Here is a 115,343-nt window from a genome sequence, read left to right as displayed (position 1 = left end):
CAGCGCCGACAGCGGATTGTTCGCCGCCTGCAGCGACGACACCAGCGGCTGATGGTCTGGAATCAACCGCACGACCTTGTTCGCGCTGAGCATCCACAGCTCATCGCCCTGCGGCAGATAGAACTGCCCCTCGCCCAGTCCCCCGGTGATCCGCATGCGCCGGCCCGGCGTCACGTTCCCCGCCGCGTCCATGCTCTCCAGGTCATAGATCCCCTGAATGATCTTCATGGGGTCGACCGTCGGATACCACACGTCTCCCTTCCAGACGAACGCCTTCTCGTACCGAGGAATCCGCATCTGTCCGCTGAAGGCGAACATTTCCGGCATCCACGTGTACTGCACAACCTGCGGCACGACGAGCTGCAGAATGACGTACGTCACCACCAGCAGACCGAACCACGTCTGGAACTTCGATTTCGCATCCCGGCTGCGATAGCCTGCCGGGGCGTCGGCCTCGTCGAACGCAGCGTCACCCAGCGATTCCGGTGCAGACCCCGACATGACGACCCCCGATTCAGCCCAGCGCGGCAGAGTTCACCTGCAGAACGCAGGCCGCCCGCCGTCGGATCACGGCAGCGTATCGCGGCGCACGATGGGCGCGTAGGGCAGGCTCCCGCCTGCCGAATGGGGGCATCGCATGCGCAATACGGCACGCGTAAGCGCACCCTACGTCAGAATGTCGGTCAGCACCCGTCCGTGCACGTCGGTCAGACGGAAATCCCGCCCCGCATACCGATACGTCAGCTTCTCGTGGTCGAACCCCAGGCAGTGCAGCATCGTCGCGTGCAGATCGTGCGCGCTTACCGGGTTGACCTCGGCCTTGAAGCCGAACTCGTCCGTCGCCCCGTAGACGGTTCCTCCCTTGATCCCGCCCCCCGCCAGCCAGACCGAGAACCCGTAGTGATTGTGATCCCGCCCGGCCTTCGCCGCGCCGTCGCCACCCAGCTCCACCGAAGGAGTCCGTCCGAACTCGCCCCCCCACAGGATCAGCGTGTCCTCGAACATCCCCCGCTGCTTGAGATCTGTCAGCAGCGCGCCGATCGCCGGGTCGAGCTCCCCTGCCAGCCGGCGATGATTCGCCTCGATCTGATCGTGGTTGTCCCACGGCTGCCCCGCACCGTGCCAGAGCTGCACGTAGCGGACGCCCCGCTCCAGCAGCCGTCGGGCGATCAGCGTCTGACGCCCGTGGACTCCGGCGCCATACAAGTCCTGGATGTGCTTCGGCTCCTGCGACAGGTCGAACGCTTCCTCGGCGTCGCGCTGCATGCGGAACGCCAGTTCGAACGACTGAATCCGCGCCTCGAGCCGCGGGTCGATCCGCGGCGCCTGATGCTCCCGGTTGAGCTGCGCCAGCAGATCGAGCTGCCGCCGCTGAGCCGCTGACGACGAATGCGTCCGCCGGATGTTCTCGATCAGCTTGTCGAGCGTCCGCTGCTGCGGATCGATGAACGTTCCCTGGTAGGCCCCCGGCAGGAACCCCGACTGCCAGTTCTCCGCATCCTTGATCGGGTAGCCGCCGGGACACATCGCGATGAATCCCGGCAGGTTCTGATTCTCCGAACCCAGCCCATACAGCACCCACGCCCCCGTGCTCGGCCGCGGCTGCACCGAGTCGCCGCAGTTCATCAGCATCAGCGACGGCTCGTGGTTCGGCACCTGCGCGTACATCGAATTGATGACCGCAATGTCATCGATATGCTCGGCGGTCCTGGCGAAAATCTCGCTGACCGGCGTCCCGCATTCCCCCCGCTTCTCGAACTTGAAAGGAGACGGCAGCGACGCTCCCGTCTTTCTTTCGGTCAGCAGATTCGTCGGCAGCGGCTTCCCCGCATACTTCTCCAGCGACGGTTTGTAGTCGAACGTGTCGACGTGCGACGGGCCGCCGTTCAGGAAGAAGTGAATCACCCGCTTCGCCTTGCCCGGAAAGTGCGGCTGCCGCGGCGTCAGCGGATTGGTCGCGGCCTCGCCATCGGCGGCCTGCAGCACGCCGGCCAGGCCGAGCATGCCCAGGCCCATGCCGGAGCGGGTGAGCAGATCGCGGCGATTCATGTTCGGCAACTGAAATTCCATGATCACATCCTCGTTTCAAGGCGATCTGTCGCCCCTCCGGGGCTCGTTCAGACTGCCATTGCAATCAACCCCGCCCTCACGGACGGGGCTATGACTCTTCCGCCCCTGACGGGGCTGAGACGAGCGGCCGCAGTGATTCACTGGTTCTCGTCTCGAGGCCTCTCTACTTTCGACATTCCGCCTTCGTCATTCGACATTTCTTCGTCGCGTCTTCTCCGCGTCTCTGCGAGAGATCTTCCTCTTCGCCTTTCAATCCACAAACGCGAAATCATTGCTGATCAGCAGCACCAGCGCCAGTTGCTCCCAGGCCGAAAGCTGCTTCGCCGGCGCCGTGATCGAAAAGTCCTCCTGAGCCGGCCAGCGTTCCGCCGGCCCGGTCGCCGTCGGCGTCAGTTCCTCAATCACCGGCGCCCACAGGAACTCGTCGTGATTGAGCGTCCCACGGATATCCACCACGAAGTCGACCGCCTCCCCCGCCGCGACGTCGACCCGCTCCACTTCGAACGGTTCCGTCCGGTTGTGGACCTCCGCGGTTTTCACCTGTCCCTGTTTCCCGACGATGAGCGTCGCCCGCACGCCGTCCCCCGCTCCCGAGGGATGTTCCAGCGACCCGTGAATCGCGATCGTCATGTTCCGGGGTGCGATCCACCGGCGGACCACCGCATGTTCCAGGTCGTTCCCGGCATGGCCCCCGCTCGCGGTGAGCTGCGCCCAGCCCAGCGTCGCATCGGGCCAGGCCGGCCCGCCCTGCCACGCAGCCCCGTCAAAGTGTGGCAATTTCTGAAACCCCTTCAGCAATCCCGCCTGCGGATCGTACGGACCATAACCGTACTCCCACGCATTCGGCTTCGTCGGTTTCGTCTGCTGCGTCTCGGCTTCGATCGCCGCGACAAATCCCGTCGCCGCCGCCCGCTGGGACGAATTCGCCGGTCGCTGATAGAGCCGTTGATAAAGCACGTCGACCTTGTCTTCGGGCGTCTGAGCCGCGGCGAACTCCGCCGATTCCGTCAGTCCCTTCGCCTGCTGCGCCAGGAACGGATGATTCAGCAGAAACAACGCCTGCTGAGGCACTGTCGTTTCGCTCCGCTGCGGAATGTGCAGATCGGGATTCGCAAAGTCGAAGGCCCGCAACACCCCCGCCAGAAACTGCCGGTCGATCAATCCGTAGACCGTCCGCCGTGCAGGATACGGAGCCGCAAATAGATCCGCCGGTTTGCCGCCGACCCGATCGTCCAGCAGCCCCGAAGCCGCCAGCATCCCGTCCCGCAGTTCTTCGAACGTCAGCCGGTGCGGCGTCACCCGCCACAACAGCCGGTTCTCCGGATCGAGCTGCCGCGCTCGCGCCAGCAGGTCCGCATCGGCCGGCCCCGTCGATCCCTGCTGATACGCCGCCGAAAGGATAATCTCCCGGTGCAGCCACTTCAGACTCCAGCCCTCCGCCACCAGCCGGGCCGCCAGCCAGTCGAGCAGTTCCGGATGGCTCGGCGGCTCCGCCCGCAGACCGAAGTCGCTCGGCGTCTTCACCAGCCCTGCTCCGAAATGATGCATCCAGACCCGATTGACGATCACCCGCGCCGTCAGCGGGTTGTCCCCCCGCACAATCGCCTCCGCCAGTTCCCTTCGGCCGGCTCCATGCGCAAATGGCGCGCGGTCCGGCCCCGACAGAATCTCCAGGAACCGCCGGGGAATCTCCTCGCCCGGCGTCGCCGGGTTCCCCCGCTTGAACACCCGCGGATTTCCCCGCGGCGTCCGATCTTCCAGCACCACCGCCACGGGGGGCGCCTGCGGCGACTGAATCAGCCAGCGCTCGACCTCCGCCTGCAGCTTCCACAACTCATTCAGCGTGCCGCTGTCGAAGAACAGCTCGATGTTCAGAATCGCGTCATCCGGCACCACGCTCGGCGACAACGGTCCATAGAGCACCTGCCGCAGTTCTTCCGCCGCTGGATCCGGCAGTCGTTCTGGAACTGGCTGGCCCCCCTCCTTCGCGGCTTTCACCAGCGTCTGCCATTCTGCTTCCACCTGCTCGAACAGCGTCCCGTAGCGCTCGATCAGCTCTCGCAGCGTCGCGGGAGCCGGATCAAGCAGCGCCAGCACGCGCGGATTGACCGCACCCAGCGAGCCGCTCTTCAGTTGCGCGGCCAGCTCGGCGGACTTCTGTGAGAATTCTTCCGCCGGAAGTTGTGCGAACGCCGTCCACGCCCGGAACACCGGCTCGGGCTGCTGAGCCGCCACCACCAGATGCTGCGTCCATTGTCGGACGAAGGCGGGGATCAAATCCGTCTTCGCCAGGATCACGTCGAAACCTTCCGCCGGGTACTTGCTCAGTTCGAGCTGCGCCAGCAGATATTCCTTCACGCGCGACCGGGCCAGGGCCGAGGCCTCGTCCCGTTTCTCCGCCAGCACCGTCCGCCGCTTCTCTTCCCGCTGCTGCAGTTCCTTCTGAAACGCCTCGTCGGGCGTCACGCCGTTCTGCACCGGCAGCACGACCTGCTTCTCGGCGCTCGACCGGAAGACGCCATACAGCGAGTAATAGTCCTTCGTGGGGACCGGATCGTACTTGTGATCGTGACACCGCGCGCACGCCACCGTCAGCCCCAGCATCCCCCGCGATACCGCATCGATCCGGTCGTCGACGATGTCGTGGGTCACCCCCAGAAACCGCCGGCCCAGCGTCAGGAAGCCCATCGCCGCCAAGTCATCCGGCGACGTCGCCACCTGATCCCCCGCCAGTTGCAGCCGCAGGAACTGGTCGTAAGGCATGTCCGTATTCAGCGCCCGCACTACCCAGTCCCGATACGCCCACGCCTGCGTCCAGAACCGCTCTTCGCGGGCGTAAACGTAACCCTTCGTATCCGCGTACCGGGCCACATCCAGCCAGTGCCGGCCCCACTGCTCCCCGTAGTGCGGCGAAGCCAGCAGCCGGTCGACCAGTTGCTCGACCGCATCGGGCCGGTCGTCCCGTTCGAACGCGGCGACTTCCTCGGCCGTCGGCGGCAGCCCGGTCAGATCCCACGTCACCCGCCGGATCAGCGTCCGCCGGTCGGCCGGCGGAGATGCGGAGAGCCCACGGGCTTCGAGTCCGCTCAGCACGAACGCATCGACCGGGGTCTGCACCCAGTCCGGCTGTCCCGGCACGGGCACCACCGGTTCTCGCACCGGCTGAAACGCCCAGTGCGCCCGCTGCCGCTCCCCCAGATCCCCCTGGCCAGAGAGGGTGACCGCCTTCGGCCACGGCGCTCCGAGTTTGACCCACTCCGTGAGACTGGCGATCTGCCGGTCGGAGAGTTTCTTCTCGGGGGGCATCTGCACATCCCCCTCGTGGCGGATCGCCCGGATCAGCAGGCTCGCCGCCGGATCGCCGGGGACAATCGCCTTCCCGGAGTCCCCTCCCTTCGCCAGCAGCGCCGCCGATTCGAGCGACAGCCCCCCCTCGCTCTTCACGCCGGAGTGACACTTCCCGCACTGATCGATCAGCACAGGTCGGACTTCCTTCTCGAAGAAGGCTTCGGCCTCGGCATCATCGGCCAGCGCGGGGTTGGGGCCGAACGCCAGCAGAGCGGGCAGCAGCCAACGGAGCACGTCGGGCATCGGAACAGATCCTCGGGAGTATCCGGCCAGCAGTCGTCGTCCCTGAGTATAAACGATTCTGGATGGGTTGTTGAGGGGGGAATGGGAATCCGGGCATGACTCGACTCAAGTTGCATCGGGAAACGGGGGTAGGGTGAGTCGAGTCTTCGAGGCTCACCGAGGTTTTTGATCGAAGAGGTGAGCCTCGCGGACTCGACTCACCCTACTTGGAAACTTGGATTTGCCGCGGGGAATCCGACGGCCCTCCTCCCCCAAGAAATTCGAATCCCTGCCGACGAAACCTGTTGACGAGCGCGACTCCCGCCGATACAGTTTCCTAGGAAACTATTGGAGCGGGACATGACCTCTTCGGAATCCGCCAGTCGCCTGGAAGATCACGCCGGCTACTGGCTCCGCTTTGTCTCGAACCACGTCTCGCAGGCCTTCGCCCGCAAGGTCGAAGCCCGCGGCGTCACGGTCGCCGAGTGGGTGCTGCTCCGCGAAATGCTGGACGCGGGGGCCACGAATCCGAGTCGCCTGGCCGAAGCGCTCGGCATGACGCGGGGGACGGTCTCCAAGCTGATCGAGCGGCTGATGCACAAGGAGCTCGTCGCGCGCACCGTGTCGGACCAGGACCGACGCTTTCAATCGGTCGCCCTGACCCCGGCGGGGACGGAGCTCGTCCCGGTATTGGCCAGGCTCGCCGACGAAAACGACCGCGAATTCTTCGGCCATCTCAACGGCGACGAAGCCGCCCGGCTCGTCGGCCTGCTCAAAGAGATTGTCCGCCGGCAGGGGTGGAAAGACATCCCCGTCACCTGACCGAAACCTCAATACCACAGGGGTCAGAAACGATGGACGCAGCCGTAACCAGCACGATTCAGGAATGCGCGCGGGGATCGTTGTCGGGAGACCTGGCGTTTCCGGACATTGTCGGCCGCCTGATGGCCGCCGGCGTGGAGCGCTATCACACGGATTACAGCCGGCAGGAGACGACCTATTATCTGCCGGACGGCGCATCGCTGGTCGTCGCCACTCCCCACCCGCCGGACGCGACGGGCGCAGAATTCTGCGCGGCGACCGTCGCAGGGGCGGTCCGGCAGAGCCAGCGGGGCGAGCACACCTATCTCGACTTCATCCGCAAGACGATGGCCGCCGGCTGCGTCGGCTACTTCGCACAGATCACCGGCCGCCGAGTGATCTACTTCGGCCGGAACGGGGAGAGCCACGTGGAGGAGTTTCCGTCGCGACCGGCCGGGGAGTGAATTGCCGGCAATGCATGAGAGTCGTCGAATTTCCTCTCGTGGAAATTGAAGCGAAACGAATTGTCTTTGCTCGACGCTGCTGGCCGGTGCATACTGCTGGACGGCGGCTCATTTCACCGAGTTCAACGGCGTTGCGAGACACTCTCGATGGAACACAACTTCTTTCGCGGCTCGGCGGCGGTGCTTGTCCCGGCGATGTCGGTCTGGTTCTGGTCGGCCCTGGCGAGCGGCCAGGACAGCCCGGCCGCGACCAGACCGCCGGAAGTTTCGGCGGGAAAAGTCGACGAGTTGGCCGTCGAAGAAGAGTTTCAATTGCTGCTCCGCCAGGACGTTTTGTCGGCCGACGAGCTTGCGCTGAAGTCCCGCGCGGAGCTCGAAGCGCATTTGAAGCTGGCTCGTCGGCAGAAAGTCCTGGCGCTTCGCAAACTGGTCCAGTCCCTCGACAAGGCGTGGCGCGCGGGGGCTCGAATCAATCAGTACGCCGACGATCAGGGCGTCATGTCGCGAGCGCTCTCCGACCTTGCCAGAGCCGAGTTCGACGTGGCGGAATCGCGGGAGGACCGACTGGCCGCGCTGAAGGACTGGCATCGAATGGTCTGCGACGTCGAAGAAATCGTCCGAGCAAAGCGAGAAGCCTTTGCTCTGGGGGGCGACGACATCTCCGCAAGTCGCGCGATCGCGAATCGCCTGGATGTCGAAACCGCGTTGACTCGCGAACTTCTCGCCGGCGGTCAGTCGGCTCCACAGTCCAAATGAGGTGACAGGTGCGTCGGAACCGCCGGGAGCTGCGCCGAAGCACACTCGGGCCTTCCGCCAGACGTCGATGATCCTGCGCCGGATCGACCAGGTGGCGGCACAGGCGTTGGCTTCGAGGCCTCGTTCGGCGTAATCATGTCTCAATGGAGACTGACTTGCCTGAGTCCGGGGCGACAAGCGCCGACCTCCGGCGGCATTACGAGTCAAAACAGGCGAAGACGCCGAACCTCTGTTCCGCACAGGATCGGCTCCGGCCGTGGATGGCTCATCGCGAGGGAGAAGTGACATGGTGCAGGCTGCCAAGAACACGATTTGCCTCTGGTACGACGGCGACGCCGAAGAGGCGGCGCAGTTTTACGCCAGGACCTTTCCCGATTCGTCCGTCGGCGCGGTGCATCGCGCGCCGGGCGACTTTCCGTCGGGGAAGCAGGGGGACGTGCTGACCGTCGAGTTCAGCGTGATGGGCATTCCCTGCCTCGGGCTCAACGGCGGCCCCGCCGTCAAGCACAACTGGGCCTTCTCGTTCCAGGTGGCGACCGCGGACCAGGCGGAAACGGATCGTTACTGGAATGCGATCATCGACAACGGCGGCCAGGCGAGCGCGTGCGGCTGGTGCACCGACAAATGGGGCCTGTCCTGGCAGATCACTCCGGTCGCACTGACGGAAGCGATCACCAACCCCGACCCGGCCGCCGCCCAGCGCGCCTTCGCAGCGATGATGGAGATGGGCAAGATCGACATCGCAGCCATCGAAGCGGCCGTCCGCGGCTGAGCGTTCTGGAGAACGAAACGCCGAAGCCCGGATTCGGGCAAGGATGTCTGGCACGGTGTGATCCGGGGCGTGCCCGCTGACATTGAAGCCGACCCGGCCGAAATCGCAGTGTCAGTCGGCCGCCTCGTTCGATGGCTAACCGCGAATCCCCTTCGCATAATCATACAACTCGAGGCTGCCGCGCTCGTGGCGGATGCCGTACCAGCGGACGGATTCCTGGTCGGGGCGGAGCATGGGTTTTGAGCGAACGCCGAAGAGCAGTCCGTCGATGGCGGTCTGGAAGTCGTCGGCCTGGTACGCGAAGGCGTCGTGCATGTAGCTCTGGCAGAAGACGCGGCCGTCGGCGCTGACGAACAGCGCTCCGTGCCGGTGATGGCATTCGGCGAAGCCGACGAGCGCGGAATCGAGCAGCTCGGACCACCGCAGCACGACAGGGTCGTCGTTCCGTGCGGGCTCGAAGCAAATGTCGTTGAAGATCTCTTCGAGCATCTCGCCATCCGGGCCTGCTCCGACATGCAGCCCGGAAAACTGCTCGAGGATGTCGAACGCAGGGTGGTCAGACGAAATGTCTTCGACTGCGACCCGGCGACCAGCCAGCATTAAGGAAGTAAGGGCGGGCGGCTGTGGAGAGCGTGATATTCATTACGTAGCCTGCCTGTGATCGAGAGCACTGCCACCCCGACCTCGGATTGGCAACCATACCATCTGCACAGACGCCGGACATTCCCGTTGGCCCGCGCCGCGCGAAGGATCACGCCGGCCCAATCCGATCCCGCATGTCCCGTTCAACATGGATCGTCAGCCGCGGGCACTCGCGTCGCAGTCGCTCGATCGTCGCCCGGCTCACGCCGGGCACGTCCATCGCCAGATACCGCAGGGCCGGCATCTCGGGGATCCGTTCCAGCGCCCGATCATTCAAGTGCTTGCCGAACAGCCCGAGAAACTCGACTCGCTGCGTCGCTGTGACGAATTTCATCGAATCGTCGTCGGGGTGCGACGTACCGATCAGCAGGCTCCGAAGATGGGTCAGGTGCGGCAACTGTTCCAGCGCCCGGAGCGACGGCTCCTGCTTGTGCAGGCCCAGCAGCTCCAGGTAGCGCAGGTTCGGCGCGGTTTCCGCAAAGTCCCGCAGCGCGGTCATCGACAGTTCGCTCGGGCTCAGGATCAGCCCCTGCAAACCGGCCAACGGCAGGATGCGGCGGTAGGGTTCCTCCGGCGCGCTGTCGCACCACGTCCGCGTCGTATCGAGCTGGAACGGCGCGCCGGGGCACGCTTCGCAAACATCGGCCATCCGGCGGAACTGTTCTTCGTCCCGGGGGGACAGCCTCAGCAGTTCGAGCCAGCCGTCCCGCCACGCACGCTCCAGCCAGTTCCCCTCGGCGAGCCAGCGCGGGTCTCCCAATTCGCCGATCACGATCCGGCCGAAGTGTAAGTGCTGATGCCCCGAGGGATCGGGCGCGGTCCGCCACCAGTCCGGCAGAATCGCGGCGAGCTTCTGCTGCGGACGCCAGAGCGGATCGGCGCAGGTGCAGGCCACCATGGACCGCTCGATATTCGCGAAGCCGACCCGAAGATCGCGCACGTACTGACAGTCGCCGCAGCAGCGACGAAACCACGCCGCCCGCTCCCGGTGGCCGTTCGCCGCCAGCCAGTCCGCAAAGTCCAGCCGGCGGCTTATGTCCAGCGGATTGTCGCCGATCGGCCGGACCACTTCCTCAAACGGAATTGGCTTCGGTTTCCGCACTCCCACTGGTGTTCCTCCGCGGTGAAAAGACCGGTCACGTCGCCTTCGCATTCAGTCGCAAATCGGCGTTTTATCCCCGTCAACCACCCGCGCTCCCAGGCCTCACCGGCTGATGCGACAGCCCGGGTGCTGTTCCATGAACTCCCGGGCGGCCTCTGCAGTCACGGCGGTATTGGACAGCGAGACGTATTTGAGTCTCGGCAGGCATCCAAGGAATTCGAGGCAGGTGTCGGTGACTCCAGTTCCCGGGAGATAGATCTCTTCCAGCTTCGACAAGGCCGCGAGCTGCTTGATGCCTGCGTCTGTGATGAACGTGTTATTCAATCGCAAGTACTGGAGCTTTTCAAATTCAGCAAATTGCTCCAGGTCGCTGTCAACGAGGGACGTGTCAGCGAAATCAAGCGTTTTCAGATTCGCACAGGCTCGCAGATGAGGCAGGAACTGAGCCGAACCGATACGGCAAAGGCGGATCTCCTGGACGTCGCCCAGTCCGGAGGCTCGTTGCTCCTGCACCTTCTGACGAAGAATCTCCCGGATCCGCACATCGGAGAATCCGGCATCAATTCCTAGAATTCGTGCCCAATCTGCTCGGCGGTTCCCCAGTCCCGTGACCTCGAACATGTGCTGATGCATGTTTGTGGCCCACAGCTGCAAATTGTTGAACACGTGCAGCAACACGATCCTTTCCGCCGCTGAAAGTTCTTCAATTCTTGTCGTCGGCGAGAGCTTTCTGTCGCCAAGAACAAGCTTCAAGATCGGCAGAACCAGATCATCACCGGTGTATTCGTTGGCCCGATCGAGATACGGCACAAGAAGCGGCACAAGGCGGTCGACATTCTCAAGCTTCAGCCTGCACAGGACATCCACAATGCGGAATGTGACCCAGCCGCTTTGCCATCGCCCGCTCCAGGGAAACTTCATGTCTTCGTCGCGACCGTCGTCGTCTGCCTCCTCCAGTCGACCTTCGTACTGCAGCATCGCCCGGCCAATCGGATGGTGCCGACTTTCCATCTCGGGCTGATCGGATTTGAAGACCCGATTGGTTGCATCGGGGGCCTGGAGTCCATTCACGAGCACTTCCAGGACAGGAGCGGAGACGGAGGACTCTGCGTCAGCCAGACTCAGAGCGGCGGCCATCCGGACGGAGGCGCTGGAACGCGGGTCGGAAACCTGCTGCTCCAGCCATTGCCCGATTCCGCAGTCATGCCCGGTCAGGCAGGCCAGGCCGAACACCAGACTGGCGCAGACCAGTTCATTGGGCTCTTCCACGAACTGTCTTTGCATTCGAGAAGCAATTGTCGCGATCGACATACCCGCTGGAACGTCACCACCTGCGAGTGTTCCCAGCAAGTACGGTACAACGACACGGATGCGTTCATCGAGATCAGACAGCAGGATCAGATACGTGCCGAATCCTTCCCAGATCGCCTGTCGTGCGCGACTGTGCAGATCGTCGAGGGAGCCTTCGCCATCAAACCCCTCGTTGCCATCGCCGGAGTCCGTGTCCTCCCCATCCTCGTCAGCCCTGCAATTTGCGACGAATGTGACATCGGCCAGGAATTCGAGAATCCGTCCACGGCAGCGAAGGGTTCGATCTCCCAGCAGTTCGATCAGAAACGGAATCGCCGGAAGAGTGGCCGGATAGATCGAGCACATCTGATGACACAACGTATCGTACAGATCGCCGATCGCCCGGACCCAGTCGGCGGGATCGGATGATCGCAGAGCCCGAATCCTGTCCGGGATTCCGTCTGCCTGGCCGTAGGCATGAGTCAGTTGATCCCACTCAATGCCGTCGAGACCTTCCAGCATCGATTGCTCCATAGACGCAGGTTGATCATCAAAGTCTCTCAATGAGGCTCGATTCAATCGCCGTCTGAGTGTACCTGCAGAGCAACGTACCGAATTGACTGCGTCGATGCCATAAGTCACGAGGCGACGGGGTGTCGACGGGAAGCGACGAAATTGATCGCGCATTCCGGCCCTTCCACCAATCCTCACAAAACCCGCTGCTTCTCCCGTTCCTGCCGGAACCAGAGCTCCACCGCCTCCACCGCATACGGGTCCTGCTCCACCGGAGCCGGGTGCAGTTGCGCCCCTTCCGCCAGGAAATGCTCGATCCCCCGTCCCCGCCGCCGGCCTTCCTGGCTGTGGCGGTCGTAGGCGAAATCGGGGATCTCGGGGACGAAGGCGTCGAGCTCCGCTCTCAGCATGCAGACCGCCGTGTAGTGGTCCCCTTCCCGGGATTTCTGCGCCCGGCACAGGACCCGGATGGCGTTTCCCACCATCATCATCGACTCCCCCATCCGCTCCGGCTTGTATAACCGCCGGGCCTGCTCGATCGCCTGGGCCGCGAACAGCACGGCCTGCGGATCGGCGAGCCCGATGTCCTCGTGCGAGCAGACTTCGATCCGGTTGCAGATCCAGGAGAAGTAGGCTTTGCACGTCCGCGCCATCTCGACGGCGAACTGCATCGCCTCCCGTTCGAGCCCCCGCCGGATGCACTTCTGCGTCGCCGAAACGCACACAAACGGGTCCAGATCATTCAGCGTCCGCTGGAGCTGAGACATCGCAATCTCCCTGGAATGTGACCCGATCCCCGCACGGGACCGCAGCATCTGTCAGCAATAGACACTCGACTGCCGGCGTTCGACCCGCAGCACCATGCCCGTTTTCGAGTTGGCCGAGACATTCTTCTTCGCCGCGAAACGGACCGCCGAGAACTCGATCGCGGAGCCGTAGAGCTGCTTGAGCAGTCGCGAGGCGTTGTCGAATCCGCGCTGGTCGACGATCCCGACATTGCCCCCGCGCCCTGCGAACGTGGGCCCGTGGTCGAAGTAGACGCGGTTGTCGACAAAGACGATCCGATCCTCGATCAGCGTCCGCATGGTCCAGTCGAAGTCGTCCCGGCCGAGGAACCGTTCGTCAAACAGCCGGTCGCGGGCCGGGCCGAGAATGCCGAAGGTGGCCGAGATCGCCGAGACCAGGCGGAAGGGAACTTCATCCGGTCGCGCGAGCGCAGGATTCGCCTGCCGGGTGAACGCGAAGGCGCCGATCCCGACGTCGGCGCAGATATTGGCTGCATTGACGAGGATCTGCTGGATCTCGTCGGGATCCTTCGTGGCCCGTTGCGAGAAGCCGTCCGAGATCAACACCCGCTTCAGGTCGTCGTCGACCTGCACCTGGCACCGGCAGTCAATGTTTTTGATGATCCAGTTGCGGACCTGGGGGAGGTTCTCCGTCGGCGGATGCGGAATCAACTGCCGCTCGGGCACCAGCGGCCGATAGTCGGCGACTTCCCGTTCGTCGACGCAGATCAGCGCCTCGGGCAGGAGGGCGAGGATCCGCCGCATGTTGCCCGTCCGCCTCCGGCTGGGAACGATCACTTTCAGCGAATCACTCACGGTGCAACCTTTCGATCACCTTGTCCGCGGAAATCGCCCGCCCGAAGCCGATCTTCGTCCGGCCGCGCCCCTTGTCGAAAACGCTGCTGCCGATCTGCAGCAGATCGCAGAGAATGTTCCACTCGCGCGTGGTCCGCGCCAGCACGACCAGGTAGTCGTAGTGTTCATGCGGCCGGAGTGCCAGCTCGCACTCCAGCTCCCCCTCGACGGGAGCTTCCAGTTCCCCGGCGTGCAGTGCATCCAGGTCGGCGACCATCCGGCGGAGATTCGCGTCTTCAAACGTCACGGATTCGAGCAGTTCCGCGAGGGCGACATCGTCCCGCTCGGCCATTTTCGCGATCGCATCCATCGCCGCGAGCAGCTTGTCGGCATCGGCCGCATCGACATCGAGCACCAGCGTCGGCAGCAGATCGTCGGGCTGGGCGCCTTCGACTCGGGCATGCCCGTCGATCAGCACCAGGCCGCTGGGGGTCTCGCAGGCGACCACGGCCGACGCAAACCCGACTTCCGCCACAATCGCCTGCAAGGCGGCCCGCTGGCGCTCGGGGTGCCGCTGCCAGTTCTTTTTGTTCGCCAGCAGCTCCCGGGCGGGGACTCGCCGGAATTCCTTGATTCGATCTCTCATGGAAATCTCCGCACCGTTCCGCCGGCAGATCCACCAGCGAACCGCCCACTGGTCCGTCCGGCGGATCGGCTCAATGCACTGTCGCCGACGCCAGGAGTACACTGGCGAACAGACTATACGTGATGTCATTCACAAGTCAACGGCCATTTTTCGAAAAATGGCGTTCCGCTTGAGGAACGGGCGCAGACGACTCGCAGCCTGGCCGGCGGAGTCGGTTTGCTGAGAACGCATCGCGGGGGCAGCGGCCAACGAGCCTCGTGGGGCCACCTGAATCACCAGCCAAGGATGAGGCGCGCGCCTCCGGTCCCCTCTCCGGACGTCTTCGTTGGGAGAGGGATCGGGTGAGGGTGTTTTGGATCTCTCACTGGAGGAGGAAGGCACCTTCACCCTGGCCCTCTCCCACATCAGAATGCGGGCGAGGGGACAAGACCGAGACTCAACGTCTCAGAATCGATGCCGGCGATTGATTCCGGCTCGTTCCCTTCATCGCGAAGAGCCCCGCCGGCCTGTGAACAGTCCAGCCGAGGCGCTCAATTGCGGAGAGACGTCACTCATCCTCCTCCATCTCCTCCAGATCATTTTCGTCAATCTCGTCACCCGACTCTTCCGACTCGCTCTCCGACTCCGGATCCCATTCTCCGATCAGCTCGTGCAGGCCCTCCAGCCGGGCGATCGGTTTGTCCGTCGTCGGCGAGTTTCCCCCTCCCACGTGGTAGACGGCGAAGTCCTGGATCGGGACTTCGCCGGGCATCGCCACCTGGTCGAGCATGTAGCAGACGTGGTCGCAGATGCGGAACTGCATCACGCGGACCAGCGTCGTCAGCGCGTCCCGGTCCACCCCTGCGCCGAGAAGTTTTTCCAGGGCCGGGGCCAGCCCCGGGTTGTGCTCGGGATGCTTCAGGGCCCAGTCGATCCAGCGCTGATCCCCCGCCGGCACAATTTCGTCGGTCAGCCACTTGAGGAACGAGTGGGTCGCCAGGATTGGTTCGCCCGATTCCAGTTCTTCCCGGGCCGCTGCCTCCGGATCGGGCAGGCCGACTTCGTCCATTTTCAGAGTCAGGTCGGCGAGGGCTTGGGGGTCGATGGACATGGGGATTTCTTCCGGAGGGGACAGGACCTCAGACCCGCCGGTCGAGACGGCCGGCCGCGGCGAATCCGACACGACGCCCCCGCATCGTTGCGCGGTCGCGCAGGGGAGTCAATCTCGGCGAGCGAGGGGGAGTGCGAGCATCATCGTTTCGGTTGAGCCTGCTTGTGCTTTTCGAGGCGCTCCCGGCGCTGGGAGTTCGTGCCGAAAATGAACACGCCAACCAGGCTGACCAGCGAACCGCCAGCGAGAAGCGAACCGGCAGTGTCGTGATTCAGGGCGACAAGGATGCCGCCGGACAGCAGACCGATGACTCCGAGCGAGAAACCGGACCAGGCCCGCTTCGTCGCTCCTTCGGTCACGCCGGCTTCCATTCGCATGCGATGGCGTGCCTGCTCGACGAAGATCTCGATGATTTGCTTGGCTGATCCGGGAACGACCGCCTCGTATTCCTCCAGCATGTGGGCCGGAGGAATCGGTCCCTGATAGGACATCTGCGAGACGTGTGAAACGGAAATGTTCGCGGGAACCTCGGAGCGAGCGGGTTCCGATGCGTGAATGGACGGTTCCCGTCGAGCCGGAGCGATTTCAGCGCGGCGTCGGGAGCTGCTGCCTCGCCCCACAACCGGTTCCTTCAATCGCAAGACGGAGGTCGGCGCCCACAGCCTCGAAATCCATGCGAAGCGCCATCGCGTCGGCTTCGTCAGGAGAGGCTGACGTATTGTAAACCGTCAGCGTGTCTCCAAAGTCCAACACGCGTCCCACCCCTTCGGAAAAGGAAGGCTGCGCGAACAGGTATGTCGAAAAATCGCCCATGATTTTTCAGGATTTCGTGAGAAGCCGCTCTTGAAAGACTCGACGCCTGGCGAATCCTTCGATCGGGTCAGACATTCAGCGACCTGTCTGGTTCGCTCCGAGGAGCGGACTGTAGTCGACGCATCTCAATCAGTCTATGACAATTGCGACCGCTTTCAACCACCATCGGCCGAGATCGCCCCTGAACTTGACGTTGAACGACGTAAGCTGCCAGCCGGTCGGCTGATGCGGCGACCTTCGGATTGTCTCTCAGCACGGTCGCCAGCGACCCGACGGCAGCAACACTCGGCCACACGCTCGCCATTGGCCTCCCCGTGCGGTTCGCCGCACCGGATAGACTCCTCCGTCGGCTGCTGGTTGCGGGAGGTCCTCGGACGCCGTAATCTGTTAGGGCTGATAGATCTACGGATCTTGATCGGTCGCCGCAGGTGTGTGAGGCAGGTGCGACCCCGCCGGTGGGCGGCTGCGAAATCATTTCTCTGGAGGATATGCGGATGTCGACGGCGACTCAGAAGAAGCTCCCGTACAAAGTCAAGGACATGTCTCTGGCCGAGTGGGGTCGCAAAGAGATCCAGCTCGCCGAGAATGAAATGCCTGGCCTGATGGCGCTCCGCGCCAAGTACGGCGCTTCAAAGCCGTTGAAGGGCGCCCGGATCGCCGGCTGCCTGCACATGACGATTCAGACGGCGGTGCTGATCGAGACGCTGACGGCGCTCGGGGCCGAAGTCCAGTGGTCGAGCTGCAATATCTTCTCGACGCAGGACCATGCGGCCGCCGCCATCGCCGCCACGGGCGTGCCGGTCTACGCCTGGAAGGGGATGAACAACGAAGAGTTCGACTGGTGCATCGAGCAGACTCTCTACTTCCCGGACGGTCAGCCGTTGAACCTGATTCTCGACGACGGCGGCGATTTGACCGTCATGGTGCACGACAAGTTCCCCGAGCTGCTCGGCGGCATCAAGGGGCTGTCGGAAGAAACCACGACCGGCGTGCATCGCCTGTATCACATGCACAAGGAAGGCCGTCTGGCTGTTCCCGCCATCAACGTCAACGATAGCTGCACCAAGAGCAAGTTCGACAACCTCTACGGTTGCCGCGAGTCGCTCGCCGACGGCATCAAGCGCGCGACCGACATCATGATCGCCGGCAAGGTGGTCGTGATCTGCGGCTACGGCGACGTAGGCAAGGGGAGCGCCGACGCGATGAAGGGCCTGGGGGCCCGCGTGGTCGTGACCGAGATCGACCCGATCTGCGCGCTGCAGGCCTCAATGGAAGGCTTCCAGGTGACGACGCTGGAAGAAGTCGCTCCATTCGCCGACATCTTCGTCACCGCCACCGGCTGCGAAGGGGTCATCCGTCGCGAGCACCTCGACGCGATGAAGAACGATGCCATCGTCTGCAACATCGGCCACTTCGACTCGGAAATCGAAGTCGCTTATCTGACCGGCCGGAAGGATATCCAGAAGATCGAGATCAAGCCGCAGGTCGACCGGTTCGTCTTCCCGGACGGCAAGGGGATCATCATTCTTGCCGAAGGCCGGCTGGTGAATCTGGGCTGTGCGACGGGGCACCCGTCGTTCGTGATGTCGAACAGCTTCACGAACCAGACGCTGGCCCAGCTCGCCCTCTGGACGGAGCCGGACAAGTACGAAGTCGGCGTGCACCGGCTGCCGAAGGAGCTGGACGAAGAAGTCGCCCGGCTGCACCTCGACAAGCTGGGAGTCAAGCTGACGAAGCTGACGCCGAAGCAGGCCGAGTACCTGGGCGTGCCGGTCAACGGCCCGTTCAAGCCGGACCACTACCGGTACTAAGCCGGCGAAGGGCATGTGTGAAACTGAAGAGCCCCGCGGGTGCAATCCTGCGGGGCTCTTTTCTGTACGCCTGGCGGGTTATGTTTCAGGGGAGGTCTGCGCCTTTGGATGTCCCAGGGCGAACCAGGCGGAGCTTGGAATCGTAAACCGGGAAATTACTTCGGTTCCAGCTCTGCGAGCTGTCGCTTCAGTTCCTCGTCGCCCGGCGTCTTGCCTTCCGCCTGGAGTTTGCGGAAGCGGGATTCGAAGTCTGCGATCATCGGATCGGCGCTGCGGCGGGCGGAGTCGATCATGCGGTCGATGAACAGGACGCCGTCGAGGTGATCGGCCTCATGCTGGACGGCGCGGGCGCCGAGGTCGTCGAGCGTGAACTCGAACGCCTCGCCGCTCAGATCGAAGGCTTCGACGACGATGTCGGATGCGCGACGGACGGGGCCGTAGAGCCCTGGAAAGCTCAGGCAACCTTCTTCGCCTTCCACCGTCCCCTTGCGTCGGAGGATTTCGGGGTTGAGAAAGACGAATTCCTCGTCCTTCTCGGCGGGGTCGCCCGTGAGGTTGATGAGAAACAGCCGCCAGGGAAGCGCCACCTGATTGGCGGCGAGGCCGATCCCCTTGGAGGCGTACATCAGCTCGAACATCTCCGCCACGACCTTGCGCAGATCGGCGTTGATCTCCTGAACTGGCTTCGACTTCCAGCGCAGGGCCGGATGCGGATACTGAACGATTTCCATGACGACCAGAATTCTCCGGGAGTCGCCAGCAACCGCTGGCGAAACCGGAATTCTATGTCATCACGTTCCATTCTGCGAGCGTGGACAGTGGTGGCGGGCCAGGCGCCCGCGTGGCTGTCGCTGCGGCGGCCGATCGTGCCGCAGGGCCCCGACATGATCTTCGTATTAGTCGTGCGGCCGGTTCGCTTAGTAGTGAGTCGGCAGCGACTGCAGCGGAACCGAGGCGGTGGTCGGATAGGCCATGCCGGGCGATGCGTAACCTGAGGTCACGGTCGGTCCGGCATACGTCGGCGCCGCGGCCGATGCGTAGATCGGAGTCGGGCTGGCGGCGATGGTCGGCGCGCTCATCGACTCGACCGCGGCCATGCCGCTGTAGTCAGCGCCAAAGCTGGCCCCGATCGGTTGCCCGCCGTAGTTGGGCTGGCAGGGGGAGCAGCCTCCCGTGCTGGGGGCGTAGTAAGCGCCGCCACAGGGATTGCAGCGGTTCTGACCGAGTCCGCAGCAGCAGCCCGCGAGCGAGCTGACGAGAGACAGTCCGGCGAACAGGACAGCGGAACGCTTCAACATGATCGACCCTTCATTGACCGAACAGTGACGGGAGTAATTCGAGGGGATGTGGAGCTTGCGTCTGGCCTGGCACCGGGGGAGAGACCGGTTTGATCGCCGCTGAATTCCCGCTCAACGCGGCGGGAGGTATAGCGAACGCGAGAGTCGGTCGAGAAGATCAAACCCGCAAAAAATCGCCGTGAAACCGCTTTTTCCTCAAGTTCCCCAGTCGCCGGGTCGGGGCGGTCCGTTCCACGCGGAGTTCCACGCCGGAGCCGCGAACGAAGCATCGTGAAACGGGTTCGGGAAACGGTCGATGGGCGCCGCGGATCGTGAATCAGGTGCCGCGGCTGGGCCGAACAGAAGGCCCGGTCTTCGAGTGCTCCGAGGCATTGCGAAGACGCTCCTGCCCCGGCCACCCACGTCTTACGGACCTTCGAAAAGTTTTTCGACGCCGTGCGACCGCCGAAGAATCGGAGCGACATGCTCGGCGACAAAGACCCGGTTTGCACAGCCGAAGTGGCCGCCGGCGTTGAACGCCAGGAGCATTCTTAGGTCGTAGGGAATCTGGACGAGCGAGGGGTGATCGGCCGGCGTTTCAGGGGGCGATCGAAACCCTACGAATCCTGCAGCCGGCGTGTGGCGTCCGTCGAGCGTTCCACAGACGAGCGTGCCCAACCCCAGGAACAGCCAGTCGCCGCGTGAATAGAAGTTCCAGATGCCGTGTTGTGTTCGCTGCAGGGCCAGGTTCAATGGGTAGCTTGGAGACAGCGCGGGGCCGAGCAGAATCAAGCCGGAAATGGCCGCGATCTCCGGCAGCGACTCTGCCGCCAGGACGCTGATCGCCCCGCCCCCCGAGTGTCCGATGAGCCAGACCGGTCGGCCGGGGTAATCGCGCTGGTAGTCCTGGATGCGACGGGCGAGTTGCTCCACCATGCGGCGATTCCGCCGCCAGCCGCGCAGGTGATAGAGGAACAGCGGGTTCCAGCCGGTGGTCCAGTCGAAGATTTCGATGGCGTGCGGGATTCCGGAATCAAGCAGGCCGTTAAAGATCGAGATATTGAGAAAGCTTTGAGACTCAATGCCGGGCAGGACGAGGAGGAGCCCATGCTCCAGCCGCTCCGGTTCGACTCGGCGAATCCAGCGTCCGCCGAGCAGTCGACCGAGCGGGGCGACGAGGAATGTCAGGCAGGTGGTGAGGCCGCGCCACCACCGCTGAAGAAGGGAAGCTCGTTGAGTCGCGGTGACGGACATTTCGCATTTTGCAGCAGGGGGGGGTACTCTGGCAGGACCGGTCAATCGTAGGCAGCGGGCGCTGCGGCGACCATCCCACGTCAGAAGTCGGCGACGGAGTTCCTCCATTAAGGTCCAATTCGGTCCCGGAACGCTGGAACTGGCTCAGGGGAATCTGGTGACGCAGAATGTTGACGCCATCGTCAACGCGGCGAACTCCCATCTGGCGGTTGGAGGCGGCGTCTGCGGGGCCATTCATCGCGCCGCGGGTCCGGCGGTCGAGGAGGAGATTGAGCAGAAGTATCCCGACGGTTGTCCGACCGGGAACGCCGTGGCGACGGGAGGCGGCGAACTTGCGGCGCGCTGGATCTTTCACGCCGTCGGCCCCGTCTGGCAGGGGGGGCATGCCGGCGAGGGAACGCTGCTGCGGTCGGCGCATCGGCGGTGCCTGGAGCTGGCCGTCGAGCATCAGTGCCAGTCGATTGCATTTCCGGCCATTAGCACCGGGATCTACGGCTTCCCCATCGATCTGGCCGCGGAGCACTCGCTGGACGAAGTCAGGAAGTTCCTTGTCGAAACGAAGGCCGCGCTCCGAGTCCGGTTCGTGCTGTTCGATGCCGGCAGTTATGCGGCGTTTGCGCGGGTGCTGGAATCGATGGTGGAATAGTTTCCTCCGACACAAAAGCGAGGCCTTGGGCATGATCGAGTGGCATCGCATCCATGGGACACTGGTGCAGCTGATGTGGCGCATCATCGCGCCGCGGCATCCTCGTGGCTGGCTCGATTGCCATGCCGTTCTCAACGACACTGGAGACCGACTGTGGGTCCACTGTCACGGGATGGAACGCTGGAATCTTCCCAATATCGAATTCGTCGACGTTCCCGTCGATCTGGGAGGGCCATGCCATGGTCTGCTGATGGCAATCACCGGCTATATGAAGTTCGAGAAATCGATCCGGGTCGATGAAAACGTCGGTGGCTGCATGGAATCCGCGGACCAGATTGTTCTTCATCTGGCGACGCTCCGCCGTTCGCCATGTACCGAATCTGGACACGACAACCTGTTGCGGGTTGTCGATCTTGGCGAACCTGTCGAAAGTGGTTTTCCGCGTCGTCTGCTTGCCGCCCATCTGATCGCAATGGCAGATAATACGAGGTCGTGCCCGGAGCAGATTCGGCTTCTGCGACGAGCGACGGAGATATTTCCTGGAGAGCCTCTCAGCGGCCCGGACAGTCTGTCGGCGCGAGGTAGCAACCCTGGCAACTATTTCGCCTGGGACGGGCTTGGAACGGTATACGGCACTGCTGGTCGCACGGAGGAAGCCGTTGAGACACTCAAGACTGCCGTGCTGCGGTGGCCCTTTGGTGCTCGACATTTCGCGATGAACATTCAGCAAGACGTGGCGACGGGTAAGCTTTCGGGTAGCGATCCCGATCCTGTGCTGAACTTCTGGCGCAACGTCGATGTGGATGAACTGGTCGATCAATATCGCGAGTCCGCGAAGGAGCCGACCGAGTGAACCGTCGCCATCACTTCGCCCGCAGCATCCTCCGCAGCTCCAGCGGATAGTCCGTCAGGATCGCATCGACGCCTGCGCGGGTGACCGCAGCCCAGTGGGCCTCTTCGTGCCCCGCATAGTTCGCACCCGCCACGAAGACTCGCTTGCCCCGGGCGTGAATTTTCTCGACATCGGCTGCCGACGGGATCACGCGCAAATACATCCAGTCGGCTGTGGCGTCGTCGAGATCCGTCGGCAGATCCTCGATCTTCTCCACCAGGCGGGCCGTGTGAGTGTTTCGGGAAGCTGCTCGCAGACTTTCCCGCAGTTCGCGGGACTGAATCGTCGCGCCGATAAACAGAAGTCGGTCGAGAACCTTGCGTTCCGCCGCCATGCGGACGACTTCCGCGCCGACCTCGTGGGCCGCGTCCTTCAGATCGACCGCCATCAGGGCCGTGGGGGAGGAACTCGCCTGGACGAGATCGAGCACTTTGGCAATTGTCGGAATCTTCTCGCCGGCAAAAGAGGGGTCAAACCATCGGCCGGCGTCGAGCTGCTGCAGGTCGGCGAGCGTCTGCGCCGCCGCCGGTCCGCGGCCATTCGTCGTGCGGTCGAGGGTCTTGTCGTGCAGGCAGATCAGTTGCCCGTCCTTCGAACGCTGGACGTCGAACTCGAAGCCGAACTGCAGCGTCAGGCAACTTTGGAAGGCGGCCCGGGTGTTCTCCGGGGCGTGCCGCCGCAGTCCGCGATGGGCGACGACATGCGGCGGCTCCGCGGCGGCAACCGGGCCGATCAGCAACAGGATGAAAGCGGCCCGGAGGAAAGTCCATCGATGCATCGCGGTTCGATCCCGAAACAGCGGCACTTCGTACCATCGGACAGGAAGCGGCTCCGCCTCCCACTCGAATCTTGCCTGATGAGAACCGTCTTTTTGCTGCGAAGCGACGACATTCGCCGACGATACCTTATTTCTTTGCCCAGTAGTCAAACACCAGCACCTTGTCGATGCGGGGGCCTACGAGCTTGACGAATTCCTGATGCGCCGGATGCGGAAGGTAAATCTCCCGGCCCTTCTCGTCCTTGAACGTAACCAGGAACCCGTGGGTGAAGCCGTCGGCCTTGTTCTCGACGCTTACGTCGGTGCCGGATTCGAAGTCGGTAATCACGTCGATCTTCTTCGGCAGTGCCGCGAACGCGTCGACCACTTCCTGCACTTGAGCGGGGGTGACTTCCGCCTTGAACTTGAACAGCACCATGTGCCGGAGCTGTTTGCCGGCGGCATCCGCTGCAATCGTCGAAGTCGAGTCGGCCATTCGCATTGCTCCCAGGGCTGCCACGCCGAGCACCGTGCACCAGATCCAGCGCTGCATGATTCGAAGTCTCGCATCAGAGGTTGATTGAGAGGACCCACGGGGACAGGGTAACGCGGGGATAGTCCGTTGTCAGTGGTCCGTAGTCAGTGGCGGGAGCGAAGAGCGAGTCGCCAGAGGCAGAATCGCGGATCGCTTATCGGCAGATCCGGATTTCCTAATTCTGGCTCTCGACTCTGGACTCTCGTCTCTCGACTTCTTCCATTCGCCATTTTTCTTCCCGGCGTCTTTGCGTTCCGTTCTTACGCCTTTGCGTGAAATCTTCCATCTTGCTCCGCGAGCCTCTCTTCCCGTTCGGCGTTCGACCTGACCAAATCCTCAGGTTCGGCGGGAGAAAACTCCGTCGCGAAGGTGGGCGGGAATGGCGTAGAATTCCGGATCTGAACTGTTGAGCCCGCGAATTGGGGACCGGCTGCAATGAGCATGGTGGTGATTATTCTGGCGTCGGCAGCCATCCTGTCGGTGGCGTACTGGACCTACGGGCCGTTGCTCGTCCGCCTGCTCCGACTTGACCCGCAGGCCACGACCCCCGCCGTGGAATTGCGGGACGACGTCGACTATCAGCCGCTGGAACCGAACGCGCTGCTCAGCCAGCACTTCTCGGCGATTGCCGCGGCGGGGCCGATCGTCGGGCCGATTCTGGCCGGTGTGATGTTCGGCTGGCTGCCGGCGCTGATCTGGATCCTGGTCGGGTCGATCCTGATCGGCGGCGTCCACGACTTTACGGCCCTGGTGTCGTCGATCCGGCACAAGGCGAACTCGATTGCCGATGTCGTGCGGGAGCACATGAGTCAGCGCGCCTTCGTGCTGTTTCTGACGTTCGTCTGGCTGGCGCTGGTCTATATCATCATCGCGTTCACGGACATCACCGCGGCGGCGTTCGTCGGGCAGCAGAACCTGGAAAATGGAGACTCGGTGACCGGGGCGGGGATTGCGTCGTCGTCGCTGATGTACCTCGCGCTGCCCATCATCATGGGCCTGCTGCTGCGGTATACGAAGCTGTCGATCGGCATGGCGACATTGATTTTTTTACCGCTGGTAGGGGTGTCGATCTGGGCTGGGCAGCATGTGCCGGTGGACGTCGCCGCGGCGTTGCGATCGTTCATGCCTGCGCTGGACGTTCCGGCCTCGGAGAAGATGGCCCACAAGGTGTGGGACGTGCTGCTGCTGGCGTACTGCTGCGTGGCGTCAGTCGTACCGATGTGGCTGCTGCTGCAACCCCGCGGGCACCTGGGCGGATACTTTCTGTACGTTGCGCTGCTGGGGGGAATGCTCGGATTGCTGTTCAGCAACGGATCGGTCCAGTATCCGCATTTCACGGCCTGGGAGACCCCGAAGGGCGAGACGCTGTTCCCGTTCCTGTTCATCACGATCGCCTGCGGCGCGTGCTCCGGGTTTCACTCGCTGATTGCCTCGGGGACGACGTCGAAGCAGCTCCGGGTAGAGACGGACGCGAAGCTCATCGGCTATGGCGCGATGCTGCTGGAAGCGATGGTGGCCATCGTTTCGCTGTGCTGCGTGATGAAGCTCGCGGTCGGCGATGAACTGCTGAAGAATCCCGCACCGAACCGGATCTATGCCGAGGGGATCGGCAGCTTCCTGGCGACGCTGGGACTCGACGCCAAGCTCGGGGTGTCGTTCGCGCTGATGGCGTTTACGACGTTTGTCTACGACACGCTCGATGTCTGCACGCGACTGGGGCGGTATATCATTCAGGAGCTGGTCGGTTCGCGGGCGACCTGGGCCCGCTGGCTGGGAACGCTCGTCACGGCCGGCGTGCCAGTCTTCTTCGTCATGACAGAGATGACCGACGCCAGCGGCAAAGCCGTCCCGCTGTGGCGCGTCTTCTGGGCGCTCTTCGGCGCCAGCAACCAGTTGCTCGCGGCTCTGACGCTGCTCGGCGTGACGGTCTGGCTGTGGCGGACCCGGCGGGCCTGGTGGGTGTGGCCGGTGGTGGGCGTGCCGACGGCGTTCATGTACTGCATGAGCACGTGGGCGCTGGTCAAAATGACGTGGGGCACTCTGCAGCAGATCCAGCAGAATCCGTCGCTGCCGCTCGCGACGTACATGGTGCTGGGAATTTCGACGCTGCTCATCGGGCTGTCGCTGCTGATGCTCGTCGAGGCGTTCCTCGCGCTGACGCGATCGACGCGTCGACCGGACGAAGAAACGCTGCTCGTCAGCCCGGCGACTGCGTAGCGCGGAATCGGAGGAGAACCACGAATTTCACGAATAGGCACGAATGGTTTAAGACATTCGCGGGTGACTGAAGTGAGATCGCCGGAAGTCTGGCAGAGACCGAACTTGACGCGTTTGCCTTCCGGAAATTCGTGCTCATTCGTGTAATTCGTGGTTCCTCTTCCGGGCTCCCGGGGACCTCCCCTGCTCATGGTCGATCAGCCGCCACCATCGCCCGCGGAACCGGAACGCTCGTCGAGCGGGCCGCGGCGGTCGGTGCGTCGGCGGGTCAAACTGCTGGACATTGACCCGGCTTACGAGAAGCTCAAGCCGCGGACGCTGTGGCAACGGGCTCAGGACGACTTCCGGAGTGGCGGAACGGCTCTGTTGATCAGCCTGGTGCTGCACGGCATCGCGCTGGTGATCATGGCGATCATCGTCGTGCAGACTCACTACCCCGAGACTCTGGATCCACTGGTGGCGACGTGGTTCACACCCCCTGCGGCCAAACCGGCTGAAGCCGCGGCGCCGGTCGTGGTCCGGCAGCCGGTCCGGTTGCCGTTGAACTCGACGCTGACGCCGACACCCTCGGAAAAGATCTCTCCAAAGCCGCCCGCGAACCCCTCCGGCGGCGCGCAAAAACTGGGTCTCGTGCCGGTGTTGCCAGTCGATATCAAGCGGTCGCTGGAAAACCGCAGCCTGCGGACGCGGCAGGAGGAGCTGGCAAAACTCGGCGGTTCGGAGGACGTCGAACGGGCAATCAAGGCGGGGCTGCAATGGTTCGTCCGACAACAGCGAAGCGACGGTCGGTGGGAGCTGCACCAGGGGTATCCGGACGCCGCTCCGTCGTACGTCCGGACCGATACTGGCGCCACGGCCCTGGCCCTGTTGCCGTTCCTCGGCGCGGGGCAGACGCACCTGGAAGGGGACTATCAGAAGGTGGTGGCGAGTGGCCTCGCATGGCTGACGAAGAATCAGGACCCGGAAACGGGGGACCTGCACGACCAGCGGCAGGAGGAAGGGCGGCTGCCGGCGTTCTACGCGCATTCGATGGCGACCATTGCCCTGTGCGAGGCGCTGGCGCTGACGGATGACGAGAGCCTGCGGGAGCCCGCGGAAAAGGCGGTGCGTTACCTGCTGTTCGCCCAGCACCCGCAGCATGGCGGCTGGAAGTATCGTCCGATCAGCAAAGACATGGTCGGGGACCTGTCGGTCACGAGCTGGGCGCTGATGGCGCTGCACTCGGCCCGGATGGCGGGCATTGAGATCGACCAGGAAGAGTACGAACGGGCGTCGGGGTTTCTGGATTCGGTCTCGGAGCAGGGGGGCAGTCGCTACAAGTATCAGCCGAACTCGGCGGCCGGGGCCGTAACTCCGGCGCTGACCGCGGAGGGGCTGCTCTGCCGGCAATGGCTGGGCTGGCCCGCGGATGACCCACGGATGAAGCAGGGCGTTCACTTCCTGATGCTGGATCGCAATCGGCCGGAGGCGTCGACCACCGGCCGGGTTTATTCGTGGTACTACACGCTGCAGGTGCTGCACAACCTGGGCGGGGATGACTGGAAGACGTGGAATGCAGCCGCCCGGCAGATGGTACTCAAGGCCCAGGCGACCTCGGGGAGTACCAAGGCGGGGAGCGACATTCGCGGGAGCTGGAAGCCGGAACAGCCGCTGAGCGTCGGCGAAGAGTTCGGGGACAAAGCGGGCCGGCTGTATCTGACGAGCCTGTGCCTGCTGATCCTGGAGACGCCGTTCCGGCATCGTCCGCTGTATGAGCTCGCCGAGCGAGAAAGCACGAAATCCGAAACTCCCTGACTCTACCGGATTGCAGGTATTGAGAAACCGGGAAGCCGGCGGGCGGCATTGTTGTAATTCCCATGTCCCTCGCAGTACGACGATCTCCGGGAGAACGCGGCGGCGTTGCGGGACTTCGTGGATGGCTGGGCCGGGATCGCCCCGGAACGGTTCCCGACGGGCTTCCCACCAGGCTGCGGCCTCTACGGATTTGGACGTGTATCCCGCAAACGTCCCGGCGTGAAGCCCCGTAAACTGGTGCTGGCCGGCGGCGAGGCGTATTGGCTGCGTCCCAGCTTCGCGCCCCCCCCGACATGGCCGGAACGGTGGACGAACTGGCGTATCCGTTGTTGTTGGCCACCCACGGCGTTCCCGTGTGGCTGCTGACGCTCGGCTTTGGCCGCTGCGACTGTATTGGTATCGCCTCATCGAACGGTTGGCAGCAGCAGTCTGGTCGGAACCACCGTGCGGGACGCTGCTCGGTTGCCCGAGCATCTGGCCGCCGGCGAACATCACGTCGACTGAACCGGCGAGAAAGCCCATCCCGAATGATTCACCCCGTTCCAGGACAACGGCGTCCCGCGGCGTAGAAGGTGTTGTCACATCAGCACTTCGACGCCACAAATAGGCCGGGGGTGAGTTGACAGGGTTTGCTGCCGTTGGCCTTCGATTTCCACCCCGGAAAACCGATCGAATCGAGGTCTCCCGGGCGCAGCTCACCGGCGAGGCTGGTTCAATCGTCGTCGTCGCGAGGATCCGCTGGGCGAGGGGTTCGCCACGACGTGGCATCAGCGTCTGATCAAGGCTGCGGCGGAGATCACGGTCAGCGCCCGCCGTGTGGGGGCCGGTTGAGCGCAAGTTGGCCGTCGACAGACGAGTACCGCTGGATCTCGCAGGCGGTGCTGGCCTGGCCGCGCAGCTCCTGACGCCTTCTCCCGTCGCGCGGCCGCGGACCTGACATCAGCTTCGACGTTCCCGGGGAGGGGGGGCTTCTGCGCGCCGCACAGATCGCCGTTCAATGGCCGCTTGCACCAGGGCCGAGCCGACGTCGAAGAACGAAAAACTGGAGAAGGGGGCAACGCAGCGTCACCCTCTCCTCCGGCTATTCCCTGCTCGCTATTCCCTTTTCGCTTCCAGCCACCCGCTACGGCCCGGAAACCGCCAATTCCGGCAGAGCCTTCTTCAGCTCTTCCACCCCGCTGCTCGTGAAGTTGATGCTGTTGCTCAGGTTCAGCTTCTTCAGTTTCTTGAAGCCGGCGACCGTCTTCAGAGCTTCGTTCGTGAGCTGCGTATCGGCCAGGTTGAGATCCTCCAGCTCCGTCAGACCGGACAGCCCCTTCAGCCCCTCGTCCGTGACCTGGGTGTTCTGCAGGCTGAGCGTTCGCAGCTTCTTCAGCCCGACGAGCGACTTGAGCCCTTCGTCCGACACGCCGGTCGACCAGAGCTTCAGAGTCTCCAGGTTGGTCAGCTTCTCCAGGTGCTTCATGCCGGAATCGCCGAAGATCCCTTCGCTGAGGTCCAGTTCCTTCAAACCGGTCAGGTCGGCGATATTCGCCAGGCCGTCGTCGCGGATCAGCGTATCCCGCAGCAGCAGCCGGTTGAGGTCTTTCATCTCCTTGACGATCGCAATCCCCTTGTTGCCGACCTGAGTTCGCACGAGCGAGAGAAACTTCAGCTTCTTGAGCGGGGCGAGGGCTTCCAGGCCGGCGTCTTTCAGACGAGTGTCGTCGAGTTCGAGCGCGGTCAGGTTCGTCAGCGTCTTGAGTTGTGCCAGACTGGCGTCGTCGAAACTGCCCCCCCAGAGATTCAGCTCGGTCAGCTTCGTGCACTGGCTGATCGGCTCGACCCCTTTGCTGGTGACCTTGCTTCCTTCCAGCTTGAGCGACGTCAGATTCGGAAACTTCTTGTTCAGGTCCGCCATCCCTGCATCGGACATGTTCGTGAACCGCAGGTCGAGCTGTCGCAGGTTCTTGAGGGCCGAGAGAGTGTCCAGCGCGGCGCTGGTGAAGTCCGTCCGACGTGCCAGCAGGTTCGTCAAGTTGCTGAAGCCGGCGACGATGGCGGCCCCTTCGTCGTTGACCTTCGTGTTGCGCAGTTCGAGAACGCGGATCTTCTTGAGTCCCGCGACCAGCTTGAAGGTCTCGTTGCTGACCCCCGGACCCGAGATCCGCAGCACCTCCACTTCAGGAAGACGCGCAATCTCCGTCAACAGCTCCGTGGCCTTGGCGGCGTCTTCCATCGAAACGTCGACCAGATCGACGGCCACAACCTGCTGATCTTTGTTGAGCTGGATTTGCGCCCCTGCATCCTTAAGCGTCTGAATGACGGCAGCATCATCCGGAGTTGCCGTCACGGCGGGGGCGACCTCGCCCTCCACCTTCTTCTCCGGAGCCGGCGCGGACGGGCAACCAACGAGACAGGACAGCATCAGCGCCCAGACGGGCAGCAACCGACGAAACATAAGAGTCAACCTTGCAGGCGAGAGTGAAAGCGGGCGATCCCGTCGAATCTATCAAGGTACCGGCGCGCCGGGGCGGACGCAAATCGCCGGCTTGTTCGCGCGAGGCTCAATTCTCCACTCACGGGTGGCCGGGGCTGGAGCGTCGTCGCGAAGCCCCGGGCTGAGATTGCGACCGAAGACCGGGGCTTCCCTTCGGTCCAGCCCCGGCCACCCCAAAAGTCTCTGCCGGCAACGCCGGTAGGCAACGGGACGCCTGCCGCGTAAACTGTTGGTCGGTCAGGAATGACGAATGGTCGCAAGGGAGTGAATCGCGTGTCCGCTGCGGATGATCTGACGCCGAGTCAGCGGGAAGCCGTCGAGCACTTCGAGGGACCGCTCCTGGTTCTGGCCGGCCCCGGATCGGGAAAGACTCGCGTCATCACCCGGCGGATCGCGCGGCTGATCGAGCGCGGCGTCGATCCGCGCGCCATCCTGGCCATCACGTTCACCAACAAAGCCTCCCGCGAGATGGCCGAACGGGTGCAGAAACTGCTCCCCGGTTCGCGCGTCTGGGTCAGCACCTTCCACAGGTTCTGCGCGCGGATGCTCCGCGAGCAGGGCCGGGCCGTCGGGCTGGAAGCCAATTTCTCGATCTTCGACACGTCCGAACAACACCAGCTCCTGAAGCAGGTGCTGCACGACCAGGACATCGACGCGACACACTTCCCGCCCGCCAAAGTGGGGCAGCGGATCAGTCAGGCCAAGAACGAACTGATCACTCCCGAACGCTATCGCGAGATGTATCAGGAACGGGTCGGCGACCACTTTCAATCGGTCGTCTCGCGCGTCTATCCCGAATATCAGAAGCGTTTGCTGGCCGCGAACGCCGTCGACTTCGACGACCTGCTGGTCCACATGGCGATTCTGCTGCAGCAGCACGAGGAACTGCGGCGGATGTGGGATCGGCGGTTCCGGTTCGTCCTCGTCGACGAGTACCAGGACACCAACCGGGCGCAGTATCAGATCGTCGCCCAGCTTTCGCAGGAGCTGCCGAATCTGTGCGCCACCGGCGATCCGGACCAGTCGATCTACGGCTGGCGCGGCGCCCAGATCGAAAACATCCTCCGCTTCGAACGGGACTTTCCGCAGGTCCGCGTCGTCCGACTGGAGGACAACTTCCGCAGTACGCCGGAGATCCTGCGGGCCGCCGACACGCTGATCGCCCACAACCGCCAGCGAAAGCACAAGACGCTGAAGTCGAACCGCCCGGCTGGCGCCCCGGTCGAGTTTCGCCGGTACGACGACGGCCGGCAGGAAGCGGATTCGATCGCCGCCGAGATCCACGACCTGGTCAAGTCCGGCCAGCGTCGCTGGTCGGACTTCGCAATCTTCTACCGGGTCAACGCGCTGTCCCGCTCGCTCGAAACGTCGCTGGCCCGGCGGAAGATTCCCTTCCAGCTCGCCGGCGGGGTGGCGTTCTACGAGCGTTCGGAAGTCAAGGACCTGCTGGCCTATCTGCGGCTGATCGAAAACCCGCAGGACCGGGCCGCGTTTCAGCGCGTGGTCAACGTCCCCACGCGTGGCATCGGCAAAACGTCGCTCGACCGGATGCTCCGCTGGTCCGATGAAGTGCAGATTCCCATGCTGGAAGTCGCCCGGAGCGCTGGCCGGATTCCCAAGCTCCCCAAGCGGGCCGCGGCAGCGCTGCGGCAGTTTGCCGACCTCATCGACGAACTGGCCCACGTCGCGCGAACGGGGCTGGTGGTCGATCTGCTGCAAGCCGTTCTGGCGCGGACCGGCTACGGGCATCACTGGACGGTGGATGCCTCCGAAGAGGACATGCAGCGGAAGTCGAACGTCGACGAACTGATCTCCGCCGCCCGGCAGTACGACGAACAGACCACCCGCGAGCCGGCGAATGACATTCCGGCGCTGACGGGTTTTCTCGAATCGGCGAGCCTGGCGCAGGATCTCGACAGCCTGGACGCGGAATCCGGAGCGGTGACCCTGATGACGCTGCACGCGGCGAAGGGACTGGAGTTTCCCTGCGTGTACCTCGTCGCCGTCGAGCAAAACCTCATCCCGCACGAGCGCTCGCTGCGGAATAACGATCCCTCGCAGCTCGAAGAAGAACGCCGGCTGCTGTTCGTCGGGATCACGCGGGCCGAGGAGAGTCTCGTCCTGACGCACACGCTCCGGCGGGAACTGCACGGCCGCAGCCTCAGCACGATTCCCAGCGACTTCTTCAACGAAGTCGATGCGATCCATCGCGACTGCGGCGGGACGGACTTTCCGCTGGACGACGTCGAAGAAGAACCGGCGCGGCCGCTGCGAGCCCGGGAGAAACTCCCGCCGGCGACAACCGTTGCTGACAAGGCCGACCGCCTCTCGGCCCTGCGGGCGGCGATGGGCGACGGCCGCCCTCTGTTGACCACGGGAGCAGCGCTGCAGAGCGGAGTGCTGCAGGCCGCGGAACTGCCGCAAGGCTTCGCTCTGGGGATGCAGGTCAGGCATCCGCGGTACGGCCTGGGAACGGTCGTCGAAGTCTCCGGGATGTCCCGGCACCGGACAGTAACGGTGGAGTTTGCCGCGGATGAGCGCCGGGAATCCTTCATCGCCGCCAAGTGCCCATTGCAGCCGGTGGGGCTGAGGTGAGGCAGGAGCGAATAGCGAGCAGGGAATAGCGAATAGCCGGAAGAAGAAGGCCGATCGCTTATCGCTGATCGCCAGAGAAGAAGCTCATGTTCCATGCCTCCTGCGCCCCGGAGGGGCGATAGATCCCTCCGGAACTGGACATCCCTCACTTCCTTCCCGCTGGTTCTGGCCGCACGCTACAGCAGCCTCACTCCTCCCCGAGCCGGCGTTTGAGACGGGCGATCTCCTGACGCAGCCGACGGTTCTCCTCGACGAGCGATTCCCGCTCCGGGGGAGCGGTGGCGGACTGGCGGACGATCCGGTCTTCGGTGAAGTAGACGCTCGCCAGCAGGCTGGTTTTGCAGTAGGCACTGTGCTCGTGACCTTCACGGTCGAGATACCGGATGGCATAAATCCGCTCCCGTTTCTCGCCATACCAGCCGGGTCCGAACGGCGACCAGCGCGCGGAAAGGAGTTCGCCGCCAAGCGACGCCACGTAGGCATTGATCCGGCTGTGGTCGAATACGCCGGCGCCGATCCGGATCGCCACCATGAGCGCGATCAGGACCGGCACGATCAGGAATGCGGTTTCCATAGCCCGAATGATTCACCCCGTTCCAGGACAACGGCGTCCCGCGGCGTAGAAGGTGTTGTCACATCAGCACTTCGACGCCACAAATAGGCCGGGGGTGAGTTGACAGGGTTTGCTGCCGTTGGCCTTCGATTTCCACCCCGGAAAACCGATCGAATCGAGGTCTCCCGGGCGCAGCTCACCGGCGAGGCTGGTTCAATCGTCGTCGTCGCGAGGATCCGCTGGGCGAGGGGTTCGCCACGACGTGGCATCAGCGTCTGATCAAGGCTGCGGCGGAGATCACGGTCAGCGCCCGCCGTGTGGGGGCCGGTTGAGCGCAAGTTGGCCGTCGACAGACGAGTACCGCTGGATCTCGCAGGCGGTGCTCGCCTGGCCGCGCAGCCCCTGACGCCTTCTCCAGTCGCGCTGCCATGGACCCGACATCAGCATTCGACGTTCCCGGGGAGGGGGGCGTTCTGCGCGCCGCCCGGCGCAGATCACCGTTCGATGGCCGCTTGCTCTCGGACCGAGCCGACGTCGAAATGATGAACTGCTTGATGAATCATGCGGGCTAAATCACCGACCGCGACTATGGCGCACTTTTGCAAGTGCCTGGGCAACAAGACGTTATAGCGAACAGACAGTTTCTGCTGCGAAAGCGTGAAAAAGCGAGCGGCATTCCAAATCCAGACACTGTCCGGCGTGCCTCACGATCGTAGCCGGCGATTTCGTCGAAGCCGTCCCTCGGTAGTCCGCGGTCCAGACGGCCGCTACCATACCCATCAATCTCTGGCGATCTTTCCAGGCGTCTCCAACCGCCGCCATTCCTCGGAGTCTGCAGCATGAAGTGTCGTTCGTGGGCTGTCTGGTCCCTCCTCGCCGGTAGCCTCGCCACGGGGCCGCTGACTGCCGCCGATACCGTCGACGGCAAGGTCTATACTCAGGTCCCGGAAGTTGTCGACGGTAAGTCGCCGGCGCGAAGCACGGCCCCGGATTTCAGCGCCGGGCCGGTCCCCGCCTGGATCTGGGGGCCGAATCGGGACACCCGCTACTTCCTTAAGCAAACCCTTCCCGCCGCCGTCAAATCCGCCTGGATCAAGGTCTCGGCCGACAATCACGTCGCCGTCTGGCTCAACGGCCAGAAAGTCGGCGGCAGTGACGAGTGGCAGGCGCCCGCCACGCTCGACCTGACGAAGTCGCTCAAATCGGGCGAAAATACCCTGATCCTCGAAGTCTGGAATGATGGCGGAATCAGCGCTGCGCTGGCGAAGGTCGTCCTGTCCGACGCGGCCGGGAAGGCCTCCTACCTGGTCACCGATGAGAGCTGGGCCGTCCTTGCCTCGAAGGACTCGACCGAAAAACTGGCCGTCGAGACGCATGGTGAGCTTGGTGTCCAGCCCTGGGGCGACGTCTTCTCCCTCGCGTCGAACGGCGACAGTAAATTCAACCTGCTCCCCGGCTTCCAGGCCGAACGCCTCTTCACGGTCCCCAAAGACGAGCTCGGCTCCTGGGTCTGCCTCGTTTCCGACGGCAAAGGCCGGTTTATCGCCAGCGACCAGGGAGACAAGGGGCTCTACCGCATTACGCCGCCCGCTCCCGGCAGCAGTGAGCCGACGAAAGTCGAAAAACTCGACGTCAAGCTCAGCGGCGCACAGGGGATGCTCTTCGCGTTCAACAGCCTCTACGTGACTGTGAATGGCGGACCGGGGAGCGGCCTGTACCGACTCCGCGACACCAACGACGACGATCAGTTCGACGAACTGCTCAAGCTGAAGGAAATCCGCGGCGGGGGCGAACATGGCCCGCACGCGCTGCGACTCTCGCCGGACGGAAAATCGATCTACCTCATCTCCGGCAATCACACCTTGCCGCCGTTCGATGTGATCCGTAACGCCGATCCGCAGACGATGGGGGGGATGCGCGCGGAGCCGCTGCACGCAAAACTCCCCGAACACGCCTCCAGCCGGCTCTCTCCCAACTGGGATGAGGACCTGCTGCTGCCTCGGCAGTGGGATGCCAACGGGCACGCCCGCGGCGTCCTGGCCCCCGGCGGCTGGATCGCCTCGACCGACCCCGACGGCAAGAACTGGGAGTTTTTCAGCAGCGGCTATCGCAATCCGTACGACATGGCGTTCAACGCCGACGGCGAGCTGTTCGCCTACGATGCCGACATGGAATGGGACATGGGCATGCCGTGGTACCGGCCCACTCGCGTCGTCCACGCCACCAGCGGCAGCGAGTTCGGCTGGCGCAGCGGCACCGGCAAATGGCCGACGTACTACGTCGACAGCCTGCCGCAGATGATTGATATCGGCCCCGGCTCACCGGTGGGGGTCGAGTTCGGCCACGGGACGAAGTTCCCCGCGAAGTACCAGCGGGCGCTGTATATCCTCGACTGGACCTTCGGGACGATGTACGCCATCCACATGGAACCGGAGGGCGCCAGCTATCGCGCGACCAAGGAAGAATTCGTCTCCCGCACGCCGCTGCCCCTCACGGACGCTGCCGTTGGCGTCGACGGCGCGCTCTACTTCACCGTCGGCGGACGCGGGACGCAATCGGAACTCTTCCGCGTGACTTATGTCGGCAACGAATCGACCGCCCCGGCAACGCTGACCGATGCCGCCGGCGCGGACCTGCGGGCTCTCCGCCGGAAGATTGAAACGTATCAGTCCCGCCAGGCCGATGCGAAGGCCGCCGTGAGCTTCATCTATCCGCACCTCAGCCATGCTGACCGCCACATCCGCTACGCGGCCCGCGTGGCTCTCGAATGGCAGGATCCGGCGGCCTGGCGGAGCCGCGTCCTCGCGGAAGAGAACCCGGACGCACTGATCCAGGGAATCGTCGCTCTGGCCCGAGTCGCCGACAAGCCGGCCCAGATCGACCTGCTCAATGCGCTCGGCCGGCTGGAGTTCGCGAAACTATCCGAACGCCAGCAGCTCGACGGGCTGCGGGCGCTGTCGCTGGTGCTGATCCGGCTCGGCGAACCGACCGATCCCGTCGTGCTGGCCGACATCGCCAAGCCGCTCATCCCCTTCTACCCGGCCAAGTCCGACGCGCTCAATCGCGAGCTGTGCATGATCCTGACGGCGGTGCAATCCCCCGAGGTCGCCGCCAGGTCGATGCCGCTGCTGACCCGTCCGTCGCCGGCCCCGTCCGCCGGCGAAATTGCCGCGCTTCTGGCCCGCAATCCAGGGTACGGCGGCTCAATCGCCAAAATGATCGAGAATCAGCCCGATCTGCAGAAGCTGGAGCTGCTCTTTACGCTGCGAAATCTCAAAACCGGCTGGACGATCGCCGATCGTAAGATCTACTTCGACGCTCTCAAGGAGGCTCGCTCCAAGGCGGGCGGCGCCAGTTATCAGGGTTTCCTCAAGAACATCGACCGCGATGCCTTTGAAAATGCGACCGAGAAGGAGCGACTTGCCATCGAAGCGGGCGGCGCCCGCGAACCCTTCCGACGACCCGAACTCCCGAAACCGGCCGGCCCGGGGCATGACTGGACGAGCGAAGAAGTCGTCGCACTTGGCGACAAGCTCAAGGGGCGGGACTTCAAGAACGGCGAAAAGATGTTCGCCGCCACCCGCTGCGTGATCTGCCATCGATTCGCCGGCGACGGCGGGGCGACCGGCCCCGACCTGACTCAACTGGCAGGCCGTTTCAATCTGAAAGACCTCACGGAGTCGATCATTGATCCCAACAAAGTCGTCTCGGACCAGTACCGGGCGTCGCTCCTCGTCACCGATGCCGGCAAGTCCTACACGGGCCGGCTGGTGAGCGAAACGAAGAACAGCGTCACGATCCTGACCGATCCGGAAGACTCGACCAAGGTCGTCGAGGTTCCCCGCAGCGAGATCGAAGAGCTCCGGCCCGCCCCGACGTCGCTCATGCCCAAGGATCTGCTGAAACCCCTCAACGAAACCGAAGTCCTGGATCTTCTGGCGTATCTCCTCTCCCGCGGCGATCCGGGGAGCCCGATGTTCCGGAAGTAGGATTGTCCCCCTCAGACATCAACACCCATCGCCCCGGTCAGTCCCTCTGGCCGGGGTGATTCCTTTTGTTCTCCGCGGTCGACGCCAAAGAAGAACCGGCCGACGATTCCGCGCCGAACCTGCGCCGAATCCGCTGAGCCTCGTCAGCCCGGCATATGTCGCCTCATCCGGGACATGCCGAAAACTCCTCTTGCCTTTCCCGCGGCATCGCCTACCCTTTTCGATCGGCCACGGGTCAGAAAAGGAATTCGCCATGCGCGTCGCAGCCTTCGTCGTCCTGCTTGTTCTGTTCGCGGGAGCGTCCTCCGCGGCGTTTGCCCAGCCGCATCGCCACAATCACTGGCATGGTCGTCCGCCGGTGAGCGTCTATCTGGGGGGCTACTACGGTCCGCCGCCCCCCGTGGCCTACTACGCACCGTATCCCTGGTACGGCGGCTATTATTCCAGCCCTTCGCTGTCCGTGCAGATCACCCGGCCGGCGCCGGCGGTCCGGATCGTCTCCGCCCAGCCGCCGTTCCCGGCGCCTCCTCCCGCGGCGCCGCCGCGACCGATCATGAGCGTGCTGCCACTCAATCCGGAACCGCAATCGTCGACCGCCATCCGCCTGATCAATCCGCCGGAGAATGGCGTCACAGTGACCTACAGCATCGGCGATCGCATCAAATCGCTGGTGAGCGGACAGGACAAGGTTACCTATGTCACCGGTCCCACCGACGTCGTCTTCAGTCGCGGACGAGATCTCGGCCAGCGCCGCTACACCCTTGTCGGCGGCGCCTATGAATTCCGACACCTCGGGGAAGAGGGCTGGGATCTGGTGCCGCAATCGTCCCGCACGGTCAGCCCGCGCGACCTGTCCGCGACACCCACACCGTTGCCGGGACTCTCGGCGCCAGCTCCGGCCCCTCTGCCAACAGAAGCGGTCATCCCCGCTCTGCCCCCCCTTCCGGCTCCATGAGCCGGACACGGCGAACGCGGAGAGACTCCCCTACTTGGGCACTGGCGACACCGGAATCTTTCCGACTCCGGCCTTCTCCGCGTTCCAGTACAGCCGCCAGGTCCGACGGTCGAAGCCGAAGTTCGTCCCGGTCAGCTTCTGCAGCGCAGACAGCACTTCCGCGTTCTGATGCGTGTAATTGACCGTCACGACGCGCGTCGCAGCCTCCGGCGGCGGCCCCGGCCCATTCAGGACAATCACCCCATTGGGATACTGCCCCGTCCGCAGGCCCGCCTCAATGTCCGGAGGGAGCGAACTCCCTGACGATCCGCCGATCGCGCCGTTCGATCCCAGCGCGACGCTCATCTGGGCCACGGGCACTCGAACCGTATATTGATGCGTGGTCATCAGCGCCTGAATCAGCGGGACCACGGCCTCGTCGTCGCCGACTTGCTCCAGAGCCGCGGCCGCCCGGCAGACGACGACATTCTGCTTGTGCCGCAGATCCCGCAACAGATACGGCTGAGCCGTCGCGTATTGATCGGGTTTCAAGGCGTCCAGCGCGGACCTGCGCAACTCCGGCAGCGGGTCCAGCACGGCCAGCCTGGTCAGCCCCACGACCGGCTTGGGGCCGCCCGGCTGTGACAGTACCTGCACCGCAAGCTGACGCAGCATTACATTTGCATCGTCATTCACCAGGAACTTGACGACGGCCGGGCAGGCGTTGGGATCGGTCACGCCCTGCAGGTTCACCAGGGCCTCCGCCTGTCGCCCCTGGTGCGAACCTTTCAGCCAGGTCACCCAGAGCCGGATCCGCGGGTACCAGGCCTTCTCCGCTTCGACTTCTTCTTCCGTCTTCTCGATGAGCTCCATTTCGAGCGTCGTGATGTACTTCCCCTTGTACTTCACATACCCCTTGCCGGCCATCATCTCATCCTGGTCGACCCACTGCCCCTCCTGCCAGATGTGGCCCAAGGCCGCACGCGCCTTTTCGTGGTCCGGTTCCAGTTCGATCACCCGTTGCAGGTGCTGCATGCGCTGCGAAGTCAGTCCTTTCAGACGGCACCACTCCGCAAGCTCCAGTTGATCGGGCACGGCGTCAGGCGTCCGTCGCGCCCGGCTTTCATGCTCCTCGATGGTCGCCGACCGCGGCGTCACAAACTCGACCGCGGCCGACGCGACCGTCACCCGCGCCCCGGAATCGGTCGCTACCGTGACCGATTCCCCGTCCGCTGTCTTGACGACCTTGCCGCGCAACTCGCCGCCAGATTTCAGCCGCACGAGGTCCGCGGAAGCGGGCAGCGGCGCCAGCCAGCAGGGGACCGCTGCAAGCAACAGCCATGGCTTCCAGCAGATTCGCATTGCAGTTTCCGGGCAGAACTCGTGATTCGGTCGTTCTGATCCATCGACACCTGTGCGGAAAAACCTGACTCCAGACTATCCCTGCGAACGTCACAGACGCAACACCCGGATGATTTTCCCGGCGCCGACCGGATCGATGAGCGAAAGATTGCGGGATACGACAGTCCGGCACCCGAAAAACCTTCGAGACTCCTTCTGGAATTCAGTCATGAGAACTGGGTAAGATGCGGAGACTGTCTGTCCTGTGCCGGGGCAGAGGACGGGGGGCTGACATTTCACGGCGTTCTGCCGCCAGAGTCCCCGAGTCCGCGGCAGACAGGTGGTAGAGTTGAGTCGGACGTCTGGCGTCCGACTCCTGGTGTCCCGCCACGGAGGGTCTTGCCGGTCGGGAAGTTCGCGGAGCACGTCGCTCCGCGGGGGAACTCGAGAATCCGGCTGGTTTTTCGAGGTGCCAAGATGCGCAGCGGTTGGCTCGTGTGTGGATTGCTCGTTCTGGCGTGTTCGCCCGTGCGCATGGCGTCAGCTCAGCGCGTCGGCGAGGACCTGTTGCCCGGGCCGCGGCAGCTCAGCCGGCTCGGCCTCGAACGCGCCTGGAACGGTCAGGCGAAGCTCAATCCGCAGCGCGATAAGGTCACGCAATTCGTCGTCGACGAGGATATGCTCTTCGTTCAGACGACGGCCGGGCTCATCACCGCCTTCGACTCCGAGACCGGTCGGGAGGCCTGGGCGGTCCTGCTCGGTCGTAACGACGACCCGATGTTCCCGGTCGTCTCCAGCGAAACGGAGGCCATGATCGTCGTGGGGCCGACGCTCTATTCGCTCAGCAAGGTCACCGGGCAGATCCGCTGGGAGCTGCGACTGCCGGAAGCTCCTTCCACGTCGATCGCTGTCGACGAGAATCACGTCTATATCGGCACGCTGGGAGGGGCGGTCTACGCCTACAACCTCAAGCGGATTCGCGCCCTGTTTGAGGAATCGCTCCTGCCCGCCTGGTCCAACGACGCCCTCGTCTGGAAGTGCCAGGTCGGTAAAGCCATCTCCTCGCCCCCGATTCCCACCGGTCGAATCGTCAGCTTCGCCAGCCGCGACGGCTCCCTCTACGGCGTCACGGCGACCCGCCGCGAAGTGATCTATCAACTCGAAACCAACAACCCGATCAACACGCCCCTCGGTTTTGCATCGCACAAAAATCTCCTCACGAACGCCGTCACCGAGTGGACGTTCATCGCCGCCCGCGACCAGAGTTTTTACTCCGTCGAGTCGGAGACCGGACGCGTCCGCTGGGAATTCATTACGGGCAAACCGATCAACGTCGGTCCGATGGCCGTGAATTACGACCTGTTTCTGATCCTCGATCACGGCGGCGCCGTCTGCCTCAACCAGCGAGACGGCGAACCCCGCTGGTCGCGTCCGAACCTGACCGGGATCGTCGCCGTTGCGGGAGACACCGTGTACGGGTCGGACGTCGAAGGCAACTTGATCTCGGTCGACCGCGGCGACGGCGCGGTTAACGCCGCGGTCAACCTGCGGAACTACTCGCAGCGGATCGCCAATGAACTGACCGATCGGCTCTACCTGGCGACCGATGCCGGCACCATCGTCTGCCTCCGCCAGACGGGACGCCGGTTCCCGACCTATCATCGACATCCCGAACGGCTGCCGCTGATGCCCGAGTTCGCCTCGGAAGACGGTTCCGAAGAAGTGGTCGAACCGCCCGCAGCCAATCCTCCCTCCGCCGCGGAATAGCCGTTCGCCGATGATCGCTGCATTCGCCCGGAGCCCGGTTTCCCCCCAGGAAGCCGGGCTCTTCGCCTTGCGGCACTGATCCTGGCGCCGATCGCCGGTACGATGGAGCAATCTGTCTCCGCGATGCCGTCTGGAACTCCGACATGACTCGCTGGCAACTGATCGGTCGCAGCCTCCGATTCTATTGGCGCACGAACCTGGCCCTCGTGCTCGGCGTCGTGGTCGGGGCCGCCGTCATCGGAGGCGCCCTCATCGTCGGCGATTCCATGCGCGGCAGCCTCCGGAAAATGACTCTCGACCGGCTCCAGCAGGTCGACCACGTCGTTGCCGGCCATCGCTTTTTCCGCGAACAGCTCGCCGACAAAATTGCCGCCCGGCTCCAGACCGACGGGACTCACGCAACCATTGCCCCCGTGTTGACGATGCCGGGCGGATTGCAGCGAAAAGCCGGGGAGAGCATCCGCCGGGCCGGGAAGGTCTCGATCTATGGCGTCGACGACCGCGCCTGGAAGCTGCTCAACGCCGCCGAGCCGCTGCCGGAGGCGGCCGGCCTGGTCTTGAATCGGGAAGCGGCAGACGCACTGGCGGCGAACGTCGGCGACACCGTCACCCTCTGGATCGAGCTCCCCAGCGCCATTCCGCGCGACTCGCTCCTGGGCAATAAGGACAACGACGCTCAGGAAATCGATCTGAAAATCGCGGCGATCGCCCCCGATGAATCCGGACCGGGACGCTTCGGCCTTCAGCCCAGCCAGCTTCTGCCCCTCAACGCGTTCGTCAACTTGAAGACGTTGCAGGACCGCCTCGATCTTGCTGAAATCCGTCCGACCGGTCGCGATCCCCGCGGCGCTCCAGCGCGAGTCAACACTCTTCTGGCCGCGACATCTTCGTCAGACGCCCAGCTCAACGCCGCCAGACTCTCCGCGACAACACTGAGCCGCACCCTCGACGCCGTCTGGACCCCCACCGACCTCGGACTGCGACTGATCGTCGACGAGACGCTCGGCGTCCTCTCCGTCGAAAGCGAAACGCTCATTCTGGAAGACCGTCTCGCCGAGGCAGCCGAGAAGGCCGCCGCGAAACTCAAGCTCGGCACGTCGCCGGTCATGGTCTACCTCGCCAACTGGTTGCGCAACGCCGACAAGGAACAGGGCGAGAAGCACTTTTCGATGTATTCGACCGTCGCCGGGCTGGATGTCGTGGGACTCGTTCCTCCCTTCGGACCCTTCGAGTTCGTTGGTCCGCGGCCCGAGAAGGTCGTCGAGGGGGAGATCCTGCTCAATGACTATCTCGCCGAAGACCTGCAGGTGAAAGTCGGCGACGAAATCCGCATGGGGTACCACATCGTCGGCTCGCACGGCGAACTGCCCGAGGAAGAAAAGACCGTCCGTGTCGCCGGGATCGTCAAACTCGAAGGCCCCGCGGCCGACCGCAACCTGACTCCCGAAGTGAAAGGGATCACCGACGTCGAATCGCTCGACGACTGGGACCAGCCCTTCCCGATGACTCTCGACAAAGTCACGACGCGCGACGATGAATACTGGGACAGCTACCGCGCCACGCCGAAAGCGTTCGTGCCGCTCGTCGCCGCCCGGGCCTGGTGGCCCAGCCGATATGGAACGCTGACCTCCATCCGCGTCGCCCCCTTGCCGGGCAAATCCGCTGGCGAGAGCATTCCCGAGTTCCGCGCCGCGGTTCTCGCCGAGTTGACGCCCGACGAGCTCGGGCTGGGCTTCGTCCCGATCAAAGCGATCGGCCTGCAGGCGGCGACCGGCTCGAACGATTTCGCGGGGCTGTTCATCGGCTTCAGCCTGTTTCTGATCCTCTCCGCGATCATTCTCGTCGGCCTGCTGTTTCGCCTGGGGCTCGAACAGCGCGTCCGGCAGGTCGGGCTGCTGGCGGCGCTCGGCTACCCGCCGCGTCAGGTCGCCCGATTGCTCCTGATCGAGGGAACGCTCCTCGCGCTGCTCGGCGGAGCCCTGGGCTGCCTGGCCGCCATCGGTTACGCGCATCTGATGGTCTACGGTCTCAAGACCTGGTGGATCGGCGCCGTCGGTACGCGATTTCTGTTCGTCTTCATCCAGCCGACCAGCGTCCTGACCGGTTCGGCGATCGCGGTCATCGCAGCCCTGGGGGCGATGGCGTGGTCGCTGCGCCAACTGCGGGCCGCCAGCGTCCGCGAACAGCTCGTCGGCGTCCTCGATCCCGAAGTCCCGCTTGCCACGCAGATCCGACGGATGCGGGGTTCGCGCCGGCGGGCGCTGATCTCCGGCGGCATGGCGCTGGCCGCCATCCTCGGCATCCTGACCGGTCTGATTCCCTCGGGGGACGCGTTCGCTGGCTTCTCGTGGGCGATGGTCGTCTTCTTCGTGGCGGGGATGCTCCTGCTGACCGCCGGCCTCTCCGGCTTCTCCGCCTGGCTGCAGGGGGCCGGCGGCCCCGCAGTCAAGGGACACGGTCGCGCTGCGTTCACCCGGCTGGGCCTCAAGAACGCCGCCCGGCAGCGTTCTCGCAGCGTGCTGACGACGGGACTCATCGCCGCCGCCACGTTCCTCATCACCGCCGTCGCCGCGGGACAGAGAGATCCTTCGGCGGAACGTCCCGACAAAGCCTCGGGCAACGGCGGCTACACCCTGGTCGCAGAGACCAGCAGTCCGGTCCTTTACGACCTCAATACGGAGGACGGACGGCGCAAACTCGGGCTGCCCGAGCATCCGGACCTGTGGAAGGGCATCCATGTCTCGATGTTCCGCGTCAAACCGGGTCAGGAGGCGAGCTGCCTCAACCTGTTCCAGACGACTCTGCCGACGATTCTCGGAGTCCCCCCCGAACTGATCGAGCGCGGCGGGTTCAAGTTCATGGGTCTGGGGGGCAACCCGTGGAAGCTGCTGCAGACCACGAATCCCGACGGCACGATTCCCGTCTTCGGCGACGCCAATACGCTCGACTACAGCCTGCACAAGTCGCCGGGCCAGGAGATTCCGCTCCCCGCCGGCACTTCGGCCGCGCCCGCCACGCTGAAGATCGCCGGCAAACTCGACAGCAGCATCTTCCAGGGGGTCCTGCTGATGTCCGAAGAGCACTTTCTGCAGCTCTTTCCCGAGCAGAAGGGTTTCCAGTATCTCCTCGTCGAGACCCCGTGGGCCGAGCGCGACAAAGTCGCCGAGCTCCTGGAGACCGAACTCAACGAGTACGGCTGCGACACCGAACCCGTCGCCGAACGCCTGGCGCGGTTCCTCTCCGTCCAGAACACCTACCTCTCGACGTTTCAGTCGCTGGGAGGCCTCGGGCTGCTCCTGGGGACGCTGGGTCTGGCGACGGTGATGCTCCGCAACGTCCTGGAACGCCGGAGCGAACTGGCGCTGCTCCGCGCAGTCGGCTACCGGCCGCCGGCCGTCCGGCTCCTGGTTCTGGCGGAAGCGTCGCTGCTGCTGGTCGGCGGTTTGGCGATCGGGGCCGGTTCCGCGGTGATTGCGATGTCCCCCCACCTGCTCAGCATCGGCGCGACGCCCCCCTGGCTCTCCGGCGCCATGCTGCTGACCGGCGTGCTGATCACCGGCCTGCTGGCCACGACCGCCGCCGTCGTGGCCGCCGTCCGGACGCCGATTCTGGAATCGCTTCGCGGGGAGTAGGGTCTCTGCGCGACGGCTTCATGGCGATCGTGAAGGGGAATGGATTGGACGTAGTCGTTCAGACTGCGGCTTCTTTTCACTGCGCGATCCGGCCCTGCGGGCCGGACCACCCGGTTCCATCCTCAATGTCACTTCACCGGCGGCTTCGCCGCCGGGTGCGCGGCGAGCAGTTTTTGAAGCTCCGCGACCACTTCCGGCCGCTCGGCTGCCAGATTCTTCGTTTCGGACGGGTCGGTCTGGTAGTCGTACAGTTCGAACTCCGCTGGCTCCTTCGCATCACCAAACTTCTTCCACTCGACGAGGCGGTAGCGTGAGGTCCGGATCGCCCGGCCGAGGCGCGGGCCGCGGGGGTAAACGTGGATGATCGAGTCCTTTGTGGCTGCGGAAGGATCGCGGAGCGTGGGGACGAAGCTGCGGCCGTCGAGTCCCTCAGGAGCCGGCAGGCCCGCGAGTTCGCAGACGGTGGGATAGATGTCGACCGTCTCCGCCAGCGAGGACGTACGCGTGCCGGGCCGCGTGACGCCCGGCGCGGTCACCAGGACCGGAATGCGGGTGGCCTGTTCGTAGTTGGTGTGCTTGCACCAGATCCCGTGGTCTCCCAGGTGCCAGCCGTGATCCCCCCACAGGACGATGATCGTGTTCTGCGCCAGGCCCGTCTCGTCGAGTGCGTCGAGCACGCGGCCGAGCTGGGCGTCCATGTAGCTGGTCGCCGCGTGGTAGCCGTGGATCAGGGTCCGCTGCAGCTCGGCGTCGAGGGCGCCCTTGTCCGGGATGCCGGAATACTGGCGCAACTCGCCGCCGAACTGCGGGGCGTAGCTCGGGGCGCCGTCAGGAGGAGTCTGCCGGGCGGCCGGCTCGAACTGAGCGCGGTCGTAGAGATCCCAGTAGCGTTTGGGGGCGCAGAACGGCAGGTGGGGCTTCACGAAACCGACGGCGAGCAGGAACGGCTGGTCAGGTTTCTTGCTGGGTGCCTTTAGCCGGCGGATCGCTTCATCGGCGGTCCGGCCGTCGGGATAGGCATCGTCGGCGACGTTGGCCGATTCGTAGGCGGCGCCGCGGGGGAGCCCCTGCGCCTTCTTATTGGAGAACAGAGCCTCTTCGCGCGTCAGCCCCTGCTTCGCCCGGCTCTCGGGCAGTGCATACGCGATGACCTCCGCCTTCCAGTGGGGCACGCTCCAGGAAGCAGGATCTTCGTGATTGCCGTGACCCACGTGGAAGATCTTGCCGAGCGCCTCGGTCCGGTAGCCGTTGGCTTTGAAGTGCTGCGGAAGCGTGATCGCCTCGGGGCGGGACCGACGGAAGTTGGTGCCGAGGTCGTAGATCCCCAGCGTCTGCGGACGGAGCCCGGTCAGCAGCGAGTTTCGCGAGGGAGCGCAGACGGCCTGGTTGCAGTAAGCGTTTTCGAAGAGCATCCCGCGGGCGGCCAGCCGGTCGATATTGGGCGATTTCACCGTCTTGTCGCCGTAGCAGCCGAGCAGCGGCTTGAGGTCGTCCACGCAGATCAGCAGAACATTCGGGCGGTCGGCCGCCGAAGTCGGCCGGGCGGCGTTGCACAGGATCACGAGCATCAGAAATGCACGAAACATGACGGGACTCCGCGGGGTAGCTCTGGAAGTGAGTCGGGACGATATCGTCGGCGACGCCGCAGCCTCTGGCAACCGGGGATGCAAAAACAGTAGGATTTCGTCCAGTCCGGGACTTGATGGAGGATTGTGGAAAATGGCTCTGCGCTGGTTGCTGCTCCTCGCCGTCGCGCTCGTCTCGGCTTCGCCCCTTTCCGCGGCAGGACCGCGGATCGGAGATCAGATCTCCGACCTGCGATTCAAGGACATTCGCTTTCTGCCACGTTCGCTGCAGGATCTGGGCGAGCACCAGGCGTACGTCTTCGTTTTCACCAATACGACCTGCCCGATCGTCCAGAGATCGTGGCCGAAATTGAAGCGGCTCCACGACGAGTTTCGCGATCGCGGCGTCCAGATCGTGAGCATCAACGTGGGTCCCGAGGACGAGATCCCCGAAATCGCCCAGCAGGGGATCGACTTCGGCCTCGACTTTCCGCTCGCCAAGGACTCCAGCGGCGACTGCGCGACGGCGCTGGGCGTCGAGCGGACCCCCGAGGTCGTCATCCTCGACAAGGAACATCGCCTGCGCTATCGCGGTCGGATCGACGATCAATTGCGGCTGGGGGGCGAACGCCCGGGAGCAACCCGCGAAGACCTGAGGCTCGCTCTGGAAGACCTGCTCGCCGGTCGGACCGTCGCCGTGTCGGAGACCCCCGTGGACGGCTGCCGGATCACCCGCGCACAGCCGGTGGCGTCAGCGGAACCGGTGACCTTCTACGAACACATCGTGCCGTTGCTGCAGCAGCACTGCCAGGAGTGTCATCACCCCGGCGGCGGTTCGCCGTTCTCGCTGATCACGCTGGAGGAGGTCTCCAGCCAGGCCGAAATGATCGCCGAAGTCGTTGGCGACCGGCGGATGCCGCCGTGGTACGCCAGCCGGCAGCATCGCTTCGCCAACGAACGCGGACTCTCCCGCGCCGAGCGCGACCAGTTCGCCGTCTGGGTGCAATCCGGCCGACCGGCAGGCAATCCCGAGCAGGCTCCGCCCCCCCGCGCGTTTCACGACGGCAAGTGGGAGATCGGCGATCCCGATCTGGTCATCAAAGCCCTGGAAACGCACGAACTCCCCGCAGAGGGCTTCGTGGACTACAAATATGTCGTCCTGCCCTATGTGTTTCTCCAGGAGACCTGGATCTCGGCGGCGGAGATTCTGCCGTCGAATCCCGGAACGGTGCACCACTGCAACCTGGGCTATTTCGCCGTGGGGAAACAGTTCGACGACAGCAATTTCATCACGGGACGTGTGCCCGGCGGGACGGCGATGCGGCTCGACGACGGCCTGGCCTTTCGCATTCCGGCAAATTCCGTCATCGGGCTGCAGATTCACTACACGACGACCGGCAAACCGGAGAAGAACCGGATGTCGGTCGGCTTCAACTACCCGCGCAACCCGGTCCGCAAAGAGCTGCATCACGTGCAGGTGACAACCTCAAAGTTCGCCATCCCACCCGGTGCGGGCGCTCATCCAGTCACCGCCAGTCGCACGCTCCCCTGTCACGCCAGCGGAATCGGCATGTTCTCCCACATGCATCTCCGCGGGAAAGACATGACGTTCGTCGCCTACCCTCCCGAAGGGGAGCCCGAGACGCTGCTGTCGATTCCCAACTATCACTACGACTGGCAGCAGAATTACCGATGGGAACCGGGCACGAAAAAGTTCCCGCCGGGAACGCGGATCGAAGTCACCGCCCACTTCGACAATTCGCGGTTCAATCCGTTCAATCCCGACCCGACCGTGACCGTCAAAAATGGTCCTCAGACCGTGCACGAGATGATGTTCGGGTTTTTCTTTTACACGGATGACAGCGAAGCACTGGATCTCAAGATCGATCCGCGGAACGGGCGGGTCATGCAGGCCGCGGCGGAGTGAGCAATCCCGCCTCGATTCCAGAGCGAGGCAGAGCCTCGGAAAACCGGCGTTCCCAAGCGGAGCTTGGGAACCAGATTTGTGCGCCGGCAGCACCTATTTCTTTCCCGACGCCGCCGAATCCGGCATCCACGGCAAACCCATCTCAGAGTCGGCAGTGCCCCGGCCGGCTAGGCCGCTTCGGGGAGTTCGATCGGGTGGGCGAGTGTTTCTTTGTGGAAGCGTTCGCCGCGGGCGTCGTAGTAGAAAACGTGGTTCTGATCGACGGCCCAGACGGCTCCCAGGCGAACCTGGCGGGGACCGTGCAGGACGAACTGCAGACCGCAGGTCTGGCCTTTGCGAAGCAGCGGAACCTCCTGCAGTTGGAACTGATCGGCCACGAGGTTTTCGTGGCGGCACAGCATGTGGTGAACGTAGTCGCGCAACTCTCCCAACGTGCGGACGCTGCCGGTCGACTCGGTCATCAACGGTCTTTCATGCAAGGGGCAATGGGGCTCGACGAGAGTTTCAGATTCGGCAGGCTTGGTTGATCGGCAAACCGCCTCGCGAACCTGCGACGAAAAATCCCGCGCTCCACACCTCCGGCAAGGAGGCTGCGATCCATCGCATCCCGCCAACCATCACAACGCTAACTTGAGTCAAGTTCTGGAATTCCGGGCCGCTCCCCGGGCCTCCCCGGGAACCCGCGAAGTTCGCCGCGACCACGGGAGAATTCTCTGCCGCCGCCTTCAAGTTTCCATCGGCAGGCTTCCGGAGAATTCATCGCGGCAGAGTCTGCCGGCAGTGCCGTCTCTGCGGACTCTGCGGTATGATGCGGCCTCCTGCCGAACCCGTTTCTGCAAAGTTTCCACCCCCCGGAGAATTCCCTGTGCCCGTCCTGAGTGAATCGCGATTGCTGGAGTTCACCGAGGCCCTGTTTCTCGCCGCCGGCCTCCCCCCCGAACACGCTCACATCGTCGCCGACAGCCTCGTCCAGGCGAATCTGCGCGGCCACGATTCTCACGGCGTGATGCGCGTGCCGTTCTACATCGGGCGGGTCAAAGACGGCGCCCTCAACCCGGCGGCGAAACTCAAGATCGAAAAGGAATCCGCCTGTTCGATCGTTGCCGATGGACAATGGGGCATGGGGCAGGTCCTCGCCCAGGATCTGACCCGCCGGCTGATCGAAAAATGCGAGACCGCCGCGATCGCCTGCGGCACGCTCAAGCACTCGTCGCACATCGGCCGGCTGGGCGAATACGCCGAAATGGCCGCCGCTCGCGGATTTGCCGCGATGATCTGCGCCAACACGCACGGAGCCGCCCAGCGCGTGGCGCCGGTCGGCGGCAAACGCCCGCGACTGGGAACGAATCCGATCTGTATCGGCATGCCGGGCGGAGAAGCAGGACCGTTCGTGTTCGACATCGGCACCAGCGCCACCGCCGAGGGAAAAGTCCGCGTCAAGAAGATCGCCGGCCAGCAGATTCCGCTCGGCTGGGTGCTCGATCCGGACGGTAAGCCAACGACCGATCCCAACCAGCTCTACGGCGATCCTCCGGGGACGATCCTTCCGCTCGGAGGCGACCAGGGCTACAAAGGCTTCGGTCTGGCCTACATGATCGAGATGCTCTGCGGCGGAATGTCCGGCGGACAATGTTCCTATCCGAATCCGCCGCCTCCAATCGGCAACTGCGCCTGGTTCCTCGTCATCAATCCGGAGTTCTTCGGCGGATCGAACCACCTGCTGCAGGAAGCGAAGGCGCTCGAAGCCTATGTCCGCAGCGTGCCGCTGATCGACGGCGTGAAAGAGGTCTTCCTGCCCGGCGATCCGGAACGACGCACGATGGAAGGTCGGAAGGTCCACGGCATCCCGCTGGACGACGGCAACTGGAAAGCCCTGACGGAACTGGCCGCACAGCTCAACGTACCAGTTCCGGCGGTATAGGAGTCGAGAGACCAGAGCCAGACAGGATAGCGCTTTGCCCCGTCCCCACTCTGGCGATCAGCGACAAGCGATTTGCGATAAGCTCCCCGCCTCTGGCGATTCGCTATTCCCTACTCGCTACTCGCTCGCCAGACCGGAGCTGCCGCCATGTCCAACGACGATGACGAACTGGTGATGTCAGACGGCCCGGCGGCGCCGCAACCCGCCGAACCGCCGCCGGCGGTCGATGAAGTTCCCGACGTCCGCCTGTATGCCTGCGATCCGGACGCGTGGCAGGCCCACGTAAAATACGATTCGGAGCGGATCTACTGCTATTCCAAAGCGCCGGGGCAGGACTATTTCCACCTGATTCTGAACGGCGAAATCTACCTGCAGCGCGACGACGAGAAATACTGCCTGCAATGCGCCCTGCGACAGGGCGTGGCCACGCAGGACCGGCTGTTCTGGCAGAACCGCGTCGGACGGAAGAAGTCCGAACGGCTGCCTTAAGTGATCGAGAATGCCCTGTGAGTCGAAGGCTGCGGGAATCGCCCGCACCTGTCTGATCAACCTCAAGGAGAATGCCTGATGCGCCGCTGGACTGCTCTGCTCTGCACCGTTGCCGCGTTCGTCACCGCGGGTGCGATTCACGCCCAGGAAAACGACGCCGTGAAGCCGGTTCCCCGCGACGGGGGCTGGATGAAGCGGCACGAGTCGTTCAATGAACGGGTCAAACAGGGGAACGTCGATCTGATCTTTATCGGCGACTCGATCACTCAAGGCTGGGAAGGGGCCGGCAAAGACGTCTGGGCGAAGCACTACACGCCCCGAAATGCCGTCAACCTGGGGATCGGCGGCGACCGGACCCAGCACGTTCTGTGGCGGCTGGACAACGGCAACATCGCGGGGATTCACCCGAAGCTGGCGGTGATCATGATCGGCACCAACAACTCGGGGACCAATACCCCGGAGCAGATCGCCGAGGGGACGACCGCCATCGTCAACAAGCTCCGGACCGCGCTGCCGGAGACGAAGATCCTGCTGCTGGCGGTCTTTCCCCGCGGGGCCGACAACAACGACGCCAAGCGCCAGGTCAATGAGAAGACCAACGCCATCGTGGCGAAGCTCGCCGACGGCAAGACGATCGAATACCTCGACATCGGCCCGAAGTTCCTCGCGGAAGACGGGACGCTGAGCAGGGAGATCATGCCCGACCTGCTGCACCTCAACCCCAAGAGCTACCAGATCTGGGCCGATGCCATCGAAGAGCACGTCGCCCGGATGATGGACGAGAAGAAATAGTCGGGAAGATCTCTCGTCACGCCCAGAAATGTCGAAGGCGGAATGTCGAAAGGAAGTCGGTCGAAAAACGAGAGTGTAAAGAAAAGAGCCAGAGGGGATCTGCGTCCGATCGCAGTCTTCTCTGGCTCTCCGCTTTCGGCTTTGAGCTTTCCGCTCCCCTCTATTCCTTCGGCAGCTCCAGCGTCCAGACCTCATTGCTGAGCGGCTGGGCGTGGCCGCCGGCGAGCCAGAGCTTGTCCTGAAACACGAACAACGAATGTTCGTGACGTTCTTTCCAGATCACGTTCGACTTGAGCTGGGTCCAGGTCTTGCCGTCGCGCGAGGACCAGACGTCGCCCTGGTTGCGTGCGGGATTGTTCGACCAGCCCCCGACGACCCAGATCCGGTCCCGATAGACCGCCGACGAAAACCACAGGCGGGGCGACCAGCCGGCGGAGGCCGTTTCTTCCCGCCAGTGGACGCCGTCGGCGGAGCTCCAGACGTCGTTCTTCGCATGATACTCGGGCACATAGTTGCCCCCCCCGAAGACGTAGATGCGGTCGTTGAAGACCAATGCCTGATGGTACGCTCGCGGCGACCACCCCGCGTCCGCCGTCGCCAGCTCCCAGGACTTGCCGTCTGCCGATGACCAGACATCGTTCTTCAGGCTCTTCGCATCGCCGAAATAGTAGTTCTCGATCCCGCCCAGCAGCCACATCCGGCCCTTGAACTCCACCAGCCCCGCGGCGAGTCGGGGCGTCCAGTCCGCATGGGGCGTCGCCAGCTCCCATTTCGCGCCATCGGTCGACGACCAGACCTCGTGACTGGCTTCGTGGCCGGGCAACCGGCCGTTGTACCAGCCTCCCATGAGCCACATGCGATCGTTGTGGACGACCGTCATCGGCAGGTCGCTGTGCTTCCACGGCGCTTCCTTCGCGACCAGATTCCAGGTCTTGCCGTCGGCCGAAGACCAGACGTCTCGCGGCGGCGCTTCGAACGACTGAAACCAGCCGCCGAAGATCCACAGTCGATCCTTGTAAACCAACTCTCCCTGCGAATCCCGAGCCTGCCAGTCGGCGCGCTCGGCGACGCGCACCCAGTCGGGTCCGGTCTCAACCTCCTGGCTCCAGCCAGGATTGATGACGAGAGTGGAAAGTATCAGGGCGGCGAACGGCAGCTTCATCGTCGGGCCTTCCAGGAACGCTGAGGGAGAACGAAAGATCTCGATGCACTACCTGTACCGCCGCGAGAGGCATGTCGCCAGCGGGCGTTTACGATTGGCCTCGCCGCATTCGCACGGGACGCGTCAGTTCTTCACGGAGCCGTTTCAGCGTGCCGTTTCTTTGCCAGCGGCGAAAGTGGGCATAAACCGCCTCCCAGCGCGGCAAATCGTGGGGCAGCATCCGCCAGGAGCAACCCGTCGTCCAGCGGTAGTTGATGGCGTTGACGACCTCGCGCGGCGGCAATTGCAATGGCCGTCCGGATCCCCGTCCGCGTTCGAGCAACGGAGCAATCCGATACCACTGCGAATGTGTCAGGTCGCTCGGATAGCTCCGGCGCGACCAGGAATTCGCCGCCGTCATCCCGCGTCGGGAGACTCCAGCTCCCAGCGCGCCGCCCGCTGACGACGGAGTTTGTCCATGTGCGGCCGCATCCATTGCCGGCAAAGTTCCGTGATGGGAAGTCGCCGGCGAGCGGCTTCCAGCCGCAGAATTCTCCAGTCGGAAACCGGGAGAAAGAGGGAGATCTGCTTGCGGATTTCGTCGGTCATGGGTGGCGCCTTGCATGATGGGGGCCTCTTCGAGCGAATGACGGGGAAACCGGACTCAAAACGAACAAAAGCGAACTTCGGCACTTTTCCATGGAAAGCCTTGCAAGAAAGTCCACGTGAACGTACACTGGATCGCAGCGGCGTTCAATGGAAATGTCCACTTTTGTTCAATTTTTGTGGAAGTCGCTGTTCGCAGGAATCGACCATGTCCGCGCAGCCCTCCGTTTCCCCCGGCGATGAATCGCCACAACCCCTGCTGGGACAGAAGATTCGGGAACAGCGCGCGCACCGCGGCTGGGACCAGTCGCGGCTGGCGCGCGAGGCAGGAATCTCGCGGACCACCCTGTCGCAACTCGAAAACGGCAAAGGCCCGGAACCCCGACCGTCGACCGTCGGAAAAGTCAGCCAGGCCCTGGGCCTTCCGCCGGCCTGGTGGGATGACGACCGGAACGCCGCCAGCGCGTTCGACCGGGCGACGAATCCGGAAGTCCAGGCGGTTGCCGGTCGCTACCCCGAGATCTTCGCAAACCTGACCTCGACGGACTGGGAGGAATTGCATTCCGTATTCGGCACCGGCGGCGCGCTGACCGAAGAGGGTGTCCTGACGCAGGTCGCCCGCTTGCAGGAGAAACGAGAACTGATCCGCCAATTGGAAGTCGTCCTGGAAACCCACCTCGGCGAAGCGGCGACCGCGATGATCCGTGGTCTCTATGAGCGAGTCGTTTTACCCGCAGAATCGTCAGCCAAAGTCGAAGAACTGTGAACGCCTGCACTCACTTTCCGGGCCGGCTGTTGCATTCCCGAGTTTTGAGGACTGTAATGAAGCTGGGTCCGGCGGCCTGCTGGTCGCCGGTGAATTGCAGAAGACGGGCCTCGGCTGGCTGTGGGGTCGCCGAAGAATGCCTTCTGCAGACTGGGGTTAGACGAGGAAAGAATTCCATGCGTAAGTTGCATCTGGCCTGCTCGCTGCTGACCGCCATGGCGTTGTCACTCGGCGCCGCGGGCTGTGCCGAGCAGTCCAAGCCGGCCTCGAGCGGCGGCGACGCCAAGAAAACGGCTCCCGCCGGTGGCGGTTCGACGCTGGGCGGAGGGGCGGAAGTCCCGGCCGCGGCCGAAGAAAAGCCTGCCGCCGAAGAAAAGCCGGCTGCGGCTGAAGAAAAGAAGGAAGAAGCCGCTCCCGCCGAGGAGAAAAAGGAAGAAGCTCCGGCTGAAGCCAAGCCCGAAGAGAAGAAGGAAGAATAGTCCCTTCCGGTCTCCGGCAATGCTGAGAGCAGCCCCGCGTCGTCGATGCGGGGCTGCTTCGTTTTCCAGCGCCGGCACAGGAAACGTCGCAAAACTTCCGCGGCCCTTCATCCAGACGATCGGACCAGTGCTCGATCCGACGTCACGGCAGGAGACCGCGCACATCGCGATGCCGCCGCCGCGGGCCGGACGCGCCGTCCGAAGCAATGGTATCATCGCCTCACCCTGAATCACCGGCATCGATTCTGGAACAGTCCGTCTTTTCGTCTTGTCCCCTCTCCCGCTGTCCTCAGTGGGAGAGGGCCAGGGTGAGGGTCTTCGAAGATGTCAAAGTGCCATCCACGGAGAATAGTCGGCGCGCCTCACATTCGTGGTCGCGGATTGAGACCCTCATCTTTCCGCCGGCCGGGGGGAAGGCGACGCCAGACCATTCCGGATCATCGGCGATCCCACAACCGGAGTTGCACCATGAGAGTGACCTTCGCCGCGGCCCTGCTGCTGGCCTCCCTCGCCGTTCTGCCCCTCAGCGCCGCCGACCGCCCCAACGTCCTGATGATCGCCATCGACGATCTCAATGACTGGGTCGGCTGTCTCGGCGGGCATCCGCAGGTCAAGACGCCCCACATGGACGCCTTGGCCGCCCGCGGAACACTCTTCACCAACGCCCACTGCCAGTCGCCCCTCTGCAATCCGTCGCGCACGAGTCTGCTGACAGGGCTCCGGCCGACGACGACCGGCGTCTACACCCTCGCCCCCGGCATGCGGGATGTCGCGGCGCTCCAGCACACCGTCACGCTCCCTCAGTACTTCCGTAATGAGGGGTACTTCACAGCAGTCTTTGGCAAGATCTATCACGACGGTTCGATCAAGCCGGCCGATCGCCCGAAAGAAGTTGACGTCTGGGGCATCGCCCCCGGCATGCCCAGGCCGCCGAAGAAACTCGCCGAGGGCGTCGGCGATCACCCGGCGATGGACTGGGGCGTCTTCCCCGCGGACGACAAGCAGCAGGCCGACTGGAAGATTGCGGACGCCGCCATCGAACAGCTCAAGACCGCCCCCGCCGGCAAGCCGTTCTTCATCGCCGCCGGCTTCCGCCTGCCGCACGTCCCCTGCTTTGCGTCGCAGCCCTGGTCCGATCTGTATCCCGACGCCACGCTGCAGATGCCTCCCGTCAAAGACGACGACCGGGCTGACGTGCCGGACTTCGCCTGGTATCTGCATTGGAAGCTCCCCGAGCCCCGGCTCTCGAAACTCAAACGGGTCGGTCACTGGCGGGATCTCGTCCAATCCTACCTGGCCTCGACCAGCTTCATGGATTCGCAGATCGGCCGGGTGATCGCCGCTCTCGAAGCGACGGGCAAGGCCGACAACACGATCATCTGCCTCTGGTCCGATCATGGCTGGCACTTGGGGGAAAAGGGGATCACCGGCAAGAACACGCTGTGGGAGCGCTCGACCCGCGTCCCGCTGATCTTCGCCGGACCGGGAGTGACGCCCGGCAGCCGCTGTGCGGAACCGGCCGAACTGCTCGACGTCTACCCGACGCTGATCGACCTGTGCGGGCTGCCTGCGCGCGGCGGACTGGAGGGTCAAAGCCTGAAGCCCCAGCTCGAACACGCCGCGACGCCCCGTTACTGGCCCGCCATCACCAGCCACAACCAAGGGAACCACACGATCCGCAGCCGGCAGTGGCGGTATATCCGCTATGCCGACGGCTCCGAAGAGCTGTATGACATGCAGCAGGATCCGAACGAATGGACCAACCTGGCCCGCAACCCGCAGTATGCGGAGGTGATCCGCGACCACCAGCGCTGGCTTCCGCAGATCGACCAGCCGGCCGTGCCCGGCAGCGCCCACCGCCTGCTGGAGCGAAAGGGGAATGACTGGATCTGGGAAGGCGAAAAGATCGTGCCGTCGGAGCTGGAGCGGTAAGCCTCCCTCGGACCGCAACCGCGAACAAGAAAGGGCTCCCGGGAACGAATTCCCGGGAGCCCTTTCGTGATGTTTCGGCGTCCGAGGACATGCCCTTCGCAGATTCAAGGCGTGCCACCCGTCCCGTCTTCCATCGCCGCCGAATGCGGCATCCACGCCCCAACCCATGTCTGAGTCGGCACAGTCCGCCCGCGGCGGTTACGGGAGGCGTTTGACGCGGATGTTCTTGAAGTAGACGGTGCTGCCGGGGTCGTGGGCCTGGAGGGCGAAGGTCCCTTCGTCGACGACGCGGGTGAAGTCGTCGCCTGCCTTGGCGTCGGCCGGTTCGGTGTAGTCGATGACGACCTTGTCGTTGATCTTGGTGATGATGTGCTTGCCCTGGACGATAATCGTCTCGGTGTACCAGACGTCGTCTTTGACGTGAACGTCGAGGCAGTCCTTGACCGCGTAGAGACTGGCCGTCTTGCGGGGGTCTTTCTCGTACGAGTTGTTGACCTGGCACTCGAAGCCGTACTTCGGCCAGCCCTCGTCCTGGTACTTCGTGTGGAAGTAGATGCCGCCGTTGCTGTTCTTCTTCGTCAGCACGTCGACGCGGAGCTCGAAGTTCTTGAAGGGCTTGTCGTCGCCGACGTAGAAGAGGTGGCTGCGGTCGCCGTTGGCGCGGATGGCCCCGTCCTCGATCTTCCAGGCGTCGGGATTCTCGTTGATCTTCCAGCCCTTGAGGGTCTTTCCGTCAAACAGGCTGACGAATCCGGCCTCGGGGCCTTCGGCGGCAAAACCGACGGCGGCGGTGGCCACAGTTAACAGTGTGGCAAAACAGGTGCGCAGCATGGGCTCGGGGCCTTACACAGAGGAGGAGTTCCAGGATGCCGCCAGGACCGTCGCGCAGGCGGTGCTTTCCCAAGTTTCCTCCAAGTGTGTCCGACTCCCCGACGGGTGTAAATGGTCGCATCGGAATTCCGCGATGATCGGTCGCGAGGGGAACTTTTGTTCCGACCGGGCGACCGTTGGCGCGACGGAAACTCAAAACGATAACGACGCGACGGGCTGGTTTCGGCGTCTGAATCGCTCCGGCGAACTGGTACAGCCCCCCCAATGATGCCCGAGTGCCACATTTCCCGTTGCGGGGCCGCCACGGTCTTAACCCGCCGAATGTTGCCATTTTTACACCGTTTTCTGGCAAATCTGACGAGTTTGATGCCTTCGGAACCAGGCTTCGGTACCGCCGTGCATGCCCTTTGCCAGATCAATCGCCAAAATCGTGTCAACTGAACTTGAGATCACATTTCATTCGCACACTTGCCCCGCAAAGTTTCCGTGGCTTACCGTGTCTGCCGCGGAAGCCGTCAGAGGGACGGCCCAGTCCGCAAGCACAGCGTCACCACGGAGGGTGACCAGATCTCATGGAGGCACAGAATGACGAAGTACGGAACGCTGAGAATCGCGACGCTGGGGACGGTCTGCCTGCTGGCAGTCTCGGCACTCCGAGCCGAGGGCCCGCTCCAGATGGGCGTCGATTCTTTGCCGGCATCCGCTCTGGCTGCGATTGAAGCGGCCGCAGCGAAGCCGGACCCCGCTGCCGTGAAACCGCCTGCCGAGGCCAAGCCCGCTGCGAAGCCGGCCGATCCTCATGCTGCCCTGGTGCAGCACCCGACGATCCAGAAGCTCGTCCAATTGACGAACGCTCATCGTGCTCAGTACGGGCTGGCCCCGGTGCGGATCAACCCGCACATGTGCGCCAGTGCCCAGCAGCACGCCACCTGGATGGCCAGCACAGGCGTCTACACGCACAGCAATCTCCCTTACATGGAGATCATTTTCGCCGGACCCGGCTCCGCCGAGGCTGCGATCCAGGGCTGGATTTACTCCCCAGCTCATCACGGGATCATGCTCAGCGGCAGCGAAGTGGGCTTCGGCTACCAGAACTTCAATGGCACGCCGTACTGGGTGGGCGTGTTCCGCTAGAGGAGCTGTCCGGCGATGAACCGGAAGTCGTTGAAATGAGGAAGGTTGGTCGCTGAGGCGCATGCCGGTACACCGTTCATGGGGATGAGCGGAGGCAACTGGCTGGGGGCGCTGAGGCGATTCACCGTGCGCGTGGGTCGACTGATGCTGGCGAGGTTGTGGAAATCGTTCCGCGGCCTCGCCTTCATCGTTTTCTGACAGCCCGAAAAGAGACTAAGCTTCCAGTCGGACAGGCAGATCTCCTGTTTTGCGCACGACCGCGAGAGACTCGCTCCCCGTCGGTTCCCTGTGTGGTTGCGAGCGGGCGCCGCGTTCCCCAGCGTTTTCGAGACCGGAATGACGACCAACGACACCCTCCACGAAATCCTGTCCCGTTCCAGCCAGTTGCATCTGCTGGAAGCGGCGGCACACCTGCCGGCCGCGAGCCGGGCACAGTTCCTGGACGAGATCCGTTCCATCGACTGGGATCGCGTTGGCCGCCTGTTCACAGCATTGTCCACGGGAACCGGCGCCGGCGGAGAATCGCCGGTCGAGCTGGCCCGCCGGATTCAGCCCCCCGCCGAACTGGTGCGACTTCCCGAGGCGAGCGATGCGGCCGCGCTGGCGGACTGGCGACAAGCCCGCAGCGCCGGCGAAGAGCTGCTGAAATCCCGGCGCGTCGCCGCCATCGTCGTCGCGGGGGGGCAGGGGACCCGGCTCGGTTTCGATCATCCCAAGGGGATGTTTCCGGTCGGACCGCTCAGCCACAAGACTCTGTTTCAACTCTTCTGCGAGCAGATCCGGGCCCGCAGCCAGCGGGCGGGATACGACATTCCTTACGCCGTGATGACCAGCGACGCCACCCACGACGAGACTGTGGCGTACTTCAAGCAGCACCAGAACTTCGGGCTCGCCCCGGACCAGGTCCGTTTCTTCAAGCAGGGGAACATGCCCGCCGTCGAGACGGCCTCGGGGCAGGCGCTCATGTCCGAACCGGGACGCCTGGCGCTGAGCCCGGACGGTCACGGCGGCCTGCTGGCGGCCCTCGAAAGTTCCGGCCTGCTGGCAGAATGGGGCGAGCAGGGGATCGAAACGCTGTATTACCACCAGGTCGACAACGCGACGTCGATCCTCTGCGACCCGGCGTTTCTGGGCTGGCACGTGCTGCGCGAGTCGGAAGTCTCGACGAAAGTCGTCGCCAAGCGCTCGGCCGAAGAAAAGATGGGCGTGGCCGTTTCGATCGACGGCCGGACGCAGATCATCGAGTACAGCGACCTGCCGGCCGAGATTGCGGCCCAGGTTGACGAGGCCGGCAAGCTGCGGATCTGGGCCGGGAGCACGGCGATTCACGCTTTCCAGCGGGAGTTTCTGGAGCGTGTCGTGCGGGATGCCGACAGCCTGCCGTTTCACCTGGGCCACAAAGCGGTGCCCCACTGGCATCCGGAACAGGGGGCCACGACGCCTGCGAAGCCGAATGCCTACAAGTTCGAGCGATTCATCTTCGACGTGCTGCCGCTGGCTCAGCGGGCGCTGATCGTCGAGGCCGACCGGGTCGTCGAGTTCAATCCCGTCAAGAACCGCGAAGGATTCGATTCTCCCGAAACGGCCCGAGGCGCTCTGCAGGCGCTGCACCGCTCCTGGTTGCGCGCCGCAGGGGCGGAGGTGGCCGATGACGTTCCGGTCGAAATCAGCCCGCTGGCCGCGCTGGAGGCCGGCGACCTGCAGGGCCGGGGACTGGCGGGGAAGGTGATCCGGGAGCCGTTGTACTTGGGGGAGAGCGAGTAGCGAATAGCCGGAAAAGGGGCTTATCGCGGATCGCTTATCGCAGGAGGAGTGCGGAACCTGCCATTGCCAGGCTCTCGACTCTGGACTCTCGTCTCTCGACTGCTTTTCATTCGACATTCCGCCTTCGTCATTCGACATTTCCTACTCCCCCCGGCGTTCATCGTTGAATCTCCTGCCGAATCCGTCTAGATAGGAGCGGGTTGATCCGGCTGGAAGCCGTTTGAGTGGACCGAGCACGCCTGCGGGAGTCTTTGTGTCGATGACTGCACCTACCCTTCGCGCCGGCATGGTCGGCGTCGGCATGATCTTCGACGAAACCTACCGCCCCTTCTTCGAGCGGACGCACCGCGAAGGGCTGTTCGACCGCCGCTTCGGGGACGTCTCCGTCCCGCTCGTGGCGATGGCATCGAAGACCGGCAAACGGGCGGAAGCCTATCGCACGGCCGCGGGTGAAAAAGTCCATCCGTTTGTCAGCTTCAAGGGGGACGACTCGGTCGACCAGATGCTCGCCGCGGGGGTCGACTTCGCCTGCGTTGCCACGCCCGACAACCGCCACTTCGAGGCCTCAATGAAGGTGCTCGAAGCGGGCTGCCACCTGCTCGTCGAAAAGCCCTCGGTGCTGAAGTTGCAGGAGCTCGATTCCCTGATCGCGCTGGCGAAACGGAAGAACGTCCTTGCCAAGGCCGTCTATCACAAGCTGCTCGATCCCGATCACAAGAAGCTGCGGACCCTCGTTCACGACAATGTGCTGCAGCACGTCAATACCGGGTACTGCTCGCTGCTCGAACCGAAGTCAATCTCCGGCGGCCAGTTCGCCGAGTGGATCATCGGCCGCAACCCCGGCACCTACGTCGCGGTCCATTACATCAAGCTGATCGACTTCACGTTCGGCGGCCGCCTGAAGACGATCACCGCGACCGGCCAGCGCGGCCTCGTCGGTCCGAAGGACGGTCCCACCTGGGATACGAACCAGATGCGGATGATCTACGAATACGATGACGGCCGGGAAGCGGCGTTCGATATTCATACGTCGTGGGTTACGCCGGACAATTTCCCTGGCTACGTCGAGCAGGAAGTGCAGTTCCGCTTCGACAACGGCGTCTGGAACGGCCACAGCCGCAAGCGGGGCGTCGAGTGCACCGTCGAGGGGCTGACGCCGACGAAGATGAAGACCACCATGAACAACCACTACAACGGGACGTTCGTGGAACCGTGGGGCGAGAGATCGCAGCGCGGTTACGGGATCGAAGTCCTCGAACGCTTCGCCCGGGAGGCGGCGTTCGTCGAGTACGCCGGTCCGAAGGCGGAACGGGGGGAGCGGCTCGCGGCGATGCAGAAACTCGGGTACAACGACCTCGCAGCAGACCGTCAGACGGTCGCGGCGGTCCAGGCGCTGGAAGCGATCCTGGACCACCACGTGTCCGGCGAACCGGACTGCGTCGTGCGGGTGAATGACGTAAACGGCGGACTGGTGCTGTATCGGCCGGGGAAGGTTGAGCCCGTGGTGCTCTACGAGGGGACGGTCTGACGCATTGCGGTGGCGGTTTTCAAGCTGAGTCGGGTGGCCGGTGCTGGACCGAAGGGAAGCCCCGGTCTTCACAGAGTTGATCACGAACCGGGGCATCGCGAAGACGCTCCTGCCCCGGCCACCCGCCCTGATTGGTTAACGCCAATGAAATATCGTTCCGGGTGGCTGGGGTCGGCCGCTTTGGGCCGCCCCCAGCAATGTGACAAGAATCTGGGGACTCGAAGACTCGCCCCCAGCCACCCAGTTGGGAGTCGAACGTATGACCGACTCGCAGGGGCGCAGTCCGGGTGAAAGCGCCCCCTCGTGGATCGCGTGGTTTCCCAACTCCCTCACCGTCGCCCGGCTGCTGGCCGGGATGGCGTTTCCATTCGTGCCGAGCGACTGGTGGCTGGGATGGCTGCTGTTCGGCGGGATTACGGATCTGATTGACGGCTGGATCAGCCGGATGCTCCGGGTGACGTCGCTGTTCGGCCAGCTCCTCGATCCGGTCGCCGACAAGACGTTCGTCCTGGCGGCGGTCGGCACGTTCCTCTGGCACGGGCGCCTGACGTGGAGCGAACTGCTGCTGATCGCCGCGCGGGACATCGCCGTGCTGGGCCTGACGGCCCTGGTGCTGGTTCTCGACCGTTCGCGGCTGGGTCAGATGCGGCCGCGATTTTCGGGGAAAGTGGCCACGGCCGGGCAGTTCCTGTATCTGCTGGCGGCCGCCGCGTGGCCCGATCGCTCGCTCTCGGCCCTGATGTTCGTCGGGGGCCTGAGCCTGTATGCGGCGATCGACTACTCGGTGGTGGGAATGTGGTCGCTGGCGAAGTGGCGGGCGGAGAGGGCGTAGGGCCGGCCGCGCCCGGCCGATCGTGTCGCTAACACGTCAGTCCTTCGAAATGGGCTGTCACCAGTAGTCTTGTGTCGCCCCTGCTGAGATCGTTCGTTCGTCGCAGAATGTTGCGGAAAGACTCGATTTTTGAGTCGCCGCAATTGGCTTTCAATCAATAGGTAAATGTACGCAGAAATCACTCTGCCATTGCAGGCGCACACACATTTCCTGCATTGTCGTTCGATGGTGAGAGCCTCCCGGCGTCAATTCCTCAGATGCCGACGAGAGTCTCCAGATCGGCATCGTCCGTTCCGCCGTTCGGCGTCGCGGAAACCGTCAATTCGAAGGACTGGAACGTGAGTGACAATCCTCTTCCGCAGCTTGGGCAGTACGAACTGATCGGCGAACTGGGAACGGGAGGAATGGGAACGGTTTATAAAGCCCGCCATACCCGATTGAACAAGTTCGTTGCAGTCAAGCTGCTGCGGCCAGGCCGCCTGAACGATTCGCAAGCAGTGGACCGGTTCGAACGCGAAATGCGGGCCGTCGGCAAGCTGGATCATCCGAACATCGTGACTGCACTCGACGCCGGCGACGTTGACGGGACGCACTATCTCGTTATGGAACTGATTCAGGGAGTGGATCTGGCAACGCTCGCCAGGCGCGTTGGACAATTTCCAGTTCGCGAGGCATGCGAACTTGTGCGGCAGGCGGCGATCGGACTGCAGCACGTGTATGAGCACGGACTCGTGCATCGTGATATCAAGCCGTCCAATCTGATCCTCGCCGTACCGCAGAGCGGGGGAGCACCGACCGTAAAGATCCTCGATCTCGGGCTGGCGCTGCTCGACGATCCCCTCAGCAAGGGATCTGAAGAACTGACATCGACTGGTCAGATCGTCGGTACGGTCGACTATATGTCGCCGGAGCAGGTCAGCGATTCTCATACCGTCGACATTCGTGCCGATATCTATAGCCTTGGAGCAACACTTTATAAACTTCTCACCGGCCAGATTCCGGTCTCCGGGATTCAATTCGGCTCGACGATGAAGAAGCTCCTCGCGGTCGGCACTTACGTGCCGCCGCCTGCCGTAACGCTGAGAAGCGATTGCCCGCCGGCGCTTTCGGACCTCATTGATCGAATGCTTTCGAAATCCGCAGTTGACAGGCTGCAAATCCCCTTTGCCGTCGTGGAGGCACTCACGCCATTCGCCTCCGGAGCGGACCTGGCGATCCTGATGCCGCCCGCCGCCTCCGGAAGCAACGGTGTGTCGAGTGACGGCGATCGGGCAACGATTCTCAACTCGCTGAGTTCAACGGTCCTGGCGGAAACATCTCCCCCGGGCACGCTCCAAGGCGTCGTCGGAGGTATTGAACTGGCGAACCATGCGTCCGGCAAAGTTCGCCGGATTCGACGCTTGACGCTCGCGGCGGTCGGCGCCTTTGCAGTGCTGCTGATGGCACTGATTGCCGTTATTGGCGGAGAGGGACGTGTAATCGTCGAGGCCCCCGACGACCTGCCGCCGAATACACGGCTCGCGCTGGTCATCAATCGTAAACACCCTTCGGTCGACTGGAACGTCGGATCCGGCCAGAATGAGCGCTCCGTTCCAGCCGGGCGAGTTGATATCCGATTACCTGACGCAATTTCCGATCAGTTCGCGATTGACTCCCCTGCGGACCCGCTCGTCCGCAGGGGCGGAATGCTCCTGTTTCGCATCGTCCGTCGTCGGACGGAAGACGTCACCCTCGCATCTTCAACGACAGTCGGCGACTCCAGGCCGCCGGATTCCGCGGCAATCGCCTTCGACGAAGAGCGGAAGCTCGCCGAATGGGTCCAGTCGAAAGGAGGCTCTGGCATGGTTGAACCGGTTGACGGCTCCGGCAAGATCAGCTTCGGCGTCAGAGACTCGCTTCCGACCCGTCGATTCGTGATGCGAGAAATCGCACTCACGCAGTGCCGCGACGTTTTAAACGCCGATCTGGATCGATTATCCGCGGCCTCGCGGCTGGAGCGCCTGTCGCTCAGCGGTACCGGAATCGACTCTCTCGCCGCGGCCCGGATTACAAAGTTGTCGACGTTGCAGTGGCTCAATCTCGGCGAAACGAGTTTCAGAACCTCCGGGTTTTCCAGCGGTTCTGTTCTGCCGATCCTTGGATCGCTGGCGCTGAATCCTGGAATGATTGACGATCAATGGGGGTTTCTGCAGTACTTGCCGCGCGTCCGGCGAATCGAAGTCTGGGGCGAAGCAGTTCCGGGCCTCGAACCGCTGACCCGCTTTCCGCAGTTGCGAACCTTGCAACTGCCATTCTGCGATTCGGCCGACGCGGCGATTGTGCAAATCATCCAGTCGGCGAATCCGCACTTTAGACTCATCGTTGGTGATGGCGATCGGGCACGCACGATCGGCAACGATCCAGGAAAGTCTGCGGCGCTTCGTCTCCTGTCGATGGGTGTGGAACTCGGTGGATTCTACCTTGGAGGCAGACACGAGCCGATCACGATGGATGACCTTTCCGACGGGCGGCCAAGAAACATTTCGCAGATCACGATTCCCAAGGGTGTGACACTCAGCGCCGCCGACCGGGCGCTGCTCACCTGTTTTGCAGACACCGAGTCTTATTTTGTCGCGGTGGATGGAGTCGACTGCGATCCGCTGGCTGCAACTCTCGCCGACAACCAGTTGATGGTGACGCTGTCACTCGTCAATGGCGACCTGACCGATCATGGTCTGCTCCGCCTGAAATCTGCAATCGGGCTTCGTGCGTTGGATGTCCGAGGAACCCGCGTGACACAGGCGGGAATTGACGGATTTCGACGTCTGCAATCCGATTGCCTGCTGATCAGCGATTTCGGTGAGCTTCGGCCCGCATATGAGCACAATCAAACCTCGTCGGAAGCGGCCAGCAAGCGTGAATAAGGCGCAATTTCAGTCGATGAGACGTCTCAAAGAGGGGGCTGCCCTTTCCCTCGAAAGGGCTGTTGAATTCGAAACTAATCCAACGGGCGTTACGAAGTCTCTCCCGTCTCAACACCACGTCCGCAAGGAGCTCCCATGCCGCGTCTGCCTGTGCTGCTGACTGCTGTTGTGCTCGGGTGCGGTTGGACCGGCGCCGCCCTGGGGCAGGGGATCGAAATCTGGGCGATGGATTCCGACGGCACGAACGCCCGGAAAGTTGCCGCCATCGACGGCTATCCCACGATCAACTCGCCGGAGGTTTCCCCGGACGGCAAATGGATCGGCGTGGACGGCTGGAAGGACGGGCAGACCCTGAACCAGGCCCATCTGCTGTTTGTGCAGGTGGAGACGGGAACGGTGCGCGATCTGGGCTTCGGAATGATGCCCACGTGGTCGTCCGACGGAAAGTGGATTGCCTACACGCGGCAACAGGGGCAATCCGGCGTCTGCATTCGTCAGTTTGAGGGAATCGAAGCCCGGCTGATCGACGCCCAGGGCTGGGGGATTCAGGCCGCCCCCGTCGGATTCAAGACCGCCTACGCCAAAGGAGGGAACATTGTGATCTACGACTTCATTCGGGAGATCGGCTACGACGTGTTTCCGGACGGAAATTCGCCCTACGTCCGCATTCTGCACAACCTCAAGTGGTCTCCCGATGGAAAGCGAATCTGTTTCAAGGGAGTTCGCCTCAACGGCTCCGACGACATCGCAATTGTCTCGGCGACGGGGGGCAAACCCGACCTGCAGGTGCGCTGCAGCGGAGCGGGGTTCAACCCGGACATCGGCTGGTCGCCGGACGGAACGCGGATCACGATTCCCCGCGGCGCGACGGCGGCGCAGCCCGGAGCGATCTACGTGTTCGGGCCGGACGACGACGAAGTACCGACGCCGCTGAAGGGGCAGCCTGCCGATCGCCACAACTCCGGCACGTGCTGGTCCCGCGACGGCAAGACGCTCTACTTCGTGTCGTCGAAATAACCCCAGCCGAACCGGATGTCGTTCGGCACTCAGCTCCCAGACACCGGCTGCAGATTTCCCGCCGCGTCGAAGGCCATCGGTTCCGGGTCCGACACGATTTCCAGATCGGTTCGCTGACGCAGTTCCGGCAGGTACGCTTCGCTCACCAGCACTTCCGCCAGGTGCAGCGTGTCGGCGATCTGCACGACTTTCGCGTCGGGCGGCTCGACCAGGCCAACGGTCTGGAGGGCCGCGTCAATCGATTCGCGATCGGTGTCGAAGGCGATCGGCAGCATCGCCGCCGACGGATGGAGCCCCGTGATGCAGTTGATGCCCGTCTTCTTGCGATCGACCTGGGCGATCGTCCGCTCGTTCGTGAACTCGGCGATGCCGATCCCCGTCGCATTGCCGTGCGTCTCCTCGGTCAGGCCCCGCACGAAGATCCGCCGGACCCGGACGGTGTCCCGCTCCGTCGGCGCATGGTCGCTGAATTTCCTGCCGACCACGTTCGTATCCAGGCCCGTCCCGCTGATGTTCTTTCCGATCCGGTCGATGATCAGCAGGTCCGTTTCGACGAACGGCAGCCGCGGCAGCGACTCGACGGCGATCTTGAGCAGCTCCTGCTCCCGGTCGAAGAACTTCTCCGGCGGCACGGCCTCGATGAGCTTGGTTTCGTCGTAGGCGTTTTCGACGATTGCCACGCCCCCCGCGACCCGGCACTTCTTCAGCACCGATCCGCCGACCGCGGTGATGATCTCCATGAAGCTGTGGTCGAGAATGGCGCGGTGGTAGATCTTCGCCCCCTCGTGCTTCCCCAGCCCGATCAGCATCATCTTGTGCAGCCCGGATTCGATCGCGCCGACGAAGCCCGTATGCGGCTTCACCCGGTTGCAGACGAAGACGCGATCGGCCTCGGAGGCGTATTTGTCGAAGTGGACCGGCACGCCGTGCGGCGTGTGATCGACGATCACCGTCTCCATCGACGACTTGATCTCGCAGCCCATCCGTTCGGGGGTGACGCCGTAGCCCGCGAGAATGTCCCGCTGCCCTTCGGCCGTGCCGCCGCCGTGGCTGCCCATCGCCGGCACGATGAACGGCTTCGCTCCCAGCTCCTGCAGGTGGACGACGATCGCTTTGAGGATCACGTCGATATTGGCGATTCCCCGGCTGCCGGCGGTCAGGGCCACGGTCTGGCCGGGACGGATCCGGCCGGCGAGGTTCAGCGTCTCAAGCTGCCGGCGGGTTTCTCCCGGGATGTCTTCCACGCGGTCCGTGGGGAACTTCTGCCGGACGCGGATCATGCGGGGAAATGCAGCAGTCATGGCGGGCATCCTGGGCGGTCCGCCGGCAACGTCGGCGGGGCTCGAACTCACAAGCGGGAATTTCTGAGGAATTTTCGGATCCCGACCGGTCGGGATTGCGAACCTGTCGGATCTCCATGAGTCTATGCGTGGCGGGACTCGATCGTCGAGGGCTCGCGATCCCGGATGCAGGAGAGAACGCCGTACGCGTGTGAAGCATTATGGCCGAGCGACTGACCGACCTGGTGATTTCCAGCCGACTGACGATTCCCGCGGACGAGTTCCGCTGGAAGGCGGTGCGCAGTTCGGGACCGGGCGGTCAGAACGTGAACAAGGTCAACTCCCGGGTCGTGCTGGAATGGCCGGTGACCACTTCGCCGTCCCTCCCGGAACCGGTCCGGGAGCGGTTTCTGGCCCAGTTCGGGACGCGGGTCAGTTCCGAGGGAATCATCGCACTGGCCAGCGACGAATACCGCGACCAGCCCCGGAATTTGCAGGCCTGCCTCGACCGGCTGCAGTCGATGATTCGCGCCGTCCTGATTCCGCCCAAACCCCGCCGGGAAACGAAGCCCAGCCGGGCCTCGCAGCGCCGTCGCGTCGCCAGCAAACAGGCCCGCGGACAGGTCAAACAGGGCCGCAAACGCCCATCCGGCGACGAATAGGCTCCCGCTGATGCCTTTCACTCTCGTGAAACCGGCCGGCCATTTCTTATAATCCCGCGGTTCCAGCCTCGCGAACCGGACCGGGAGACTTGAGTCGTGACAGCCATCAGCACCGCCCCCGCCTCGGTCCTGCCGCTCCATCTCCGGACGCTGGCGGTCGATATCGGAGGCACCGGAACCAAGGCGCTGGTGCTGGATGACCAGGGGATCGCCATCAGCCCCCGCGAAAAACTTCCCACTCCGCGACCGGCGACGCCGCCGGCGGTGCTCGACGTCATCGCCGACCTGGCCTCGCGACAACCGCACTTCGACCGTGTTGCCGTCGGTTTTCCCGGGGTGGTCAAGCAGGGAGTCACGTTCACCGCGCCCAATCTCCACCCCGACTGGGCCGGCTTTCACCTCGAACGGGAACTTGCGGCCCGACTGGGCAAACCCGTCCGCGCCGCCAATGACGCCGACGTGCAGGGCTTCGGCGCGATTCACGGCGAAGGGCTCGAGATGGTTCTCACGCTCGGGACCGGCCTGGGCTCGGCCCAGTTTATCGACGGCATCCTGGTGCCGAATCTCGAACTGGCCCACCATCCGTTCTCGGAGAATCGCACGTACGAGCAGTGGCTTGGTCAGAAATCGCTCGACGCGCTCGGCGAAGAGCAATGGAAAGCCAAGCTCTACGAAGCCATCGAACTGATCCGCCGGATCTTCAACTTCAACATGTTGTACCTTGGGGGCGGAAATTCACGCCGGCTCAACGCGGAGGAATTGCCGCCGGACGTTCGGACGGTGCCGAACATCGCCGGCCTGCTCGGCGGCATCGCCCTCTGGTCCGACATGCACGGAACGTCGCTGGTTCGTGCGCCGCACTCCACCGGCGCCTACTGCGCGATCGGCAAATCGTCGTTGGTTGTTGTCGGCATCGAAACTGGCGGCTGAACACCCGGCGCCTTTCAGCCCCCCTTTCAAGACTGCGGAACGAGCTCCATGTACATTGCCGGATTCGATGAAATGTTTCGGGCGGTAGACGCTCGACGGTCGCAGGTCGGGGTCGTTGCCGCAGGCGGCGATGATCGGACCGTCCTCGAAGCCCTGTCGCAGGCGGCCCGCAGAGGCTGGATTCAACCGATCGTTACGGGCGATGAAGCGGCCATTCGCAAGCTGGCGGACGAGCTGCGGATCGACGTCTCCGAGTTTCGGATCATCGACAGCGATGAACCTGCGAAGGCCGCCGTTGCCGAGATTCGCGACGGTCGAGCCGCCCTGATGATGAAGGGGCAGATCTCCACGCCGGCGCTGATGAAAGCGGTGCTGCATCGCGACACCGGATTGCGGACCGATCGCGTGATCGGCCAGATTGTCCTGCTGGAGATCCCCCGCGATGACCGACGTCTGCTGCTGACCGACACCGGGATCACGATTCAGCCGACGCTCGACCAGAAGGCCGACCTCCTCCGCAGCCTGATCGAAACGGCTCGCCTGCTCAAAGACGAAGAGACGCCGGCGGATGCCGTCCCGCACGTGGCAGTCATGTCGGCCACCGAAAAACCGACCGACAGCATGCCGGACACGCTCGAAGCGGCCGAGTTGCAGAAACGCGGCGAGGCGGGCGAGTTTCCCGGCGGCATCGTGCAGGGGCCGCTGTCGTTCGACCTGGCCTACGCCCCCGAAGCCGGCGAAAAAAAGAAAATCGCCGGCCAGGTGGTCGGCGACGCGGACGCGATGCTCTTCCCGAATCTGCTCGCCGCCAACCTGACGGTCAAGGCGATCATGTACACCGCCGAATGCCGGTTCGGCGGCTACCTCTGCGGCACCAGCGCCCCCGTCGTTTTCATGTCCCGCGCCGACACCACCTCCACCCGCATGCACTCGCTGGCCTTCACGCTGCAGATGCTGCATGTGAGGGGGAGGGAATAGCGAACAGGGAGTCGCGAATCGCCGGAGAAGTGGGCTTATCGCTGTTCGCTGATCGCCAGAGGCGAGACTTCTGGCTCTCGCCTCTGGACTCTCGACTGCTCTTCGACATTCGGCATTTCTCTACGGTACGCTACTTCTGACTCTGCCGATGAACCTTGACACGGCCCCGGTCGGTTCCAACAATCACCGCGCACCGTCTCGCAAATCACGGCCGGCGCGCCGCGGGCGCGTCCGGAGTTGTTATTGGTCTGTCAGCAGGAAGGAATGTCAGCATGAGCGGCCCCATCGTCCGGACCGGCACCACGCCCAAATTCTGGGAAAACTTCGATCAGGCCTTCGGCAAAAAGAAGACCGCCGCGGCCCCGGCCAAAGCCGCCGCCAAGGTGACGAAGAAGGCCACCAAGAAGGCCGCCGCCAAGAAGGCGACGAAGAAGAAGTAGTCGCCGACCGGCACACCGCGACCATAGCGCCCACGCCTCTGCAGCCTCGCAGAGGCGTTTGTGCTTGAGGAGCCGGCCATGTCCGCAGCCCCAGACACACTGTCGCAGCCCCGGTTTGACCGGACTGCATGGCTCGTGCTGTGGGGGGGCTTGCTGGCGTACTCCCTGGCGGCGGCCCCCGTGCCGTACGTCAATGAGCCGCACTATCTCTGCAAGGCCCGGCACTTCTGGGATCCGACCTGGTGCCGGGGCGATCTGTTTCTGGAATCGTTCAACGCCCACGCGGTGTTCTACGAGCTGATGGGCTGGTGGACGACCTGGCTCCCGTTCGCGGTCGTCGCCTGGCTGGGGCGCGTCGTGGCTCTGGGATGGCTCGCGGCGGGGTTCGTCTCGGCCTTGCAGCCGATGGTCGGCAGCCGGACGCGGATCTGGCTGATCGTCGCCGGCTGGCTGGCGCTGCAGGCCTGCGGCAGCTTTTCGGGCGAATGGGTTGTGGGGGGGATTGAGGGGAAAGTCTTCGCCTACGCGGGACTCCTTTGTGCCTGGGGGGCGCTCTGCCGCGGTCGCCTGGTCATCGCCGGGCTCTGGACCGGAATCGCGATGGCCTTTCATCCGGTCGTCGGCGGCTGGGGGCTCCTCGCCGCACTGGGAGCAATCCTCGTCGCGCGACTGACCGGCAGTCGACTCCTGCCACAATCAGCCGACGTCTCCTGGCTTCGAACTCTGACGGCCGCCGGCCTCCTGGTGATCGCGGCCTTGCCCGGGCTGGTCCCTGCCCTCCGAATGCTCGGCCAGCCCGTTGCGACAAACGTCCGTTTTGCAGGAACCTACCTGCAGGTCTATCACCGGCTGGGACATCATCTCGACCCGATGCTCTTTCCGTGGAACGGTTACGCATGTTACGGGCTGCTGCTGGGACTGCTGCTGATTCTGGGCTGGCGGCAGCGTTCGCAGCCGCTGCTCCGGGCGATCTGCCTGGTCACGCTCTGCGCAGTTGCGTTTGCACTGGCGGGAGTCGCAATCGGATACGGCTCCCGTCCGCCGCAGCAGATGCCCTGGTATGAGTCTCGCATGCATCTGCTGAAGTTCTATCCCTTCCGACTCGCCGACGCCTTGCTGCCGCTGGCGGTCTGCGTGCTGGTCGTCCAGCACATCAAAGCCGGCCCGCGGCTCCTGGGGAGTCTGGCGGGGCTGTTGCTGATCGCCGCGCTGGCTCGCGGCGGGAGTCTCGCGGCCGAGTACCGGCTGGCGAAGGAGCAGAACCCCGACTGGATCGCCGGCTGCCATTGGCTGCGCGACCATGCTCCGGCAGATTCGCTGGTCATGACTCCGCATGATTCGTGGTCGTTCAAGTGGTACGCCGGTTTGCCGGAATACGTGAACTTCAAGGACTGCCCGCAGGACGCGGCGGGGATCGTGGAATGGAATCGCCGGCTGCTGTTTCAGCAGAAGTGGTTCCAGGAGCATTACGCCGACCAGTTCTACTCGACGACCGAGCTGCGAGATCTGTCGCAGAAAACCGGGACGGCTTACCTGATCACAGACCACCTCGGACCGATGGAGCCCACGCCAGTCTTCGAACAGGGCGCCATTCGCATCTATGACCTGCGAGCGCCGGCCGCCGCGCAGTCGCCAGCTTCGCCGCGCTGAACCACAGCGCTGGTTCTCTGCCGGCCGAATGGTGATAGACATCGGCCCTGAAAGGGTTTACAACAAGGGGTGGCCTGATTTGCCTGCCCGAGTCTCCCGCCCGACGTTCCCTGCCGCTCCGAAAGACCGCCGATGCGCCACTGGGTTGCCCCGATTCTGTTCCTCCTGTCCGCCGTTCCCGCCGCCGGGAAGGATATCGACTTTGCGCACGAAGTCGTACCCGTCCTGCGGGAGTATTGCGGCAAGTGTCACACCGGGGATCAGAAAAAGGGGGGGCTGTCGTTTAACACCCGCGAATCATCCCTGGTCGGGGGAGAATCCGGCCCCGCGCTGACCGCGAACCGGAGCGCGGCAAGCGAGCTGGTGCTGCGAGTCCTCGCGACGGACGATTCCCGCATGCCGCCGGAGGGACCGCGCGTCCCCGCCGCGAAGATTGAGATCCTGAAACGCTGGATCGACGAAGGAGCAACGTGGGAGCAGGGCTTCAGCTTCGGCGAGCGGCCCTACGAGCCGCAGCTGAAGCCCCGCCGGCCCGAGCTGCCGCCGGTCGTCGACGGACGGGCCAATCCGGTCGATCGGATCATCGACGCGTATCTGGCGGAGAAGAAACGCCCCCGCCCGCAACCGATCGACGACGCCACCTTCGCCCGCCGGGCCTGGCTGGATCTGATCGGCCTCCTTCCGACGCCCGAAAACCTCCAGGCCTTCCTCGACGATCCCTCGCCCGACAAGCGGACGCGACTGGTCCGCGAACTGCTCGCCCGCGACGTCGACTACGCCGAGCACTGGCTGACCTTCTGGAACGACCTGCTCCGGAACGACTACACCGGCACAGGATTTATCACCGGCGGCCGGAAGCAGATCTCGAAGTGGCTCTACCTGGCCCTGGTCACGAACAAACCGTACGACCAGTTCGCCCGCGAACTGATTGCGCCGACGCCGGAGAACTCCGGGTACATCGACGGCATCCGCTGGCGCGGCGACGTCAGCGCGGGACAGACCGTCGAAATCCAGTTCGCGCAGAGCGTCGGACAGTCGTTCCTGGGGATCAACCTCAAGTGCGCCTCCTGCCACGACAGCTTCATCGACCGCTGGACGCTCGAAGAGTCGTTCGGCCTGGCCGCGATCTACTCGACCCGGCCGCTGGAGATTCACCGCTGCGACAAGCCAGTCGGCAAAACCGCTCAGGCGGCGTGGCTCTTTCCGGAACTGGGCCAGGTCAACGCCGCAGCGCCGCAGCCCGAACGGCTGCAGCAGCTCGCGGCCCTGATGACTCATCCCGAGAATGGCCGGTTCCAGCGGACCATCGTCAACCGCCTGTGGCACCGTCTGATGGGCCGGGGGATCGTACATCCGGTGGACGCGATGCAGTCGCCCCCCTGGAACGCCGATCTCCTCGACGAACTGGCCGCCCAACTGGTCGATCATGGATTCGACCTGAAAGAGGTCCTCGCCCTGATCGCCACATCACAGGCCTACCAGAGCCAGACGCAGGTCGTCGCCGAAGGAATCGACGACCACGGCTACGTCTACGCCGGCCCCCGCGCGAAGCGCCTGACCGCCGAGCAGTTCATGGATACCGTCTGGCAACTCACCGGCGCCGCCCCGACGCGGTACGACGCCCCGGTCCTCCGCGGCAAACCCGATCCGGCCGCCGAGAACACAGCCCCGACCGGGAAATGGATCTGGTCGCGGGCGGAAGCGGGTGACGCTCCCGCGGGAGAGACGATCGCCTTCCGGAAGAAATTCGACCTGCCCGCCGCCCCCACCTTCGGCCTGGCGGTGGCGACATGCGACAACAGCTACACGCTGTTCGTGAACGGCCAGCGGGCCGGCGCCGGCGAAAACTGGGAGGCCCCCGACGCCATCCTGCTGACGCCGCACTTGAAGGCGGGACCGAACGAATTCCTGATCGTCGCCAAGAACGGCGGCGCCAGTCCCAACCCGGCGGGTCTGTTCTGCGAAGCCCGCCTCAAGCTGGCCGACGGTTCCCCGGTGACCATTGCGACCGCCAACGACTGGGAATGGACGGCGACGCAGCCCGAGCGGAACGGCCGGTACAAGTCCGAGCCGACCGACTGGCAGCCAGCAGCCCCGGTCGCACATCCGGAAGTCTGGGCCAACCGGCTGCAGGAGACGCTGGCGGCGACCTTGAGTCAGGGATCCACGAGCGCAGGACTGATGGTCCGGGCCTCGCTGGTGAAAAGCGACTTCCTGATGCGCTCCCTCGGTCGACCGAATCGGGACCAGATCGTCAGCGTCCGCCCCGAACAGCTCACGACGCTCGAAGCGATGGATCTCTCCAACGGACAGGTGCTGGCTGAAGCGCTCCACCGTGGAGCCGGGAACATTCTCGCCCGCAACCCGACGACTCCGGCCGACTGCGTGCGGGACCTGTATCGCTTCGCTCTCAGCCGGAATCCCACGCCCGACGAATCCTCGGCCCTGCAGGCCGCCCTGGGAAATCCACTGACCGAGGCCGGCCTGGAAGATGTCCTGTGGGCCATCGTGATGCTCCCTGAGTTCCAGCTCGTGCGATAATTCAGAAGAAGATTTCACCGCGGAGACTCTGAGGACGCTGAGAAGAGTTCAGAGAGAAGACGTCTGAGAAAGATAGAGAGATTCAGCGAGAATGACTGCCATGACCGAATTCGAACTCGATCCCGCGCTCCCCGAATCCGTCGCCCGCCGCCGGTTCCTGCAGCAGCTCATGCTGGGGAGCGCCGCGGCGCTGATGGCCAATGAGCCCCGGCGGCTGCTGGCCGCCCCCAATGGCGACGTGATCATCCAGCCCAAGGCGAAGGCCGACTCCTGCATCCTGCTCTGGATGGGGGGCGGGATGGCGGCGCCGGATACGTTCGACCCCAAGAAGTACGTCCCCTTCGAGCCGGGCGTCCCCGTGGCGAAGGTCGAGAGCACCTTCCCGGCGATCGACACCGTCGTCGATCACATCAAGATCACGCAGGGGCTGGAGCACATCGCACAGATCATGGACCGGGGAACGCTGGTCCGCTCGCACGTGCTGCCCGACCTGGGGAGCATCCTGCATTCCCGGCACCAGTATCACTGGCACACCGGGTACGTCCCGCCGCAAACCGTCGCCTGCCCGCACATCGGCGCGTGGATGGCTCGGGTGCTGGGACCGCTCAATCCGGTCATCCCGCCGTTCATCAACATCGGCCAGCGGCTCGAAGGGGTCGGCGAACAGGAAGAACTGAAGGCCTTCACGACCGCCGGCTTCTTCGGCAGTGAATTCGGCCCGATGAACCTGCCCTACCCCGAAGAGGCTGCAGCGTCGGTCCGCCCGCCGAAGGGCATGCAGCCCGGACGCTTCGGCGACCGCTACAAGCTCTATCGCCAGTTGATCGACCAGACCCCGCAGCGGGAGTACCTCAGCGATTACCAGCAGGAGTCGCTGGTCCGCTCGATGGAAAATGCCCATCGCCTGCTCAGCTCGAAGGAGCGGGCGGCGTTTGATATCTCGCTGGAGCCGAAGGAGAGCTACGACAAGTACGACACCGGCCGCTTCGGCCGGGGCTGCCTGCTGGCCCGCCGCCTGGTGGAAAACGGCGCCCGCTACGTCGAGGTGACGACCGAGTACGTCCCGTTCCTGCACTGGGATACCCATGCCAACGGGCACACGACGCTCAAGCGGATGAAAGAAGAAATCGACCGGCCGATCGCCCAGCTCATCCTCGACCTGGAGTCCCGCGGGCTGCTCGACCGGACGCTGGTCATCCTGGCCAGCGAGTTCAGCCGGGACATGATCATGGAAGGCCGGCCCGGCTCCAACGCCAACGATCAGGCGACGGAGAAAGTCGACGTGCTGCAGGAGCTGAAACACTACGGCCAGCACCGGCACTTCACCGGGGGCGCGTCAATCATGCTCTGGGGGGGCGGCGTGAAGAAGGGGCATCTGTACGGCGAATCGGCCCCCGAGCGACCCTTCCTGGCCGTCAAAGATCCGCTGACGGTCACTGACTTGCACGCGTCCATCTTCACGGCGATGGGGATCAGCCCGAAGACGGTGTTCGACGTCGAAAAGCGGCCGTTCTATGCGACGGAAGACGGACTGGGGCAACCGGCGATGGGATTGTTTGCGTAGAAGGACATCGGGTGGCCGGGGCTGGACCGAAGGGAAGCCCCGGACTTCAACTCTCCGGGGCATCGCGAAGACGCTCCTGCCCCGGCCACCCAATCTGACAGAGCATGAGACTGGAGCGAGCGTGTTGCGAGCCTGGCTGATCCTCGTTTTGTTCTGCAGCCCCGCCGTCGCCGTCCGCGCTGACGAACCGCTCTCGTTCAGCCGGGACATTCAGCCGATTCTCTCCGACAACTGCTTCGGCTGTCACGGCCCCGACGAGCACTCCCGCAAGGGAGACCTGCGGCTCGACACCCGCGACGGGGCGCTCGCCGCCCTCGCTCCCGGCAAACCGGGTGAGAGCGAACTGCTGAACCGGATCACGTCGACCGACCCCGACCTCGTGATGCCGCCGGCGAAGTCGAAGAAGCCGCTGACCGCGGAGCAGATCGACAAGCTCCGCCGCTGGATTGCGGCCGAGGCGCCGTGGGGCAAGCACTGGTCATTTGAAGTTCCCATTCGGCCGAACGTGCCGAAACTGGCCGAGCATCCGGTCGATGCGTTCGTCCGAGCGCGTCTGGCAAAGGAAGGATTGTCGCCTTCGCCACGGGCGACGAAGGAGAAACTGCTCCGCCGGCTGTCGTTCGACCTGACGGGCCTGCCGCCGTCACCCGAAGAGGTCGCGGCGTTCGTGGCCGATGGCTCACCCGAAGCCTGGGAACGTCAGGTTGACCGGCTGCTGGCCAGCGAGCACTTCGGCGAGCGGATGGCGATGTGGTGGCTGGATGCCGCCCGGTATGCGGATACAGACGGCTTCCAGGGAGACGCGACGCGGACCAACTGGCCCTGGCGGGACTGGGTCGTCGACGCGTTCAATCGCAATCAGCCGTTCGACCAGTTCACAATCGAGCAGTTCGCCGGGGACCTGCTCCCCGACGCCACCCCCGAGCAGCAGCTCGCCACCACCTTCCACCGGCATCACATGACCAATGGGGAAGGTGGCCGCGATCCCGAGGAATCGCGGATCGATTACGTCATCGACCGGGTCAGCACCACCGGCACGGTCTGGCTGGGACTGACGCTCGGCTGCTGCCAGTGCCACTCGCACAAGTTCGATCCCGTCTCGCAGGCCGAGTTCTACAGTCTGTTTGCCTTCTTCAACAGCATCGACGAAGACGGCAAGGCGAGCACCGCCGCCAAGCCGTACCTGGCCTATCAGTCTCCACGGGCCCAGCGAGCGGTGTCGGAAGCCCAGTGGCTCGTCGACGAGCGTTCGCCGCGCGAAGCGGCGGCCAAACTGGCGGCGGAAGCTCCATTTGCCGAATGGCTGCAACAGCGAGCCACGGAGTCACAAGGCGGGCGCCAGTCATGGTCCGTGCTGAAAGCATCGCTCCTCGAAACTTCCGAAGGAACCCGCCTCCAGCAGACTGACGATGGCTCCGTGCTGGCCGACGGACCGAACCCGATCCAGGACGACTATCGCTTCGTGACGACGCCGAAGCTGCCGCGGATCACGGGCCTGCGGCTGGAGGTGCTGCCCGATCCCGCCTTCACCGAGAGGGGCTACTCCCGCGGCAAGACCGGCCACTTCATCCTGACCGACGTCAAACTCCAGGTCCGTCGCCGGAGCAGTTCCCAGATCCGCGACATTCTGCTGGCCAATGCGGTCGCCGATGTGCAGGGAGATCCGAAGAAGCTCGAAGGCTATGGCGAAGTCCGGCACGTCCTCGACGACGACCCCCGCAATGGCTGGACGACGCAGGGCGAGGAAGGGTTTCATCCGCACACCGCCGTCTTCGCATTGGCCGAACCGCTGGTCCTCGCAGAGGACGAAGAGGTGGTGTTCGAACTGCGCCAGCGCTCCACGCGCGGCGACGCCAACATCGGCCGATTCCGCCTGTCCGCCTGCAGCGAAGCCGGCCCGGCCGTGCGAAGTGTCGAAGCCACGCCGCTCGAACAACTCGCCGCCGCATTGAAGGTGGAAGCGGATCTCAGCAAGCTCGACGAGAAGCTGCGTCAGCGGCTGTTCGACGAGTTTCTTTCCGACCACGAACCTTACCTTGTCGAACGGGCTTCCCTGGAGCGGGCGCAGGCGCAACTGAAAGAAGTCCAGCAGGCGGCGGGCAAGATCAACGTCATGGTCTTGAGCGAGCGCAAAGAGCCGCGCGAAACGCACGTCCTCGTCCGCGGCGTCTGGGACAAGAAGGGTGAAGTCGTCGAGCAGGGCGTCCCCGCGGCGATCGCTCCCTGGCCGACCGACGAGCCCCGCACTCGCCTGGGACTGGCGAAGTGGCTCGTCGCCCGCGACAACCCGCTGACTGCGCGGGTCGTCGTCAATCAGCTCTGGCAGCTCGCCTTCGGCGCGGGGCTGGTCCGGACGCCCGAAGACTTCGGCCTGCAGGGGGAAGCCCCGACGCATCCCGAACTGCTCGACTGGCTCGCGGTCGAATTCCTGGAGAGCGGCTGGAACGTCAAGCACGTGCTGAAGCTGATCGTCACCAGCGAAACGTACCGGCAGCAGTCCGACGTCTCCCAGGCCCTGCTCGCCCGTGATCCGGAGAACCGACTGCTCGCCCGCGGAGCGCGCTTCCGGCTGCCGGCCTGGATGATCCGCGACGCCGGGCTGAAGGCGTCGGGGCTGCTCAACCCGGCAATTGGCGGCCCCTCCGTCCGGCCCTGGCAGCCCGATGGCGTCTGGGAGGAGATGTTCATGGGCCGGTTCCATTACGAACCGAGCGAAGGAGCGGCCCAGTACCGCCGGACGCTGTACGCCTTCTGGCGGCGGGCCGTCGGACCGACGTTCCTGTTCGACTCCGCCCAGCGCCGCGTCTGCGAAGTCCGCACCAATCGCACCAATACTCCGCTGCAGGCCCTCACGCTGCTCAACGACGTCAATTCCCTCGAAGCCGCCCGCGCTCTGGCTGATCGCGCGCAGACAATCGCTGTCACCAGCGAACGTCTGCGGGACCTCTTCCGACGCATCCTGTCGCGCTCGCCGGATGACCGCGAACTGCAAGTTCTCATTCGCGAACATGAGAGAGCCCTCGCCTACTACCGCGAACATCCCGCCGACGCGGTCAAACTGCTGGCCGTCGGCCAGGCCGAACTCGTGGCAGCGGGCGCAGCCCCCGCAGCGGCTGCGGCGATGGTCGCAGCCAGCCTGATCCTGAATCTCGACGAAACCATCACGCACGAGTGACCGAGTGCCATGACGGATCCCGATCCCCTTGCCATCGACATCGCCCGACGGGCCTTCCTCAGCCGCTCCGCCGGCCTGGGCCTCGGCGCCATCGCCCTCAACTCGCTCCTCTCGCAGGCTCAGGCGGAAACGACGTCGCCGTGGCAGTTCGCCCCGCGCGCCCGCCGGGTGATCTTCCTCACGCAATCGGGCGGTCCCTCGCAGCTCGAACTGTACGACCACAAGCCGGGGCTCGAAGAGTGGGCGGGGATCGAGCTCCCCGATTCGGTCCGGATGGGACAGCGGTTGACCGGGATGACGGCCAACCAGAAGCAGCTCGTCATGCCGTCGCGCACAAAATTCTCCCGCTGGGGGGAGAGCGGGGCGACGGTCAGCGAGTGGCTGCCCCACATCGGTTCGGTCGCCGACAACCTCTGCTTCATCAAGTCGATGCGGACCGACCAGATCAACCACGCCCCCGCCATGACCAAGTTTCTCACCGGGCATCAGCTCGCCGGCCGGCCGAGCGTCGGCGGCTGGGTCAGCTATGGCCTCGGCACCGAGAATCAGAACTTTCCGGACTTCATCGTTTTGATCTCGCGGATGCAGCGGCCCAGCGACCAGCCCCTCTACGACCATTACTGGGGGAGCGGGTTCCTCCCCTCCAGCTTCCAGGGAGTCAAGCTCCGCAACTCGCGCGATCCGGTCCTGTATCTCCGCGACCCCGACGGCCTGCCGCGATCGCTCCGCAGGAATATGCTCGACGGATTGGGGGAACTCAACCAGCATCATCTGGAGACCGCCGGCGATCCCGAGATCACCACCCGCATCCGGCAATACGAGATGGCCTATCGGATGCAGACCAGCATCCCCGAACTGACCGATCTCAGCGACGAGTCGGAAGAGACCTTCGAACTCTACGGCCCCGATTCCCGCCGGGCGGGGAGCTACGCCGCCAACTGTATCCTGGCCCGCCGGCTGGTGGAGCGCGGCGTGCGGTTTATCCAGCTCTTTCATCCCGACTGGGACCACCACAGCCGGCTGCCGTCGTGGTGCACGGCCCGCTGCCGCGACACCGACCAGGCCTCAGCCGCCCTGGTGCAGGATCTCAAACGCCGGGGACTGCTCGATGACACGCTGGTCGTCTGGGGGGGCGAGTTCGGCCGGGGGGTCGCCGGTCAGGGAGACTGGAAGAGCCCGGAGGCGGGCCGGGACCACCACCCGCGCTGCTTCACGGTCTGGCTGGCCGGCGGCGGCGTGAAGCCGGGGATCACGTGGGGGAAGACGGACGACTTCAGCTACAACGTGGCGGAGAACCCGGTGGAAGTGCACGACCTGCACGCCACCATCCTGCACCTCCTCGGCCTCGACCACGCCCGCTTCACCTACCGCTTCCAGGGCCTGGATTTCCGGCTGACAGGCGTGGAAGAGCACAGCCCCGTGCACGAGATTCTGGCGTAGGACACGCTCCCGCGTGCCGCGAATGTATCCCGATTAACTCGTTTAACTCGTTAACTCGTTCCCAGGCTCCGCCTGGGAACGCACTCTTGGGACGCTCCGCGTCCTCTTCTTCCCCTCCTTACCCACCACCTCTTCGCCCTCTCCTCCCCATCCACCATCCACGACCCACCAACCACTTCTTATGTGAATTCCGCGCAACAAACGCGCTATTTATGACGGGGACATAGGAGCATGCGCGTCGGCGGGCAACCGTCGGCGTTCCGGACGATTCCCGTCAAACCGGGCCTGATCAGGGCCCAGCGACGGGGTTTCCGCCAGGAAACCCCGAGGGGCGCACCCCGTGTGCGCACAGCCTCGACGTCGAGCTTTTCCCCGTTCACCCGGCCGCAAGACCGGCGAACCTGATCAAGTAACTGAAGCGCCGGGACTTCTACCGGCGCAACATCACCGCCAGACGGACTCCGGCGGGACGGCCGTAAAACCGCCGACCCGCCGGAGCCGATCGCGGTACGTACGTAGGATGGACGTCCTCGTCCGTCCTACCTTCGCCATCCCAACCAGCCAGCGTTCAACGTTCCGGGTGGCCCCGATTGCTCGTCCGCGGGCTATCGGGGCGGCGCAGCCGTGGGAAGTTCGGAGCCTATCAACATTCGCCTACTTGGAGATGCTACGATCTAAACCTCTCCTCGAAAAACAAGGCTCTTCATCGCCGTGGAGAAGTCCTTACTTGAGTCCGAATTGAATAGCGTGAACGTAGACGGAGCCTGAAGGATCCGTCGTAAAGTGTCGGCGAGGAATCCTCGCAGCTTCTTGAATGATCCCTTGAGATCATCTTTTTCAGGATTGACCGAGGTTCCATGAGCAATCTTCGATCGCAGGTCGTACAGTGACTTCATTGCGTCGTAGGTTTCCACGCGTTGGTCGGGAGTGCCAGCTAAGAAGAAGGCGCTCCTCTCAGAAACCTGGTGTGTGATCTCCGATTTGGCACCGCTGGAAAACACCGCCTCCATAGCCATCATCATGCCGAGAAAGCGAATTGATTGATCGATGTCGCAACGAATTGCTTGATGGTAATACTTCAAAGCCGTAAAGAGGCGTCCACTTCGCCGTGTCGCAAACACCTCTTGAACTCGCGGATACAGCAGATTGACTTGCCCAGCGACCTCCGCATTCCAGGCCAGAGTTGCGTCCGACGAAATGTAAGGGAAATCTATGCACCGAAACGAATGACAAATCCTGTTTTGATCTAAGACTGCGATCAGGCCGGCATACGGCATCGGAAAGTGCGGGTCGACAATCAGTGACGCGAGAAGATAATTCTCAATTCGGCGCTTCGCTTCCGCTTCGGAAGATTTCGGCCCGTCGAAATTCAGTTCGTTTGGTCCTTCAAATTCAATGTTCAGAGTTGTCCCGCTCAGCGCGCTTTTCCGGAAATCCGAGAAGCGAGGATCGATAATCTGAAGATCCAGATTATCGTCTGGTCGGTCGAGTACCGAAGGCAATTGATCAAAGAAGATATCGTCAGTGAGTTCAGTTCGCTCACTCAATTGCGGTAATTTCGAGGGGCGGAGGAAGAAGTAGGCGAGGCGCTTCGTCACTAGCCTTCGATTTGACTGCTCTGTCCCCATTTGAATGCCCACCCCTACTCATACCCCAGATTCGGCGACAGCCAGCGCTCGATTTCGGAGATCGGCATTCCCTTCCGCCGGGCGTAATCCTCCACCTGGTCCTTCGTCAGTTTGTCCACCGCGAAGTACCGCGCCTCCGGGTGCCCGAAGTACAGCCCGCTCACCGCCGCCGCCGGGTGCATCGCGTAGCTCTCGGTCAAATGAATGCCGGTCGTCTCTTCCGCTTTCAACAGCTCGAACAGCTTCGGCTTCTCCGTGTGGTCCGGGCAGGCCGGGTAGCCGTACGCCGGACGGATGCCCCGGTACTTTTCCGCAATCATCTCGTCCTGCGAAAGCTGCTCCTCGGCCCCGTAGCCCCAGTCCCGCCGGGCCTTCGCGTGCAGCATCTCGGCGAACGCCTCCGCCAGCCGGTCGGCGAGCGCCTTGGTCATGATCGAGTGGTAGTCGTCGTGCTCCTCCTCGGCGAACTTGTTCGCCAGCTCGTCGCAGCCAATCCCCGCCGTCACCGCAAACGCGCCGATGTAGTCCTGCCGGCCGCTGTCCGCCGGAGCGATGTAGTCCGCAAGCGAACGGAAATCCTTCTGCCCTTCCCGCTCCCACTGCTGGCGGAGCATGGGGAAGACCGTTGAGGGTTGAGCGTTGAGCGTTGAGAGGTCGGCAGTCGGCGAGTAAACGTGAATGTCATCCCCCGCCGAATTCGCCGGCCAGAAGCCGTAAACGGCTTTCGCAACCAGCAGCTTCTCTTTGATGATCCGGTCGAGCAGCCGGCGGGCGTCGTCGTAGACCCGCTTCGCTTCCGCCCCCACGACGGCGTCTTCGAAGATCCGCGGGTACTTCCCCTTCAGCTCCCACGTCATGAAGAACGGCGACCAGTCGATGTACGGCAGCAGCTCTTCCAGCGGCTGATCCTCGATCACCCGCGTCCCCAGGAACGCCGGCGTATCGATTCGCACCGTCGCCCAGTCGGTCTGAAACCGCCGCTTCAGAGCCTCGGAGTAGGGGACGAGCGCCTTCTTCATCAGGAAGGCGAACGTATCGCGATCGCGCTGCTGCGTCGCGCGGACTTTCACCAGGTACGCTTCCCGCCGTTCGTCATCCAGCAGATTCTCCACCGCGGGGACCGACAGCGAAGCGTCGACCACGTGAATCACCGGCTGATCGTAGAACGGCGAAATCTTGACGGCAGTATGCTTGGAGCTGGTCGTGGCGCCGCCGATCAGCAGCGGAATCTTGAGTCCCTGCCGCTGCATCTCCTTGGCGACGTGCGACATCTCCTCCAGCGAAGGCGTAATCAGCCCCGACAGCCCGATCACGTCCACCTGCTCGGCCCGGGCGACCTCCAGAATCTTCTCGCAGGGAATCATCACCCCCAGATCGATCACCTCGAAGTTATTGCACCGCAGCACGACCGCCACGATATTCTTGCCAATGTCGTGAACGTCCCCTTTCACGGTGGCGATGAGGATCTTGCCCCGGGAGGAGGATTGTTGATCGTCGATCGTTGATGGTTGATCGTTGGCAGACTCTTTCTGACCATCAACCATCAACGATAAACCATCAACCGCGGCCGCCTCGGCCGCTGCAGCTTTCTCCGCCTCCATGAACGGCTGCAGATACGCCACCGCCTTTTTCATCACGCGGGCCGACTTGACGACCTGCGGCAGGAACATCTTCCCCTGGCCGAACAGGTCGCCGACGACGCTCATGCCGGCCATCAGCGGACCCTGGATCACGTTCAGCGGCCGGCCGTATTTGATGCGGGCCTCTTCGGTGTCCTCTTCGATGAAATCCGTGATCCCCCGCAGCAGTGCATGCTTCAGCCGGTCTTCAATCGAATCGAGCCGCCACTCTTCGACGGCGGCTTCCCCCGGAACCTGATTCGCCCCGGCGGCCTTCAGACGTTCGGAATAGTCGATCAGCCGCTCGGTGGCATCCGGCCGGCGGTTGAGCAGCACGTCTTCCACGTACTCCAGCAGCTCCTTGTCGATCTCGTCGTAGACCGCGAGCTGGCCCGCGTTGACGATGCCCATGTCCAGACCGGCCCGGATCGCGTGGTACAGAAACGCCGCATTCATCGCCTCGCGGACGACCTCATTGCCGCGGAACGAGAACGACACGTTGCTCACGCCCCCCGACGTCCGCACGCCGGGACAGGTCGCCTTGATCTTGCGGACCGCGTCGATGAACTCCACCGCATAGTTGGCATGCTCTTCCATGCCGGTGCCGACGGTCAGGATATTGCAGTCGAAGATGATGTCTTCGGCAGGGAAGCCGGCCTTCTCCGTCAGCAGCTTGTAGGCCCGCTGACAGATGGCGACCTTGTGGTCGCACTCCGCCGCCTGGCCTTCTTCGTCGAAAGCCATGACGACGACCGCAGCCCCGTACTTGCGAATCGTCCGCGCCTGTTCGAGGAACTTCTCCTCGCCTTCCTTCAGCGAGATCGAGTTGACGACCCCTTTGCCCGCCAGGCACTTCAGCCCCGCCTCGATCACCTCGAACTTCGAGCTGTCGACCATGATCGGGACTTTGTTGACGTCCGGATCGTCGGCGATCATGTTGAGGAAATGGACCATCTCGACCTTGCTGTCGAGCAGGCCCTCGTCCATGTTGACGTCGATCATGTTCGCGCCGCTGTCGACCTGCTGTCGCGCAACCGTCATCGCCTCGTCATAGTTTTTCTCCCGGATCAACCGGGCGAATTTCTTGGAACCCGTGACGTTGGTCCGCTCGCCGATCATCAGAAAGGGCGTCGAAGACGCGGCCGGTTGATCGTTGATCGTTGATCGTTGATCGCCGGACGCATCTTTCTGACCATCAACCATCGACGATCGACGATCAACGTCGTCGTTCCGCAATTCCAGCAGCTCGCTGCCGCTGTAGGCGGACCAGTGGTGGGCCTCCGGGATGTGCCGGGGCTTCTGGTCGGCGACCGCTTCGGCGATTCTCTGGATGTACTCCGGCGTCGTCCCGCAACAGCCGCCGACAATGTTCACCCAGCCGTTCTTCGCGAACTCGCGGATGTTCTTCGCCACGTCTTCCGGCGCCGCGTCAAAGCCCCCCATCCCGTCGGGCATGCCGGCGTTCGGATAGCAACTGATGTACTTCGGAGCGCGCTCGGCGAGCGTCTCCAGATACGTCCGCATCTGGGCCGGACCCAGCGCGCAATTCAGACCGACGGTCGTCATCGGGAAGTGCGACACCGCCGCCCAGAACGCCTCCAGCGTCTGACCCGTCAGCGTCCGGCCTCCCTGGAAGATCGTGCAGGAGACCATCACCGGTACGCGCCGGCCGGTCTGCTCGAAAACCTGCTCGATCGCGAACAGGCAGGACTTCATGTTGAGCGTGTCGAACGACGTCTCCGGCAGCAGCACGTCGACGCCGCCGTCGAGCAGACCCCGGATCTGCTCGGCGTAAGACGCAACCATCTGGTCGAACGTGACCGGGCGATATCCCGGCTTGTCGGCGTTGAACGAAAGCTGAACCTTCGTCGGGCCGATGCTCCCCGCGACGAACCGCGGCTTAGCGGGATTCCCGCGGGTGAACTCGTCGGCGACTTTGCGGGCCAGTTGGGCGGCCGCCTTGTTCATTTCGTACGTCAGGTCGGCGAGGCCGAACTCTTCCAGCGACACGGTATTCGCGTTGAAGGAGTCGGTCTCGATGATGTCCGCGCCCGCTTCCAGGTACTTGCGGTGGATCTCCTCGATGATCTGCGGCTGGGTCAGCACCAGCACGTCGCTGTTGTTCTTCAGATCGATCGGATGATTCTTGAACCGATCGCCCCGATAGTCGGTCTCGGTCGGATGATACGTGTGAATCATCGAACCCATCGCACCGTCGAGGACGAGGATGCGTTCGGAGAGAAGCTGTTCGAAGCGGCCGGACTGATCGGAGGCGGGCATGCTGCAGAGGTATCCAGAAACAGGCGGGCAGGACGAATTCCCCGCCGGGGAACCGTCAAAGTTTGTCTATTGTGGTCGCGGGGGGGCCCTGGGACAACCGACATTCCCGGCGGGCCGGCGACCGAACCCTTGATGGGAACTGGATCTTACGGCGATAACGGCTACGACGTGAACCGAACCGGACAGGTTCGCGTTCTCTCCCGCAGGTCGCCGGTGGTCCCGTCCGCTCCGGAGTACCACCCCCGGCCCTATCCGTCGTCCGGCAAACAGGTTGTGCCACGTCACCCAGCAAGCCAGAATGCCGTCGGACCAGAAGTTTGCAACCCGCTGTCACATACCATTCTCTGTCTTCCGTGCTCTCCGTGCCTTCCGTGGTTCCGCTCCCCGCATTCACTCATTCGCGTCCATTCGTGCAATTCGTGGTCAAAACTCTTTCCTCTTCCTGATTCGCGAGTTCCCGACACCATGGAGATCCTCTTCGTTATCGTCCCGGTCTTCATCGCGTTCGTCTTCGTGATGGTCGTCGCCGGTTCCATCCTGCAATTCTTCGCGATTGGCTCGATTTTCTCCCTGATGCGGAAGAAGATGCACGAGCATCAGGAGACCGTCGCCCCCCGACCCTGCGCCTACTGCGGGGCGATGATTCCCCTGGGGCAGCCGCAGTGCCCGTCGTGCGGCGCCGCGCGGGAACTGTCTGCCGGAAACTGAACGCTGCCCACTGACGAAACCCATCGGAGAGCGACAACAATGCGTGGTCTGGTCACCTCGATCGTCGGCCTTGGAATATGCCTGGCCGCCGCAACGGCCATGGCGGCTTCGCCGTTCGAACTCCGTGACGGCGACCGGGTCGCGATCGTCGGCGGGACGTTCGTCGAACGCGAAGCCCAGTTCGGCTGGATCGAGACCGCACTGACCGCGTCGCTGAACGACCGGAAAATCCTCTTCCGCAACATGGGCTGGAGCGGCGATACCGTCTGGTCCGACAGCCGGGGGGTGTTCGACACCCCCGAAGTCGGCTATCAGCGACTGCTGGACCTGATCAAGGAGTTCAAACCAACCGTCGTCCTGCTGGCCTACGGCCAGAATGAATCCTTCGCCGGGGAAGCCGGCCTGCCGGCGTTCGTGAAGCAGTACGAGAAACTCTCGAACGACGTGAAGGCGATCGGCGCCCGACTCGTCTACGTCACGCCGCTCCCCTTCGCACGACCGGTTGCGCCCCTGCCCGACGCCACCGCGCACAACCGCCTGCTCGCCACCTATTCCGCCGCCATCCGCGAACTGGCCGCGAAGGAAAACGCCCCGGTGATCGATCTGCAGACCATCCACTGGCCGTCCGACGCCGCGACACGCGCGAACCCTCTCTCGGAAAACGGCATCCACCTGACGCCCGAAGGTTCCCGCTACGTCGCCGGGCAGGTTCTGGTTCAGGAAAAACTTCGCCCGGTCGATCTGACCTCCCCCGCGATCGAGACCCTGCATAGAAAGGTGCTGGAGAAGAACGAGCTGTTCTTCCACCGCTGGCGGCCGCAGAACTCGACCTACCTTTTCGGCTTCCGCAAGCACGAGCAGGGGAACAACGCGGTCGAGATTCCGCAGTTCGATCCCCTGATCGCGAAAGCGGAAGTTGAAATTGCCCGGCTGAAAACCGTGAAATAACCGTCGCCGCATTCGGGCTTCAGTGACCCGGTTCGGCGGGAGCTTCGGCATGCAGAATGTCGATCAGTTGACGCAGAATCCGGGCCAGATGCTTCCGGTCCGCGGCCGAAAGCTGCTCGAACAACGACCCCACCGCCGCGTGATTGGCCAGAGCGCTTTCTTTGCAGACCAGCATCCCAGGCCCGGTCAGGCGGATCAGCGTGGCCCGTCGATCTTCCGGATGCTGCTCCCGGACAACCAGACCCTCCGCTTCCAGACCGTCGACCAGCTTGGTGACATTCCGGGGCGTCACGTCGAGCTGCGTGCCGATCTCGGACATCTTGCACGAGCCGCGACACTGCAGCACCATCAGCAGGCGGGCCCGGGCCGGAGTCGTTCCGGCCCGTCCCATCTCCGCAAACAGCTTGCGGGTATAGGCTTTGCCGAATTCCGCCATCAACGGGCCGAGTTCCTCAGGTGCAGTCATAAGCCGGAGTTTAATCGTTCACCGCCGGCAAATCGAGATTGACGAAAATAGGAGACCGGTACATATTGTACCAGTACCCTGTGGCCCGGTTGTGCCGCAGGATCGGTCCTCAGGAGCGCGCAATGAGTGACGCAGCAATTCCCCCGGAAGCTGTTTCCCTGAAAACTCAGCCAACTTCATCCTTCCCGATTGTCCGCCTCTGGCCGGGTGTCGTGATCATCATCGCCTTGTGGGCGGTCCGAATCTGGGGCGGCATCGGCGAGGGGTCGCCCGGAAAATTCTTCTTTGCCTATGTCATCGCTCCGCTCATCGCGACCGTCGGCCTGCTGCTCTGGTGGCTCCTCCTCAGTCGCGTCCGCTGGAGCGACCGCGGTCTGATCGTGGGAGCCTACATCGCGCTGGCGGCGATCGCCGTTGCGGTCTGCGGCCAGGATTTCCCGATGATGGCGCTGATTCTCTATGCGCTCCCCGTCGTCGGATCGGTCTGGGTCGGCTGGCTGATCCTCAGCCTCGGCATGGCCTGGCCCTTGCGGCGCACCTGGCTCCTCACCTCGCTCGCGCTCGCCTTCGGAGCCTTTATGCTGCTGCGCGTCGATGGCATGGACGGCGCCTTCGCCGCCACCTTCAACTGGCGCTGGACGCCGACCCCCGAGCAGAAACTCCTCGCCGAACTGAGCAAAGCCCCGGCCCCCGCCCCGGTCGAACCGCTCGCCGCCGAGGCGATCGAACTGCAACCCGGCGACTGGCCCGGATTCCGTGGGGCGAATCGCGACGGCCGGCTGGCCGGCGTAACCATCGCCACCGACTGGACCAAGTCGCCGCCGAAAGAACTTTGGCGCCGCCGCGTCGGCCCCGCCTGGTCGTCGCTGGCCGTGATCGGTCCGCGACTCTACACCCAGGAGCAGCGCGGCGACGACGAACTGGTGATCTGTTACGACACCGATACGGGCGACGAAATCTGGTCGCATGCCGAAAAGACCCGCTTTACGGAAGTCGTCGCCGGTCCCGGACCGCGCGGCACGCCGACCTTCCACGCCGGGAACATCTATGCCCAGGGGGCCAACGGCGCCCTGCTCTGCCTCGACGCCGCCACCGGCGCCGTCAAGTGGTCCCAGGACATCGCAAAGGACTCGGCGGCGAAAATTCCCCAGTGGGGCTTCTCCGGTTCTCCCTTGGTGGCCCACGGACTGGTCACCACCTTCGCCGGCGGCCCGGAAGGGAAGGCCGTGCTGGCCTACGACGCCGAGACCGGCAAGCTGGTCTGGACGGCGGGTGACGGAACGCTCAGTTACGGTTCGACGCAGGAGTCAACGCTCGGAGGGGTCGATCAGATCCTCATGACGACTGACGCCGGCCTGACGTCGCTGGAGCCGGAATCCGGGACACTCCTCTGGGTCCACAAATGGCCGACGGAAGGCGTTGCGCGCATCGTCCAGCCCGCCGTCCTGAACGACACGGACATCCTGATCGGCACCGGGATGGGCGTCGGCACCCGGATGATTCACGTCACTCAAGCGGGTGATGAATGGCCGATCGAAGAAGTCTGGACCAGCAAGCAGTTCAAGCCCTACTTCAACGACTTTGTCGTGGTCGGCGACCAGATCTACGGCTTTGACGGCCCGATTTTTCTCTGTTTCGACCTCGCCGAGCAGAAAATCCGCTGGCGGGCCCGCGGGTATGGCAACGGCCAGGTTCTGCTGCTCGCCGACCAGAATCTGCTGCTCGTGCTGACCGAGACCGGCGAAGTGGCCCTCGTCGAAGCCCAGCCCAAGAAGCATGTCGAACTGGGCCGGATCCCCGCCCTCACCGGCAAGACCTGGAACCACCCGGTCATCGCCTACGGACGACTGTTCGTCCGCAACGGCGAAGAAATGGCCTGCTTCGAGCTGCCGACAACCACCGAATCCGTCACGGAGGAAACACCGTGAGGCAGGGTCCGAAGTGCAGACCAATTCGAAGTTTGTCGTATCATACAGAAGTGGTCCGCACCGCGGACCCTACGACCAGTCGAGCACCTTGACCGCATTGTCTTCGGCAATCTGCCTCCGCAGCGCCTCGCCGAGGTCCGATTCCTTCAACTTCAGCGGACCGGCCTCCGGTGCGAAGAATGGAGCGTGAGTACCCACCAGCAGCCGGTCCGCCGGCAGATGCTTGAGCGCCACGCCGATCCCGGCGACCCCTTCGAGCATCGCCGTCTCAAACCACACCTGTCCCGCGGCGGCCCATTTCGACAGCGCCTCGCCACGCACCAGCCCCAGCGCATTCAGCAGCACCACGCGAGCCAGCGGCCGCTTCGTCAACCAGTCCTTCAGCGGCTCCAGTTCCACCGGCGGAACCGTCACCAGCGGATGCTGCGTCCGCTCGTCCTCCAGTTTGGCGACAATCTGCACGACCAGCTTCCGCTCGATCGCCCGAGACAGCAGTTCGCCAACAGCCGGCGCGTCGAGCGTATAGCCGTGATAGTTCGGGTAGAGTCTCACAATCCGCATCTTGTGCTGTTCGCGACACCGGCGCAGATCCTCCTCCCACCCCGGCATTCCCAGGTGCAGCGAGCCCACCGGCTCCAGCAACCCGTCGCCGTGCGCGGTGCAGTCTTCCGCCAGCCGGGCGTTGACCGAGGAAGGTTCGCGATGCAGGATCGCGTCGTAACTCCCCGCCCACGCGCTCGTCACCCCCAGCGACTTCAGTCGCTGCACCAGCTTCGCCGTGTCGTCGAGCGGCAGCCGACGGAACGGCCAGCGCGACAGGTGGACGTTCACGTCGATCACAGCCGCATCCCTTTCGCCGTGAGGATCGGCTTGAGCAGGTTCCGCAGGTTCTCCCCCAGAATCCGCCGTCGCGCCGGCTCGGTAATCTCCGCGCCGGTCACCTTCGCCAGTTGCGAGGCAAAGCTCCGCCCGCCGATGTCGCTGCCATACAGCACCCGCTCATCTCCCAGCTCGCGGACCGCCAGCTCCACCATCCCCGCCGTCGGATCGAATCCGGCCGTCTCAACGTAGACATTCGGGCAATCCCGGATCGCCCGGATCCCCCGCTCCCAGTTGCCGCCGGAGTGACCGCAGATCAACGGGACGTCCGGGTGCCGCTTCGCCAGCAACGCCAGATCATCCGGCGTCGACTCCCCCGGATAATTGCCCCCGGTCTTGTACCACGTGTGCTGAAAGATCAGGGCCTTGAGGCCCGCCGCCTTGCGGATGATCGCATCCAGCGACTCCGCGCTGCACCGCTCAGCCACCCACAGCTTCACGCCGACGAGCGGTCCGTCGCGCACGACGCGGTCCAGCTCCGCCAGCGATTCCTCCGCATGTTTCGGATTGAGATACGCCAGGCCCACCGCCCGATGCTGCCAATGGCTGAGGGCCTGAATCACCTGATCGTTCTGCTTGCGGAAGTCGTCGGGTCCGGGATCCTGCGACCACGGCCAGCCCATCGAGAAGACGAGGCGATCGACCCCCATTCGATCGGCGATCTCCATGAGCTGGGCAATCCGCTCGTCGACAGTCCGGCCATCGACTCCCGACAGGTGACAGTGCAGATCCCAGATCATGGGCGGACCTCGGCAGCGGAGGGTGTGCGAATGAATTCAGGGCCGCGCAGCCGCTCCACGGTCGCGATCACAATCTCGGCAGCCCGGTCGATCTCCTCGGCGGTCGTAAACCGGCCGAGCCCAAACCGCAGACTGGCCCGCGCCAGCGTATCCGAAACCCCCAGCGCCCGCAGCACGTGACTCGGCTCCGGCTCCGCCGAACTGCAGGCCGCCCCCGAACTGACCGCCAGACCCTTCAGACCCGCCAGCAGCGCGTCGCCATCGACGCCGGGAATGCCGACGTTCAGATTCCCCGGCAGCCGCTGCTCCCTGTCCCCATGCAGCACGAGTCCGGGCAGCTCCCGGTGAAGCCGCTGCCAGAGCCGTTCGCGCAACGCCGTCAGCCGCGGAATTTCTTCATCGAGCAGGTCGCGCGCCCGGGCGCAGGCCGCTCCGAAGCCAACGATCAACGCCACCGGCAACGTGCCGCTTCGCAATCGGTTCTCGTGCCCGCCCCCCTCCAGCAGCGGTTCGAGCGCCAGTCGCGGCGAACCGCGCCGGACAATCAGCGCCCCGATTCCCTGCGGGCCATACAGCTTGTGCGCCGACAGGCTCACCAGGTCCGCACCCGTCTCGCGCACGCTGAAGAGAACCCGCCCGCACACCTGGACGGCGTCGGTATGAAACGCAATCCCCCGTGCACGGCAGATCGCCGCAATCTCCCCGACCGGTTGCAGCGTTCCGATTTCATTGCTCGCCGCCATCACCGAAACCAGCACCGTCTCCGGCGTCAGGCTCCGTTCGAGCGCCGCAACATCGACCCGCCCGGTCCCCTCCACAGGAATGACGGTCACCGGCCTCCTGCGCCGCTTCAGACGATGAACGACATCCAGCACCGACCGGTGCTCGATCGCCGAGACGACCACGTGCCCCTCCGCCGGCGCCGTCGCCAGCAGCCCCTTGAGCGCCAGGTTATTCGCCTCGGTCGCCCCGCTGGTGAACACCACGCTCCGCGGGTCGGCGTCGACCAGCTCCGCCACCTGCCGCCGGGCGACCTCCACAGCTTCCGCCACGAACCGACCGCTCGCATGCTGCTCGCTGGCCGCGTTGCCGACATGCTCGGCAAAGAATGGCCACATCGCGTCCAGCACCGCCGGGTCGACCGGCGTCGTGGCGTGATGGTCCAGATAGATCTCGTCGCGGGGCGGCGTGGTCATCGGCATCCCCTCGTCGCCAGTGCTGAATTACAGCTATTCCTTGCGCTCGTACGGGCTGACATAGCCCGCCGGCTTCACCGCGACCAGCGAAGCGTGCAGGTGCGGCAGCAGCCGTTCGGCCGTATTCCCCAGCAGCACGCCCGAGATTCCGCTGCGACCCTGGGTCCCGATCACCACCACGTCCACTTCGTGCTTGTCGACGAAATCGGGAATGGCGTCGTCGGGCGTCCCTTCGAGCACGTGAATCTGCACGCCCTGCGTCAGCGTCCGGGCATCGGTCGCCGCAATCTGCGCCTGCAGCTTCTCGTTGGCCTCCTTGTGCAGCGTCGCCCGGTACTTGACGACTTCTTCTTCCGAAACGCCCGCCGTCCGCAGATACGTTTCGAACGGGAACTCCAGGGAGTGAACGAGGAACAGCTTGGCGTTCAAGGCCCCTGCCACGCGAACCGCCGTCTGCACCGCCGACTGTGCCGCCTCGCTCAGATCGCTCGCCACGAGCACTTCGCGAATCTCGCGGACCTCGGCGGGTTTGACGATCCAGACCGGACAGGGACAGAATCGGATCAGTTTCTGAGCCGTGCTGCCGAACAGCATTCGCGAGGCCTTGCCCCGTTCGCGGGTTCCGACCACGACGCAGTCGTGCGCCCCTTCGATCGCCTCACGGGTCAGCTCTTCCCAGCTCCGACCGATCCGGATCACCGTCCGGGCGTTGAGCCCCCGCTCTTTGACAATGGCCACGAGCCGTTGCAGCGCCTCGGCGGCATTGTCTTCGACGGTCTTCTTGACATTGAGGTGGTCGATCTCGATCAGGTGCAACGCCTGCTCGGAAATCTCGAGGACGGCGCAGAGAGTCAGATCGGCCTTGTTGTAGCTCGCCAGCTCGCACGCCTGGTCGATCGCGGCGACCGTCGTAGGACTGAAGTCATCCGAAACCAGGAGGTCCCCCTGATGCAGGTCCACTCCGACGAGAACATTCTGCAAGCGTTCCATGAGAGGCCTTCGTCCTGGTGGTCGCGGATGCGGTTTCTGCGGACCGGCGTGCAGGTTCGGTCGCTGCGTCTGCCGGCCAGATCGGCAATTCCCGATATTGTGGCACTCCCCGCCCCCGGCCGCAACCGCTTGAAACGGCGGAAGATGGGCTTACTGACGCCGCTGGAAAGGTCGTCACGACCGAACCTGCAGCGCCCCTTTGGCCTCCAGACGGACGACCGAACTGCCCCGGCCGATTGACGCCCCCTGCAAAATGTGTATTCTTTCTCTCTCCCCGCGGCCCGGCATGGCCTGGTCGCGCGGATGGACAGGTAGCTCAGCTGGTAGAGCACAGGACTGAAAATCCTGGTGTCGGCGGTTCGACCCCGCCCCTGTCCACTGTCCTAACTCTTGCCGAGAGCGTGAGTTACGCTCACTCGCCACGCTGTGGCGGAGCGGCTCGAATGGCCCGAAAAGTGGTAATTACCACTTTTCGGTAACCGGAGAGCTGTTCCATGCCCGCTTCTTCTCCCTCGGCCCGCATTCCCAAGTACCGTCGGCACCGTCCGTCTGGACAGGCTGTTGTCCGCTTCAACGGCAGCGATTACTACCTCGGAAAGTATGGCTCTCAAGAGAGCCGCGATGAGTACGATCGTCTCCTCGGCGAGTGGATGGTTAACGGGCGACAGGCACCGCCGCGCGTCGTTCATCGCCCGGTCGGCCAGATGACCGTCAGCGAACTGATCCTGGCCTATCTCCACTTCGCTGATGGCTATTACCGGAAGAACGGAAAGCCGACCGGCGAGTACGACTCGATCAGGTATTCGCTCAAGCCACTGCGTCGTCTGTATGGTCCGACGGCGATCTCCGCGTTCGGACCACTCGCCCTGAAGACCGTCCGCGAGGAAATGATCAAATCGGATCTCTGCCGCAGCGAGATTAACAAGCGGATGGGACGAATCGTCCGGATGTTCAAGTGGGGCGTCGAGAACGAGCACGTGGACGCGATGACGCACCATGCCCTGAGCCAGGTGCGCGGGCTGAGTCGCGGTCGGTCAACCGCCCGTGAGTCAAAACCCGTCAAACCCGTCCTTGATGCTCATGTCGATGCCCTCAAGCCTCACCTTCCCCGCCAAATCTGGGCCATGATCGAACTTCAGAGAACGACAGGGATGCGACCAGGGGAGGTCTGTAACATGCGGTCCGGCGACATCGACCAATCCGGGGAAGTCTGGGTCTACCGTCCAGAGACTCACAAGACCGAACATCACGGTCACGAACGAAAAATCTACCTCGGTCCGAAGGCTCAGGAAATCCTGCAGGGATGGCTCAAGGATGATCCGACGGCCTTCCTTTTCTCGCCCAAGGATGAATTGGAGGAACGGAGTCGAGAGCGGCGGGATGGTCGCAAGACGAAAATTCAGCCCAGTCAGGCCCGACGAAAACGGAAGTCGACGCCGAAGAAGATGCCGGGAGACTGTTACGAAGTTCGCTCGTACAACCGGGCGATTTCCCGTGCCTGTGAAAAGGCGGAGATTCCTCACTGGCACGCCAACCAGCTTCGCCATTCCGCCGCGACAAACATTCGTCGTGATTTCGGCCTGGACGTCGCCAGCCTGATTCTGGGGCATCGGGGCGTAGCGGTCACCCAAGTCTACGCGGAACGTGATGAAGCACGGGCGATAAACGTCGTCTCTCGCGTGGGATGACAACCTCCGCAACGGCATCGGCCGTTGATCATTTACCAGGGAGATCGGGCCGGACTGACTGCAATTGCTCTTGAAAGGTTCGAAGTGAACCCAGGAAGTCTTCTGCGTCAACGATCAGCTGCGCGATTGCGGGCTTGAGAGTTGCGATGTCGACAGATGCGTCAGCCTTTGACTGTCGATCCAGCTCCGGGAATCGGAATCCCGGTCGGACCCGGTACGCTCTGATCTTGTCGTCGAAGAACCACGGAACTCCGGCCATTGAGAGTGTCTGAAGCAGTCGATAGACGGTACGGCGGGAGCATTCAAGCTCCTGAGCAAGTCCATCGGCATCCCACCGACCTTTGCCCATGATCAATTGAAGTGTCCGCAGCAGGCGGCCCAAGCGTTCGCATTGACGAACTCGTCGTTCGGCGTCGGTTCGTGATTGCTTCTTGGCCATGCCTCGTCCGTGCGGTCCGCATTTCGAAGGAAATCGGAGACTGAGACGATAGGTCATGTCGCTGCCATCACTGGGTCATTGAATTGTCCCACTGTCGCCGCAGGGTCGATCGGCTAGCCAGCCGTGGAACGACCGCATGCTGGAGTGCCCCACAGTTGGCACGGCTCGGAGCGATGATCGGGGAATGCGACACTCCCATTCCCTGCGGCGTCTGATTCCCGTTACGGCGCTCCGGCATCTGTACAGGCTGCTCCGTGCGTTTCCGAAGGAGGAATTCCACCTCGCAGTCGCCCGGGAAATGTGCCGGCGCCCGACGCAGTTGGCAAGGATCGTCGATGAGAGCCAACGTCACTTTGCCCTTTACGACAACCGCGGCCAAGGATTTCACAATCGCGAGATGGACATCCCGTCCGATCGTATGCTTCGCAGCGACAAGCTCGCGAACAGACTCGTCAGACAGCTCGTCGAAAACGAGGGACGAGTTGGCGATGTGGATTCAGCCTGCAAGTTCGCGTTTCGCTACGTCGACTACGAGATTAGTCCAATACGAACGACGGAATCTGAATTCGAGGATGGCGTCTCCGGCCAGGACTCCGGGGCAGGCGGCATGGACCTTCTGCTCAGCAACGTCGACGATCAGACACCCATTGTTGGCGAGATCAAAGCCGATACGGACGTCAATCCGTTCCTCGGGTTGATCCAGAGCCTGATGTACGCTGTGGAACTTTCAACCCCAGCGCAACGAGCTCGACTTCGGAAGACCTATCCCGATCGATTTGTCGAGAGCGAGTCGGAATCTGCAATCGACATCTACCTCATTCTGCTGCGATATCCCAAGGACCCCCTCAGACAGGAGTTTCTGGAACTCACCAGCAGAATCTCGGCCGCACTCTTGGCGGTGGATAGCAGTGTTTCACGAATCGTTCGCCGGATCGCTGCCTTGGAGAATTCGATGTCTTCAACCGGCCTTGGGGCTTTTAGCGTAGCTTTCGCCCACGGCGACACAATTGCCACGTGACAGTCGACTCAGTTCGGGCTGCCCGGAGTCCAACCGCTATGCCGTCGATCAGAGCGACATCGTTTCCCCATCTGCGAGAAGTTTCACTGTCGATAGAAACGCCTGGAACTTCTCGGGTTCAAACGTGTGAATCGGAACCACAAGCTTCGCGCTGAGCTGACCAACGAGGTCGATGATATCGCCGTGGAAGATGTGGCCGCTGGTGTGGACCTCGATCAGGTCGCCTTCGGATTTCGTCAGAGCGTCTTTCACGGGCTGCCAGTCCGGGCGGTCGAGGTAACCCGTCCAGCGAGAGTAGAGGCATCGCGTGCGCGGCGGAAGGGTTCCGCCGAAGTCGCCCTCCAGCATGCTGGGGCGAAAAAGCATCACGTATCGGGACGGATTCGAGCGGATTTCCTCCACCCCAATCCGGGCCGGGGACATCAAAGTGAAAAATCCTTCGAGTCGTTTCTTCTCGAAAGTCTCCAGAAAGAACTTCGGGAAGAAGACCTTCACATTCTCGGCCGACTCCGGCCTCGGGATGGAACTCTCTGAGGCGAGCAGGTGCATCACGAAGGCGGTGTAGGCGTCGGCGACGAAGGTTCGGCCGGCTTTGATCGTCGCACGGTAGAAGCCAACTAGCCGGTCGACGTGCTGGGGTGAGAATGACGCCAGGACCAGCCCAAGAGCCGACCGGACCTGCTCCGTGATCTCGTCTTCGAGTTCGTACTCGTTCGGTCCCCGATGGTCGGGATGACTGATATGCGTCCCCTCCATCAGGAGGACGTCGATGGCCCGGTCTTTGACGGCTTCAATGAGCGACCGGTGCATCCCTGGCTTGCGGCCGTGGAGCCGCAGGTCTCCTGAGTAGAGGACGGACTTGCCCTCGGCTTCGATCAGGAATGCCTGAGCCCCGTAGATGGAGTGGTCGACGGAGAACACGGTGACCGCGAAGTCCCCGATCTGAACGGTCTGCCCGGCAGGAAGTTCCCGATGTCGGTCTCTCGCCAGCGTTGGTTGCCCGGCGAACTTCGCTCCGGCCAGCATCATCTTGCTCGTCCCCACTCCAGCATAAATCGGGATTTCATTTCGAGAGTGTCGGATCAGTCCGGTGTGATCCTCGTGAGCGTGGGAGAGGAGAATGGCATCCGGAGCCGGGCCGTCCTCAAATAGCCCTGGCACCTGGGGCAGAATCCCGAGTCGGCGGAGTTCCTCTGCAGAGTGTCGCCGAAGCTGGGCCGAATCGTGGGGCTCCCGGTCCTCGTTGAACAGCGGCATCCCGATGTCGAGGATGATTCGAGTTCGATCCGTGGCGATCTCGATGCAATTGCCACCGATCTCGTGAGTTCCCCGGTGAATCGTGATTTGCATGCTGGGATTGTTCTGCTTGCTGGAGCTGAAAAGCGAGGTTTGAGTCAGATCGCCGAGAGGTTGCGGGAGATCCGAGGATTGAAGCTTCGTCGCCGGACCATCGTCCGTTGTCAGCCTGGACGATTTCGGTTCGACGCCTCCTGATTGCGGGCGATCCTGTCGTTTTGCAAGATTTGTGTGAGCTGCAGCAATTCGTTTTGCCGGGCTGCCGTGATGATGGCCCGTTCTTCCGGGCTCTTGCTGTTCCACTCGAACACGGCTCGGTCGTGTTCGGCTTCGAGTTGCCGGTTGGTCTCCTCGTCGTAACAGCGGGTTCCGAGGATCGAAAGACCGAACAGGAACGTGAGGACCGTGCAGACGATGCCGATATAGAGGCCGACATTCTCGATGAACCACACCAGATCCGGGTTCCTGTGCCGAGACACGTAAATGACTGCAGTCGTTGCGGCCACCATTCCAGTCATTCCCAGAACGTGGCCGATCGTGTAGACCTTGGGGCGGTAGCTCATGGCGATTGAACGTCCTGTGATGAAGAAGGGTTGCCTGCAGTGCCGAATTTGGGCTGGCCTTCAGTCCAGCCGGTAGAATTCTTCCAGTGCCTCGCCGGTCAGGTAGTGCTCGTCCAACCGGGCTCGCCAGCGAGGGAGCCGATAAAGGCGGGCCAGTTCGTCAAAGACTTCGGCCGGTGTCGAGTTCCCGTGATAGATGATGCCGGCTTGATGGACGATGTCCCACAGGATGCGACCGCGGGGAATGTCGAAGTATTCGGTGGCCTCTGCACAGGACAATTCGCGACGGACCGTTTCCCAGGCGGAGTCGTGGGAGAGATCCGAGTCGATGAGGTGTCCGGCGGTTTTGATCTCAGCAATCGATTGCAGGAACGCCACCAATCGCTCGGCGTCGTGCCACCAGATTCCCACATGGAAGCCCAGATCTGGAGTCCGTTGGATTCGCTTCAGCGTCCGGTGGTCGAAGTGATACAGGACTGACGGCCAGAGCCTCCGTCGCGGCATGAACCTCTCCATTGTCGGCGGTGGCCATCTGGCTTGATGTTTGAAAGAACCGGCTCCCGGAGAGCCTTGGGTTGTTCATGGCGGTGTGTCGGTCGATCACCCCTGGTGTGCTGGTCCGACCGGCTTGGCGAATCACGAGGATTCACGGCCGGCAGCCAACGGGATTGTTCCGACTCGCCTCCCCCTCGCGGGGATTGCGTCTCTCCGGGAGCCAGTCTCCACCAGAAATACCCGCTCTGTGCGACAAGGGCGGGTCAGTCAGGGTCAGCCACCGAAGATTTCCGGTGGCTGCGGTCATTTCGAGCCGACAGACCGGAATCGGTGAGCTGGGTCATTCAGAAGCGTTCCATGACGTACCACCGCTTCTCGTCGGCGTTCCAGGTCAGGGTATAGGTCGTGACGTTCGTGAGCGGCGTCCCGGCCTGGGACTTCCACTCGATGGCGACGTTCAGCTTGAAGGCTGGCCAGGTTCTCCAGTCCTTGGGCAGCTCGTGGGCCTTGTCGTACGCCAGAAAATCGGGTTCGTCCGGGACGACGCTGCGAATCTCGTAGCTGATCGGTTCCTGGTGCATACTGATGCGGGAGACCATGGTCGAGACGGAATTCTTCTCGCCGGCCATCCACTTCTGGAATTCGACATCAAAGAACTTTCGGGCAGCGGCCTCGGTACCGACTGTATGGGCCGAACACCCGATCATCCCGATCACCACCAGAACACTCCAGCATTGCGACGTCTTCAACGGTCGTCCTCCAGATCCGGGTTGCAAACGCCGGACCGTGATCTGCGTGCGATCACCACCGTCCGACGTCTCTTCCCCTGATACCCGAAGGACCTGACCGGGGCGGGTCAGACCTGATCAGCCGCTGCCTGCAGGGCCATCGCGTCTTTCAAGGCTTTGACGAACAGTTCCTTCAGTTCGGCCGGTTGCTGCACCCGCACCCGGCCCGCCCACGAGAGCAGCCAATGCAGGATTTCGCTCAGACCGTCGATCTGGAACCGCAGGATCACACTGCCATCCTTCTGTCGCGTTACCCGTTGCGTGTGATGCCAGATAGTCTCGATCACGAGTGGAGCGGAAGCTTTGGGGAACCAGAGCTCGACGTCGTAAGAGCGATCCCCTCGGTACACCGCCCAGGCATTGCCGAAGTAGTCCCGCAGATCGAAATCGTCCGGTACGTCCGCAGGTTCCGCGACCGCACGCAGGGCCTTGAAGCGAGCCACTCGGAATGTCTTCGGTGCCGCGTCCTCGGCCTGGCGTCCGATGACGTACCAGGCGTTCTTGATCAGACAGAGGCGGTAGGGATGCAGCTTGAGCTTGATGGGGGCCGGCTCGTACGGACTTTCGTACTGTCCGGAGATCTGACAGCCCCGCAGCAGTGCCGACTGAATCGTCTTGATGACTTCATGATGCCGGCTGTGGTCGGCGAGTTTCAGGTCCAGGACGGAAACGAGTCGCATCGCGTCGTCGATGAGTTCCTGGGTCTCTTCTCGGGAGACCGCCGCCAGTTTCCGAGTGGTCGGACCGGCTCCGGGAGTGACGTCCAGACCGGGGGCTTTCGACAGCACCGTCGCCAGGGAAAGTCCCAGAACTTCGTCTTCGGTCAATGACATCACCGGGAACCGGAAATCAGAACGGACTCGAACGAACTGCTGGTCGCCTTCGCGGAAATACGGAATCCCTGCGAACTTGAGGACGTCCAGGTCACGATAAACGGTCCGTTCCGAACACTGAATTTCTTCCGCAATCGCCTTCGTGGTCCAGCGTCCTCGACTTTGAATCAGTTCGAGGACTCGCAGGATCCGAGCCAGCCGATCCGCCTGGCGAACTCGTCGATCTCGGTCCGGACGATCCTGCTTGCCCGGCTTCGGGTCAGTGGAACTGGTCGCAGAGGACTTCTTCAGCCGCTTCGCCATCAGTGTGCTCGATCCCAGTCAGAGACTCGTTGCAGGGCGTTTTCGAAGGCTTGCCGATGAAACGTCCGATAGTAGGCCGCTCGGTAGCTGGTAATGGCATTCGCCACATGGTGAGCCCGGCAGACCGCCCATTGACTCGCCTCAGTCAACTGGTTCAGCAGCCCTTCGTCCTCAGCGGCGTGATCCTGGTCGACTTGCAGGTCGAACTCAGCCTTCATGGCATTGACGTGGCCCGCCGTCCCCTTCACTGCCGCTTGGACGAAGCGATAGGTCTCATCCCACGGAACCCGTCCCTGCCGGTGGAGCCGTTCCATGATGGTTTCCTGGAACACAATCGGCAGCGGTAATTCTTGCTCATGCTCCACGTTGAAAGTCTCGGCAATCTCAGGATGACAGAGACGGATCTGCTCCACGACCGTCAACGTTGCCAGGTCTTGGATGCTCGACGGTCGCATTTTGGAGAGTCGGGATCGAACCGGCTCGGTTTCGAGCTGAAAGATTCCGTCTGTATCGCCCGATTGGATCGCGGCAAAGACCGCTTTCTCAGCCATGCGAACCGGGACATCGGGGAGTTGCCGACAGACGAGTGCGGGGATCGCCTCCAAGGCTGTCATGGAATGAACCGTGACGCAGGGAGGTCGAGGGATGTCCTCCCACGGATTGCCATCCGCTGGCAGCACGACGAATTGCACCGTCGGTGGTTCGCCGTTTGATGTGCACCAGAGTCGCTGGAAATGGGTCCGGTAGCGGACAGGATCGACATCCGAAAATCCGAGTAGAAACAGAATGACCGACGAGCCACCCGCCCCGATGGCGTGAAGAGTGGTCCCGTGGTCAAGGAGTTGATCCGCGAATTCGACGATCTCCCCGAGGGCTTCCTGGAATCCCCGCCGCTGGATCAGCCGCAGTTCCGCGTCCAGCAACGGCCTCTCCTGAGACTCATTCCCGTGCTCGTACTTGAGCTGCAGGGCTAACCGGCATCGCTCGACAATCGCGTTGAAGGCTTTGTCCGAAACCGCCACGTTCTGCTCCGCCAGAAAGGACCGTCGAACAGAGTGGCATCGTCCTCCGCCACGGGTGGGTCACACCGATCGTGAAATCCTCCTTCAACGGTTGTGCGTTACGCTCCCTGCAGATGAATCCAGGTGTGAGCCTGATCGATCACCTTGGCCAGCAGTTGCAGGTCATCGCGGCCGAAAGATTCCGTCTGCTTCCACTCTTCGCCGTCCTTGTAGATCCGGCTGACCGTCACGTTGTGACGGGTGCCAACGGTCGTCTGGTTCTCCCAGATCGTCGCCTTGACGGCTCCAAGTCGGATTTCGTGGACCGGTTGCTGCTTCGTCTTCGCCATCGTCGTGTTCCTTGCTCGTGAATGGTGTTCGCAGTTTCTGCTCCCCTTACCCTCGCGAAGTCTGCCGTCCGCTGAGGCCAAAGACCTCGCCGGTTCGCTAGCAAAGTCAGCGCACGCAGCGTGGCGTCGCCCGTCGTGACGTTCCTCCTGCTCCGGAACCCGAAGAACCGTTCGAAGGCGGATTTCGAGGGCTCGTAGCCTCGTCCGAATTCTGGAAGAGACACTGTCCCCCCGAGTTGCTGACAAAACGGAGTGACGGCAGCACAGATGTCGAGTTCCGCCTGACGGCTTTCGAAGAGACTCTGGGGTGGAGTCTCAGCTTCGGCCTGCACGCGGAGATCCTGGATCCGCCGTTCTTGCGAGGTGAATCGGCAGAATTTCTGCGGGGGACACTGAATGATTACGAACAATCGCGGTCTCCTCGCTTCTTCGGAAGATCCGGAGATCCAGCACAATCGCGCCGTTCGACCAAGTGATTTCCATCAACCCATCAACCAACCTGCAACCGTTGCGGGTTCTCTGTCCCGTCAGCTACTGTGTTCAGTCATGGTGCTGCCTTAAGTGTTCTTGCACGGCATTGCAGTGCTTTGCTTTGCCCAAGACTTCGGCCGATCATGCCGCAAGTTGTTTCCAGGACACCTATTGCGACATTATCAACGCCGGGTGAATTGTTGCAGCCCCCTTGGACATTGCTGGTAATCGCTCATGCACGGTGAATGGCTCACCTTGGACGGAACGGAATGACCCAGGCTTCGTGGATTCCCGTGATCGATCTCTTCGCCGGGCCAGGAGGGCTGGGCGAGGGGTTCAGTGCGTTCACACCACCCGCAGCAGGATGTCATCCGTTCCGAATCGGATTGTCGATTGAGAAGGACGCTTCGGCCCACCAGACACTGCGGCTCCGTAGCTTCTTCCGCCAGTTCCCGTCGGGAAGCGCGCCCGACTTGTATTACGATCTGCTCCGCGGGACGTTCCCGCTCGCCGAATTTCCCGATCGTCTCCGCGAAACTTCGGCTGAGTGGTTTGCGAAATGGGAGCACGCCGGCGAAGAGGCGATCCGCGCCGAACTGGGCGCTTCGGACGCCGGGCATGCGGAACTGTCCCAAAAGATTGCCAGGGCCGTCGACGGGGCTGGCAACCGTTGGGTATTGATCGGCGGCCCGCCCTGCCAGGCATATTCGGTGGTGGGGCGTTCGCGGAACCTGGGAAAGGTCAATTATCGGATTGAAGACGACCATCGGTCATCGCTGTACCGGCAGTACTTGCGAATTATTGCCGAGCACTGGCCGGCTGTGTTCGTGATGGAGAACGTCAAGGGCATGCTTTCGGCGAAACTCGATGGTCAGCCGGTTTTCGAGCGGATTCTCCGGGATCTTGAGCGACCACGGGCCGCGATGGGGCTTTCGGACCGCAATGATCCGCGGTATCGGTACCGGATTGAGCCAATCGTAGCGTCCCGGTCGGCGCTGATCGACATCGGGCTTGAGCCAAGAGACTTCATCGTCGAGTGCGAACGTTACGGAATTCCGCAGCAGCGCCACCGCGTGATTCTGGTGGGAATCCGTGAAGACCTGGGGGATATTGCTCTACCTCGTCTGCAGCCGTCAAAGGCACCGACGGTGGCCGAGGTGATTGGCCACATGCCCCGTCTGCGCAGCGGCGTATCGCGGACCGAATCAGCAAATGGCTTTGCCGCGGTCCAAGATACGGCTGAGCGGTGGATTGCCACGATTCGCGATCAGACGTTGCCGGAGACCGGTCCAGAAACTCGCCGCTGGCTACGGAAACTTTCGAACGGCGAGGACGCCGAGGTCGCCGAGAGAGTTGAAGCAACCGTGCGATACATGACTCCGTCAGTCCTCGAACGTGGCGGACCGTTTATTGAATGTAAGCCGGATCTTTCACGGCGCGACCGCCTGGGGCGCTGGCTGATGGATAGCCGCCTTGGTGGCGTGTGCAATCACGAGAGTCGATTGCATCTGGATCGAGACTTGGGACGGTACTTGTATGCGGCGGCGTACGCGGCAGTCCACGGGGAATCGCCTCGTTTGAATCAGTTTCCACGGGATCTGCTACCGAAGCACCTCAATGCGGAGACCGGTGATTTTGATGACAGGTTCCGGGTCCAGCTCGCCGACCGCCCGTCGACGACGATTACATCACACATTTCAAAAGACGGGCATTATTTCATTCATTTCGATCCGTCACAGTGCCGGAGTCTGACTGTACGCGAAGCCGCCCGATTACAGACATTCCCGGATAACTATTTCTTTTGCGGCCCACGTACGCATCAATACGTCCAAGTCGGCAACGCTGTGCCACCGCTGCTGGCAGTACAAATCGCCGAATGCGTTTGGAAGCTCCTGATCGACTCAGGCTGGGCAGGATAATGGTTGACCGAATCTCCAAGCAGCATCGCAGCTGGAACATGTCCCGTATTCGAAGCGGCGATACAAAGCCGGAACTAATTGTTCGCTCACTCCTGCATCGGCTCGGCTACAGGTTCCGGCTGCACCGCAAGGATCTGCCGGGTTCTCCGGATATCGTGCTGCCTCGATACCGGACTGTAGTCTTCGTTCACGGCTGTTTCTGGCATCGCCATCAGGCATGTCCCTTTACTTACACGCCGAAGTCTCGGACTGAATTCTGGCAGGCTAAGTTCGACCGAAACGTCGCCCGAGATCGGGAGGTCACGAAGCAACTGAAAGCATTGGGATGGCGGGTACTGATTGTCTGGGAGTGTGAGATGCAAAAGCCGGATAAGCTCGCTCGTCGCCTCGAACGCTTTTTAACGCAATTGCATGCATGAAGCTGGGAGTCGTGGCCAGAAGCCACTGCAAGCGAAGTTCGACGGATGCTCAGATTCCGCCAAGGATGACTCTACTGCAGATGACGACGCCACGGTCGTCCACTGAGATCGCTCGATGCTGAATGGAACTCGCATTCCTGGCCTTGTGAAGCTCGCGCTGACAACTGGAGTTGTAGCAGCTGTCCGGCATTACTTGAAGACAGGAGGTGACTGCAATGCCACCGATGCCACCGGACGTAGCATGCTGAAATTGGCTTCCGCAAAGGGCCACTTGGAGATCTGCAGGCTGCTTCTACAGGCCGGGGCTGATTCAAACGCTCGTGGACCTGACGGCGCAGATGCGATCGAGCTTGCAGCGCAGTCTGGACACTCCGAAATCGTCGGCCTGCTTCGCGAACACGAAGACCTCCGTTTACGCAATCTCAGCGTTCCTGCTGCGGATGCAAGTATTCCAGAACTGAATCCCGATCGCGAAGATGTCGAATCGCTGATCGAAACTCAACTTCCTGCTGAGTGGGAGCCCGAGGAGGCGTCCGTTCCGCCCGATTCAGACGACGCCGTCCTTGAGAGTGCCGTGTCGCTTCAGCGGATCATCGCTGAACACTCTCCAGTCGACAAGGATGAAGACTGGTCCGAGGTCAGAATAGACCTTCCGGCGGTCGTGCGAAAGCAGTCCCGCGCGACACACCTGACGAAGGGTGATCGTCGTGCCGCACGCCAACTGTTCAGGGCCGCTCTTCGCCGAAACTCCATTCCAGCTTGGCAGATATCGGAAACCGCGCGCAGGAGCGAAGGCGAAGTCGACGACGAGTACGAAGCCCAGCTGAGAATTGTCCTCGAAGATCTGGGCATCGACGTTGAGGAAGACGACTATTGGAGATGGAACGCATCGGAACACCTTAAAGCGGTCGCTTATGAAAGCAGTCGCCGGATCGACACTGCCGTCGGCTTTCTGGCGTTTCTAACCAATCCATATTCCGATCCGTTGTGGATTTACTATCGCGACACTCAAGTGCACACTCGATTGTCTCATGCCGATGAAGTCCGCATCTTTACTCAGTTACGGAAGACGCGTGACGAAGCCGCATCAGTCATCGCCCAGTCGCTTCCGTCGATGACTGAATTGCTGCGAATGGCCGATAAAGTGCTAGGCGACACCGCTTCCAATGAGCGGCAGACCGAGCAGCGGCGGCGGCCATGTCCAGACTTGCGAGATGGTATTGCGTCACTCGGCTGTCAAAGGACATGCTCGGCAGCATTCGAGGACTATGACTCCCGACGCGATGACGTGCATAAGTCGATCACTGCGTGCCGAACGTCAGTTCGCGACTGGCGCGACGAAGAGTACGAAGGCCGTTACACGATCGTCCGCGGCCTGAACCTAACCGACCAGGCGCTATGCTCCATCTGCGACAGCCTTCAGAATTCTCTTTCTGGCCAGAAGGCGGCGGCGAGTTTGACCGAGGTCTTGAGCCAAGCGCGCTCGCTCACCACCCGAATCATTGAGGCCAACTTGAAACTGGCAACGTCCGTCGCGCGGAAGTATGCCAGTTCTGGCCTGCCCCTTCTTGATTTGGTGCAGGAAGGCAATCGCGGGTTGATGCGAGCCGTACAGAAATTTGACGTCTCCCGTGGCTTCAAGTTCTCCACCTACGCGATGTGGTGGATTCGTCAGGCGATCATTCGTGCAATTGAGTCGAATGGCCGCCTGATCCGCCTTCCGGCTCACCAAAGTCGCCTTGTAAGACGCTTTGAAGCACTGCAGTCGCACGGCACAGCGGACCGTCTGAACTCAGCGGATCCATCGCAACTCGCTTCGCTTCTGTCATTGTCCCCAGATGCAGTGTTTGCATTAACTCCTGTGATCCGGCCAATTAGAGTGTTGAGTGAGATGTCTGAGTCGGATGAATCGGATGAAGCGTGGAACGAACTGGGCTCTGTAATTGAGGTGAATGACAACACACCTGATTCAAGGATGATGCGCGAAGACGAAGTGTGGAAGGTATCGCAGTTGCTCCAGAGGCTTCATCATCGAGACGCATTGGTGTTGCGGCTGCGATATGGACTTGACAATGAGAGCAGCAAGACGCTCGAAGAGGTCGGAACGATCCTGCGCCTAACACGCGAGCGAGTGCGTCAGATCGAGGCGAGAGCGATTGAGAAACTTCGCGTGCTAAGCGAGAGAGCGAGTGCGAACGGCTCGCATGGTGGTTCGGACTTTGCGATGGCGGAGGCAGATGACGATGAAGAATAGTTCTTTTCGGCATGCCCCTCCTCGCGCTGGCGCGATGATCGAAGCCCTCCGCGGCTTGGGATATTCTCCAGCAACGGCGATTGCGGACATCATCGACAACAGCATCACGGCAGGGGCCGACCATGTGGAACTGTGCTTCGACTGGAAGGCCGCAGCGAGCACAATTACCGTACTCGACAACGGGTTGGGCATGGATGACGGCAGCCTTGAGCGGGCGATGCGACTTGGAGAGCGTAGTCCGCTAGAGGAAAGAGCGACTCACGATCTCGGTCGGTTCGGTCTCGGCCTGAAGACGGCTTCGTTTTCGCAGTGTCGCCGGCTGACCGTCGCGAGTCGCCGAGAAGGCGGGGCCGTCAACTGCCTGAGATGGGATCTCGACCTGCTGATGAATTCGGGTGATGACGGCTGGAGGTTGTTCGAAGGGCCAGCCGAGGGCTCCGAGAAGCACTTGACGTCTCTTTGTAGTCGGGAGCGGGGGACAGTCGTCGTCTGGGAAAGTCTCGATCGAGTCGTTACCCCAGGATTTCGCGAACAGGACTTCTTGGATCTGATTGACAGGGTTGAGGGACATCTTGCGATGGTGTTTCACCGGTTTCTCGAAGGGAGCCGGCCCCGATTGCGAATCTCGATCAACGGCAACGACGTTCGTCCGTGGGATCCGTTTCTAACGCATCACGCGGCGACCTGGTCTTCGCCGGTGGAGCGGATTGCGGGCGATAACGGTATGGCGGAAGTGCAGTGTCATGTGCTTCCCCACCATGACCGCCTTACGAGCCACGAGCACAGTGTCGCCGCTGGTCCTGATGGCTGGACCGCTCAGCAGGGATTCTACGTTTATCGAAACGAGCGATTGCTCGTAAGCGGAAGCTGGCTGGGACTGGGACGAGGTCGATCGTGGACAAAGGAGGAGGCCCATCGTCTCGCCAGGATTCGATTGGATTTCGCCAATGCTGAGGATTCAGATTGGAAGATCGACATTCGCAAGTCTTCGGCGCGACCACCATTTGCGATCCGGGAACAGCTGACTAGGCTCGCTGAGGATACCCGCGACCGAGCAAGGCGAGTCTTCGCTCATCGCGGGCAAATGGTCAAGCGGACGAGCGGTCCACCGGTTGCTCAGGCGTGGCGGGTAGAGCATTTTGCGGGTGGACTCCGATACCGGATCGACCGGGACCATCCGGCAGTGCGAGCGGTTCTTGATGATTTGTCAGATGGAGGCACGCAAATCAAGGCAATGCTGCGAATCCTCGAAGAGACAATTCCGGTCCAAAGGATCTGGCTTGATACAACAGAATCGAAGGAAGCTCCGCGAACTGGCTTCGGAGGGGAATCCGCGGAGGCTGTGCAATCAGTACTGATCGTCCTGTACCGCAATCTGGTTCTGCGGAGAGGCATGACGCCTCAGGAAGCCCGAGATCAGCTTGCCCACACCGAACCATTCAACAGTCACGCTGAACTGGTGGCGGCTCTGCCCGACGAGCCATTAGCCGAAAGATCATAATCCAATGCCGCCTGTCGACACGAATGAGAATCAGAATCGCGTGCTCAAGTTCGTTCAGGAACTCCTGCTTGACGGCAACGAGAAGGCGGCAGTTACCGCAGCCGCAATTTCCGAGCAAATCGATCTTGTGCTGAAGATGAAGCCGTCGTGGGGAGCGGATCTAGATCGCACGGCGGTTACCGATGAACTCATCCGTCGATTCAGCCTTTGGATCGGAAAAGAAACTACGATGGCGAGCACCATCGGACATGTGGCATGGCTGAATGCAGATCGAAAGCAGAATTGGCGGTACTGGCAGCGGTATCGAGACTGGATGGAGGAGAAATTATCGTGGACGGCCGTGGATGCATTGGACCGGTCGACTGACACCATCCTAGGATTCCTGGAGGATCCATTAAGGGCGGATGCGTGGGACCGACGGGGCCTGGTTGTCGGCCATGTTCAGTCGGGCAAAACAGGGAGTTATACGGGACTGATCTGCAAGGCGGCTGATGCCGGCTACAAGATCATCGTCGTGCTGGCTGGGCTTCATAACAATCTGCGGTCGCAGACCCAAATTCGACTTGACGAGGGATTTCTCGGATTTGCAACGACGACGCAGCCTGGCTCTGACGCAGTCGAGTATGTCGGTGCCGGCCGTAATGGGCGCGACGCGGGGATCCGTCCAAACTGCGCAACCAATCGATCAGATGCGGGGGACTTCAACAAACGGATCGCCAAACACTTGGCGATTACGCCTGAACAGCGGCCGTGGCTGTTTGTAGTTAAGAAGAACAAGAGCGTGCTGACGCTTTTGTTGGACTGGATTCGAAACCATGCAGCAAACGTAGTTGAAGCGGACACGGGCCGTCGCATCGTGACGCATCTTCCGTTGCTCGTAATCGACGACGAAGCTGACCATGCGTCAGTTGATACAGGAGGACAGGCCTTTGACGAGGAGGGCAACCCAGACGAAGAGCATGAGCCGAAGGTCATCAATAGTCTCATCCGGAGAATATTGAATGCATTCTCGCGATCCGCCTACGTCGGATACACTGCGACGCCATTTGCTAACATCTTCATTCACGAGCGGGGAGCAACGTTTGAGGAGGGGCCAGACCTGTTTCCGGCTGCGTTCATCGTAAACCTGGCTGCGCCCTCCAATTATGTCGGCCCGGCTCGCGTGTTTGGATTGACGACCGCACAGGGTCGACAAGGCGGACTGCCATTGGTCCGACGAGTGAAGGACCAGGAGAGTGCCGAGGAGCGACCAGTCTGGATGCCGGTAAAGCACAAGGTCAGTCACCGGCCGCGCCACGAAGGACGCGATGAGTTACCACCATCGCTGGTGGAGGCAATTGACGCGTTTCTCATCGCGTGTGCCGTACGCTTGCTGAGAGGCCAACTTGACGAGCACTCTTCGATGCTCATTCACGTGACACGATTCACCTATGTGCAGCAGGAAGTACATCGGCAGGTCAGCGAGCACGTGAGGCAGATCAGGCAGCGAGTTCTACGGGGGATCGACGCCGAAGAAGTCTGGTCACGATTGCACACGCTGTGGCAGCAGGACTTCGTGCCGACCACCGCTGTGCTCCGTGAGTCGCTGGCCGATGATCCTCCAGACGATCTGCCAAGCTGGGAGGCCGTTGTCAGCGTGTTTGGAGCGGTTTGCGATGAGGTGAATGTGCAATTGATCAACGGGACTGCAAAGGCCGCTCTCGACTATGCAAATAGCGGCAATCGCGGATTGACCGTAATCGCGATCGGGGGCGATAAACTGGCGCGGGGCTTGACGCTGGAGGGATTGTGCTGCAGTTATTTTCTGCGGGCATCGCGAATGTATGACACCCTGATGCAGATGGGACGGTGGTTTGGTTATCGACCGGGGTATCTAGATCTCTGCCGCCTATACACAACTCAGGATTTAACTGAATGGTTTGGGCATATTGCTGACGCTGCCGAGGAGTTGCGTGAAGAGTTCAATTTCATGGCGGCCAGCGGGCTGACTCCGCGAGAGTTCGGGCTGAAAGTGCAATCACATCCAGTGTTGATGATAACATCGCAGTTGAAGATGCGGTCGGCGCAGAGTTTGTATTTATCGTTCAGCGGGCAACGTCTCCAAACTGTGGCGTTGTTTCGCCAACAACGGGAGCTGCAAGGGAATGCTCGGGCGTTGTGGCGTCTTCTGGAGTCGATCGGAAAGCCTTCTGAGAGTGATCCAAGCAGACAGCGCGGCGAAGTCAGGCAGAAGTGGGCAGGCAGTTACCTTTGGACCGATGTGGCTGCCTCCAAAGTTATCGCATTTCTTAGTGAGTATACTACTCACCCGGCTGCTCGGCGAGTGAACTGTGCGATGCTTTCCGCGTTCATTGAGCTGATGTCACGGTCTGGCGAACTGACGGAATGGACGATCGCGCTGATGGGGACCACCGACGGTGAGAAACGCGAGGTGGGTCCCGGCGTATCCGTCAGGATGAACAGACGGAGTGGTGATCCGGATATCAAAGGGCACTACTCAATTAAGGTTCTTCTTGATCCGACGGACGAAGCGATCGATTTGTCCGAAGAAGAGTGGAATGCAGCTTTGGCGGTGACTCGGACCATATGGCAGCGCAATGCAGTGAGACCGGTCGATGAATCGGATCCAAAAACTCCGAGCAGCGTCGCGGTACGGCAAGTCCGTGGGGTGGGCGCGCCAGGAATCACACCGCACCCAGAACGCGGCGTTCTCATTCTCTATGTTCTTGATCCCGAAAAGGCGTATGAAGAAGTGGGTTCGTTTCCGGCAGACACGCCTCCCATTGTCGCCTTCGGAATCAGCTTTCCCGCCAGCACGCTTGGTGATGATCATCTCGGACTTAAGGTTGAGTACAAAGTCAACAATGTGCTTTGGGAACAGGAATATGGCTCAGCCGACTGATCAGAATCAACTGTTGGCCGCTTGGCGGGCATTGGATTCCACTTCACCTGTAGAGGGGTGGCGGACAATTGACGTGGCGTGCAGCGGCCCGTGCAGAGCACGGGCTGGTCGGTATTTTCCGGGAAATGAGGAGTCGCTGCTGATTCGCTTTGTCTCAGTCCGAGTACCTCCAACTGATCAACTTCCGCGCGGAAGAGGGTTCGTAGTTTCTCGTGTGGAGACATGGCTGGAGGGGGAGCCGGGGGAGTGGCTCGGACTGCGGCGACAGCGGGCGGGGAGTTTGGAGCTGTTTGCGCTGATGGCGTCGGACCTCGTCAGCCTGCTGGCCGAGTCTCCTGCTGCAGATGAAGCCCGTCTGTTGTCGCGATTTCTCGGGAGAATCCGGGCGTGGCAGGAGTTCATGCGGCGGGCTGCTGACGGCGTGCTGACGGCGGAGGCCGAGGTGGGACTGGCCGGCGAGCTGGAGCTGCTGGGGCAACTGCTGGCGCTAGGCGTGCTGGCGGATGTTTGCGTTGCGGCCTGGGAGGGTCCGGCAGACGGGCTGCAGGATTTCCGGTTCGGGACCGGGGCGATTGAGGCGAAGAGCACTCTGGCCTTTCAGGGGTTCCCGGCTTGGATAGGCTCGCTGGACCAGCTTGATGATGCGGCGGTGCAGCCGTTGTTTCTGGCGGGGGTGCGGCTGAGTGCGGTCCCGACGGGTCGAACGCTGCCGGAGATTGCCGCCGATCTGCGCGATGTGCTGGCTGAAGATGCTGCGGCGAGCATTGAGTTCGGCAATCGGCTGCTGCAGGCGGGATATCGTGAAGAGTTTGCGGAGAGGTATACGCGGCGTTTTTCCCTGATCGGAGTCCGCGTGCTGACGGTCGGCGACGGCTTTCCACGATTGACGCGGGGCTTGGTCCCGCCAGCCATCCGAGCGGCCCGTTATGAGATCGACTTGGATCTTGTAACGGACGGAAATGTGGATCTGGTCCAGGCGCTGCAACAACTGGGAGTACTGTGAACGATGGAACTGATTGAGTTTCTGCACCAGGTCCGGGGCGAAGTACAGGCGGAAATTGCGGAGCGGATGCCGGAGGCGGGGACGCCATATCCGTATCCGGAGTCGGTGTTTTCCGAGAAGGTCATGGAGCACATGGCCGAGAGCGGGATGACGTTTGAGCCGGAAGTCTGCCATTTTGCGAAGCGGATTTCGAACGCGAAGCTGCGGCTGAGCGGCTATGCGGTTTCGGAGGATGCGGAGCAGCTGGATCTGTTTGTCAGTCTGTACGGCGACGTCACGGAGATCACTCCGGTCCCGGATGCAGAAACGAAGGCGGCTGCGGAGCAGTGTCTGCGATTTCTGTCGATGTGCGCGGAGGGGAAACTGGCGTCGAAGATCGATCCTTCTGACGATGCGTATCCGCTGGCGACGACGATTCACGGGAGCTATCCCGCGCTGGATCAGATCCGGATCTATGTGCTGACGGACCGGCAGGCAAAATCAAAAACGTTCAAGTCTCGGGAGGTGCAGGGGAAGACGATCAAGCTGGAGGTGATGGATATCGAGCGGCTGCATCGGCATTTGTCGGAAGGGAAGCCGCGTGACGAGCTGGAGGTAAATTTTGAAGAGGTGTCCGGCGGGGCATTGCCGTGCGTTTATGTGCCGGACGAAAAGGGTGAATACGATTTTGCGTTGACGGCGATTCCGGGCGAAGCGTTGCGGTTCGTCTATGAGAAGTACGGAGCGCGGCTGCTGGAGGCCAATGTGCGGTCGTTCCTGAATGCGACGGGAAAAGTAAATAAGGGCATTCGGGACACGCTGAAATCGTCTCCGGAACGCTTCATGGCCTACAACAACGGAATTGTCATAGTTGCGGATGAAGTCCGTCTGGGCAAGACGGCGGATGGAGGTCCGGGGCTGCTGTGGCTGAAGGGAATGCAGATTGTGAACGGCGGTCAGACGACGGCATCACTGTATTTCACGAAGAAGAAGTCGCCGGAAGTCGCCTTGGATAAGGTCCGCGTACCGGCCAAAGTCATCATCCTGCGGTCTCAAGATCCGGTTGCTGAAGAAGTTCTGATCGCGGACATTTCTCGCTATGCGAACAGTCAGAACTCGGTGAAACAGTCAGACCTCTCGGCAAACAAGCCATTCCACGTGGAGATCGAAAAGCTGTCGATGACGACATACTGTCCGGATGGTGTCGGGCGATGGTTCTACGAGCGGGCGGCCGGAAGTTACAACACGATGCTGGCAAGGGAGGGGAACACGCCAGCCAAGCTGAAGCAGCTCAAGCAGGTTGTGGTCCCCCCGGCGAGGAAGATCACCAAGACGGACTTGGCGAAGGCGCTGAACGCTTGGGGAGGGAAGCCAGATCAGGTGAGCCTTGGCAATCAAAAGAACTTTGAACGATTCATGGAAGACTTCCGGGAGGTCGAGGGGCAAGTGTCGATCGATTTGCCGAACGTGACAGAATACAAAGCGATGATTGCTCAAGTGATTTTGCTAAAGAAGGCGATCACGATGACGCGTCCGATGTTTCCTGCTTACCAGAGCTACGTGGCGAACTACGTCGTTGCAGTGCTCGGGGACCGGCTAGGGAAGTATGTCTCGCTCGAAAGAATCTGGAACCAGCAAGAGCTATCGACAGGCCTCAAACAACAACTGCAAGACTGGGCGAAGGAGGTGAATGAAGTAATGCATCGGTCGGCGGCGGGAAAGATGGTTTCGGAGTGGGCAAAGAAGCCGGAATGCTGGGACATCGTCAGGACGGCGAAGTATTCCGAGCCGCAGAAAGGAATTGCAGAGCTGAAGTAGAGGATGGCCGTGCCTCGGTACGATTCACCTCATGTTTAGAATCGTATTGAGC

92 protein-coding genes and 1 tRNA gene (1 of these 93 running past the window's edge) are annotated in these 115,343 nt (G+C 63.0%); 51 read left to right on the top strand and 42 right to left on the bottom strand.

The annotated features are described in order from the left end of the window. The 3 genes from SH412_RS24815 to SH412_RS24805 all read right to left on the bottom strand — a co-directional run. Nucleotides 1-501, bottom strand: the 5' end (the start) of a protein-coding gene (locus SH412_RS24815) for an RDD family protein (protein WP_336520725.1). The gene continues 1,287 nt to the left of window position 1, outside the view; 501 of the gene's 1,788 nt are visible here — the first part of the coding sequence; it begins with the start codon at nucleotides 499-501; its stop codon lies beyond the left edge, outside the window. 165 nt (nucleotides 502-666) lie between these two features. After that, nucleotides 667-2,070 carry a DUF1501 domain-containing protein gene (locus tag SH412_RS24810; RefSeq protein ID WP_336520724.1) on the bottom strand — a complete coding sequence of 468 codons (1,404 nt, stop codon included), beginning with the start codon at nucleotides 2,068-2,070 and terminating at the stop codon, nucleotides 667-669. A 249-nt stretch (nucleotides 2,071-2,319) separates the two neighbouring features. After that, nucleotides 2,320-5,661 carry a PSD1 and planctomycete cytochrome C domain-containing protein gene (locus SH412_RS24805; protein ID WP_336520723.1) on the bottom strand — a complete coding sequence of 1,114 codons (3,342 nt, stop codon included), beginning with the start codon at nucleotides 5,659-5,661 and terminating at the stop codon, nucleotides 2,320-2,322. Between the two features lie 339 nt (nucleotides 5,662-6,000). Here SH412_RS24805 and SH412_RS24800 point away from each other — a divergent pair, with 339 nt between their 5' ends. The 4 genes from SH412_RS24800 (at nucleotide 6,001) to SH412_RS24785 (ending at nucleotide 8,433) form a co-directional block, all read left to right on the top strand. Further along, on the top strand, nucleotides 6,001-6,462 hold the full coding sequence (locus SH412_RS24800) for a MarR family winged helix-turn-helix transcriptional regulator (RefSeq protein WP_336520722.1): 462 nt from the start codon (nucleotides 6,001-6,003) through the stop codon (nucleotides 6,460-6,462). Between the two features lie 32 nt (nucleotides 6,463-6,494). Continuing rightward, on the top strand, nucleotides 6,495-6,905 hold the full coding sequence (locus SH412_RS24795) for a DUF1398 domain-containing protein (protein WP_336520721.1): 411 nt from the start codon (nucleotides 6,495-6,497) through the stop codon (nucleotides 6,903-6,905). Between the two features lie 147 nt (nucleotides 6,906-7,052). Next, complete coding sequence (locus tag SH412_RS24790) at nucleotides 7,053-7,661, top strand: hypothetical protein (protein WP_336520720.1); 609 nt, start codon at nucleotides 7,053-7,055, stop codon at nucleotides 7,659-7,661. A 286-nt stretch (nucleotides 7,662-7,947) separates the two neighbouring features. Then, nucleotides 7,948-8,433: a VOC family protein gene (locus tag SH412_RS24785; protein WP_336520719.1), complete on the top strand. Its 486-nt coding sequence runs from the start codon at nucleotides 7,948-7,950 to the stop codon at nucleotides 8,431-8,433. A 135-nt stretch (nucleotides 8,434-8,568) separates the two neighbouring features. Here the strand turns inward: SH412_RS24785 and SH412_RS24780 are convergent, their stop codons facing one another. From SH412_RS24780 to SH412_RS24770, 3 genes are all read right to left on the bottom strand, one after another. Then, a complete protein-coding gene (locus SH412_RS24780) occupies nucleotides 8,569-9,033 on the bottom strand; it encodes an SUKH-3 domain-containing protein (RefSeq protein WP_336520718.1) in 465 nt (154 codons plus the stop codon). 151 nt (nucleotides 9,034-9,184) lie between these two features. Continuing rightward, nucleotides 9,185-10,177, bottom strand: coding sequence for a hypothetical protein (locus SH412_RS24775; RefSeq protein WP_336520717.1), 993 nt, complete (start codon nucleotides 10,175-10,177; stop codon nucleotides 9,185-9,187). A 102-nt stretch (nucleotides 10,178-10,279) separates the two neighbouring features. Continuing rightward, a complete protein-coding gene (locus SH412_RS24770; RefSeq protein ID WP_336520716.1) occupies nucleotides 10,280-11,155 on the bottom strand; it encodes a leucine-rich repeat domain-containing protein in 876 nt (291 codons plus the stop codon). Between the two features lie 225 nt (nucleotides 11,156-11,380). On the opposite strand from SH412_RS24770, the gene SH412_RS24765 reads away from it, so the two are divergent. Continuing rightward, the gene (locus SH412_RS24765) at nucleotides 11,381-11,896 is read left to right on the top strand and encodes a hypothetical protein (RefSeq protein WP_336520715.1); all 516 of its coding nucleotides are present in this window, start codon (nucleotides 11,381-11,383) and stop codon (nucleotides 11,894-11,896) included. A 278-nt stretch (nucleotides 11,897-12,174) separates the two neighbouring features. Here SH412_RS24765 and SH412_RS24760 read toward each other — a convergent pair whose 3' ends face one another. The 6 genes from SH412_RS24760 to SH412_RS24735 all read right to left on the bottom strand — a co-directional run bounded on the left by SH412_RS24760 (nucleotide 12,175) and on the right by SH412_RS24735 (nucleotide 16,049). Next, complete coding sequence (locus SH412_RS24760; protein ID WP_336520714.1) at nucleotides 12,175-12,747, bottom strand: AAA family ATPase; 573 nt, start codon at nucleotides 12,745-12,747, stop codon at nucleotides 12,175-12,177. A gap of 51 nt (nucleotides 12,748-12,798) precedes the next feature. Next, the gene (locus SH412_RS24755; RefSeq protein ID WP_336520713.1) at nucleotides 12,799-13,581 is read right to left on the bottom strand and encodes a hypothetical protein; all 783 of its coding nucleotides are present in this window, start codon (nucleotides 13,579-13,581) and stop codon (nucleotides 12,799-12,801) included. Further along, nucleotides 13,574-14,206, bottom strand: a complete 633-nt coding sequence (locus tag SH412_RS24750) for a ParB N-terminal domain-containing protein (RefSeq protein ID WP_336520712.1) — start codon at nucleotides 14,204-14,206, stop codon at nucleotides 13,574-13,576. The genes SH412_RS24755 and SH412_RS24750 overlap by 8 nt, the downstream gene beginning before the upstream one ends. 547 nt (nucleotides 14,207-14,753) lie before the next feature. After that, a complete protein-coding gene (locus tag SH412_RS24745; protein WP_336520711.1) occupies nucleotides 14,754-15,296 on the bottom strand; it encodes a hypothetical protein in 543 nt (180 codons plus the stop codon). 140 nt (nucleotides 15,297-15,436) lie between these two features. Further along, the gene (locus SH412_RS24740; RefSeq protein WP_336520710.1) at nucleotides 15,437-15,787 is read right to left on the bottom strand and encodes a DUF2335 domain-containing protein; all 351 of its coding nucleotides are present in this window, start codon (nucleotides 15,785-15,787) and stop codon (nucleotides 15,437-15,439) included. A 94-nt stretch (nucleotides 15,788-15,881) separates the two neighbouring features. After that, complete coding sequence (locus SH412_RS24735) at nucleotides 15,882-16,049, bottom strand: hypothetical protein (protein ID WP_336520709.1); 168 nt, start codon at nucleotides 16,047-16,049, stop codon at nucleotides 15,882-15,884. Between the two features lie 554 nt (nucleotides 16,050-16,603). On the opposite strand from SH412_RS24735, the gene ahcY reads away from it, so the two are divergent. Continuing rightward, nucleotides 16,604-17,920: an adenosylhomocysteinase gene (ahcY, locus tag SH412_RS24730; protein WP_336520708.1), complete on the top strand. Its 1,317-nt coding sequence runs from the start codon at nucleotides 16,604-16,606 to the stop codon at nucleotides 17,918-17,920. A 155-nt stretch (nucleotides 17,921-18,075) separates the two neighbouring features. Here the strand turns inward: ahcY and def are convergent, their stop codons facing one another. From def to SH412_RS24715, 3 genes are all read right to left on the bottom strand, one after another. After that, nucleotides 18,076-18,651: a peptide deformylase gene (gene def, locus SH412_RS24725; RefSeq protein WP_336520707.1), complete on the bottom strand. Its 576-nt coding sequence runs from the start codon at nucleotides 18,649-18,651 to the stop codon at nucleotides 18,076-18,078. 186 nt (nucleotides 18,652-18,837) lie between these two features. Further along, nucleotides 18,838-19,218 carry a hypothetical protein gene (locus SH412_RS24720; protein WP_336520706.1) on the bottom strand — a complete coding sequence of 127 codons (381 nt, stop codon included), beginning with the start codon at nucleotides 19,216-19,218 and terminating at the stop codon, nucleotides 18,838-18,840. A gap of 405 nt (nucleotides 19,219-19,623) precedes the next feature. Continuing rightward, nucleotides 19,624-20,451, bottom strand: coding sequence for a serine aminopeptidase domain-containing protein (locus SH412_RS24715; protein ID WP_336520705.1), 828 nt, complete (start codon nucleotides 20,449-20,451; stop codon nucleotides 19,624-19,626). 157 nt (nucleotides 20,452-20,608) lie between these two features. Between SH412_RS24715 and SH412_RS24710 the strand changes: the two genes are divergently transcribed. Then, complete coding sequence (locus SH412_RS24710; protein ID WP_336520704.1) at nucleotides 20,609-21,097, top strand: macro domain-containing protein; 489 nt, start codon at nucleotides 20,609-20,611, stop codon at nucleotides 21,095-21,097. A 31-nt stretch (nucleotides 21,098-21,128) separates the two neighbouring features. Beyond that, the gene (locus tag SH412_RS24705) at nucleotides 21,129-21,950 is read left to right on the top strand and encodes a tetratricopeptide repeat protein (RefSeq protein ID WP_336520703.1); all 822 of its coding nucleotides are present in this window, start codon (nucleotides 21,129-21,131) and stop codon (nucleotides 21,948-21,950) included. A 10-nt stretch (nucleotides 21,951-21,960) separates the two neighbouring features. Here SH412_RS24705 and SH412_RS24700 read toward each other — a convergent pair whose 3' ends face one another. Together SH412_RS24700 and SH412_RS24695 are read right to left on the bottom strand one after the other, a co-directional pair. Then, nucleotides 21,961-22,767: a glycerophosphodiester phosphodiesterase gene (locus tag SH412_RS24700; RefSeq protein WP_336520702.1), complete on the bottom strand. Its 807-nt coding sequence runs from the start codon at nucleotides 22,765-22,767 to the stop codon at nucleotides 21,961-21,963. 127 nt (nucleotides 22,768-22,894) lie between these two features. Then, the gene (locus SH412_RS24695) at nucleotides 22,895-23,299 is read right to left on the bottom strand and encodes a Dabb family protein (RefSeq protein WP_336520701.1); all 405 of its coding nucleotides are present in this window, start codon (nucleotides 23,297-23,299) and stop codon (nucleotides 22,895-22,897) included. A 417-nt stretch (nucleotides 23,300-23,716) separates the two neighbouring features. On the opposite strand from SH412_RS24695, the gene SH412_RS24690 reads away from it, so the two are divergent. Then, nucleotides 23,717-25,498, top strand: a complete 1,782-nt coding sequence (locus SH412_RS24690; protein WP_336520700.1) for a carbon starvation CstA family protein — start codon at nucleotides 23,717-23,719, stop codon at nucleotides 25,496-25,498. Nucleotides 25,499-25,687: 189 nt separating this feature from the next. After that, nucleotides 25,688-27,292: a prenyltransferase/squalene oxidase repeat-containing protein gene (locus SH412_RS24685; protein ID WP_336520699.1), complete on the top strand. Its 1,605-nt coding sequence runs from the start codon at nucleotides 25,688-25,690 to the stop codon at nucleotides 27,290-27,292. Nucleotides 27,293-28,415: 1,123 nt separating this feature from the next. On the opposite strand, the gene SH412_RS24680 is transcribed toward SH412_RS24685, so the two are convergent. Beyond that, the gene (locus tag SH412_RS24680; RefSeq protein WP_336520698.1) at nucleotides 28,416-29,732 is read right to left on the bottom strand and encodes a leucine-rich repeat domain-containing protein; all 1,317 of its coding nucleotides are present in this window, start codon (nucleotides 29,730-29,732) and stop codon (nucleotides 28,416-28,418) included. A gap of 312 nt (nucleotides 29,733-30,044) precedes the next feature. Here SH412_RS24680 and SH412_RS24675 point away from each other — a divergent pair, with 312 nt between their 5' ends. Next, on the top strand, nucleotides 30,045-32,366 hold the full coding sequence (locus SH412_RS24675; protein WP_336520697.1) for an ATP-dependent helicase: 2,322 nt from the start codon (nucleotides 30,045-30,047) through the stop codon (nucleotides 32,364-32,366). Between the two features lie 187 nt (nucleotides 32,367-32,553). Here SH412_RS24675 and SH412_RS24670 read toward each other — a convergent pair whose 3' ends face one another. Beyond that, nucleotides 32,554-32,940, bottom strand: a complete 387-nt coding sequence (locus SH412_RS24670) for a hypothetical protein (RefSeq protein ID WP_336520696.1) — start codon at nucleotides 32,938-32,940, stop codon at nucleotides 32,554-32,556. A gap of 818 nt (nucleotides 32,941-33,758) precedes the next feature. On the opposite strand from SH412_RS24670, the gene SH412_RS24665 reads away from it, so the two are divergent. Next, a complete protein-coding gene (locus tag SH412_RS24665; RefSeq protein ID WP_336520695.1) occupies nucleotides 33,759-36,908 on the top strand; it encodes a c-type cytochrome in 3,150 nt (1,049 codons plus the stop codon). A gap of 253 nt (nucleotides 36,909-37,161) precedes the next feature. Further along, nucleotides 37,162-37,863 carry a hypothetical protein gene (locus SH412_RS24660; protein WP_336520694.1) on the top strand — a complete coding sequence of 234 codons (702 nt, stop codon included), beginning with the start codon at nucleotides 37,162-37,164 and terminating at the stop codon, nucleotides 37,861-37,863. 30 nt (nucleotides 37,864-37,893) lie between these two features. Here SH412_RS24660 and SH412_RS24655 read toward each other — a convergent pair whose 3' ends face one another. Then, nucleotides 37,894-39,204, bottom strand: coding sequence for a HEAT repeat domain-containing protein (locus SH412_RS24655; RefSeq protein WP_336520693.1), 1,311 nt, complete (start codon nucleotides 39,202-39,204; stop codon nucleotides 37,894-37,896). A gap of 513 nt (nucleotides 39,205-39,717) precedes the next feature. Between SH412_RS24655 and SH412_RS24650 the strand changes: the two genes are divergently transcribed. Together SH412_RS24650 and SH412_RS24645 are read left to right on the top strand one after the other, a co-directional pair. Then, entirely contained in the window at nucleotides 39,718-40,950 is a 1,233-nt protein-coding gene (locus tag SH412_RS24650; protein WP_336524179.1) for an outer membrane protein assembly factor BamB family protein, read from the top strand. 143 nt (nucleotides 40,951-41,093) lie between these two features. Beyond that, nucleotides 41,094-44,582, top strand: a complete 3,489-nt coding sequence (locus tag SH412_RS24645) for an ABC transporter permease (protein ID WP_336520692.1) — start codon at nucleotides 41,094-41,096, stop codon at nucleotides 44,580-44,582. A gap of 128 nt (nucleotides 44,583-44,710) precedes the next feature. Here SH412_RS24645 and SH412_RS24640 read toward each other — a convergent pair whose 3' ends face one another. Beyond that, nucleotides 44,711-46,168, bottom strand: coding sequence for a sulfatase (locus SH412_RS24640; RefSeq protein ID WP_336520691.1), 1,458 nt, complete (start codon nucleotides 46,166-46,168; stop codon nucleotides 44,711-44,713). A 133-nt stretch (nucleotides 46,169-46,301) separates the two neighbouring features. On the opposite strand from SH412_RS24640, the gene SH412_RS24635 reads away from it, so the two are divergent. Beyond that, nucleotides 46,302-48,074 (top strand): redoxin domain-containing protein, encoded by a 1,773-nt coding sequence (locus tag SH412_RS24635; protein WP_336520690.1) that lies wholly within the window; start codon nucleotides 46,302-46,304, stop codon nucleotides 48,072-48,074. A 167-nt stretch (nucleotides 48,075-48,241) separates the two neighbouring features. Here SH412_RS24635 and SH412_RS24630 read toward each other — a convergent pair whose 3' ends face one another. Beyond that, a complete protein-coding gene (locus SH412_RS24630; protein WP_336520689.1) occupies nucleotides 48,242-48,535 on the bottom strand; it encodes a hypothetical protein in 294 nt (97 codons plus the stop codon). Nucleotides 48,536-48,939: 404 nt separating this feature from the next. On the opposite strand from SH412_RS24630, the gene SH412_RS24625 reads away from it, so the two are divergent. From SH412_RS24625 to SH412_RS24615, 3 genes are all read left to right on the top strand, one after another. Continuing rightward, nucleotides 48,940-49,995 carry an Ldh family oxidoreductase gene (locus SH412_RS24625; protein WP_336520688.1) on the top strand — a complete coding sequence of 352 codons (1,056 nt, stop codon included), beginning with the start codon at nucleotides 48,940-48,942 and terminating at the stop codon, nucleotides 49,993-49,995. A 147-nt stretch (nucleotides 49,996-50,142) separates the two neighbouring features. After that, on the top strand, nucleotides 50,143-50,484 hold the full coding sequence (locus SH412_RS24620; RefSeq protein WP_336520687.1) for a hypothetical protein: 342 nt from the start codon (nucleotides 50,143-50,145) through the stop codon (nucleotides 50,482-50,484). A 78-nt stretch (nucleotides 50,485-50,562) separates the two neighbouring features. Further along, on the top strand, nucleotides 50,563-51,276 hold the full coding sequence (locus SH412_RS24615) for a platelet-activating factor acetylhydrolase IB subunit (RefSeq protein ID WP_336520686.1): 714 nt from the start codon (nucleotides 50,563-50,565) through the stop codon (nucleotides 51,274-51,276). A 160-nt stretch (nucleotides 51,277-51,436) separates the two neighbouring features. Here the strand turns inward: SH412_RS24615 and SH412_RS24610 are convergent, their stop codons facing one another. The 3 genes from SH412_RS24610 to SH412_RS24600 all read right to left on the bottom strand — a co-directional run bounded on the left by SH412_RS24610 (nucleotide 51,437) and on the right by SH412_RS24600 (nucleotide 53,026). Beyond that, nucleotides 51,437-52,438: a Kelch repeat-containing protein gene (locus SH412_RS24610; protein ID WP_336520685.1), complete on the bottom strand. Its 1,002-nt coding sequence runs from the start codon at nucleotides 52,436-52,438 to the stop codon at nucleotides 51,437-51,439. An 88-nt stretch (nucleotides 52,439-52,526) separates the two neighbouring features. Continuing rightward, entirely contained in the window at nucleotides 52,527-52,838 is a 312-nt protein-coding gene (locus SH412_RS24605; protein ID WP_336520684.1) for a transposase, read from the bottom strand. Next, complete coding sequence (locus SH412_RS24600; protein ID WP_336520683.1) at nucleotides 52,835-53,026, bottom strand: hypothetical protein; 192 nt, start codon at nucleotides 53,024-53,026, stop codon at nucleotides 52,835-52,837. The genes SH412_RS24605 and SH412_RS24600 overlap by 4 nt, the downstream gene beginning before the upstream one ends. A gap of 205 nt (nucleotides 53,027-53,231) precedes the next feature. Between SH412_RS24600 and SH412_RS24595 the strand changes: the two genes are divergently transcribed. The 3 genes from SH412_RS24595 (at nucleotide 53,232) to SH412_RS24585 (ending at nucleotide 56,200) form a co-directional block, all read left to right on the top strand. Beyond that, on the top strand, nucleotides 53,232-53,789 hold the full coding sequence (locus SH412_RS24595; protein ID WP_336520682.1) for a helix-turn-helix domain-containing protein: 558 nt from the start codon (nucleotides 53,232-53,234) through the stop codon (nucleotides 53,787-53,789). A gap of 176 nt (nucleotides 53,790-53,965) precedes the next feature. Beyond that, nucleotides 53,966-54,268, top strand: a complete 303-nt coding sequence (locus SH412_RS24590; RefSeq protein ID WP_336520681.1) for a hypothetical protein — start codon at nucleotides 53,966-53,968, stop codon at nucleotides 54,266-54,268. A gap of 468 nt (nucleotides 54,269-54,736) precedes the next feature. Then, a complete protein-coding gene (locus SH412_RS24585) occupies nucleotides 54,737-56,200 on the top strand; it encodes a sulfatase (protein ID WP_336520680.1) in 1,464 nt (487 codons plus the stop codon). A gap of 198 nt (nucleotides 56,201-56,398) precedes the next feature. Here SH412_RS24585 and SH412_RS24580 read toward each other — a convergent pair whose 3' ends face one another. Then, nucleotides 56,399-57,031: a 3-keto-disaccharide hydrolase gene (locus SH412_RS24580; RefSeq protein WP_336520679.1), complete on the bottom strand. Its 633-nt coding sequence runs from the start codon at nucleotides 57,029-57,031 to the stop codon at nucleotides 56,399-56,401. 585 nt (nucleotides 57,032-57,616) lie between these two features. On the opposite strand from SH412_RS24580, the gene SH412_RS24575 reads away from it, so the two are divergent. The 6 genes from SH412_RS24575 to SH412_RS24550 all read left to right on the top strand — a co-directional run bounded on the left by SH412_RS24575 (nucleotide 57,617) and on the right by SH412_RS24550 (nucleotide 66,209). After that, nucleotides 57,617-58,165, top strand: coding sequence for a CAP domain-containing protein (locus SH412_RS24575; RefSeq protein WP_336520678.1), 549 nt, complete (start codon nucleotides 57,617-57,619; stop codon nucleotides 58,163-58,165). A gap of 336 nt (nucleotides 58,166-58,501) precedes the next feature. Continuing rightward, the gene (locus SH412_RS24570) at nucleotides 58,502-59,929 is read left to right on the top strand and encodes a UDPGP type 1 family protein (protein WP_336520677.1); all 1,428 of its coding nucleotides are present in this window, start codon (nucleotides 58,502-58,504) and stop codon (nucleotides 59,927-59,929) included. A gap of 259 nt (nucleotides 59,930-60,188) precedes the next feature. Then, a complete protein-coding gene (locus tag SH412_RS24565; protein ID WP_336520676.1) occupies nucleotides 60,189-61,457 on the top strand; it encodes a Gfo/Idh/MocA family protein in 1,269 nt (422 codons plus the stop codon). A 259-nt stretch (nucleotides 61,458-61,716) separates the two neighbouring features. Beyond that, nucleotides 61,717-62,289, top strand: a complete 573-nt coding sequence (locus tag SH412_RS24560; RefSeq protein WP_336520675.1) for a CDP-alcohol phosphatidyltransferase family protein — start codon at nucleotides 61,717-61,719, stop codon at nucleotides 62,287-62,289. Between the two features lie 338 nt (nucleotides 62,290-62,627). Beyond that, entirely contained in the window at nucleotides 62,628-65,192 is a 2,565-nt protein-coding gene (locus SH412_RS24555; RefSeq protein ID WP_336520674.1) for a serine/threonine protein kinase, read from the top strand. Between the two features lie 135 nt (nucleotides 65,193-65,327). Next, entirely contained in the window at nucleotides 65,328-66,209 is an 882-nt protein-coding gene (locus tag SH412_RS24550; RefSeq protein ID WP_336520673.1) for a TolB family protein, read from the top strand. Nucleotides 66,210-66,238: 29 nt separating this feature from the next. Here SH412_RS24550 and SH412_RS24545 read toward each other — a convergent pair whose 3' ends face one another. Further along, a complete protein-coding gene (locus SH412_RS24545; RefSeq protein WP_336520672.1) occupies nucleotides 66,239-67,510 on the bottom strand; it encodes a nickel pincer cofactor-dependent isomerase, group 22 in 1,272 nt (423 codons plus the stop codon). A gap of 200 nt (nucleotides 67,511-67,710) precedes the next feature. Here SH412_RS24545 and arfB point away from each other — a divergent pair, with 200 nt between their 5' ends. The 9 genes from arfB to SH412_RS24500 all read left to right on the top strand — a co-directional run bounded on the left by arfB (nucleotide 67,711) and on the right by SH412_RS24500 (nucleotide 80,869). Next, the gene (gene arfB / locus SH412_RS24540) at nucleotides 67,711-68,151 is read left to right on the top strand and encodes an alternative ribosome rescue aminoacyl-tRNA hydrolase ArfB (protein ID WP_336520671.1); all 441 of its coding nucleotides are present in this window, start codon (nucleotides 67,711-67,713) and stop codon (nucleotides 68,149-68,151) included. Between the two features lie 96 nt (nucleotides 68,152-68,247). Beyond that, nucleotides 68,248-69,081 (top strand): ROK family protein, encoded by an 834-nt coding sequence (locus tag SH412_RS24535; RefSeq protein ID WP_336520670.1) that lies wholly within the window; start codon nucleotides 68,248-68,250, stop codon nucleotides 69,079-69,081. Nucleotides 69,082-69,129: 48 nt separating this feature from the next. Further along, nucleotides 69,130-70,059 (top strand): phosphate acyltransferase, encoded by a 930-nt coding sequence (locus tag SH412_RS24530; protein WP_336520669.1) that lies wholly within the window; start codon nucleotides 69,130-69,132, stop codon nucleotides 70,057-70,059. A 272-nt stretch (nucleotides 70,060-70,331) separates the two neighbouring features. Next, on the top strand, nucleotides 70,332-70,499 hold the full coding sequence (locus tag SH412_RS24525; RefSeq protein ID WP_336520668.1) for an RNA polymerase subunit sigma: 168 nt from the start codon (nucleotides 70,332-70,334) through the stop codon (nucleotides 70,497-70,499). Nucleotides 70,500-70,577: 78 nt separating this feature from the next. Further along, a complete protein-coding gene (locus SH412_RS24520) occupies nucleotides 70,578-72,149 on the top strand; it encodes a DUF6798 domain-containing protein (protein WP_336520667.1) in 1,572 nt (523 codons plus the stop codon). Nucleotides 72,150-72,281: 132 nt separating this feature from the next. Next, entirely contained in the window at nucleotides 72,282-74,690 is a 2,409-nt protein-coding gene (locus SH412_RS24515) for a DUF1549 domain-containing protein (protein ID WP_336520666.1), read from the top strand. Between the two features lie 100 nt (nucleotides 74,691-74,790). Beyond that, complete coding sequence (locus SH412_RS24510; protein ID WP_336520665.1) at nucleotides 74,791-76,254, top strand: DUF1501 domain-containing protein; 1,464 nt, start codon at nucleotides 74,791-74,793, stop codon at nucleotides 76,252-76,254. 121 nt (nucleotides 76,255-76,375) lie between these two features. After that, nucleotides 76,376-79,429 (top strand): PSD1 and planctomycete cytochrome C domain-containing protein, encoded by a 3,054-nt coding sequence (locus SH412_RS24505; RefSeq protein WP_336520664.1) that lies wholly within the window; start codon nucleotides 76,376-76,378, stop codon nucleotides 79,427-79,429. 9 nt (nucleotides 79,430-79,438) lie between these two features. Further along, entirely contained in the window at nucleotides 79,439-80,869 is a 1,431-nt protein-coding gene (locus tag SH412_RS24500) for a DUF1501 domain-containing protein (RefSeq protein WP_336520663.1), read from the top strand. Between the two features lie 674 nt (nucleotides 80,870-81,543). On the opposite strand, the gene SH412_RS24495 is transcribed toward SH412_RS24500, so the two are convergent. Then, the gene (locus SH412_RS24495) at nucleotides 81,544-82,467 is read right to left on the bottom strand and encodes a hypothetical protein (RefSeq protein ID WP_336520662.1); all 924 of its coding nucleotides are present in this window, start codon (nucleotides 82,465-82,467) and stop codon (nucleotides 81,544-81,546) included. Nucleotides 82,468-82,511: 44 nt separating this feature from the next. Continuing rightward, on the bottom strand, nucleotides 82,512-86,396 hold the full coding sequence (gene metH / locus SH412_RS24490) for a methionine synthase (RefSeq protein WP_336520661.1): 3,885 nt from the start codon (nucleotides 86,394-86,396) through the stop codon (nucleotides 82,512-82,514). 465 nt (nucleotides 86,397-86,861) lie between these two features. On the opposite strand from metH, the gene SH412_RS24485 reads away from it, so the two are divergent. Both SH412_RS24485 and SH412_RS24480 read left to right on the top strand, forming a co-directional pair. Further along, nucleotides 86,862-87,104, top strand: a complete 243-nt coding sequence (locus SH412_RS24485; RefSeq protein WP_336520660.1) for a hypothetical protein — start codon at nucleotides 86,862-86,864, stop codon at nucleotides 87,102-87,104. 39 nt (nucleotides 87,105-87,143) lie between these two features. After that, nucleotides 87,144-88,052, top strand: a complete 909-nt coding sequence (locus SH412_RS24480) for an SGNH/GDSL hydrolase family protein (RefSeq protein WP_336520659.1) — start codon at nucleotides 87,144-87,146, stop codon at nucleotides 88,050-88,052. A 19-nt stretch (nucleotides 88,053-88,071) separates the two neighbouring features. On the opposite strand, the gene SH412_RS24475 is transcribed toward SH412_RS24480, so the two are convergent. Beyond that, complete coding sequence (locus SH412_RS24475; protein ID WP_336520658.1) at nucleotides 88,072-88,518, bottom strand: MarR family winged helix-turn-helix transcriptional regulator; 447 nt, start codon at nucleotides 88,516-88,518, stop codon at nucleotides 88,072-88,074. A gap of 122 nt (nucleotides 88,519-88,640) precedes the next feature. Between SH412_RS24475 and SH412_RS24470 the strand changes: the two genes are divergently transcribed. Further along, entirely contained in the window at nucleotides 88,641-90,446 is a 1,806-nt protein-coding gene (locus tag SH412_RS24470) for a PQQ-binding-like beta-propeller repeat protein (protein WP_336520657.1), read from the top strand. 69 nt (nucleotides 90,447-90,515) lie between these two features. Here the strand turns inward: SH412_RS24470 and SH412_RS24465 are convergent, their stop codons facing one another. From SH412_RS24465 to SH412_RS24450, 4 genes are read right to left on the bottom strand one after another with little or no spacing between them, the layout of a single operon-like run. Further along, the gene (locus SH412_RS24465) at nucleotides 90,516-91,286 is read right to left on the bottom strand and encodes an amidohydrolase family protein (RefSeq protein WP_336520656.1); all 771 of its coding nucleotides are present in this window, start codon (nucleotides 91,284-91,286) and stop codon (nucleotides 90,516-90,518) included. Next, entirely contained in the window at nucleotides 91,283-92,065 is a 783-nt protein-coding gene (locus tag SH412_RS24460; protein ID WP_336520655.1) for an amidohydrolase family protein, read from the bottom strand. Before SH412_RS24460 ends, SH412_RS24465 begins: the two co-directional genes overlap by 4 nt. Beyond that, on the bottom strand, nucleotides 92,062-93,261 hold the full coding sequence (locus SH412_RS24455) for a cysteine desulfurase family protein (RefSeq protein WP_336520654.1): 1,200 nt from the start codon (nucleotides 93,259-93,261) through the stop codon (nucleotides 92,062-92,064). The genes SH412_RS24460 and SH412_RS24455 overlap by 4 nt, the downstream gene beginning before the upstream one ends. 33 nt (nucleotides 93,262-93,294) lie before the next feature. Then, a complete protein-coding gene (locus SH412_RS24450; RefSeq protein ID WP_336520653.1) occupies nucleotides 93,295-94,251 on the bottom strand; it encodes a universal stress protein in 957 nt (318 codons plus the stop codon). A 305-nt stretch (nucleotides 94,252-94,556) separates the two neighbouring features. Between SH412_RS24450 and SH412_RS24445 the strand changes: the two genes are divergently transcribed. Then, nucleotides 94,557-94,629 (top strand) — tRNA-Phe (locus tag SH412_RS24445). 116 nt (nucleotides 94,630-94,745) lie between these two features. After that, nucleotides 94,746-95,939, top strand: a complete 1,194-nt coding sequence (locus tag SH412_RS24440) for a tyrosine-type recombinase/integrase (RefSeq protein ID WP_336520652.1) — start codon at nucleotides 94,746-94,748, stop codon at nucleotides 95,937-95,939. A gap of 28 nt (nucleotides 95,940-95,967) precedes the next feature. Here SH412_RS24440 and SH412_RS24435 read toward each other — a convergent pair whose 3' ends face one another. After that, on the bottom strand, nucleotides 95,968-96,378 hold the full coding sequence (locus SH412_RS24435) for an HTH domain-containing protein (protein ID WP_336520651.1): 411 nt from the start codon (nucleotides 96,376-96,378) through the stop codon (nucleotides 95,968-95,970). A gap of 184 nt (nucleotides 96,379-96,562) precedes the next feature. On the opposite strand from SH412_RS24435, the gene SH412_RS24430 reads away from it, so the two are divergent. Continuing rightward, nucleotides 96,563-97,396 carry a hypothetical protein gene (locus SH412_RS24430; RefSeq protein WP_336520650.1) on the top strand — a complete coding sequence of 278 codons (834 nt, stop codon included), beginning with the start codon at nucleotides 96,563-96,565 and terminating at the stop codon, nucleotides 97,394-97,396. A gap of 48 nt (nucleotides 97,397-97,444) precedes the next feature. On the opposite strand, the gene SH412_RS24425 is transcribed toward SH412_RS24430, so the two are convergent. The 7 genes from SH412_RS24425 to SH412_RS24395 all read right to left on the bottom strand — a co-directional run bounded on the left by SH412_RS24425 (nucleotide 97,445) and on the right by SH412_RS24395 (nucleotide 103,025). Continuing rightward, the gene (locus SH412_RS24425) at nucleotides 97,445-98,746 is read right to left on the bottom strand and encodes an MBL fold metallo-hydrolase (protein ID WP_336520649.1); all 1,302 of its coding nucleotides are present in this window, start codon (nucleotides 98,744-98,746) and stop codon (nucleotides 97,445-97,447) included. A gap of 110 nt (nucleotides 98,747-98,856) precedes the next feature. Beyond that, nucleotides 98,857-99,255, bottom strand: a complete 399-nt coding sequence (locus tag SH412_RS24420; RefSeq protein WP_336520648.1) for a hypothetical protein — start codon at nucleotides 99,253-99,255, stop codon at nucleotides 98,857-98,859. A 60-nt stretch (nucleotides 99,256-99,315) separates the two neighbouring features. Then, nucleotides 99,316-99,759: a hypothetical protein gene (locus SH412_RS24415; RefSeq protein ID WP_336520647.1), complete on the bottom strand. Its 444-nt coding sequence runs from the start codon at nucleotides 99,757-99,759 to the stop codon at nucleotides 99,316-99,318. 335 nt (nucleotides 99,760-100,094) lie between these two features. Further along, nucleotides 100,095-100,499: a hypothetical protein gene (locus SH412_RS24410; protein ID WP_336520646.1), complete on the bottom strand. Its 405-nt coding sequence runs from the start codon at nucleotides 100,497-100,499 to the stop codon at nucleotides 100,095-100,097. A gap of 107 nt (nucleotides 100,500-100,606) precedes the next feature. Next, nucleotides 100,607-101,674: a helix-turn-helix transcriptional regulator gene (locus SH412_RS24405; protein ID WP_336520645.1), complete on the bottom strand. Its 1,068-nt coding sequence runs from the start codon at nucleotides 101,672-101,674 to the stop codon at nucleotides 100,607-100,609. Further along, a complete protein-coding gene (locus tag SH412_RS24400) occupies nucleotides 101,674-102,696 on the bottom strand; it encodes a hypothetical protein (RefSeq protein ID WP_336520644.1) in 1,023 nt (340 codons plus the stop codon). Before SH412_RS24400 ends, SH412_RS24405 begins: the two co-directional genes overlap by 1 nt. Nucleotides 102,697-102,794: 98 nt before the next feature. Next, on the bottom strand, nucleotides 102,795-103,025 hold the full coding sequence (locus SH412_RS24395; RefSeq protein ID WP_336520643.1) for a hypothetical protein: 231 nt from the start codon (nucleotides 103,023-103,025) through the stop codon (nucleotides 102,795-102,797). A 236-nt stretch (nucleotides 103,026-103,261) separates the two neighbouring features. Here SH412_RS24395 and SH412_RS28705 point away from each other — a divergent pair, with 236 nt between their 5' ends. The 8 genes from SH412_RS28705 (at nucleotide 103,262) to SH412_RS24365 (ending at nucleotide 115,291) form a co-directional block, all read left to right on the top strand. Further along, entirely contained in the window at nucleotides 103,262-103,501 is a 240-nt protein-coding gene (locus tag SH412_RS28705; protein ID WP_419555756.1) for a WCX domain-containing protein, read from the top strand. Between the two features lie 264 nt (nucleotides 103,502-103,765). Beyond that, the gene (locus tag SH412_RS24390) at nucleotides 103,766-105,415 is read left to right on the top strand and encodes a DNA cytosine methyltransferase (protein WP_461824427.1); all 1,650 of its coding nucleotides are present in this window, start codon (nucleotides 103,766-103,768) and stop codon (nucleotides 105,413-105,415) included. Next, the gene (locus SH412_RS28700; RefSeq protein ID WP_419555755.1) at nucleotides 105,373-105,834 is read left to right on the top strand and encodes a very short patch repair endonuclease; all 462 of its coding nucleotides are present in this window, start codon (nucleotides 105,373-105,375) and stop codon (nucleotides 105,832-105,834) included. Before SH412_RS24390 ends, SH412_RS28700 begins: the two co-directional genes overlap by 43 nt. Nucleotides 105,835-105,949: 115 nt before the next feature. Further along, nucleotides 105,950-108,088, top strand: a complete 2,139-nt coding sequence (locus SH412_RS24385) for a sigma-70 family RNA polymerase sigma factor (RefSeq protein WP_336520641.1) — start codon at nucleotides 105,950-105,952, stop codon at nucleotides 108,086-108,088. Further along, nucleotides 108,072-109,589, top strand: a complete 1,518-nt coding sequence (locus SH412_RS24380; protein ID WP_336520640.1) for an ATP-binding protein — start codon at nucleotides 108,072-108,074, stop codon at nucleotides 109,587-109,589. Before SH412_RS24385 ends, SH412_RS24380 begins: the two co-directional genes overlap by 17 nt. Nucleotides 109,590-109,593: 4 nt before the next feature. Continuing rightward, complete coding sequence (locus SH412_RS24375) at nucleotides 109,594-112,491, top strand: Z1 domain-containing protein (protein WP_336520639.1); 2,898 nt, start codon at nucleotides 109,594-109,596, stop codon at nucleotides 112,489-112,491. Then, nucleotides 112,415-113,494 carry a PD-(D/E)XK motif protein gene (locus tag SH412_RS24370; protein ID WP_336520638.1) on the top strand — a complete coding sequence of 360 codons (1,080 nt, stop codon included), beginning with the start codon at nucleotides 112,415-112,417 and terminating at the stop codon, nucleotides 113,492-113,494. The genes SH412_RS24375 and SH412_RS24370 overlap by 77 nt, the downstream gene beginning before the upstream one ends. A gap of 3 nt (nucleotides 113,495-113,497) precedes the next feature. Further along, nucleotides 113,498-115,291, top strand: a complete 1,794-nt coding sequence (locus tag SH412_RS24365; RefSeq protein WP_336520637.1) for an AIPR family protein — start codon at nucleotides 113,498-113,500, stop codon at nucleotides 115,289-115,291. Nucleotides 115,292-115,343: the final 52 nt, after the last annotated feature.

It is taken from the genome of Planctellipticum variicoloris, assembly GCF_030622045.1.
GTDB classification, from domain to species: Bacteria; Planctomycetota; Planctomycetia; order Planctomycetales; family Planctomycetaceae; genus Planctellipticum; species Planctellipticum variicoloris.
Note: the sequence above shows the minus strand (reverse complement) of the source record. Positions and strands in the feature narration are given on the sequence as shown.

What these genes read in the sequence shown, in the direction of transcription:
- metH (WP_336520661.1), bottom strand. Translation starts at nt 86,396, where the DNA reads ATGCCCGCCTCCGATCAGTCCGGCCGCTTCGAACAGCTTCTCTCCGAA.
- SH412_RS24520 (WP_336520667.1), top strand. Translation starts at nt 70,578, where the DNA reads ATGTCCGCAGCCCCAGACACACTGTCGCAGCCCCGGTTTGACCGGACT.
- SH412_RS24450 (WP_336520653.1), bottom strand. Translation starts at nt 94,251, where the DNA reads ATGGAACGCTTGCAGAATGTTCTCGTCGGAGTGGACCTGCATCAGGGG.
- SH412_RS24610 (WP_336520685.1), bottom strand. Translation starts at nt 52,438, where the DNA reads ATGAAGCTGCCGTTCGCCGCCCTGATACTTTCCACTCTCGTCATCAAT.
- SH412_RS24375 (WP_336520639.1), top strand. Translation starts at nt 109,594, where the DNA reads ATGCCGCCTGTCGACACGAATGAGAATCAGAATCGCGTGCTCAAGTTC.
- SH412_RS24590 (WP_336520681.1), top strand. Translation starts at nt 53,966, where the DNA reads ATGCGTAAGTTGCATCTGGCCTGCTCGCTGCTGACCGCCATGGCGTTG.
- SH412_RS24395 (WP_336520643.1), bottom strand. Translation starts at nt 103,025, where the DNA reads ATGGCGAAGACGAAGCAGCAACCGGTCCACGAAATCCGACTTGGAGCC.
- SH412_RS24635 (WP_336520690.1), top strand. Translation starts at nt 46,302, where the DNA reads ATGGCTCTGCGCTGGTTGCTGCTCCTCGCCGTCGCGCTCGTCTCGGCT.
- SH412_RS24700 (WP_336520702.1), bottom strand. Translation starts at nt 22,767, where the DNA reads ATGCATCGATGGACTTTCCTCCGGGCCGCTTTCATCCTGTTGCTGATC.
- SH412_RS24770 (WP_336520716.1), bottom strand. Translation starts at nt 11,155, where the DNA reads ATGCTGCAGTACGAAGGTCGACTGGAGGAGGCAGACGACGACGGTCGC.
- SH412_RS24645 (WP_336520692.1), top strand. Translation starts at nt 41,094, where the DNA reads ATGACTCGCTGGCAACTGATCGGTCGCAGCCTCCGATTCTATTGGCGC.
- SH412_RS24560 (WP_336520675.1), top strand. Translation starts at nt 61,717, where the DNA reads ATGACCGACTCGCAGGGGCGCAGTCCGGGTGAAAGCGCCCCCTCGTGG.
- SH412_RS24760 (WP_336520714.1), bottom strand. Translation starts at nt 12,747, where the DNA reads ATGTCTCAGCTCCAGCGGACGCTGAATGATCTGGACCCGTTTGTGTGC.
- SH412_RS24750 (WP_336520712.1), bottom strand. Translation starts at nt 14,206, where the DNA reads ATGAGAGATCGAATCAAGGAATTCCGGCGAGTCCCCGCCCGGGAGCTG.
- SH412_RS24570 (WP_336520677.1), top strand. Translation starts at nt 58,502, where the DNA reads ATGACGACCAACGACACCCTCCACGAAATCCTGTCCCGTTCCAGCCAG.
- SH412_RS24640 (WP_336520691.1), bottom strand. Translation starts at nt 46,168, where the DNA reads ATGTTTCGTGCATTTCTGATGCTCGTGATCCTGTGCAACGCCGCCCGG.
- def (WP_336520707.1), bottom strand. Translation starts at nt 18,651, where the DNA reads ATGGAAATCGTTCAGTATCCGCATCCGGCCCTGCGCTGGAAGTCGAAG.
- SH412_RS24370 (WP_336520638.1), top strand. Translation starts at nt 112,415, where the DNA reads ATGATCATCTCGGACTTAAGGTTGAGTACAAAGTCAACAATGTGCTTT.
- SH412_RS24405 (WP_336520645.1), bottom strand. Translation starts at nt 101,674, where the DNA reads ATGGCGAAGCGGCTGAAGAAGTCCTCTGCGACCAGTTCCACTGACCCG.
- SH412_RS24455 (WP_336520654.1), bottom strand. Translation starts at nt 93,261, where the DNA reads ATGACCACGCCGCCCCGCGACGAGATCTATCTGGACCATCACGCCACG.
- SH412_RS24660 (WP_336520694.1), top strand. Translation starts at nt 37,162, where the DNA reads ATGCGCGTCGCAGCCTTCGTCGTCCTGCTTGTTCTGTTCGCGGGAGCG.
- SH412_RS24390 (WP_461824427.1), top strand. Translation starts at nt 103,766, where the DNA reads ATGACCCAGGCTTCGTGGATTCCCGTGATCGATCTCTTCGCCGGGCCA.
- SH412_RS24430 (WP_336520650.1), top strand. Translation starts at nt 96,563, where the DNA reads ATGCGACACTCCCATTCCCTGCGGCGTCTGATTCCCGTTACGGCGCTC.
- SH412_RS24615 (WP_336520686.1), top strand. Translation starts at nt 50,563, where the DNA reads ATGCGCCGCTGGACTGCTCTGCTCTGCACCGTTGCCGCGTTCGTCACC.
- SH412_RS24480 (WP_336520659.1), top strand. Translation starts at nt 87,144, where the DNA reads ATGCGTGGTCTGGTCACCTCGATCGTCGGCCTTGGAATATGCCTGGCC.
- SH412_RS24420 (WP_336520648.1), bottom strand. Translation starts at nt 99,255, where the DNA reads ATGAGCTACCGCCCCAAGGTCTACACGATCGGCCACGTTCTGGGAATG.
- SH412_RS24530 (WP_336520669.1), top strand. Translation starts at nt 69,130, where the DNA reads ATGTACATTGCCGGATTCGATGAAATGTTTCGGGCGGTAGACGCTCGA.
- SH412_RS24545 (WP_336520672.1), bottom strand. Translation starts at nt 67,510, where the DNA reads ATGACTGCTGCATTTCCCCGCATGATCCGCGTCCGGCAGAAGTTCCCC.
- SH412_RS24705 (WP_336520703.1), top strand. Translation starts at nt 21,129, where the DNA reads ATGATCGAGTGGCATCGCATCCATGGGACACTGGTGCAGCTGATGTGG.
- SH412_RS24785 (WP_336520719.1), top strand. Translation starts at nt 7,948, where the DNA reads ATGGTGCAGGCTGCCAAGAACACGATTTGCCTCTGGTACGACGGCGAC.
- SH412_RS24690 (WP_336520700.1), top strand. Translation starts at nt 23,717, where the DNA reads ATGAGCATGGTGGTGATTATTCTGGCGTCGGCAGCCATCCTGTCGGTG.
- SH412_RS24515 (WP_336520666.1), top strand. Translation starts at nt 72,282, where the DNA reads ATGCGCCACTGGGTTGCCCCGATTCTGTTCCTCCTGTCCGCCGTTCCC.
- SH412_RS24575 (WP_336520678.1), top strand. Translation starts at nt 57,617, where the DNA reads ATGACGAAGTACGGAACGCTGAGAATCGCGACGCTGGGGACGGTCTGC.
- SH412_RS24485 (WP_336520660.1), top strand. Translation starts at nt 86,862, where the DNA reads ATGGAGATCCTCTTCGTTATCGTCCCGGTCTTCATCGCGTTCGTCTTC.
- SH412_RS24805 (WP_336520723.1), bottom strand. Translation starts at nt 5,661, where the DNA reads ATGCCCGACGTGCTCCGTTGGCTGCTGCCCGCTCTGCTGGCGTTCGGC.
- SH412_RS24605 (WP_336520684.1), bottom strand. Translation starts at nt 52,838, where the DNA reads ATGACGGCGGCGAATTCCTGGTCGCGCCGGAGCTATCCGAGCGACCTG.
- SH412_RS24655 (WP_336520693.1), bottom strand. Translation starts at nt 39,204, where the DNA reads ATGCGAATCTGCTGGAAGCCATGGCTGTTGCTTGCAGCGGTCCCCTGC.
- SH412_RS24600 (WP_336520683.1), bottom strand. Translation starts at nt 53,026, where the DNA reads ATGACCGACGAAATCCGCAAGCAGATCTCCCTCTTTCTCCCGGTTTCC.
- SH412_RS24580 (WP_336520679.1), bottom strand. Translation starts at nt 57,031, where the DNA reads ATGCTGCGCACCTGTTTTGCCACACTGTTAACTGTGGCCACCGCCGCC.
- SH412_RS24795 (WP_336520721.1), top strand. Translation starts at nt 6,495, where the DNA reads ATGGACGCAGCCGTAACCAGCACGATTCAGGAATGCGCGCGGGGATCG.
- SH412_RS24790 (WP_336520720.1), top strand. Translation starts at nt 7,053, where the DNA reads ATGGAACACAACTTCTTTCGCGGCTCGGCGGCGGTGCTTGTCCCGGCG.
- SH412_RS24475 (WP_336520658.1), bottom strand. Translation starts at nt 88,518, where the DNA reads ATGACTGCACCTGAGGAACTCGGCCCGTTGATGGCGGAATTCGGCAAA.
- SH412_RS24415 (WP_336520647.1), bottom strand. Translation starts at nt 99,759, where the DNA reads ATGCCGCGACGGAGGCTCTGGCCGTCAGTCCTGTATCACTTCGACCAC.
- SH412_RS24765 (WP_336520715.1), top strand. Translation starts at nt 11,381, where the DNA reads ATGCCCGGTCAGGCAGGCCAGGCCGAACACCAGACTGGCGCAGACCAG.
- SH412_RS24685 (WP_336520699.1), top strand. Translation starts at nt 25,688, where the DNA reads ATGGTCGATCAGCCGCCACCATCGCCCGCGGAACCGGAACGCTCGTCG.
- SH412_RS24715 (WP_336520705.1), bottom strand. Translation starts at nt 20,451, where the DNA reads ATGTCCGTCACCGCGACTCAACGAGCTTCCCTTCTTCAGCGGTGGTGG.
- SH412_RS24550 (WP_336520673.1), top strand. Translation starts at nt 65,328, where the DNA reads ATGCCGCGTCTGCCTGTGCTGCTGACTGCTGTTGTGCTCGGGTGCGGT.
- SH412_RS24810 (WP_336520724.1), bottom strand. Translation starts at nt 2,070, where the DNA reads ATGGAATTTCAGTTGCCGAACATGAATCGCCGCGATCTGCTCACCCGC.
- SH412_RS24385 (WP_336520641.1), top strand. Translation starts at nt 105,950, where the DNA reads ATGCTGAATGGAACTCGCATTCCTGGCCTTGTGAAGCTCGCGCTGACA.
- SH412_RS24425 (WP_336520649.1), bottom strand. Translation starts at nt 98,746, where the DNA reads ATGCAAATCACGATTCACCGGGGAACTCACGAGATCGGTGGCAATTGC.
- SH412_RS24665 (WP_336520695.1), top strand. Translation starts at nt 33,759, where the DNA reads ATGAAGTGTCGTTCGTGGGCTGTCTGGTCCCTCCTCGCCGGTAGCCTC.
- SH412_RS24565 (WP_336520676.1), top strand. Translation starts at nt 60,189, where the DNA reads ATGACTGCACCTACCCTTCGCGCCGGCATGGTCGGCGTCGGCATGATC.
- SH412_RS24630 (WP_336520689.1), bottom strand. Translation starts at nt 48,535, where the DNA reads ATGACCGAGTCGACCGGCAGCGTCCGCACGTTGGGAGAGTTGCGCGAC.
- SH412_RS24585 (WP_336520680.1), top strand. Translation starts at nt 54,737, where the DNA reads ATGAGAGTGACCTTCGCCGCGGCCCTGCTGCTGGCCTCCCTCGCCGTT.
- SH412_RS24435 (WP_336520651.1), bottom strand. Translation starts at nt 96,378, where the DNA reads ATGGCCAAGAAGCAATCACGAACCGACGCCGAACGACGAGTTCGTCAA.
- SH412_RS24780 (WP_336520718.1), bottom strand. Translation starts at nt 9,033, where the DNA reads ATGCTGGCTGGTCGCCGGGTCGCAGTCGAAGACATTTCGTCTGACCAC.
- SH412_RS28700 (WP_419555755.1), top strand. Translation starts at nt 105,373, where the DNA reads ATGCGTTTGGAAGCTCCTGATCGACTCAGGCTGGGCAGGATAATGGTT.
- SH412_RS24650 (WP_336524179.1), top strand. Translation starts at nt 39,718, where the DNA reads ATGGCGTCAGCTCAGCGCGTCGGCGAGGACCTGTTGCCCGGGCCGCGG.
- SH412_RS24620 (WP_336520687.1), top strand. Translation starts at nt 50,143, where the DNA reads ATGTCCAACGACGATGACGAACTGGTGATGTCAGACGGCCCGGCGGCG.
- SH412_RS24745 (WP_336520711.1), bottom strand. Translation starts at nt 15,296, where the DNA reads ATGTCCATCGACCCCCAAGCCCTCGCCGACCTGACTCTGAAAATGGAC.
- SH412_RS24460 (WP_336520655.1), bottom strand. Translation starts at nt 92,065, where the DNA reads ATGATCTGGGATCTGCACTGTCACCTGTCGGGAGTCGATGGCCGGACT.
- SH412_RS24525 (WP_336520668.1), top strand. Translation starts at nt 70,332, where the DNA reads ATGAGCGGCCCCATCGTCCGGACCGGCACCACGCCCAAATTCTGGGAA.
- SH412_RS24670 (WP_336520696.1), bottom strand. Translation starts at nt 32,940, where the DNA reads ATGGAAACCGCATTCCTGATCGTGCCGGTCCTGATCGCGCTCATGGTG.
- SH412_RS24695 (WP_336520701.1), bottom strand. Translation starts at nt 23,299, where the DNA reads ATGCAGCGCTGGATCTGGTGCACGGTGCTCGGCGTGGCAGCCCTGGGA.
- SH412_RS24380 (WP_336520640.1), top strand. Translation starts at nt 108,072, where the DNA reads ATGACGATGAAGAATAGTTCTTTTCGGCATGCCCCTCCTCGCGCTGGC.
- SH412_RS24740 (WP_336520710.1), bottom strand. Translation starts at nt 15,787, where the DNA reads ATGTCCTATCAGGGACCGATTCCTCCGGCCCACATGCTGGAGGAATAC.
- SH412_RS24800 (WP_336520722.1), top strand. Translation starts at nt 6,001, where the DNA reads ATGACCTCTTCGGAATCCGCCAGTCGCCTGGAAGATCACGCCGGCTAC.
- arfB (WP_336520671.1), top strand. Translation starts at nt 67,711, where the DNA reads ATGGCCGAGCGACTGACCGACCTGGTGATTTCCAGCCGACTGACGATT.
- SH412_RS24510 (WP_336520665.1), top strand. Translation starts at nt 74,791, where the DNA reads ATGACCGAATTCGAACTCGATCCCGCGCTCCCCGAATCCGTCGCCCGC.
- SH412_RS24440 (WP_336520652.1), top strand. Translation starts at nt 94,746, where the DNA reads ATGCCCGCTTCTTCTCCCTCGGCCCGCATTCCCAAGTACCGTCGGCAC.
- SH412_RS24680 (WP_336520698.1), bottom strand. Translation starts at nt 29,732, where the DNA reads ATGTTTCGTCGGTTGCTGCCCGTCTGGGCGCTGATGCTGTCCTGTCTC.
- ahcY (WP_336520708.1), top strand. Translation starts at nt 16,604, where the DNA reads ATGTCGACGGCGACTCAGAAGAAGCTCCCGTACAAAGTCAAGGACATG.
- SH412_RS24720 (WP_336520706.1), bottom strand. Translation starts at nt 19,218, where the DNA reads ATGTTGAAGCGTTCCGCTGTCCTGTTCGCCGGACTGTCTCTCGTCAGC.
- SH412_RS24500 (WP_336520663.1), top strand. Translation starts at nt 79,439, where the DNA reads ATGACGGATCCCGATCCCCTTGCCATCGACATCGCCCGACGGGCCTTC.
- SH412_RS24470 (WP_336520657.1), top strand. Translation starts at nt 88,641, where the DNA reads ATGAGTGACGCAGCAATTCCCCCGGAAGCTGTTTCCCTGAAAACTCAG.
- SH412_RS24595 (WP_336520682.1), top strand. Translation starts at nt 53,232, where the DNA reads ATGTCCGCGCAGCCCTCCGTTTCCCCCGGCGATGAATCGCCACAACCC.
- SH412_RS24365 (WP_336520637.1), top strand. Translation starts at nt 113,498, where the DNA reads ATGGAACTGATTGAGTTTCTGCACCAGGTCCGGGGCGAAGTACAGGCG.